The sequence below is a fragment of the Arthrobacter sp. ISL-65 genome (assembly GCF_018613795.1).
Taxonomy (GTDB): domain Bacteria; phylum Actinomycetota; class Actinomycetes; order Actinomycetales; family Micrococcaceae; genus Arthrobacter.
Window position 1 is genome coordinate 1 of sequence record NZ_JAGGPN010000012.1, and the last position, 83,768, is coordinate 83,768.

Annotated in this window: 75 protein-coding genes and 2 pseudogenes; 30 read left to right on the forward strand and 47 right to left on the reverse strand. The window is 65.9% G+C overall.

The window, feature by feature from the left end; all coding sequences use genetic code 11:
- From J7I85_RS05265 to J7I85_RS05275, 3 genes and pseudogenes are all read right to left on the reverse strand, one after another.
- Positions 1-755: pseudogene (locus J7I85_RS05265) on the reverse strand (HNH endonuclease); the annotation flags it as partial.
- A 135-nt stretch (positions 756-890) separates the two neighbouring features.
- Positions 891-1,751 (reverse strand): NAD-dependent epimerase/dehydratase family protein, encoded by an 861-nt coding sequence (locus J7I85_RS05270; RefSeq protein ID WP_214847600.1) that lies wholly within the window; start codon positions 1,749-1,751, stop codon positions 891-893.
- Between the two features lie 9 nt (positions 1,752-1,760).
- Positions 1,761-2,741 (reverse strand): MSMEG_6728 family protein, encoded by a 981-nt coding sequence (locus J7I85_RS05275; protein WP_214847602.1) that lies wholly within the window; start codon positions 2,739-2,741, stop codon positions 1,761-1,763.
- A gap of 265 nt (positions 2,742-3,006) precedes the next feature.
- On the opposite strand from J7I85_RS05275, the gene J7I85_RS05280 reads away from it, so the two are divergent.
- A complete protein-coding gene (locus J7I85_RS05280) occupies positions 3,007-3,534 on the forward strand; it encodes a hypothetical protein (RefSeq protein ID WP_374102443.1) in 528 nt (175 codons plus the stop codon).
- A 189-nt stretch (positions 3,535-3,723) separates the two neighbouring features.
- On the opposite strand, the gene J7I85_RS05285 is transcribed toward J7I85_RS05280, so the two are convergent.
- On the reverse strand, positions 3,724-4,443 hold the full coding sequence (locus tag J7I85_RS05285) for a transglycosylase family protein (RefSeq protein ID WP_214847606.1): 720 nt from the start codon (positions 4,441-4,443) through the stop codon (positions 3,724-3,726).
- A 302-nt stretch (positions 4,444-4,745) separates the two neighbouring features.
- Positions 4,746-7,415, reverse strand: a complete 2,670-nt coding sequence (locus J7I85_RS05290; RefSeq protein ID WP_251023964.1) for an excinuclease ABC subunit UvrA — start codon at positions 7,413-7,415, stop codon at positions 4,746-4,748.
- Between the two features lie 185 nt (positions 7,416-7,600).
- Between J7I85_RS05290 and J7I85_RS05295 the strand changes: the two genes are divergently transcribed.
- Positions 7,601-8,569 (forward strand): adenosine deaminase, encoded by a 969-nt coding sequence (locus J7I85_RS05295; RefSeq protein ID WP_214847608.1) that lies wholly within the window; start codon positions 7,601-7,603, stop codon positions 8,567-8,569.
- On the opposite strand, the gene J7I85_RS05300 is transcribed toward J7I85_RS05295, so the two are convergent.
- A complete protein-coding gene (locus J7I85_RS05300; RefSeq protein ID WP_214847610.1) occupies positions 8,566-9,225 on the reverse strand; it encodes a hypothetical protein in 660 nt (219 codons plus the stop codon). The genes J7I85_RS05295 and J7I85_RS05300 overlap by 4 nt on opposite strands.
- Before the next feature lie 85 nt (positions 9,226-9,310).
- A complete protein-coding gene (locus J7I85_RS05305) occupies positions 9,311-10,132 on the reverse strand; it encodes a CPBP family intramembrane glutamic endopeptidase (protein ID WP_214847612.1) in 822 nt (273 codons plus the stop codon).
- 208 nt (positions 10,133-10,340) lie between these two features.
- Between J7I85_RS05305 and J7I85_RS05310 the strand changes: the two genes are divergently transcribed.
- Complete coding sequence (locus J7I85_RS05310; RefSeq protein ID WP_214847615.1) at positions 10,341-12,644, forward strand: FdhF/YdeP family oxidoreductase; 2,304 nt, start codon at positions 10,341-10,343, stop codon at positions 12,642-12,644.
- Between the two features lie 43 nt (positions 12,645-12,687).
- Here J7I85_RS05310 and J7I85_RS05315 read toward each other — a convergent pair whose 3' ends face one another.
- The 3 genes from J7I85_RS05315 to J7I85_RS05325 form a co-directional block, all read right to left on the reverse strand.
- Positions 12,688-13,026, reverse strand: coding sequence for a DUF6457 domain-containing protein (locus J7I85_RS05315; RefSeq protein WP_214847617.1), 339 nt, complete (start codon positions 13,024-13,026; stop codon positions 12,688-12,690).
- A gap of 60 nt (positions 13,027-13,086) precedes the next feature.
- On the reverse strand, positions 13,087-14,061 hold the full coding sequence (locus J7I85_RS05320; protein WP_214847619.1) for an aldo/keto reductase: 975 nt from the start codon (positions 14,059-14,061) through the stop codon (positions 13,087-13,089).
- Between the two features lie 227 nt (positions 14,062-14,288).
- On the reverse strand, positions 14,289-15,182 hold the full coding sequence (locus J7I85_RS05325; RefSeq protein WP_214847625.1) for a glucose 1-dehydrogenase: 894 nt from the start codon (positions 15,180-15,182) through the stop codon (positions 14,289-14,291).
- A gap of 326 nt (positions 15,183-15,508) precedes the next feature.
- Here J7I85_RS05325 and J7I85_RS05330 point away from each other — a divergent pair, with 326 nt between their 5' ends.
- Positions 15,509-15,808 (forward strand): DUF2630 family protein, encoded by a 300-nt coding sequence (locus tag J7I85_RS05330; RefSeq protein ID WP_214847633.1) that lies wholly within the window; start codon positions 15,509-15,511, stop codon positions 15,806-15,808.
- Between the two features lie 165 nt (positions 15,809-15,973).
- Here J7I85_RS05330 and J7I85_RS05335 read toward each other — a convergent pair whose 3' ends face one another.
- Positions 15,974-16,273, reverse strand: coding sequence for a hypothetical protein (locus J7I85_RS05335; RefSeq protein ID WP_214847635.1), 300 nt, complete (start codon positions 16,271-16,273; stop codon positions 15,974-15,976).
- Positions 16,274-16,519: 246 nt separating this feature from the next.
- On the opposite strand from J7I85_RS05335, the gene J7I85_RS05340 reads away from it, so the two are divergent.
- Positions 16,520-17,377: a glycosidase gene (locus tag J7I85_RS05340; RefSeq protein WP_214847637.1), complete on the forward strand. Its 858-nt coding sequence runs from the start codon at positions 16,520-16,522 to the stop codon at positions 17,375-17,377.
- 258 nt (positions 17,378-17,635) lie between these two features.
- Here J7I85_RS05340 and J7I85_RS24895 read toward each other — a convergent pair whose 3' ends face one another.
- Positions 17,636-17,932 (reverse strand): hypothetical protein, encoded by a 297-nt coding sequence (locus J7I85_RS24895; RefSeq protein ID WP_251023965.1) that lies wholly within the window; start codon positions 17,930-17,932, stop codon positions 17,636-17,638.
- On the opposite strand from J7I85_RS24895, the gene J7I85_RS05345 reads away from it, so the two are divergent.
- On the forward strand, positions 17,922-18,407 hold the full coding sequence (locus J7I85_RS05345) for a hypothetical protein (protein WP_251023966.1): 486 nt from the start codon (positions 17,922-17,924) through the stop codon (positions 18,405-18,407). The two genes, J7I85_RS24895 and J7I85_RS05345, sit on opposite strands and share 11 nt — an antisense overlap.
- A 67-nt stretch (positions 18,408-18,474) precedes the next feature.
- Positions 18,475-18,777, forward strand: coding sequence for an acylphosphatase (locus J7I85_RS05350; RefSeq protein WP_214847642.1), 303 nt, complete (start codon positions 18,475-18,477; stop codon positions 18,775-18,777).
- Here J7I85_RS05350 and J7I85_RS05355 read toward each other — a convergent pair.
- Positions 18,752-22,552: a TM0106 family RecB-like putative nuclease gene (locus J7I85_RS05355; protein ID WP_214847644.1), complete on the reverse strand. Its 3,801-nt coding sequence runs from the start codon at positions 22,550-22,552 to the stop codon at positions 18,752-18,754. The two genes, J7I85_RS05350 and J7I85_RS05355, sit on opposite strands and share 26 nt — an antisense overlap.
- A 146-nt stretch (positions 22,553-22,698) precedes the next feature.
- A complete protein-coding gene (locus tag J7I85_RS05360; protein WP_214847646.1) occupies positions 22,699-23,001 on the reverse strand; it encodes a DUF1540 domain-containing protein in 303 nt (100 codons plus the stop codon).
- A 297-nt stretch (positions 23,002-23,298) separates the two neighbouring features.
- Here J7I85_RS05360 and fdhA point away from each other — a divergent pair, with 297 nt between their 5' ends.
- Both fdhA and J7I85_RS05370 read left to right on the forward strand, forming a co-directional pair.
- Positions 23,299-24,510: a formaldehyde dehydrogenase, glutathione-independent gene (gene fdhA / locus J7I85_RS05365; protein ID WP_214847648.1), complete on the forward strand. Its 1,212-nt coding sequence runs from the start codon at positions 23,299-23,301 to the stop codon at positions 24,508-24,510.
- A 126-nt stretch (positions 24,511-24,636) separates the two neighbouring features.
- Positions 24,637-24,933, forward strand: a complete 297-nt coding sequence (locus J7I85_RS05370) for a hypothetical protein (protein ID WP_214847650.1) — start codon at positions 24,637-24,639, stop codon at positions 24,931-24,933.
- Positions 24,934-24,973: 40 nt separating this feature from the next.
- Here the strand turns inward: J7I85_RS05370 and J7I85_RS05375 are convergent, their stop codons facing one another.
- Positions 24,974-25,747, reverse strand: coding sequence for a DUF1524 domain-containing protein (locus J7I85_RS05375; RefSeq protein WP_251023967.1), 774 nt, complete (start codon positions 25,745-25,747; stop codon positions 24,974-24,976).
- Positions 25,748-26,073: 326 nt separating this feature from the next.
- Here J7I85_RS05375 and J7I85_RS05380 point away from each other — a divergent pair, with 326 nt between their 5' ends.
- Positions 26,074-26,619: a YceI family protein gene (locus J7I85_RS05380; RefSeq protein WP_214847652.1), complete on the forward strand. Its 546-nt coding sequence runs from the start codon at positions 26,074-26,076 to the stop codon at positions 26,617-26,619.
- 73 nt (positions 26,620-26,692) lie between these two features.
- Here the strand turns inward: J7I85_RS05380 and J7I85_RS05385 are convergent, their stop codons facing one another.
- A complete protein-coding gene (locus J7I85_RS05385) occupies positions 26,693-27,424 on the reverse strand; it encodes a GntR family transcriptional regulator (RefSeq protein WP_214847655.1) in 732 nt (243 codons plus the stop codon).
- Positions 27,425-27,581: 157 nt separating this feature from the next.
- Here J7I85_RS05385 and J7I85_RS05390 point away from each other — a divergent pair, with 157 nt between their 5' ends.
- From J7I85_RS05390 to J7I85_RS05420, 7 genes are all read left to right on the forward strand, one after another.
- The gene (locus J7I85_RS05390) at positions 27,582-29,000 is read left to right on the forward strand and encodes an MFS transporter (RefSeq protein WP_214847657.1); all 1,419 of its coding nucleotides are present in this window, start codon (positions 27,582-27,584) and stop codon (positions 28,998-29,000) included.
- Positions 28,997-30,022, forward strand: coding sequence for an L-idonate 5-dehydrogenase (locus J7I85_RS05395; protein WP_214847659.1), 1,026 nt, complete (start codon positions 28,997-28,999; stop codon positions 30,020-30,022). The genes J7I85_RS05390 and J7I85_RS05395 overlap by 4 nt, the downstream gene beginning before the upstream one ends.
- A 94-nt stretch (positions 30,023-30,116) precedes the next feature.
- Positions 30,117-31,328, forward strand: a complete 1,212-nt coding sequence (manD, locus tag J7I85_RS05400) for a D-mannonate dehydratase ManD (RefSeq protein WP_214847661.1) — start codon at positions 30,117-30,119, stop codon at positions 31,326-31,328.
- 38 nt (positions 31,329-31,366) lie between these two features.
- Entirely contained in the window at positions 31,367-32,323 is a 957-nt protein-coding gene (locus tag J7I85_RS05405; RefSeq protein ID WP_214847791.1) for a PfkB family carbohydrate kinase, read from the forward strand.
- Between the two features lie 116 nt (positions 32,324-32,439).
- Positions 32,440-33,825 carry a mannitol dehydrogenase family protein gene (locus J7I85_RS05410; RefSeq protein ID WP_214847663.1) on the forward strand — a complete coding sequence of 462 codons (1,386 nt, stop codon included), beginning with the start codon at positions 32,440-32,442 and terminating at the stop codon, positions 33,823-33,825.
- Positions 33,818-34,441: a bifunctional 4-hydroxy-2-oxoglutarate aldolase/2-dehydro-3-deoxy-phosphogluconate aldolase gene (gene eda, locus J7I85_RS05415; RefSeq protein WP_214847665.1), complete on the forward strand. Its 624-nt coding sequence runs from the start codon at positions 33,818-33,820 to the stop codon at positions 34,439-34,441. Before J7I85_RS05410 ends, eda begins: the two co-directional genes overlap by 8 nt.
- Positions 34,442-34,582: 141 nt before the next feature.
- The gene (locus J7I85_RS05420) at positions 34,583-34,768 is read left to right on the forward strand and encodes a hypothetical protein (RefSeq protein ID WP_214847667.1); all 186 of its coding nucleotides are present in this window, start codon (positions 34,583-34,585) and stop codon (positions 34,766-34,768) included.
- A 357-nt stretch (positions 34,769-35,125) separates the two neighbouring features.
- Here J7I85_RS05420 and J7I85_RS05425 read toward each other — a convergent pair whose 3' ends face one another.
- The 4 genes from J7I85_RS05425 to J7I85_RS24900 form a co-directional block, all read right to left on the reverse strand.
- Positions 35,126-36,325, reverse strand: a complete 1,200-nt coding sequence (locus tag J7I85_RS05425) for a TerC family protein (RefSeq protein WP_214847669.1) — start codon at positions 36,323-36,325, stop codon at positions 35,126-35,128.
- A gap of 164 nt (positions 36,326-36,489) precedes the next feature.
- Positions 36,490-37,245: a metalloregulator ArsR/SmtB family transcription factor gene (locus J7I85_RS05430; protein WP_214847678.1), complete on the reverse strand. Its 756-nt coding sequence runs from the start codon at positions 37,243-37,245 to the stop codon at positions 36,490-36,492.
- A gap of 130 nt (positions 37,246-37,375) precedes the next feature.
- Positions 37,376-39,121, reverse strand: a complete 1,746-nt coding sequence (locus tag J7I85_RS05435; protein ID WP_214847803.1) for a RecQ family ATP-dependent DNA helicase — start codon at positions 39,119-39,121, stop codon at positions 37,376-37,378.
- Between the two features lie 228 nt (positions 39,122-39,349).
- Positions 39,350-39,655 carry a DUF1508 domain-containing protein gene (locus J7I85_RS24900; protein ID WP_251023969.1) on the reverse strand — a complete coding sequence of 102 codons (306 nt, stop codon included), beginning with the start codon at positions 39,653-39,655 and terminating at the stop codon, positions 39,350-39,352.
- Positions 39,656-39,838: 183 nt separating this feature from the next.
- On the opposite strand from J7I85_RS24900, the gene J7I85_RS05445 reads away from it, so the two are divergent.
- Together J7I85_RS05445 and J7I85_RS05450 are read left to right on the forward strand one after the other, a co-directional pair.
- The gene (locus tag J7I85_RS05445) at positions 39,839-40,255 is read left to right on the forward strand and encodes an ester cyclase (protein WP_214847680.1); all 417 of its coding nucleotides are present in this window, start codon (positions 39,839-39,841) and stop codon (positions 40,253-40,255) included.
- Between the two features lie 409 nt (positions 40,256-40,664).
- Complete coding sequence (locus J7I85_RS05450) at positions 40,665-41,747, forward strand: TM2 domain-containing protein (RefSeq protein WP_214847682.1); 1,083 nt, start codon at positions 40,665-40,667, stop codon at positions 41,745-41,747.
- 175 nt (positions 41,748-41,922) lie between these two features.
- Here the strand turns inward: J7I85_RS05450 and J7I85_RS05455 are convergent, their stop codons facing one another.
- The 5 genes from J7I85_RS05455 to J7I85_RS05475 form a co-directional block, all read right to left on the reverse strand.
- A complete protein-coding gene (locus J7I85_RS05455; protein ID WP_214847684.1) occupies positions 41,923-42,795 on the reverse strand; it encodes a helix-turn-helix transcriptional regulator in 873 nt (290 codons plus the stop codon).
- Positions 42,796-42,893: 98 nt separating this feature from the next.
- A complete protein-coding gene (locus J7I85_RS05460; protein WP_214847686.1) occupies positions 42,894-43,802 on the reverse strand; it encodes an alpha/beta hydrolase in 909 nt (302 codons plus the stop codon).
- Between the two features lie 466 nt (positions 43,803-44,268).
- On the reverse strand, positions 44,269-44,952 hold the full coding sequence (locus tag J7I85_RS05465) for a haloacid dehalogenase type II (RefSeq protein ID WP_308159399.1): 684 nt from the start codon (positions 44,950-44,952) through the stop codon (positions 44,269-44,271).
- 226 nt (positions 44,953-45,178) lie between these two features.
- Positions 45,179-46,255, reverse strand: coding sequence for a glycerophosphodiester phosphodiesterase family protein (locus tag J7I85_RS05470; protein ID WP_214847689.1), 1,077 nt, complete (start codon positions 46,253-46,255; stop codon positions 45,179-45,181).
- A 152-nt stretch (positions 46,256-46,407) separates the two neighbouring features.
- Positions 46,408-46,674, reverse strand: a complete 267-nt coding sequence (locus J7I85_RS05475; protein WP_214847691.1) for a hypothetical protein — start codon at positions 46,672-46,674, stop codon at positions 46,408-46,410.
- Positions 46,675-47,008: 334 nt separating this feature from the next.
- Here J7I85_RS05475 and ehuB point away from each other — a divergent pair, with 334 nt between their 5' ends.
- The 4 genes from ehuB to ehuA are packed head-to-tail and all read left to right on the forward strand — an operon-like array spanning position 47,009 to position 50,081.
- A complete protein-coding gene (ehuB, locus tag J7I85_RS05480) occupies positions 47,009-47,902 on the forward strand; it encodes an ectoine/hydroxyectoine ABC transporter substrate-binding protein EhuB (protein WP_214847693.1) in 894 nt (297 codons plus the stop codon).
- Positions 47,903-47,930: 28 nt separating this feature from the next.
- The gene (gene ehuC / locus J7I85_RS05485; protein ID WP_214847695.1) at positions 47,931-48,629 is read left to right on the forward strand and encodes an ectoine/hydroxyectoine ABC transporter permease subunit EhuC; all 699 of its coding nucleotides are present in this window, start codon (positions 47,931-47,933) and stop codon (positions 48,627-48,629) included.
- Complete coding sequence (ehuD, locus tag J7I85_RS05490) at positions 48,626-49,282, forward strand: ectoine/hydroxyectoine ABC transporter permease subunit EhuD (protein WP_214847697.1); 657 nt, start codon at positions 48,626-48,628, stop codon at positions 49,280-49,282. Before ehuC ends, ehuD begins: the two co-directional genes overlap by 4 nt.
- The gene (gene ehuA / locus J7I85_RS05495; RefSeq protein WP_251023970.1) at positions 49,266-50,081 is read left to right on the forward strand and encodes an ectoine/hydroxyectoine ABC transporter ATP-binding protein EhuA; all 816 of its coding nucleotides are present in this window, start codon (positions 49,266-49,268) and stop codon (positions 50,079-50,081) included. The genes ehuD and ehuA overlap by 17 nt, the downstream gene beginning before the upstream one ends.
- On the opposite strand, the gene J7I85_RS05500 is transcribed toward ehuA, so the two are convergent.
- A complete protein-coding gene (locus J7I85_RS05500) occupies positions 50,023-50,613 on the reverse strand; it encodes a RidA family protein (protein WP_214847699.1) in 591 nt (196 codons plus the stop codon). The two genes, ehuA and J7I85_RS05500, sit on opposite strands and share 59 nt — an antisense overlap.
- Positions 50,614-50,657: 44 nt before the next feature.
- On the opposite strand from J7I85_RS05500, the gene J7I85_RS05505 reads away from it, so the two are divergent.
- A complete protein-coding gene (locus J7I85_RS05505) occupies positions 50,658-51,425 on the forward strand; it encodes an Asp/Glu/hydantoin racemase (RefSeq protein ID WP_214847701.1) in 768 nt (255 codons plus the stop codon).
- Between the two features lie 104 nt (positions 51,426-51,529).
- Here J7I85_RS05505 and J7I85_RS05510 read toward each other — a convergent pair whose 3' ends face one another.
- Positions 51,530-52,276 carry a maleate cis-trans isomerase gene (locus J7I85_RS05510; RefSeq protein ID WP_214847703.1) on the reverse strand — a complete coding sequence of 249 codons (747 nt, stop codon included), beginning with the start codon at positions 52,274-52,276 and terminating at the stop codon, positions 51,530-51,532.
- Positions 52,277-52,571: 295 nt separating this feature from the next.
- On the opposite strand from J7I85_RS05510, the gene J7I85_RS05515 reads away from it, so the two are divergent.
- Positions 52,572-53,225 carry a GntR family transcriptional regulator gene (locus tag J7I85_RS05515; protein WP_190607915.1) on the forward strand — a complete coding sequence of 218 codons (654 nt, stop codon included), beginning with the start codon at positions 52,572-52,574 and terminating at the stop codon, positions 53,223-53,225.
- A 183-nt stretch (positions 53,226-53,408) separates the two neighbouring features.
- Positions 53,409-54,803, forward strand: coding sequence for an MFS transporter (locus J7I85_RS05520; protein ID WP_214847711.1), 1,395 nt, complete (start codon positions 53,409-53,411; stop codon positions 54,801-54,803).
- Between the two features lie 365 nt (positions 54,804-55,168).
- Here the strand turns inward: J7I85_RS05520 and J7I85_RS05525 are convergent, their stop codons facing one another.
- The 4 genes from J7I85_RS05525 to J7I85_RS05540 all read right to left on the reverse strand — a co-directional run bounded on the left by J7I85_RS05525 (position 55,169) and on the right by J7I85_RS05540 (position 62,629).
- A complete protein-coding gene (locus J7I85_RS05525; protein WP_214847713.1) occupies positions 55,169-56,584 on the reverse strand; it encodes an amidase in 1,416 nt (471 codons plus the stop codon).
- A 195-nt stretch (positions 56,585-56,779) separates the two neighbouring features.
- A complete protein-coding gene (locus J7I85_RS05530; protein WP_214847715.1) occupies positions 56,780-58,273 on the reverse strand; it encodes an NAD-dependent succinate-semialdehyde dehydrogenase in 1,494 nt (497 codons plus the stop codon).
- Complete coding sequence (locus J7I85_RS05535) at positions 58,270-61,344, reverse strand: FAD-binding and (Fe-S)-binding domain-containing protein (RefSeq protein WP_214847717.1); 3,075 nt, start codon at positions 61,342-61,344, stop codon at positions 58,270-58,272. The genes J7I85_RS05530 and J7I85_RS05535 overlap by 4 nt, the downstream gene beginning before the upstream one ends.
- Before the next feature lie 7 nt (positions 61,345-61,351).
- Positions 61,352-62,629, reverse strand: a complete 1,278-nt coding sequence (locus J7I85_RS05540) for an aspartate aminotransferase family protein (protein ID WP_214847719.1) — start codon at positions 62,627-62,629, stop codon at positions 61,352-61,354.
- A 230-nt stretch (positions 62,630-62,859) separates the two neighbouring features.
- Here J7I85_RS05540 and J7I85_RS05545 point away from each other — a divergent pair, with 230 nt between their 5' ends.
- The gene (locus tag J7I85_RS05545; RefSeq protein WP_214847727.1) at positions 62,860-63,372 is read left to right on the forward strand and encodes a DUF3830 family protein; all 513 of its coding nucleotides are present in this window, start codon (positions 62,860-62,862) and stop codon (positions 63,370-63,372) included.
- Between the two features lie 191 nt (positions 63,373-63,563).
- Here the strand turns inward: J7I85_RS05545 and J7I85_RS05550 are convergent, their stop codons facing one another.
- The 4 genes from J7I85_RS05550 to J7I85_RS05565 all read right to left on the reverse strand — a co-directional run bounded on the left by J7I85_RS05550 (position 63,564) and on the right by J7I85_RS05565 (position 68,314).
- The gene (locus tag J7I85_RS05550) at positions 63,564-64,802 is read right to left on the reverse strand and encodes a M20 family metallopeptidase (protein ID WP_214847729.1); all 1,239 of its coding nucleotides are present in this window, start codon (positions 64,800-64,802) and stop codon (positions 63,564-63,566) included.
- On the reverse strand, positions 64,799-66,052 hold the full coding sequence (locus J7I85_RS05555; RefSeq protein WP_214847731.1) for a PLP-dependent aminotransferase family protein: 1,254 nt from the start codon (positions 66,050-66,052) through the stop codon (positions 64,799-64,801). The genes J7I85_RS05550 and J7I85_RS05555 overlap by 4 nt, the downstream gene beginning before the upstream one ends.
- Before the next feature lie 3 nt (positions 66,053-66,055).
- Positions 66,056-67,237 carry a M24 family metallopeptidase gene (locus tag J7I85_RS05560; protein WP_214847740.1) on the reverse strand — a complete coding sequence of 394 codons (1,182 nt, stop codon included), beginning with the start codon at positions 67,235-67,237 and terminating at the stop codon, positions 66,056-66,058.
- A gap of 90 nt (positions 67,238-67,327) precedes the next feature.
- Positions 67,328-68,314, reverse strand: a complete 987-nt coding sequence (locus J7I85_RS05565; RefSeq protein ID WP_308159400.1) for a D-2-hydroxyacid dehydrogenase — start codon at positions 68,312-68,314, stop codon at positions 67,328-67,330.
- A gap of 66 nt (positions 68,315-68,380) precedes the next feature.
- Between J7I85_RS05565 and J7I85_RS05570 the strand changes: the two genes are divergently transcribed.
- The gene (locus J7I85_RS05570; protein WP_214847744.1) at positions 68,381-69,694 is read left to right on the forward strand and encodes an aspartate aminotransferase family protein; all 1,314 of its coding nucleotides are present in this window, start codon (positions 68,381-68,383) and stop codon (positions 69,692-69,694) included.
- A 55-nt stretch (positions 69,695-69,749) separates the two neighbouring features.
- On the opposite strand, the gene J7I85_RS05575 is transcribed toward J7I85_RS05570, so the two are convergent.
- The 10 genes from J7I85_RS05575 to J7I85_RS05620 form a co-directional block, all read right to left on the reverse strand.
- Positions 69,750-70,712, reverse strand: coding sequence for an SAM-dependent methyltransferase (locus J7I85_RS05575; protein ID WP_214847746.1), 963 nt, complete (start codon positions 70,710-70,712; stop codon positions 69,750-69,752).
- Between the two features lie 133 nt (positions 70,713-70,845).
- Positions 70,846-70,998: a hypothetical protein gene (locus J7I85_RS05580; protein WP_214847748.1), complete on the reverse strand. Its 153-nt coding sequence runs from the start codon at positions 70,996-70,998 to the stop codon at positions 70,846-70,848.
- A 287-nt stretch (positions 70,999-71,285) separates the two neighbouring features.
- On the reverse strand, positions 71,286-72,680 hold the full coding sequence (locus J7I85_RS05585; RefSeq protein WP_214847750.1) for a glycoside hydrolase family 32 protein: 1,395 nt from the start codon (positions 72,678-72,680) through the stop codon (positions 71,286-71,288).
- A 24-nt stretch (positions 72,681-72,704) separates the two neighbouring features.
- Complete coding sequence (locus J7I85_RS05590; RefSeq protein ID WP_214847760.1) at positions 72,705-74,069, reverse strand: glycoside hydrolase family 172 protein; 1,365 nt, start codon at positions 74,067-74,069, stop codon at positions 72,705-72,707.
- A 28-nt stretch (positions 74,070-74,097) separates the two neighbouring features.
- Positions 74,098-74,895 (reverse strand): carbohydrate ABC transporter permease, encoded by a 798-nt coding sequence (locus tag J7I85_RS05595; RefSeq protein ID WP_214847761.1) that lies wholly within the window; start codon positions 74,893-74,895, stop codon positions 74,098-74,100.
- 76 nt (positions 74,896-74,971) lie between these two features.
- Complete coding sequence (locus J7I85_RS05600; RefSeq protein WP_214847763.1) at positions 74,972-75,931, reverse strand: carbohydrate ABC transporter permease; 960 nt, start codon at positions 75,929-75,931, stop codon at positions 74,972-74,974.
- Positions 75,928-77,232 (reverse strand): sugar ABC transporter substrate-binding protein, encoded by a 1,305-nt coding sequence (locus tag J7I85_RS05605; protein WP_214847769.1) that lies wholly within the window; start codon positions 77,230-77,232, stop codon positions 75,928-75,930. The genes J7I85_RS05600 and J7I85_RS05605 overlap by 4 nt, the downstream gene beginning before the upstream one ends.
- A gap of 92 nt (positions 77,233-77,324) precedes the next feature.
- Positions 77,325-78,320, reverse strand: a complete 996-nt coding sequence (locus J7I85_RS05610) for a LacI family DNA-binding transcriptional regulator (RefSeq protein WP_214847771.1) — start codon at positions 78,318-78,320, stop codon at positions 77,325-77,327.
- 97 nt (positions 78,321-78,417) lie between these two features.
- Positions 78,418-79,422 (reverse strand): LacI family DNA-binding transcriptional regulator, encoded by a 1,005-nt coding sequence (locus J7I85_RS05615; RefSeq protein ID WP_214847778.1) that lies wholly within the window; start codon positions 79,420-79,422, stop codon positions 78,418-78,420.
- 188 nt (positions 79,423-79,610) lie between these two features.
- Positions 79,611-80,645 (reverse strand): helix-turn-helix transcriptional regulator, encoded by a 1,035-nt coding sequence (locus J7I85_RS05620; protein WP_214847780.1) that lies wholly within the window; start codon positions 80,643-80,645, stop codon positions 79,611-79,613.
- A gap of 313 nt (positions 80,646-80,958) precedes the next feature.
- Here J7I85_RS05620 and J7I85_RS24905 point away from each other — a divergent pair.
- Together J7I85_RS24905 and J7I85_RS24910 are read left to right on the forward strand one after the other, a co-directional pair.
- A pseudogene (locus J7I85_RS24905) lies at positions 80,959-81,039 on the forward strand (DUF1304 domain-containing protein); the annotation flags it as partial.
- A gap of 64 nt (positions 81,040-81,103) precedes the next feature.
- Complete coding sequence (locus tag J7I85_RS24910) at positions 81,104-81,295, forward strand: DUF1304 domain-containing protein (RefSeq protein WP_251023979.1); 192 nt, start codon at positions 81,104-81,106, stop codon at positions 81,293-81,295.
- Here the strand turns inward: J7I85_RS24910 and J7I85_RS05630 are convergent.
- Both J7I85_RS05630 and J7I85_RS05635 read right to left on the reverse strand, forming a co-directional pair.
- On the reverse strand, positions 81,284-82,339 hold the full coding sequence (locus tag J7I85_RS05630; RefSeq protein WP_214847782.1) for a hypothetical protein: 1,056 nt from the start codon (positions 82,337-82,339) through the stop codon (positions 81,284-81,286). The two genes, J7I85_RS24910 and J7I85_RS05630, sit on opposite strands and share 12 nt — an antisense overlap.
- Positions 82,340-82,438: 99 nt before the next feature.
- Positions 82,439-83,689, reverse strand: coding sequence for a S8 family serine peptidase (locus tag J7I85_RS05635; protein ID WP_214847784.1), 1,251 nt, complete (start codon positions 83,687-83,689; stop codon positions 82,439-82,441).
- Between the last annotated feature and the right edge of the window lie 79 nt (positions 83,690-83,768).

Consider the following 83,768-nt stretch of genomic DNA (forward strand, 5'->3'; position numbering starts at 1 on the left):
CCGGCGCGGGAGGCGATGATCCCGGCGGTGAGGGCGGCGGCGGCTTCTTCGTGTGCCGGTGGCATGGGCCGCCCAACGAGTCCGGTGCGGGGGAGGGTGGCGCCGGCGAGGGCGAGGCGGCGGCGGGCTTCGGTGGAGCTGATCCGGAGCCGGGTGCGGAGGAACTCGGCGGTGCTCCGGGCCCCGTCATCGGCCGCGGACCACGTCACCGCGCCCGCCGGGACCGCTGGTGTGGCGGCACCAGCGCCGCCTGCCGTGTTGCCGGCAGCCGCGGCCCCCTCGGATCCGGAGACGGTAGCCGCAGCGGGTTCGGGTTCCGTGCCCCAGCCGGTGGTCCAGCCTGCCGTGCGGCTGGCGGTCTCGGCGGCGTTGATGGCCTCGGTCCGCGTCCGGTCCACCGCGTCGGCGGCCTGGAGCTGGAGGTAATCGACTCTGCGGGATAGTTCCTCGGTGAGCTCTGCGAAATCGGCCGCCTGGAGGAAGTTGGCTCCGGCCAGCTCGTCCGGTGCCGCAGTGGTCGCCGTGTCCAGCAGCGCCAGGGCCGCCTTCAAGTCACGAGTGGCCGGCACTGGCGACGCCAGCTCAGTAGCTGCCACATCAGCTGATACCGGGCCGGGAGTTGCCGAGCCTAGCGTTGCGGAACCGGCGGCTGGGACGCTGCGAAGCCCGCGGCCGCGCAGCAGAGCAGCCGCGGTCAAGCCGGAGACGTCAGTCCCGGTTGAGCTGTTCGCTCCGTGCTCTCCATAGGCTTCCATAGGAAAACTATCTCAACGGGCTCTGACATTTTTAGGGGTGATCAGGGTCACTGTGGACGAATAGCTAAAAGTTTTTGAAAAAACTTTTGGCCCCCGCCTATACCGGCCGCATCTCTCCATGGGCGGTGCATTGAATCAGGGGTGGCGCACGCCCACCCCGGCCAGAATGTCACGGTAGCCCTCACGGAAGGTTGGGTACTTGAACGAATACCCTGTTTCCCGAAGCAGCGCATTGCTGCACCGCTTGTTGCCACCACGGGCATCGCCCAGGGAACCTGTCAATGGGACGTCCATCCCCAACTCGGCCGCCAGGAAACGAAGGACGTCGCCCAACTCCGCCGGATCGTTGTCCACGCCCAGATAGACCGGCGACGGCACAGCACTCATGGTGCACAGGCGCACGATGGCACCTGCGGCGTCGTCTCGGTGGATGCGGTTGGTGAAGCGTGGCTGGTCCGGGATGATGGCCGAGCCTGTTCGGACCTGGTCGATGAGCCTGGTGCGGCCGGGACCGTAGATGCCGCCAAGCCTGAGCACGATAGGTGAGGTCCTCGTTCCATCGAGCCGCTTCAGCAGGAGCTCCTCGGCCTCACGCATGATGCGACCAGAGAATCCCGCGGGTTCCGGCGTCGTGTTTTCATCGATCCATCCGCCTCCAGCGTCGCCATGCACGGCCGTGGACGAGACGAAAAGGACGCGTTCGGGCGTCACATGGTCGCGCTCAAGAGCGTCGAGCACATGCGCCACGCCGTCCAGGTACGCGCTTCGGTAGGCCTCTTCCGTAGGCGCATCCGCTGCCACAGCGATGACGACGGCGGTGGTGTCCGCCGGGACAGGCGGCAGTTTGGCGGTGCTTAGGTTGGCAGCGGCGCCCTCGATCTCAGCCGGCAGCTTGTCCGGTGAGCGCCGCCAGCCCACCACCCGCTGGCCCGCTGCGGCGAACCGCAGGCCCGCCTCAGTGCCGAGGTCGCCGCAGCCGGCGAGAAGGATAGTCATAGCCGCGGGCTAGAGGGCCGGAACGGGGAAGAAGACGCGCGGGTCCTGCAGCAGCGCCGGGTAGTCGAACTCTGACCGGTCGATGATGTCGGTGACCTGGAAATTGCGGCCGAAGCGCCCGTCGTCGAGCGTGATCGGACGGCCCACGACCATTCCGACGGCGAACTTGCTGCCGCCGTCGAACGGCACGGCCACCGGCGACTTGCCGGGAAGTGTCGAGAAAGCCGATTCCTGCCGCTGCCGCTTCCGCGACGGCTTCTTCACCAGCGGCTTGGCCGCGGCCTTGCGGGCCACCTTGGATGGGCGGCGCGACGCTTCCTCCGCGTAGACGAACTGGTAGTCGTCGTCGGATTCCCCGCCGGCACCGGATTCACCGGCAGCGCCGGAACCGTCGACGGAACCGTCGCCGAAGGCAGAAGCGGGCGCAGCAGCGGAAGCCGCCCGCCCCACAGCAGGAAGCCCAACCTTGTCCAGTTGCTCGGGGTCGCCGTGGCCGACGTGCTCGCGAAGGATCCACAGAACGTCACCCTCTGGATCCTCCGGCAGGAACTCGTGCCTTGGTTCCGGCCAGACGTACTCCAGGCCATGCTCGGTGCCCGGGAAGACCTCTTCGTAGAAGCGTGGGTCCTTGCGGATCAGGTTGGAACGGTGGCTCAGGTGGAACTCGGGGTCGCCGAGCCACGGCGGAAGCAGAATCTTGGCTGCGTAGTCAGGGTGCGCAGCCTGCGGGGCGAACTCGCGGATGTTGTCCCGGGTGTTGTCGGCGAAGCCGCGCTTGGTCCACTCGTCAACCATGGCCAGGCCGTACATGGTGAGCGCGGGAACGTGCCCCATCCACATCCGAATGGCGGGGTGTGACTGCCATCCGTATTCCGGGATGACCAGCGCGCGGAGTGTCTGCAGCGCTTCTACGCGCTGTTTGCCCAGCCGGGGTGTGTCCAGCGCGGCCGCGCTTTGCCGGAAATCGGGATAGGGAAGGAAGGTTTGCATCCCTTCAGTCTGCCGTCCTTGGCGCCATGTGCCAATTGAAGTGCCGGAGGGCACAGTCAGTCGCCAAAATGGACAGTCGGATGTTCACATTGTGGACCTATGCATACGGAAGGTTGATTAATCCACTAAGATATCCGAAACCTCACCAGCGTCTGGAAGCCAACTCATGACTCTTACCTCGCCCGCGCCCCTGTCCTCCGCCCCCGCGGAAGCGAATTCACACGCGTCACAGGAGCCTCAGCTGTTCGTTCCGAAATACGGCCAAATGCTGGGCGCCGATGCGAACGGGATCCTCGTTCTGGACGAGTTTACGCTTGATCCGTCCGCTGCGCGCAAGGACCAGCACCGTTTCCGCACTGCGCTTGCTTCCGTTGCGCTGACCCTGCGCCGGCTCGTGGCCCTGCGCGTTTTCATCGCCGTGGTGGCCGTCGCCAACCTGCCGCTCTTCCTGATGTCCACCGGCTGGTGGATCTACGCCCTCTCGCTGGCCCTGGTGATCGGCGTCCACGCTGCCGTGAACTGGCTGAACAAGCACGAGCCGCGCGTCAAGCTGCGCCACGAGCTCGAGCTGCACCTGCACCGCGAACGCAGCGACAACTACCGCAAGGTGCGCGACGCCGTGAAGTTCGTAGTCGACAGCCCCGCTCGCGTCAACGAGCACCTCTACCTCGAGCTGCTGCACGCCAAGCGGGTTGCCCTGCACCTCGCGTCGGGTACTGTCGCCCTCCTCGACACCAGCGACGACGCCGCCTGGAAGGTGCGCATCGTCCGGGAACTCCCCGCCGTGGCCTAAGGCCGAATACTGACGCTTCCAGCCGTCACGCTGTAGGCAATTAATTACGACGCCGGGCGTCCCCCATTTAGGGGGCGCCCGGCGTCGTTATTGGTGGAGCCATGCAAAACGAAACCGGACGGCCCCTCGAAAGGGACCGCCCGGCGTCGAGCTCTAATGCAGTGCCGCTAAGCGGCCTGACCAGCCAGATTAGGCAGGCAGCTGCAGGACCTGGCCCACAAACACCAGGTTCGGGTTGCTGATGGTGTCGGTATTGGCGTCAGCGAGCTGCTGCCAGCCGCCCTGGATGCCGAGCTGCTGAGCGATCTTGCTCAGGGTGTCGCCTTCCTGGACCGTGTAGGTCTGGCCGCTCACGGCGACGGCGGCAGCGTGGCGGGCCTCGGCGGGGGCCTGGACCGGAACTTCGGCGGCCACCGGGGCCTGCGCCACGGGAGCCGTCTGAACCGGAGCCTGAACCGGAGCCTGGACGGGTGCGGCCTGGACCGGCGCCTGGGCAGGTGCGGCCTGGACCGGCGCGCTCTGGGGCAGGATCTGCGGTGCAGGAGCGCCACCGCCGCCGTTCAGGCCCAGCTTGGCGGAGCATGCGGGCCATGCGCCCCAGCCCTGACTGGCCTGGACCTTTTCGGCCACGGCGATCTGCTGCGCGCGGGAGGCGCCCTGGGGGGAGCCGGTTCCGCCGAAGGCAGCCCAGGTCTGCGGGGTGAACTGCAGGCCGCCGGAGAAGCCGTTGCCGGTGTTGGTGGACCAGTTGCCGCCACTCTCGCACTGGGCGAGGGCGTCCCACGTGGAGGCGCTGGCGGTAGGCGTGGCTGCGTTGGCGGCCGTGGCGGAGAGCGCCAGAGTTGCTGCGGAAACGGCGGCCAGGGTGACTCCACGGCGCGCGGCAGTGCTAAATGTCGACTTTTTCATTATTGGGATGCTCCTGAGGCCACCCGCGCTCGGTCCGTCCCCGGACGTTGTCGCGCTACTGCCCGCCCCCTGACGAACTAGAGGTCATTTCGGTATCCGCCGGCCGGGCAGTAACTGGTGGTGGCGGCACCGGGCATTCATGGGCCCGCGTCGCGCGGGCATGTGTCTCACCCTAAAGGTGTTGCACGCCGTTATCAAATCGAGATCTTTATTGACAGTCAAGCGATTTAAGGGCAGTCCGGCACGGCGCTGTGAGACCCCGCAAGCTGCCAGACGGGGATTCGCAGGGCTGTCATTCGGCGCTAGGAATTCAGGGCGGAAGCCAGGTAAGGCGCCGTCCGGCTGTCCGGTGAACCGGCGACGGCGGCGGGCGTTCCGGCCGCGACGATCTCTCCGCCGGCGTCCCCGCCGGCCGGTCCGAGGTCGATCACCCAGTCTGCTTCCGCCACCACGTCCATTTCGTGTTCCACCACGACCACCGTGTTTCCCGCGTCCACAAGGCGCTGCAGCTGGGCCATGAGGAGCCGGACGTCCGCCGGATGCAGCCCGGTGGTGGGCTCATCCAGCAAGTACAGCGTGTGGCCGCGGCGCGCGCGCTGCAGCTCGGTGGCGAGTTTGATGCGCTGGGCCTCTCCGCCGGACAGTTCCGTGGCGGGCTGCCCGAGCCGCAGGTAGCCCAGTCCGACTTCCCGGAGCGTCTGCAGGCTGCGGGCAGCGGCTGGAACGTCCTGCAGGAATTCCGCGGCCGCGTCCACGGTCATGCCCAGGACGTCGGCCACAGTCTTGCCGCGGTAGGTGATTTCAAGGGTTTCGGGGTTGTAGCGTGAGCCGCCGCATTCCGGGCAGGGGCCGTAGCTGCCGGGCAGGAAGAGCAGTTCGACGGCGACGAATCCCTCGCCCTGGCAGGTCTCGCAGCGCCCGCCCGCCACGTTGAAGGAGAATCGCCCGGCCCCGTATCTGCGCGCCCGGGCTTCGTCAGTAGCGGCGAACTCCTTTCGCACGGCGTCGAAGAGCCCGGTGTAGGTGGCCAGGTTGGACCGGGGCGTTCGGCCGATCGGTTTCTGGTCCACAGTCACCAGCCGGTCCACGTGGTGCAGGCCGGTCACGGTACCTACGCTCAGCGGGGCGCCCGGGCCGCCGTCCGCCATGGGCTGGTCTTCGTTGGCGCCCGTTAGCTCGGTCCCCGTTAGCTCGGTGGCAGCGGCGTCTGCACCCTCGCCGTTGCCGTGCAGTTCGGATCCGACCACTCCGGCCAGGACATGGCTGACCAGCGTCGACTTACCCGAGCCGGACACTCCGGTGACCGCCGTCAGGACCTGCAACGGGAAGGCCGCATCGAGGCCGCGAAGGTTGTGGCGGGAGATGTCCTTCAGTTCCAGCCAAGCACCAGGCTCCCGACGGCGGCCGGTACGGACGCTGCTGTCAGGCTCGCCGCCGCCGGTGCGGTCACCGCCGGCGGTGGTACCGCCGTCGTCAGCACCGCCCCTGGAACCGTCCGGAACGAGGAACGGGCGGGTAACGGAAGCCTCGACGGCCGCGAGGCCGGCCACTGGCCCGCTGTACAGAACTTCGCCGCCGCCCTCTCCTGCCCTCGGACCCACGTCCACGAGCCAGTCGGCGCGGCGCACAATGTCCATGTTGTGCTCCACCACGAACACGGAATTGCCCGAAGACTTCAGTTGCTCCAGCACCGCCAGGAGGGGCTCGGCGTCCGCGGGGTGCAGCCCGGCAGAGGGCTCGTCCAGCACATACACCACCCCGAACAGCCCCGAGCGGAGCTGCGTGGCGATCCGAAGTCGCTGCATTTCGCCCGGGGACAGGGTGGGCGTCGAGCGGCCCAGAGCGAGGTAGCCAAGTCCCAGATCCAGCAGGACCATAATCCGCTGGAGGAGGTCACGCGTGATGGCCACGGCAACCTCGTGGCTTTCGCCGGAGGACAGCTTGCGGGACGCGGTTCCGGCCTCCTTCAGCTCGGCCGTCGGGCGGATGATGTCCGCCAGTTCGGCCATCGGCACTGCGTTGAGTTCGGCGATGGTCCTGCCGGCGAACGTCACGGCCAGGGCCTCCGGCGTGAGTCCGCTGCCGCTGCACCGCTGGCAGGGTCCGGTTTCCATGAAGCGGAGCACCCGTTCGCGCATTGTGTTGCTCTTCGAGTCGGCCAGCGTGTGCAGCACGTGGCTCTTGGCGCTCCAAAACTTGCCCTTGTACGGCTTGGCCACGCGGTCGCGCTGCGGCGTGATTTCCACGACCGGCTGCTCGTCGGTGAAAAGGATCCAGTCGCGGTCCTTCCTGGGCAGCTCCCGCCAGGGGGTGTCGACGTCGTATCCCAGGTGGGTGAGGATGTCGCGCAAGTTTTTGCCCTGCCATGCCGTCGGCCAGGCGGCGATCGCACCCTCCCGGATGCTCAGCGACGGGTCCGGGACCAGGGAGGCTTCGGTGACGGTGTGCGCCACACCGAGGCCGTGGCACTCGGGGCATGCCCCGGCGGCCGTGTTGGGCGAGAAGGCATCCGAGTCCAGCGGGCTGGCACCGGCCGGATAGCTGCCGGCACGCGAGAACAGCATGCGGAGCGAGTTGGACAGCGTGGTCACCGTCCCCACCGTGGAACGGCTGCTGGGAGTGCCGCGGCGCTGTTGAAGCGCGACGGCGGGAGGCAGCCCGGTGATCATTTCCACCTTGGGATTGTGGCCCTGCTGGATGAGGCGGCGGGCGTACGGCGCCACGGACTCGAAGTACCGGCGCTGGGCTTCGGCGTAGATCGTGCCGAATGCCAAAGAGGACTTGCCCGATCCCGAGACGCCGGTGAAGGCGACGATCGCGTCGCGCGGGACGGCCACGTCCACGTTGCGAAGGTTGTTCTCGCGTGCGCCGCGCACCCGGACAAAGCCGTCAGCAGAATGGTGGGCACCGGTGCCGGTATCCAGGCTCCAGTCCAGATCGGCCAGGGGGTCAGCATACTCTTCAGTCCGCATCTGTTCGACTCTACGGGCATAGCCCGTCCGGGGACTATTCTGTCGGGGTGAACACTTACGACGCCGCCGCCGAACCGATCGATCCCGCAGCTCTTTCAGGCCAAACTGGGCCTTCAGAGCAAGCTGGGCCGTCAGAGCAAACTGCGCTTTTAGATGAAGAGGAGCTGGTAGCGGCCCCGTCCCCGATGCCTTTGGCGGAGCTCCACCTGCACATCGAGGGGACGCTGGAGCCGGAACTGATCTTTGCGCTCGCTGAGCGGAACGGGATCGAGCTGCCGTACGCGGGCCTGGATGAGCTGCGAAGCCGGTATGAGTTCACGGACCTGCAGTCGTTCCTCGACCTGTACTACGCCAACATGGCCGTGCTGCGGACCGAGCAGGACTTCGCGGACATGACCCGGGCCTACCTGGAGCGGGCTGCGGCGGCCGGGGTGCGGCACGCGGAAATCATGATGGATCCGCAGGCGCACCTCTCGCGCGGTGTCGCACTGGAGACGTGCGTGAACGGCGTAGCTTCCGTCCTCGCCACCTCGGAGGAGGAGTTCGGCATCTCGACGCTTCTGATCGCCGCCTTCCTGCGCGACCTGTCCGAGGACTCGGCGCTCGAGGTCCTGGAGCGGCTTCTTGCGATAAACGCGCCGATCGCCGGCATCGGCCTGGATTCCGCAGAGGTGGGCAACCCGCCGTCGAAATTCACGCGGCTTTTTGCCCGGGCCGGCGAAGCAGGCCTGCGGAAGATTGCGCACGCCGGGGAGGAGGGCCCGCCGTCGTACATCGTGGAAGCGCTGGACGTACTGGGCGTGGAGCGGATCGACCACGGGATCCGGTGCATGGAGGACCCGGACCTCGTGGAGCGGCTGGTCGATGACCATGTGCCGCTGACGGTCTGCCCGCTGTCGAACGTCCGGCTCCGCGCGGTGGACATGCTGGCCGCCCATCCGCTGCCTGCCATGCTGGCCGCCGGGCTCAACGTCAGCGTGAATTCGGATGATCCGGCGTACTTCGGCGGTTATGTGGACAGCAACTTCGCCCAGCTGGAGTCAGTCCTGGGCCTGTCCGAATTCGACCGGGTCAGGCTCGCCGCGAACTCGATCAGGTCGTCATTCGCCAGTGAGGAGCGGAAACACGAGCTGCTGGCCGAGCTGTCGGGCTAGGGACCGGGCGGGGCACTTGGCTGTGCGGAGTCGGCCGGGGCGCCGGTTGTTGGGCCACTGGTAGTCGCTGCCGGCGCGCCCGTCCGGATGATCCACCAGCCCAGCGCCGCCATGACCAGCCCGATGGGGATCCCGTAGGGCGGCAGCCCGGCGTTGTAGCCAAGGAAGCCGGCCACCACGAATGCCACGCCGATCCACGAGGGGAACATGCCTGAGCGCCAGCCGGCGATGCCAAAAAACATCCAGCCCAAGGCGAAGAGTATGTAGCTGGACAGTGCGCCGACGGCCAGCATTCCGGACCCTCCGGCGAGGATCGCGCCGGGGGCCACGTCGGTAATCCAAGGGCCAGCGAAGCCGTCAAACCACATGTTTCCGGCCATGTCCAGGGTGCCCACCAGAGCGAAACAGAAGCCGACGGCGCCCAGTCCGCCCGCCCGGCCCGCGAGCCTGAAGTAGACGCACACCAGGGCGAGCGTGAGCGGGACGAACACCACCCAGTACAGGGCGTTCGTGACCTGGAAAGGCGCCTGCCTCATCATCTCGATCCGGTCGAGGCCCCTGTCGGCAGCGAGCAGGCGGGCCACGTCCACGGCGGCGAAGACGAGGCCGGACACCAGGGCGATGGGACCCGCGGCTCTGGCTAGCGGTGAGGACATTTTTGCCTCCTGACGTGGATGGGAATGGCGGGTCCTGATTTGGAGCACCGGCGCCGTTCGCCCGGTGCCGGCCACCCGCCGTCGTTCACATGGGACGCATTCCGAGCGGGAAACGCCCGACGGCGGTGGCCGAGCGCGGTGCCTTGCGCCAGGTCCGGCGGTCCAACACCACTGTGGCAAGCACCGCGAGCACGACGACGAGGAAGTAGATCAGCTCCGCGCGGCCCGCGCCGGCGGCGGCGAAGCCGAAGGATCCTACGGTGAAGGTGCCCTGGCTGTTGTGGAACAGAAAGGTCAGGAGGACACTGCCGCCCGTTCGGTTGAAAAGCCACACGTAGAGGAAGGTGATGGCGAACGTCGTCGGCAGACCGATGGGGTTCAAACCGCCGAAGAGGACCAGCGGCAGGTGCCACAGCGTCACGAGCACGCCGAGGGTCGCCGCGGACAATAGCGGCGGGCGCGATGCCTGGAGAAGAGGGAGGGCGTAGCCGCGGAAACCGGGCTCCTCGCCGAGTGGGCCGTCGAGCGGATTCACCAGCCGGACGGCGAACACGGCAAGCAGGCCAGTCCACGTGAGCTGTGCGAGACCCGGAGCTGCGGCGCCGAGTGCCATGGTGATGAAGCCCGTAACCAGTACGAGGACCACAGGGAGCAGAAGAGCAACGGCGTACCAGATCCACCCGACACGCCACCGGATCAGCCGTCGTCCCCAGGCGCGGAACCCAGGGCGCCCCTCCGTCAAGGCTATGACGATGATCGCCGCGGCCAGCGGACCCACCGGCAGGAACTCCATTCGCGTCACTAGCCCGGCTGCGTAGAGAGGCCACAAGGCCCAGGAAATTGCGTAGGCCAGGACAAAGAATGCCAGAAGCCTGTGGTGCTTTAGCCAGCCCATCCGTCGGCGCATGTCGGCTCCAAACAGTTCTGCAGGTGCTCCAATTGTCCGCCCCTTCCGCGCTGGCGCGCCAGCGGGCAGGACCGCCTACCCCGGCGTCAGGAGGCCAAATGCTTGCAGGGACCTTCCATAACTGCTAGTCCTGTGATGGAGGCAACACCGCGGCGATGGTGCCGCGGTCAGCAGTACCGGGACGATGGCGAGTCAAGGAGTGTGCAGCATGCCGCGCAAGAACCCAGACGTGGAAGAGACGGACGAAAAGGACCTCGAAGTAGGCAAGCCCAAGGAGTGGGCCGCCGGCATCCCTGGCGTCCTCCACTCCATGCAGCCGGCCATCAAACACATGGGCCTGAGCAGGACAGAGAAGACACTGCTGGCCCTGAACCAGAAGCACGGCTTCGACTGCATGAGCTGCGCCTGGCCGGACCCGGACCACCGCAAGACGTTTGAGTTCTGCGAAAACGGGGCCAAGGCCGTCACCTGGGAAGCCACGCCCGTGGTCATCGAATCGGAGTTCTGGGCGGAGCATCCCGTCAGCGAGCTGCGCCAGAGAACTGAGTACTGGCTCGGGATGCAGGGCCGCCTCACGGAGCCGGTCTACAAGCCAGCGGGGGAGGACCACTACCGGCCGGTGAGCTGGGACGAGGCTTTCGGGATTCTGGCGCGGAAGCTGAACGGCCTGGCAACTCCGGATGAGGCTGCTTTCTACACGAGCGGCCGGACGTCGAACGAGGCAGCCTTCATCTACCAGCTGTTCGTGCGGGCCTTCGGCACCAACAACCTGCCGGACTGTTCCAACATGTGCCACGAATCGTCCGGCTGGGCGATGGGCCAGACCATCGGCATCGGCAAGGCCACCATCACCTACGACGACTTCGCCAAATCACAGCTCATCATCATCATGGGTCAGAACCCGGGTACCAATCACCCACGCATGCTCACGGCGCTGGAGGAGGCCAAGGAGGCGGGTGCCGAGATTGTGGCCGTCAACCCGCTGCCGGAAGCCGGGCTGCTGCGGTACAAGAACCCGCAAAAGGTCAAGGGCATCATTGGCCACGGCACAGACCTCGCGGACCAGTTCCTGCAGATCCGGGTGGGCGGCGATATGGCGTTACTGCAGGCCATCTCGAAGCGGGTCCTTGACGCCGAGGCGAGAAATCCGGGGACCGTGCTGGACCATGAGTTCCTTGAGCAGCACTGCGAGGGCCTGGACGAACTCAAAGCGCATCTCGACGAGCTGGACGACGACGCGGTCCTCGCGGCCACTGGGCTCCGCAGCGACGAGATTGACGAGCTCGCTGCCCGGTATCTGAAGGCGGACCGGGTCATCATCACGTGGGCCATGGGGATCACCCAGCACAAGAAGGGTGTGGCCACCATCAAGGAGATCATCAACCTGCTCCTGCTGCGCGGAAACATCGGCAAGCCCGGCGCCGGCGCCTCGCCGATCCGCGGGCACAGTAACGTACAGGGGGACCGGACCATGGGCATCTGGGAGCAGATGCCGCCCGCCTTCCTGGACGCCCTCGGTGAGGAGTTCAGCTTTGACCCGCCGCGCGAGCACGGCGCGGACGCCGTGGAAACCATCCGAAGAATGCGCGACGGCGGGATCAAAGTTTTCGTGGCACTGGGAGGAAACCTGGTGGCCGCCATCTCGGACACGCATGCTGCCGAAGCGGCCATGGAGAACACCGACCTCACCGTTCAAATCTCCACGAAGCTGAACCGCTCGCACACGGTGACGGGCCAGGAAGCCCTCATCCTGCCGACCATGGGGCGTACGGAGATCGACCTACAGGAGTCCGGCCCGCAGTTTATCTCTGTGGAGGACACTGTTTGCGCCGTTCATCCTTCGGCGGGAAGGGTCGAGCCTGTTGCGCCGAACCTGCTGTCCGAGGTGGCGATCGTCTGCCGGATCGCGCGGGAGACGGTCGAGGGGAAATCCAGCGCGGACTGGGCGGGATTCGAGAAAAACTACGACCTCATCCGGGAGCACATTTCCCATGTGGTGGCGGGCTGCGAGGACTACAACAGCAAGATCCGGCAAGACGGCGGCTTCGTTATGCCCAACGGCCCGCGGGATTCGCGCACCTTCACCACGCCCACCGGCAAGGCCATGCTGACCGTCAACCACCTGGAGAGCATCGAGCGGCCCGCGGGCATGTTGATCCTGCAGTCCGTCCGCTCGCACGACCAGTTCAACACCACGATCTACGGGCACAATGACCGTTACCGCGGGATCAAGAAGGGCCGGGACGTGGTGTTTGTCAGCCCGGAGGACATCGCCGAGCTTGGCCTCAGCGACGGCCAGTTCGTGGATATCCACGGCGTCTACGAGGACAATGTGGAGCGGGTGATGAGGAAGCTGCGCGTCGTTTCGTATCCCACGGCCAGCGGCTGCGCTGCCACCTACTACCCGGAAGCCAACGTTTTGGTGCCCTTGGAGAGCGTCGCGGAGGGGAGCAACACGCCGGCGTCCAAGGCTGTGCTTGTGCGCCTGGAGCCCAGCGCGGAGACCGCGTAGCGCCCAGCGCTTCCTGAGGCGGCGTTCTTCCGGGGTCCGGGGGTCACTGGGCGGTGCTTGACCAGCCCTCACTGTCCGGGCCGCCTTCGGTTCCGTGCTCGCACAGCCGCAGGGCGACGTCGGCCGCCGACTGCACCGCGTCCTGTGGCGTCGCGCTGCCGCCCTTCGCCGCCAGCCCGGCGGCGTAGCCGACCAACAGGGCGGTGACGGGCCCTGCCTCTCCGTTGACCGCGCGGGAAGACTCAGCGGCGAGGCGTGCCACCAGCTGCTGGTCCACCTTGAGATCCAGGATCTGCAGCGCCTGGATGAGCCGTTGGCTCCACTGGGCGAGGTCCTGGTCTGTGGCTCCGGCGCCGCCGGCGCCCTCTGTAATGCCCGTCATTTGGACTTCCTCTCTTGCTCGTTTTTGCCTCCGCTCCCGGCGGGCGCGGAGGGGCGGGATCTAGGTATCTATCGAGGTCATGTGCGGATAGCGCGCCCCTGCGGCAGCGCCCGCGGGGGCAAGTTCGTCAAGGCGGGCAAGGTCCTCCGCTGAAAGCTCGACGGTGGCCGCGCCCAGGTTCTCGGCCAGGCGTTCGCGCTTCTTGGTGCCGGGAATGGGCACGATGTGCTCGCCCTGGGCGAGCAGCCAGGCCAGGGCGAGCTGCGCCGGACTGCACTGCTTCTCATCTGCGAGTTCCTTGACCCGGTCCACGAGCTCCAGGTTGCGGGTGAAGTTTTCGCCCTGGAAGCGGGGAGAGTGCCGCCGGAAGTCGTCCGCAGCAAAGTCGTCGGGGCTACGCAACTGGCCGGTGAGGAAGCCCCGGCCCAGGGGACTGTAGGGCACGAAACCGATTCCCAGCTCAGCCAGCACGGGGAAAACCTTCGTCTCCGGCTCCCGCTCCCAGAGTGAATACTCGGTCTGCAGCGCAGTTATCGGATGGACGGCGTGTGCCCTGCGGATGGTCTCAGCGCTCGCTTCGGACAGCCCCAGATGGCGGACTTTGCCGGCCTCGACGAGCTCCGCCATCGCTCCGACGGTGTCCTCGATCGGGACGGTCTTGTCCACCCGGTGCTGGTAGTAGAGGTCGATGTGGTCCACGCCGAGCCGCTGCAGGCTGGCGTCGCACGCGGAGCGGACGTACCCGGGGCGGCCGTTGATGCCCACCCAGGAACCGTCCTCCCGCCGCTCGTTGCCGAACTTCGTTGCCAGGACCACATCGGAGCGCCGGCCCGCGATCGCCCTGCCCACCAACAACTCGTTCGTGAACGGGCCGTACATGTCCGCGGTGTCCAGCAGGGTTCCGCCGGCGTCCAGGAAAGCGTGGATGGTGGCGATGGACTCGCTGTCGTCGCCGGTTCCGTAGAACTCGCTCATGCCCATGCAGCCGAGGCCGAGACTGGAGACGGAAAGTGAACCAAGTGTGCGGAATTCCATGGGGCTCTCCTCAGGTAGGTTGCGGGAGTGGCTCAGGGAGGTGCGGTGTAGTCGCCACTATAAGTCGACTTGCTGCATTTTTGCTCCACTTTCGTGGCGTCGAAACGCCGCCGGCCCCGGGTCTCCCGCATGCTGACGCGGCTTTCCCGGGGGCTGGCGGCGGTGTTGTTTTCTAAAGTGGTGCAGAAATGCGCGGTCCAGGCTAGCTACGGCGCCCGAAACAACAGCTACGGCGTCGGGCTGCCGCCGTTGACGTTCAGGGTCTCGCCGACCACGAAGCTCGACTCCGCCGAGGCCAGGAACACGTAGGCGGGGGCGAGTTCGGCGGGCTGTCCGGCCCGGCCCAGGGGTGTGTCCTTGCCGAACTCGGGCAGGGCTTCCTTGGGCTGGCCGCTGCTGACCTGCAGGGGTGTCCAGATCGGCCCGGGAGCCACGGCGTTCACCCGGATTCCCTTCGGCGCCAGCTGCTGCGCCAGTCCCTTGGTGAAGTTGTTGATGCTTGCCTTCGTGGTGGCGTAGTCAAGGAGGGTCGGCGACGGGTTGTAGGCCTGGATCGACGTCGTGTTGATGATTGTGGAGCCGGCGGGAAGGTGGGGTACCGCGGCCCTGGTGAGCCAGAACATGGCGTACACGTTGGTCTTCTGCGTGTGATCGAACTGTTCGTCGCTGATGTCGCCGATGTCCTCTTGCGCCACCTGCTTGCCGGCGTTGTTCACGAGGAGGTCCAGTCCGCCCAGTTCCTGCAGCGCGGTGTCCACCAGCTTCTGGCAGGTAGCGGGGTCCTTGAGGTCGCCGGGGACTTTCACGGCCTTGCGGCCGGCCTTCTCGATCAGATTCGCGATTTTCGCGGCGTCTTCCTCCTCCTCAGGAAGGTAAGACAGTACGACGTCGGCCCCTTCACGGGCGAAGGCGATCGCCGTCGCTGCGCCGATGCCGGAGTCCGCGCCCGTGACGATTGCCTTCCGGCCGTCGAGGCGACCCGTGCCGCGGTAGGTGTCCTCGCCCAGGTCGGCCTTGGGTTCAAGCTTGGCGTCCAGGCCGGGCTCGGGCTGGTGCTGCTTGGGCGGCTCGATGTGCTCGTAAGCGGTGACGGGGTTCTTGAAGGTGTACTGGTCGGTCATGGTTCTCCTCCGTGGTGGTGTTGAACGCGGACAGGAACATCAAGGTCCGGGCGGTGCTGGCATCGGGAAAATGCTAAGCATGCTTACCGTCCACCCTAGCGAGACTGCGGCGATGCTGCCAGTGGTCAGTTGGCGTGGACTGCTCAACGTGGACTGCTCAACCCGGGCTGCTCAGGGCCAGCTGCGGTGAAGGGGCGGCGTCCACCCCTTCCGCGTACTGCATCGCCTGAATAGGCTGGCAGTCTCAGCTCAGTCCGGCGCGCCGCGATTGCTAGCGGCGCTTCCGCAACGGCAATCCATGACGCGGTATCGAGGGAGTGTAGGCGATGGACAACCAGGATATTCTGCAGCGCATCCAGGCGCTGGTTGACGAAGAGCATCAGCTCCGCGCTCCTGCGGCGTCGGGCCACGCCAGCGGCTCCGGCGGGGGTGGCTCCGGAGAAGGTGCTTCCGACGAGGATGCGGACGGTCGGGATGAGCGACGTGCCCGCCTGCGGCAGGTGGAAGAAGCGTTGGACCAGTGCTGGGATTTGCTGCGCCAGCGCCGGGCAAAGTGGAAGGCGGGCGGGGACCCCAATGAGGCGGATGCCCGTCCTGTCAATGAGGTGGAAGGCTATGTGCAGTAAGAGGGGGCCTGTGCAGTAAGAGGCGTCCAGTGCAGTAAAAGGCGGCCAGTGCAGTAAGAGGCGGCGAGAAGTAAGTCCCCACCCGCACGGAAGGGCGGCCGCCGTTAGCAGCCGCCCTTCCGCATTGCTTGCGGGTTGTTACCGCCGTCCGGCTAGTGCCGGCAGCTACTGTTCCTGGCCGCTGTGCAGTCCGTCGTCGCTGCTGTCTGCGGAAGCCGAGTCGCCGGTGTCGTCGGAGAGGTCCATGTTGCCGCGGGCTTCCTCCATGGTCGGTCCGCCGGACGGGACGCTGTAGCGCTCCGGACGGATGCCGTGCGACTGCTCCTCGATGAGCGCCTGCTCCTCGCTAAAGCGGATGGCGTTGGCGTCATCACCGGCGTCGCCGGGAACGTCATCGCGGAGCTTTGAAGGGTCCGGAACGATAAAGCCGTCTGCCTTGCTGCTGTGTTCACTCACTGAACTCATCCCTTCCGTTTGGTGCCTCGGTCTACATGGTAAGCCTACTTTCTATTGCCGATGCCGGGAAATGACCCAGAAAGTGGGTCGGGTAAGTAGCCCTCGCGACCCAGCAAAAACCGAGACTTCACACTCATTTCAGGTGTTATCCCCGTCATAGTCGGTCACGACACACAATGTTTACCGGGCAAAGTCGCCAGATTCGCCCAGCTCTTGGCAAACTACATGGGGAACAATCGCTCTGTAAGGGGAACCATGCGCAAGACTGCCGCCGAAAACACCAACATCCGCCTTAAGGCCGTGCTGGACGTTCTGGCAGAGGGGGTGTTGTCCGGTGACTCGCAGAACGCCGGCGCCGTGCTGGCTGAAGCGCTCGTTCGGGTGCCGCTGAATGCCTACGAAGCTGAACTCCTCAGCGGCGGCATTCCCCGAGGCCACAAGTCACTGACCACTGCCACCGCCAAGCTGGTCAAGGCTGGCTGGCTCGTCAAGGGACGCTCCGGCTGGACCATCACTGAAGACGGGCAGCGCGCAACGGTCGCCTTCCCGGACGCGGCCAGCTTCTCGGCCGCGCTCGACGCCGGTACTCCGGTCCCTGCCGACACGCCCCTTCCGGTGGCCGCACCTGCCAAGCCGGCAGCCACGAAGGCTGCCGCGGCAGAGGATGAGAAGGCTCCGTCCAAGGCGGCGAAGATTGTCGACAAGGCGGCCAAGCTGATCGAGGACGCAGTAGCTCCCGTAGCCAAGGCCGTACGTAAGAAGGCCGACGCCGAAGCGCAGGCTCCCGCCGTCGAAAACTCCGCGGCGACCATCGACCAGCCCGCCGCCGTGGCCGTGGCCGGCGACTTCAACACCCTGCTGGGAGCCCCGGAGAACTGGGCGCCGCAGTACGACGAATCGCAAATGAAGCTGGACGAGCTGGAGCAGCTGTGGAAGATTTCGGCTGAAATCCCTGCCGGCTACTACAACTTCAAGATCGCCCTCAACCGCTCCTGGGATGAGAACTACGGCGCGTTCGGCGCATTCGATGGTCCCAACCACGAACTGCACCACTCCGGCGGCCAGCTCACCATCCGCTACGACCACCGGACGCGGGACATCACCGTCAACTGATCCCGTCCGGCCGAAGCCCCGCTGTAGCACATGCTGCAGCGGGGCTTCGCTGTTCCCGACCCGCTGGTCGAGCCCGTCGAGACCCCTGCCGCTGGTCGAGCTTGTCGAGACCAAGGTGAGCCTCTCGGTCTTCGGTGCCGGAGCCGGTTCGTTATTGATGGCAACACTTTGGACGCGGTGCCCTCCAGCGTCTTCCCCAGCCAATGGACAAAAGCCCAGAATGGGGAGCACATTCGCAACTCAAGGAGGAGTTTTGCGCTATTCAGGGACTTTGCGCTGTTCAGGGACTTTGTCCGGGGCCGCCCTCTTGGCCGCCGTCGTTGCACTCGCCGGCTGCGGGGCGCCTGCCTCGCCCGGTGGAGGAGGGTCTGCGGCACCAACAACTTCAGTCTCTTCGTCGGATGCGGCCACCGCAACGGGTAGCGGAACTGCAGCGGCAACCGACAGTCCCGCGTCTGCCACTGCCACGCCGTCCGCAACGCTGCCTGAGGACTGGAAGACGTTTACGACGTCGGACGGCAAGTTGGCCTTCGACGTTCCGTCCGTGTGGACCATCAAAGACCCTGCCGGACAGACGCCGCAGGGCGGCGGCGTGTTTGTGGAGGTCCGAAACCCTGCAGGCAAGGCGATGGCCACGCTGCGCACCAACATGGTGGTGGGCGCTGAATGCCTCAAGAAGCAGCCGTACGGCATGTACGACTCCGAACCGCTACCGGCACTGAAGCAGTCCGGCAGCACGCCGAGGTTCACGTTCGAGTCGCGGCAGGACGATACCGCCACCGACCCCGCCAAGATGACGATCCTGGCCTACGGCATCACCTCGGCGCCGGAACCGACCGAGCCCACGGCCTGCCCGATAGCCCATTTCTTCACCTGGCCGCCAAACGGGGCGATGTTCGGCGGGGTCTACAACCCGTTCGACACCACCCCGGGAAATCCGCCGAACGTGGACACGCCTGAGGCGTACATGGAAACCCCCGAATACAAGAACATCCGCGCCATGATCACCTCGCTCCGTCCGGCGGGGTAGCGCCGCTGGTCGAGCCCCTTCAGGTCGAGCCTGTCGAGACCAAGGCCGCCGGCGCTACATTGGTTCCATGACTGACTCGAACGCAGCCGACCCGGACAGCGTCCGCCTCACCGCACGGGTCACGGGCATGGTCCAGGGTGTCGGCTTCCGGTACTGGACCGCGCGCAAGGCCGATGAGCTGGGGCTGACCGGTTCGGTCAGGAACGACGACGACGGTTCGGTCGCCGTCGTCGCCGAGGGCCCGCAGCCGGACATCGTCGAATTCAGGCGCTGGCTCGGATCATCCCACGCGCCGGGGAGGGTGGCGCACGTCGACGAAGAGGTCTCCCCGGCTGAAGGCGGATTCAGGAGCTTTCAGGTTGTCGGCTGAGTCTCCCGGGGCTGAGACCGAGGAAGGCCCCGAGCTCCTCGAGCGCGAACGGTCGTGATGGCATGTAGTTCGTGAGCTCAGGGGAGCGGACGACCACCGCCCGCCATTGACCACGGGACACAGCCACGTTGATCCGGTTGCGGTTGAGCAGGAATTCGGCTCCGCGCGGTGCCTCGGCAATGGCCGAACACGCCATGGACACGAGCACCACGGGAGCCTCCTGACCCTGGAACTTGTCCACCGTGCCCACCCGCACATCGGACAGGCCCTCATGGTCCAGGGCATGGCGGATGGCCTGCACCTGGGCGTTGTACGCAGCCACCACCAGGATGTCCCTGGCTTCCAGCTGCCGGATCGGCTCATCCTTGCCGGGCGTCCACTTGAGCCCGATATGTTCGCGCGCCAGTCCGACGATCGCTGCCGCCTCTTCAGCCGAGCTTGTGGTGTTGCCGGAATGCTGCACCAGAACGGTTTCCACGCCCGGAGGTACCCCGTCGAGGTGGCGCAGGGCTGCCGCCGGCGCGGATTCCAGCCTGCCGTCGTAACTGAGCACCGACACCTTGCGGCAGAGTTCAGGATGCATCCGCCAGGAATCGGCGAGGAAATAGCCGAGCTCGGCGGGCATCGTGGCATGCCCGGCTGACAGCCACCCCAGCGCCGACTCATCGACCGGCTCGGGATGCGATCCCTGGGTGACCTGGGGAAGTTGCTGCGGGTCGCCGAGCAGCAGGAGCCGCTTCGCAGAGCGAGCCACAGCCAAGGTGTTGGCCAGCGAGTACTGGCCGGCCTCGTCGATGACCAGCAGGTCCAGCGAACCAGCGGGCACGCATTTACCCGTCATGGTCCAGGCGGTTCCGCCAACCAGGCAGCCGCCATCCGCGTCCAGGAGCCGCGCGATGTCCTCGTCGGCGACGCAGGTCCACGGAACGTCATGCGGTTGTGACAGCTTCTTGGCCACCACGGCGGGATCCACCCCGGCCTTCGCAATGGCCGTGCAGAGCATGTTCTCGACGACGGCGTGGGACTGGGCGACGACGCCCACCTTCCAGCCGGCCTGCACAAGTCGGGAGATGACGTGGGAGCCGACGAATGTCTTGCCCGTTCCCGGAGGACCCTGCACCGCGAGGTAGGAACGGTCCAGGTGTTCCAGCGCCTGGGTAATGGCAGACACGTAGTCGGCGTTGCCCTCCGCATCGTTGCCGGCTGCAGGCAGATTCGGGATGCTGGCGAGCCTGGGTGCTGTTCGGCGCAGTATGTCCACGCCGGGATGATTGGGAAGTTCTGGCAGCGAGGAGCCGACGAGCTGCGCGAGTTCTGCCAACGCGGCTTCGATGCTGACGGTGGGAATGGGGCGGTCGTCTGTCAGCGCCATGGGCAGCTGGAAGTACGGCGGCACCTTTCCCGTGGACTTCTCCGTGATGGTTATGACGGTCCGGCCGGGCTGATCGGGATGGTCCTCGACGGCTTCCACGAGCGTGCCGAAAATGCCGTCCCGCGAGGGCGGCATGGTGGCTTCATGGCGTGCTTCAGCAGCGCCTGCCGACGACTCCGTTGCGCCCGTGCCCGCGCCTGCCGACCCCGTTGCCGCACCTGCAGGCCGGCCTGCTGCCGCGCGCCGCGGGGTCCGCCCGCCGTCGACCTCCCCGAGGCCCTCAGGCAGGGGGTCCTCGAACATCCTGAACCATTTGGAACCGGGCTTGAACTCCGAGCCCTCGCTCGTGACCCCGGTGAGCCGCAGGGTGCGTGACTCCGTCCGGGCGCGGGCAGTGGGCGGCGCCCAGTCCGACACGACCTCAGCCGCTTCGACCATGAACACGTTGCGCTGGTCCCGCCACCTGTCGACCTCGGATTCGAGGCGGTCGAAGTGTTCCCACCAGAACTGCTTGCGCTCCCGTCGGTGATATCCGGTGGCCGCCGCGACCATGGCCACGGCCTGCTCGTCCGGCGTCAGCTCGCGGTGCTCCGGAATGGCGTCCAGAAAGGCGCGCAGGCTTGCTTCCTCCGGCGAAGGTTCAGCGTCCGGGAGTGCATCCGACGGCGCTTGGGAACCGGAAGCTTCCGGGGCACCGGCTTCCGCAGGAGCACCGATCTCCGCCAAAGCAGCGGGCGCGCCACCAGCACGCAGTTGCAGCAGCCAGTCCCGGAGGCGCAGCGTGGAAAGGCAGTCGTACTGGTTGTAGTCGGAAATGGACGCCAGAATCGCCGTCGCTTCCGCCTGTGTCTCGGCTCCGGCGTCGCGCGCTTCGCAGTAGGCGGCGTAGGCCACCACCGAAGCGCCGGCGTCCTTGACGTCCCCGGACCGCAGGTTGTCTCCCATGTACAGGGGCTCGAGCTTCTTGATGGAGTAAGAGGCCTCGGAGATGCGGAGTGAGTGCCGGACGGTCGCATAGAGGTCCACGAGGAGCCCGTCGCGCAGCCACGAATCCACCACGTCCTCGCCGGCTACATGGTTCAGCGAGAGGTTGCGCAGGGCCGTTTTTTCGTAGGGCGCGTAGTGGTAGACGTGCATGTCCGGATACCGGGCGCGTCGTTCCTCCACGTAGGCGAGGAAGTCCAGGAACGCCTGCCGTTCATCCGCGCGCGAGTGGGCCCAGAACGGCCGGAACACCGGTTCCTGGCCCGGCGGATCAGTGGGCCGCGGAGCCTCGATCACGCCGAAGAGGTACTCCAGGCCCCATTGGCCCGCGGGATCCTGCCAGAGGGGGTCGCCCTCGAAGTCGAAGAAGATGTCGCCCTCACTCGGGGCAGGAATCCCGCCCAGCGCGTTGTCTGCCAGCACCTTGTACGTAACGGTGTGCGGCCGGCCCTCCTTCACGAAGGTGCGCGAACCGTCCTCAACCTCACGGCCGGTTTGCATCCTGGCCTGGTCGCGCAGCCGCACCCGCGAACCTGTGGCCAAATGCAGAGACAGTTCGGCGAGGGCGTCGATGGTGGTAATACCATCCGCAACCAGCTTCTTCCGCTGGGCGGAGGTCATGCCTGCCACCATCAGCAGGTCCCGGTGCCCGGTCACCTGCTCGGCGCAGTAGTCGCACCTGCCGCAGTAGCTGACACCCGGCTGCTGCCACGCCACGGGGGCCTCCAGGCGGTGCGCAGCGGTGAGCTCACGGAACCGCGCCCGGCGCTCGCGGTACACGGGCAGCAGATCCGCCAGCGAGTGAAAGCTGCGCTCCATGTTGCCCAGCACCAGGATGACGCGCGGGGCGGGTTCGAGTCCGAGACTGATCAGTTGGTCGCCATACGCAGCAAGCTGCAGCAGGGCCCCCACCTTGGCGTGCCGCGCCAGCTTGGTGTCCCAGACCGCGTACCGCGGGGCACCACCGTCGCCGCCAGTCAGATCGGGACCAGGCGAGTCAGCTTCCTCCCGCACCAGGAAATCCGCATAGCCGAGGAACTCGCCGTCGAAGAACGTCGCCTGGAAGACAACGTCGGCGCCAGTGCGGAGGGCGGCGGCGGTTTCCCGGGCTTTGTCCGCCAAGTCGGCCCGGTCAGTGGTTCCGCGGTCTACGCAGTAGACCCCTGTGCCGCGCGCCGGATCCCAGGTGCCGTGCTCGTCGATGAGGGCAGCCAGCACCTTGTGCTCGTGGAGATCGCCGAGTTTGCCTGCCCGCGCTTGCATCTCGTCGGCGGGGAAAACGGCTTTGGGGGAGCGGCCCAGCTTCTCGTCGAGGATCCGCAGCGTGCGGTACTCGCACTCGCTCGCGGCCACGAGGTCGCTGGCTGAAAACACCAGATCAGCGGGCGCTCCCGGCGTGGTTGGGTGGAGCAGGAACATGGGGCCTCCCCATTGGCAGCCTCGCTCCGGGACGGTTCCCGGTGCGCTGATTTGAATCTAGCAAGAGGCTATGACAACCAAACCGCGCCGGGAGCTTTGCCTACCGAGGAGCTGCGCCAATGGGGGACCCTCCATGATTGGGCAGATTAGTGGGCGGCCTGCCGTCCATTGTGCGAGTAAGTGAGGCAGTCGGCGTTATCCGGGCCGGGGCCAACGTGGACTTCCGAGGCCTTGCACATCAGGTGGTCGTTATGGACGCATTCTGCCCGCTGGCATGCCCCGACGCCGGCGAGGACCTTGGGAAGGCCGCCGTGCGTGCCTGTGTCGATGAAGGTGGCGCACGAGGCGTGGTCTGTGCTGCCGCCAACCGTGATGGCCTCGGCGTTACATTCGGAGTGGTCGTTGAAGGAGCAATTGGTGACGCTGCAATCGGCTACATGCGTGCTCATGGGATTCCTCCAGGTTCCGGACGCCCGGGCTGGGCGACGCGCTGTTCCCAACGTAGGCCGGATGGGCCGGATCAAAAAGACCCAATTGTGTTGCGTAATTGCAGGAACGGCGCCGCGGGCTCCCGAGCCCCATGGACCCTTTGCGGGCACCGTTCTAGACTGGCAGGACCCTCCACCTTTCAGGCGTGACGACGCCGTCCCGCCATCCAAGGGAATGCCCCGGAGGGAGCATCAAATCGCTCATGAATCACCGCCGACCCTTCACGGGGAAGGGTCCGTGACGCCAGGAGGAAAGAGATGGAAGGGAACAAAGCCGTTGCCTACAAGGCACCCGGCAAGGTGGAAGTCATCGATATCGATTACCCCACTTTTGAACTCAAGGACGGGCCGGGGGTCAATCCGGCCAACGTGGGGCGCCAAGTTCCCCACGGTGCAATTCTCAAGACGGTGGCCACCAACATCTGCGGCTCGGACCAGCACATGGTCCGCGGGCGGACCACGGCGCCGCCGGACCTGGTGCTGGGCCACGAAATCACCGGCGAGGTGGTGGAGGTGGGGCCCGGCGTCGAATTCATCAAGGTGGGAGACGTCTGCTCCGTACCGTTCAATATCTCGTGCGGAAGGTGCCGGAACTGCAAGGAGCGCAAGACCGGGATCTGCCTCAACGTGAACCCGGACCGCCCTGGTAGCGCCTATGGCTACGTGGACATGGGCGGCTGGGTGGGCGGCCAGGCCAACTATGTTCTGGTGCCCTATGCGGACTGGAACCTGCTCAAATTCCCGGACAAGGACCAGGCCATGGAGAAGATCCTGGACCTCGCTATGCTCTCGGACATCTTTCCTACCGGCTACCACGGTGCCGTCTCGGCAGGAGTCGGCGTCGGCTCCACCGTTTACGTCGCAGGGGCCGGTCCTGTGGGCCTCGCAGCGGCGACCAGCGCGCAACTGCTGGGTGCCGCCGTCGTAATCGTGGGCGACATGAACAGTGACCGTCTGACCCAGGCGCGCAGTTTCGGCTGCGAAACGGTGGACCTCACCAAGGGCGGGCCGGCGGAGCAGATCGAACAGATCCTGGGCGTGCCGGAGGTGGACTGCGGCGTGGATGCCGTGGGCTTCGAGGCGAAAGGCCACGGCCAGGGTGCGCAGGAGGCGCCGGCAACCGTGCTGAATTCGCTAATGGACATCGCTGCTGCCGGTGGCGCGCTGGGCATTCCGGGCCTGTATGTGACGGGCGATCCGGGCGGCATCGACGAGTCTGCCAAGAAGGGTTCGCTGAGCCTGAGCCTGGGCACCGGCTGGGCGAAGTCGCTGAGCTTCACCACGGGCCAGTGCCCGGTGATGAAGTACAACCGGCAGCTGATGATGGCGATCCTCAAGGACCGCGTGAGCATCGCCAAGAACGTTAACGCGAAGCCGATCCTGCTGGAGGACGCACCGAAGGGGTACGCCGAGTTCGACGCCGGCGCCGCCACCAAGTACGTGCTGAACCCGAACGGATACCTCAGCTGACGTAGATGCAGCACGGGGACCGTGTGCGGTCCGGCCCAATGGGTTGGGCCGCACGCGGTCCCCATTGCCGTCGTCGGGGAGTAGGACCAGACTCGTGGAAAGACCAACCCAGGTGCAGGAGGAGATATGAACAGCCAACCTGACGAAACTCCGCTCGAAGTGCCGGAAGCGGATGCGTTTGAGCAGCGCCAGCCGGCAGGCGGGGAGTCCGGGGACGAGGAACAGCGGCCGTTACCCGAGGATGTTCCCGAGGCGGATGCCTTGGAGCAGCGGACTCCGCTGAGGTCCAACGGGCCGCCCGCCGCCCCCGATCTCTCAGCCGAGGAAGCGGCCGAGGCCGACGCCATTGAGCAGGCCGCGGGCACGCCCGGCAGCGATGAGGACGACTACCCGTTAGCGGGCGAGGTGCCGGAGCAGGGCTGAGCGGCCGCAGGCCCGCGGCTCCCGGCGGCGGTGCGTCCGGTCACTTGCCGCCGGCCACCGTGCCGCCGCACTGGGCCAGGACGGAGGCCATCGCGGTGCGCTCGGCCTGGGTCACCCACAGCTTGTACTTCGCCTTGACTGAAATCTGCCGCGCGACGTACGGGCAGCGGTAGGCCTTGCTGCTCGGCAGCCAGGTGGCGGCGTCGCCGTCGGACTTTTGCTGGTTGGCGGGGCCGGATGCGGCCAACAGGTTGAGGGGATCATTGGCGAAGGCGGTCCGCTGTGCCTTGCTGAGGCGCTGGGCACCCTTCTGCCACGCGTCGCTCAGGGCAACGACGTGGTCGATCTGCACCGCGCTGCTGGTTTTGCTGCCGCGGGTGAAGGCGATGGTGGTGGCCGTGTACGGATCAGCCAGGGAGCCCGTCAGGACGATGCAGTTGTTTGTGCCCGGCTTGACGGTCGTCTTGGTGAGGTCCCGGGCGAGGATGTCGTTGCGGGTATCGCAGCCGTTGTGGTCCGTGTCTTGCCATGCCGGCCCAAACTCTTCCCGGTCGTAGCCCGTTTTGGGTGCGCGTCCTTTGACCGGCAGGGTGGCGAGGAGGTCGGCTGCTTTGACAGCGTAGCCGGGCGGGTTGCCGGCTGACCCGCCGGGGACAGCGTCCGACGACGGCTGCCGGGTTGCGCTGACGGCTCCGCCGCAGGCGGTGGTGGCCAGGATGACGGCGGCAAGGGCGCCGGCTGCAAACCAGTTCCTCTTGCGGGGCGGTGCGTGGTGCAAGGCGGTGTACTCCCGTGGCGCTGGTTGTCGATTCAACGATCGATCGTACTGGCCGGCCGGGCGGAGCTGGCGGTGCCACGCGGATGACGTACTGAAACGCAGAGAGCCCCGCAGTGCCTGACGGCTTTGCGGGGCTTCTCCTAGCGGCAGGACCACCCCGGATGGGGGATACGCGGTGGGCCTGTTCCTAGGCTAGAGAAGTTTCCTGAAAATTGGCTAGGAATGTGCTGGTTTTCTTGCACAGCTGTTTTGGCTGCCCGCGTGACCACCGGTGAAGCTACTCGTCCTTGACTTCACCGCCGGGCTAAACCAGTGTTGAAATCGCACTGACCAGCAGGTTTTTCCTTCAAAGGAGATGCGTCATGACTCTTCCCGCAGGCCTGACCCCCGGCATCTGGACTCTCGACATGTCCCACAGTGAGATCGGCTTCAGCGTGCGGCACGCCGGGATCAGCAAGGTCCGCGGGCGGTTCCGGGAAGCAACCGGCGAGGCCCATGTGCGGGATACCCTGGCCGATTCGTCGCTGCATGCCAGCGTGAGCACCGCCAGCTTCGATTCCGGTGACGCCAACCGAGACGCCCACGTGCAGGGGGCGGACTTCTTCGACGTTGCAGAGTATCCGGAGATGGCGTTCAAGGGCACGCACATTGAGGGCGACGGCGAGGATTACACCCTGACCGGCGACCTCACCATCAAGGGCATCACCAAGCCGGTCGAGCTCGAGGTTGAGTTCACCGGCGTCGCCGTCGACCCCTTCGGCGCCACGCGTGCAGGCTTCTCCGCCGAGACCGACATCAGCCGCAAGGAGTTCGGCCTGACTTGGAACGCGGCCCTCGAAGCCGGCGGGCTCCTGGTCAGCGACAAGGTGAAGATCAACCTCGAGGCCGCGCTGGTGAAGCAGGGGTAAGCCGCCGAACCAAGGACCGCTGATCGAGCTTGTCGAGATCAGGTCTGGGTTTCGACAGCCTCAACCAGCGGACTCAGGAAAGCCGGGCGATGCTTCGCCTTACGGGGCGGGATACTGTGCCGTCCGAGAAGAGCTCGGGTGATGACGCCTGGATGCGCTTGACGTCCTCGAAGACGCCGCGCAGGTGGACGCGCAGGGAGCTGTCTGCTTCGGTGCGGTTGTTGGCCTCGAGTGCGTCCACCACGGCAGTGTGCTGTTCGATCAGCGTGGACACGGGCCGGGTGTCGATCAGGCTGAGCCGGCGGGCACGGTCCAGGTGGGCCTTGGCCGAGTTGACCGCGGTCCAGGCCGACTCGTGCCCTGCCAGGCGAAGGAGCCCGCGGTGGAAGTCCTCGTCAAGCCGGAAGAACTCCTCGACGTCGCCGGCCGCCTCTGCGTTCCGCTGTGCGCCCAGGATCTCCCGCAGGCCGGCGAGTCCGGAGGCGTCAACCACCGCATCCTTCAGGGAGGCGCATTCAATGGCCTCGCGGACAAACTGGGCCTCCGCTACACGGCCCAGGTCCACAAGCGAGACGAACGAACCGATCTGCGGGAAGACGTGCACCAGGCCCTCTTCGCGCAGCAGGATGAGGCTCTCTCGCACGGGCGTCCGGCTGACACCTAGTTCCTGGGCGAGCTCGTTTTCGGACAGCGGCTCGCCGGGCGGAAGCTGCAGGGAGATGATGCGACGCCGGAGCGTATCCAGTGTCTGGTCCCGCACGGAAAGCCGCGGAGACTGCCCTTTTTCGGGTTTGCCGGTTGCCATGCATCCAGTGTAGCCATCGTTGACAAACTAGAATGGTAGTGCTTGTATGGTAGTCAGCAAGCGGCCGCAGGACAGCTCTCCTGTCCGACAAACCGGCCACATTTCACAGGCATATCTCTCCACCTCCCCTTCTTCATCGCCTGCAAAGGAGCAACAGATGACCGAGAGCATCGCACCGCCCACCGCCAAGACCGAAACAAGGACCACTCGCGACCTTGCGAAGGTTGCGGTTTCCGGCTGGCTGGGAACGGCCATGGAATTCATGGACTTCCAGCTCTACTCGCTGGCTGCGGCTATCGTCTTCAACAAGATCTTCTTCCCCGACGTGAGCCCGGTCGTCGGCCTCATCGCCGCGATGGCAACCTACGGTGTGGGCTACGTGGCCCGCCTGGTCGGTGCCGTGTACTTCGGCCGCATGGGTGACAGGATCGGCCGCAAGAAGGTCCTCTTCATCACCATCGCGCTGATGGGTGCGTCAACCACGCTCATCGGCGTCCTGCCCACTTACGCCATGGTCGGCATCTGGGCGCCCATCCTCCTCGTGGCCCTGCGCCTGATCCAGGGCTTCGGTGCTGGCGCGGAAATCGCCGGCGCCACAGTGATGCTGGCGGAATACGCCCCGGCCCGCCGCCGCGGTCTCATTTCCTCCCTCGTCTGCCTCGGCACCAACTCCGGCACCCTCGCCGCCTCCGCGCTTTGGGCCATTCTGGTGGCGGTTCTCTCCGAGGACCAACTGCTGACCTGGGGCTGGCGCCTGCCGTTCCTGGCCAGCTTCCTGCTGATGATTTTCGCCGTCTGGATCCGCCGCTCCCTCAAGGAGAGCCCCGTTTTCGAACAGCGTGAGGACGTCGTCGACGGCGTCGCACTCGCCAAGCGTGACCTCGCCGCCGAGGCGGGCACCGCATCAAACGAAGCAGGCCAGGCCAAGCACACCACCCAGTCCACCAGCACGATCGAAGCCGCGCTGCACCAGCGCAAGGGCAAGTCCTTCCTGATCGCCCTCGGCCTCCGCTTCGGGCAGGCCGGCAACTCCGGGCTCATCCAGACCTTCCTCATCGGCTACCTCGCCACGGTCCTGCTCATGAACAAGTCCGTCGGCACCACGGCCATAATGATCGGCTCGATCATCGGCTTCGCCACCATCCCGCTGATCGGCCTCCTGGGCGACCGCTTCGGCCGCCGGCCCCTCTACATCATCCTGAGCGCCCTCACCGCCCTGTTCGCGATCCCCATGATGATGATGGTCACCAGCGGTAACCCGACGCTTGTCACCATCGCCGTGGTCGCCGGCCTGAACCTGGGCGTGCTGAGCCTCTTCTCGATGGAAAGCGTCACCATGGCCGAGTTCTTCGGAGCCCGCACCCGCTTCACGCAGCTGGCCCTGGCCAAGGAGATCGGCGGCATCCTCGCCACGGCGATCGGCCCGATCCTCGCCGCCACGCTCACCGCCGTCACCGGGCACTGGTGGCCGCTGGCAGCCATGCTCATCGGCTACTCGCTGATCACCCTGGTGGCCGCCACAGTAGGACCCGAGGTCCGCGGCCGCGACATGGTCCGCCTGGAAGACGCCGCATGAAAGCCGTCGTTGTCCACGGTGCCAACGACCTCCGCATCGACGAACGCCCCGAGCCCGTGGCCGGGCCGGGTGAGGTTGTCCTCGACGTCGAATGGGGCGGGATTTGCGGATCCGACCTTTCGTACTGGCGCCACGGCGCTTCCGGAACCGCGCAGCTGAAGTCCCCGCTCGTCCTGGGCCACGAGGTGGCCGGCCGGATCGCCCAGCTGGGCGACGGCGTCGAACACCTCGACGTCGGCCAGCCGGTCACGGTCCATCCCGCGGAACTCGTGGGGGACGGGATCATGCCGGAGCGGCTCAGCGGCCGGACCAACCTGTACCCGCAGATCCGCTACTTCGGATCGGCAGCCTTCGATCCGCACACCGACGGCGGCTTCAGCGAACGCAAGCTGGTCCGCGCGTCGCAGATCCGTCCGCTTCCCGACGGCGTGGACACCCTCCGCGGGGCACTTGCTGAACCGCTCGCCGTCGCCCTCCACGCGGTGGGGCGTGCGGGTTCGCTCGCCGGCCGCGACGTGCTGGTCAACGGCGCCGGGCCGATCGGATCCCTGGTGATCGCGGCCGCCAAGTACGCCGGTGCGCGGACCGTCATCGCCGCGGACATCAACGACGCCTCGCTGAGGATCGCAAAGGCCATGGGCGCGGACGAGGTCCGCAACCTGGCCGACGGCGGAACCCTGCCGGAGGACGTGGAGCTCGTGTTCGAGGCCACCGGGATCCCCGCCGTACTGGGCGGCATCCTCCGGGCCACCGCCCGCGGCGGAACCATCGTCCAGGTGGGCAACCTGCCCGGCGCCCCGGCCCCGGCCGCACTCGGGGATCTCGTGACCCGGGAAATCACCTGGATCGGTTCCTACCGGTTCGCGGACGAGATCACCGATGCGCTCAAGGCGATGTCCGACGGCCTGGACGTCTCACCCGTCATCACCCACAAGTTCGGCATCGACCAGGCCGCGGAAGCCATGCGGGTCTCCGCGGACCCGGCCGCCGGCAGCAGCAAGGTCATGCTCCGCCTCTCCTGACCCAACTGGGTAGCAGCAGATGGCGTTCTGAGGGCTCATAACGCCATCTGCTGCGACCTACTTGCAATTCTCGACACACAAAAGGACCCAACCAGTGAAGATCACCGACGCACGAGTAGTGGTTTCGTCGCCAGGACGGAATTACGTCACGCTCGTTATCGAAACCGAGGACGGGATTACCGGCATCGGCGACGCCACCCTCAACGGACGTGAACTGGCCGTGGCGTCCTACCTGTCCGAGCACCTCTGCCCGCTGCTGATCGGCCGCGACGCCCGCCGCATCGAGGATGCCTGGCAGTACTTCTACAAGGGTGCCTACTGGCGCCGCGGACCGGTGACCATGACCGCGATCGCCGCGATCGACGTCGCCCTTTGGGACATCAAGGGCAAGGCCGCTGGCATGCCGGTGTACGAACTGCTCGGCGGCGCAGCCCGTGAGGGCGTCATGGTCTACGGCCACGCCAGCGGCTCCTCGCTGGAGGACCTCAACGCCGACTTCCAGCACCACCTGGACCTCGGCTACAAGGCGATCCGGGCCCAGGCCGCCGTGCCGGGACTGGAGAAGACCTACGGAATCGCACCGGTGGACGGCAGGACCTACGAACCCGCCAGCGGCAACATCCCGCAGGAAGATCTGTGGGAGACCACCGCATACCTGGACTTCGCGCCGAAGATGATGGCGCACGTTCGTGAACAGTTCGGCTACGGCGTGCACGTCCTGCACGACGTCCATCACCGGCTGACGCCGATCGAGGCCGGTCGGCTGGGCGCCTCGCTGGAGCCGTTCCGCCCGTTCTGGATTGAAGATCCGACGCCGGCCGAGGACCAGTCGGCGTTCCGCCTGATCCGCCAGCACACGACGACGCCGATCGCCGTCGGCGAGGTGTTCAACTCGATCTGGGACTGCCAGCAGCTGATCACAGAACGCCTGATCGACTACATCCGCACCTCGGTCTCGCACGCCGGCGGCATCACGCACCTGCGCCGCATCTTCTCGCTGGCTGACCTGTACGGCGTCCGCTCGGGCTCACACGGCGCGGGCGACCTGTCGCCGGTGTCCTTCGCCGCGGCGCTGCACGTGGACATGAGCATCCCCAACTTCGGCGTGCAGGAGTACATGGGCCACCGCGACCCCGCCAACGAGGTGTTCAAGACCTCCTATACCTTCACCGACGGCTACATGCACCCAGGTGACGCCCCCGGCCTGGGGGTCGAGTTCGACGAGGAGGCGGCCGCCAAGTTTCCGTTCGACGCCAAGTACCTGCCCATCAACCGCCGCCTCGACGGGTCGGTGCATGACTGGTGAGTAACCCGACACAAGCACGGCCGTTCGACGTCGTCGCCATGGGGGAGATCCTCCTTGAGGTGGCCACCGACGTCCCCTTCGGGCATGGCGTTCCGGCGCAGCTGGGCATTTCCGGCGACGCGCTGAACGTTGCCGCGGCTGCCGCTGCGGCCGGTGCCCGCACCGCGCTGCTGGCAGTACTGCCCGACGACGACCTCGGCCAGGCGGTCGCCGCCAGGATCGCTGAGCTCGGCATTTCCACCGAACTCCTGAAGTTCCGCCCCGGCCAACAGGGCGTGTACCTGGTGCACTGCGACCCCGACGGGCAGCGCGAGTTCTCCTACGCGCGCAGCGGCAGTGTCGGCTCAACGCTGGGGCCGGACGACGTCGACGCGGGCGTATTTGCCGCGGCCGGCGCAGTGATCGCCGGCGGCATCGCCTGCGCCATTTCGGCCACGTCTCGCGCCGCCGTTTTCAGGGCCGCCGAGGTGGCCCGCCGGTTCGTCTTTGACCCGAACTACCGGCCGCGGCTCACCTCCGTGAAGGATGCGACGGCGGCCGTCACCGGGCTTTCGCCGAAGGCCTTTCTGGTGACGCCGTCGTTCCCGGGGGAGACATCGGCCCTGCTGGGCACGTCCTCGCCCGCCGAAGCGGCCGCCACACTGCGCGCGCTGGGCACTGCCAATGTGGCAGTAACGTGCGGGGCCGAGGGAATCCAGCTGGAAAGCGACACTGATTCGGCCTGGATCGAAGCCATCCCCGCGCCGGCAGTGGTGGACCAGACCGGGGCAGGCGACGCCTTTGTGGGCACGCTGACCGCGCGGCTGGTGCTCGGCGATAGCCTTCCCGAGGCTGCCCGGTACGGCGCAGCCGCGGCCTCGCTCGTGGTGGGCGGCAAGGGCGGCACGGGCTTCATTCCGAGCTTCGAGCAGACCCGCGCCCATGCCCTGGGGGCGGACACCTTGGGGGCGCGGACCGTGGACGCACCCGAAGGAGAGCTGTCATCGCACGCCTGAGCAGTACCACTGTCAGCAGTGCCAACCTGAGCAGTAACCCGGGAACGGCGGCCGCGTTCCCGGGCGCCGAGTTCCCCGGCGCCGCGCTCCGGGCCAACGGCCTGAAGCCCGGCATCGTGCACTTGGGCCTGGGCGCCTTCGCCCGCGCACACACCGCCGTCTTCACCGAGAACGCCATGCTGGCCGCGGGGGAATCCGGCTGGGGGATCACAGGCGTCACCCAGCGCTCGGACACCGTGGCCCGGCAGCTTGCACCGCAGGACGGGCTCTTCACCGTGGCCGAACGGGGTGAAGGTGCCGCGCCGCTCCGCGTGGTCTCGAGCATCGTGGACGCCATCTCGGGGCGGGACAACCCGGCCGCCGTGGTGGACCGGATCGCCGCGCCGGAGATCCTCGTGGTCACGCTGACCATCACCGAGAAGGGCTACCGGATCAACCCGCAGACCGGATCCCTCAACACGGCGGACGAGGAGGTCAGCGCGGACCTCGGCGGGCGTGCGCCGCTCACGGCCATCGGGCAGATCGCCCGCGGCCTGCAGCAGCGTTCCCGTACCGGAGCCGGGCCGCTCACCGTGGTCTCGTGTGACAACCTTCCCGGCAACGGAGAACTGACTGAGAAGCTGGTCCACGCCTTCGCCGCCGCCCTTCCGGCTGCTGAGGCCGAACCGCTCACCGCCTGGCTGGACGCGAACGTCACGTTCCCCAGCACCATGGTGGACCGGATGGTGCCGGCCACGACGGCGGGTGACCTGGACGCCGTCGAACGTGAACTTGGGCTGCGGGATGAGGCCGCCGTGGTGGCCGAGCCGTTCATGCAGTGGGTTATCGAGGACAACTTCGCCGCCGGCCGCCCGCGGTGGGAGGAGGCCGGAGCCCTGTTCAGCAGCGACGTCGCGGCCTGGGAAGCGGCGAAGCTGCGGCTGCTGAATGCGAGCCACTCGCTGCTGGCCTATCTCGGCCTCGCCGCGGGCAAGGAGACCATCAGCGACGCCGTGGCCGAGGAAGCGTTTTTCACCGCTGCGCGGCGCATGATGGCAGAGGACGTCCTGCCCACCATCACACTTCCGGAGGGACTCGACGCGGACGAGTACTGCGCCCAGGTGCTGACCCGTTTCGCCAACCCCGCCCTCGGCCACACCACGGCCAAGGTGGGCAGCGACGGTTCGCAGAAGATCGGCCTGCGCCTGCTCAGCACCGTGCGCGGAAACCTCGACGCCGGCCGTGAACCCCGGTGGGCGGCGCTCGCCGTCGCTGCGTGGATGCGGCACGTGGCCGCCACCCCCATGGCGGAGCTGGACGACCCGCTGGCCGCCGAACTCCATGTCGCGCTGCCGGTTTCGCGCTCCGCGGCCGACGTCGTCCCCGCGCTGCTGGGCTGCCGCAGCGTCTTCGACCCCGAACTCGCGGAGCATGCCGGCTTCGCCGACCTCCTCATCCACTGGTACAGCATCATCGACACGCACGGGCTGGACGGCCTGAGAAAAGAGATCAACCATGGCTGACGCCACCAGCGTTCTGAACGTTTCCCCGGTCATCCCCGTGGTGACCATCGAGGACCCGCAGCATGCGGTTCCGGTCGCCCGGGCACTTGCCGACGGCGGCGTCCGGATTATCGAGCTCACCCTCCGGACGGACACTGCGCTGACCTCGCTGAAGGCCATCGCCAACGAGGTGCCGGACATCCTGGTGGGAGCCGGGACCATCCTCACGCCCGCGCAGGCGGACGCTGCTGTGGCGGCGGGCGCGCAGTTCCTGGTCAGCCCCGGCGTGACGCCGTCGCTGCTGGACCACATGCTCTCCCTCGAGGTTCCGGTGCTTCCGGGCGTGGCAACTGTGGGCGAGGTGTTGGCCGTGCTGGAGCGCGGGCTGGACACCATGAAGTTCTTCCCGGCCGGTCCAGCCGGCGGCCCGGCCTACCTGGCAGCCATCGGGGCACCCATCCCGCAGGTGACGTTCTGCCCGACCGGCGGCATCAGCCTTGCGACGGCGCCGGACTACCTGAGGCTGCCCAACGTCAGCTGCGTCGGAGGCAGCTGGCTGACGCCGCGCGCCGCCGTCGAAAGCGGGGACTGGCAGCAGATCACCGAACTGGCACGGGAAGCGGCAGCGCTGGGCTGAAAGCGCGACGGCCGGCGCTGACGAAAGTTGCCTCAGATCTACTTGACCGTAGATCTGCCTTCGGGACGGGCGTAGAGTCGGGAAAGACCGGACCTAAAACCGGTCGCAGCCTGAACAGACGCACAACCTAAGGAGTTCATCATGAACTTGGGAAACATGATCAGGAATGCCGCAGGACGTATTTCCGGACGGACCACCCAAGGAACCACCGGGGGCTACACGCGGGGCACCAGGCCCAACACCACGGGACGGACCTCGTCCATGGGCCGCGGCCGCACCGCCGGGGGTATCGGAGACAAGATCCGCCACATGCTCCACCGGCACTGACGCTGAGGCACGCAAGTCCAGTCCCTGAGGTCCATGGCGACCCGGGACTGGCACAACAATTACAAGAAGCGTTTGGCCGCAGCCACCCGGTGTTGCCGCGGCCACCGTATGCGCAGGGGAGGTTGCCGTGGCGAGCCGCGGCGCCTCCCTTGCTGCTGACTTCGAAATTGGCTCGGTCTCCAAGGGGATCACGAGGCTGCTGTATGTCGACGCCATGAGCCGTGGCGAAGCTGGGTCCCGACACCACGCTGGCTGGCCCGAGGCCCTCCGAGTTGGGCGGTAAGCAACCCTCCCCACCTAGCCCCGCAAGCTCGGTTAGGGAATCCTGCGGGCGTTGGCCCCGTTGCTGTTGCCGCACTACTTCTCGCCTGCGCGCTCCAATGCCTGGTCGTGCTCGGCGTGGGCTTGGCGGATCAGGTTCATGAACTCGGTCTCGTTCCGGATGAGCCGCTTGTACTTCTCCGGGAGCTTCTTGAGCTCCTGCTCTTCGCGGACCAGCTTGTCGAAGATCCGCTCGCGCTCGACGATGTCCGTCTCGTAGTTGAGGTCCACGTACGTGGTGGCGTGCCGCCTGGCGCCGGAGACCATGGTCTTGGCCTTGCCCTTGGGGCTGAGGAGGGAGCCGATGATGGTGACGGCGAGTACGCCGAGGATCACGCTGAGCGACAGGCCGGTGCTGATTTCTACGACGTTCACGTGTTCGCCGTCGTTGATGAACGGCAGGGTGTTCTCGTGCAGGGCGTGCAGGATCAGCTTGACGCCGATGAAGCCGAGGATGGCGGCGAGGCCGTAGGAGAGGTAGATGAGCCGGTCGAGGAGCTCGTCGATGAGGAAGAACAGCTGCCGCAGGCCCATGAGCGAGAACGCGGTGGCTGTGAAGACGATGAACACGTTCTGCGTCAGGCCGAAGATGGCAGGGATGGAGTCCAGCGCGAAGAGAATGTCCGTGGCGCCGATGGCCACCATCACCAGGAGCATCGGGGTGAGGACCCTCTTGCCGTCAACCTCGGTGAAGAGCTTATCGCCGTCGAAATGCTCGGAGGCCGGCAGGAACTTCTTGGCGAGCCGGACCACGAGAGTTTCGCTGTCGTCGTCGTCGTGGTTGTCCGGCTTGAGCAGGTTCCCGGCGGTGATGAGCAGGATGAGCCCGAAGATGTAGAACACCCAGGCGAAGCTGTTGATCAGCGCGGCGCCGAGGAAGATGAAGCCTGTCCGGGCCAGCAGCGAGAAGACGATGCCGAACAGGAGCACCTTCTGCTGGTCGGCACGCGGCACCTTGAAGCTGGACATGATGATCAGGAACACGAAAAGGTTGTCCACGGACAACGCCTTCTCGGTCACGTAGCCGGCGAAGTACTCAGTGCCCATCTTGGAGCCGCCGAAGAACCAGACACCGAGGCCGAACACGAGGGCCATGCCCACATAAATGGCGGACCAGGTGCCGGATTCCTTGAGGGTGGGGGTGTGGGCTTTGCGGACGTGGAAGAAGAAGTCGAAGGCCAGGAGCGCGACGATTCCGGCAATCGTGAGGATCCAGACCATAGGGGGAACTTCCATGCTGCCTCTTTCCTGAGCGCTGAGGGCGGGGCGTGCAAGACAACCCTACCCAGTGCGCTCTGCCCGCCCGCAACAGCAGGTGTGCCCCCAACTGACTCGCAGTTGTTGTCGTTATGAGGGCTCATAACGACAACAACTGCGAGTCAGTTGGGCTAGGAGGCTGCTCAGCCGTACATCAGCGAGCCCGGCGTGGTGAGCTTTTCCCCGGTCTCGAGCCAGGTCTTCAGGCCGGAGAGGATCATGGGCCAGCCGCCGTAGAGCTGCTCGTTGGCGCCTTCGCGGAGCTGGTCGTGCGTGACGGTGAGGTGGCACGAGTCGTCGCCGACCGGCTCGATTTCCCACGTGACGCGGGAGGTGCCCTCAGCCTTGACGTCCTCGCCCCAGAGCGCGCGCATGGTCTGTACCAGCCGGCGCGGGGGATCGACCTCGAGGTTCTCGCCCTCGCCCAGGAGCGCCCCGGCTTTGGGGTTGCCCATCTCGAAACGGGAGCCCGTGGTCCAGTCCGATTTCAGCGTGTTCCCGAACTGGTACTTGCTTCGGATATCGCTGTCCGTGATGGCTTCCCAGAGCCGTTCCGGAGTGGTCTTGATGTAGATTTCGAAGATCTTTTCCATGGGACTTTCCAATCGGGATTTGAGGTCGCTGAGCGCAGCGGCCCATGGTTCTGCGTATTTGCTCACCCAGCGGTCGTGGACGAGCCTGATGGGCACCGGATTGAGGAAGTGCAGTTTCTCGCGGCCGCGGCGCCTGGTCACCACGAGGCCCGCCTCTTCCAGGATTTTAAGGTGCTTCATAACGCCGAATCGGGTGATCTCGAAGTGTGCTTCGAGGGCACTAAGCGTCTGCCCGTCTTCGCTGAAAAGCTGGTCCAGAAGCTCCCTGCGGATCGGGTCAGCAAGGGCCTTAAACACGGCGTCCATAGGATTTAGAATAGGTGACCATTTGGTCACATGTCAATGGTCCGTCGGGTCCCTGATTGGGAGGGAGGGAGCTCGGGGGTAGGGGAGGCGGACGGGCGGCAAGGGCAAAACGGGCCGGAGCGCGACGGCGTCACTCCGCCAGCGTCAGGAGCTTCCCCTCCGTCACGGCCTGGCGGGAGAGCGTTTTGTAGCCCTCCTGCTCGAAGAGCACGGTGATCACGTCCTCCTCGTGCCGCATGATGATGCCCGCGCCCCACTCCTTGTGCACCACGGATGCCTGGAGCGGGAATGATTCCCCGCCCGCGGCGGCTGCGGCGCCGTCGTCGTAGTCCTCCTCGTACGCAGAACCGTCGGCGCAGTTGTCGCAGTTGCCGCAGGGTTCGGGGAGGTCCTCGCCGAAGTAGCCCAGCAGGAACTGGCGCCGGCAGGCGTCCGTTTCCGCGTAACCGCGCGCCATCTCGATGCGCGAGCGGTCCACGCGCTGGCGTGCTTCGGCGAGTTCGACGGCGTGTTCCACCACCTTGGGCAGCTTGGCGTCAGTGTCCAGCCGGATGCCCCGCTTGAGGGCCTTCACGGAGCGGGTCTCCTGCAGTTCGTTGAGCAGTCCGGTGAGCCGGCGGGTGGGGATGCCGGTCTGCTCGGCGAGCGACTTCTGGGTGACCGGGCCGTCGGCGGCCTGCAGGGCGGTGAGGACGGCGAGCAGCGACTCCTCGTCCGGCTTGTGGGTGCCGAAGAACTTGCGCAGGCCCAGGTCCTCGGGCCGGTAGTGCAGGACGGCGGAGGCAGGCTGCCCGTCGCGGCCCGAGCGGCCGATCTCCTGGTAGTAGGCGTCGAGGGACTCGGGGATGTCGGCGTGGATCACGAAGCGGACGTTGGGCTTGTCGATGCCCATGCCGAACGCGGTGGTCGCCACCACCACGTCGAGTTCGTCGTCGAGGAACTGTTCGTGGACCTCGTCCCGCTCGCTCTGCTTCCGGCCGGCGTGGTACGCCGCGGCGCGCAGCCCGTGCTCGGCGAGTTCGGCCGCGTAGGTCTCGGTGTCCTTGCGGGTGGCGGCGTAGAGCAGCCCCGGACCCTTCAGCTCGGCCACCTGCGCCACGACCGCGCGCCGCTTGTCCCGGTCCTCGAGGTGCCGGACGACGTCGAGCCGGATGTTGGGCCGGTCGAAGCCGTGGACCAGCACCAGCGGGTCTTTCATGCGCAGGCGCTGCTGGATCTCATCACGCACCGGGGGAGAGGCGGTGGCGGTGAGGGCGGCGACGGGCGGACTGCCCAGCTGCGCGCGGACCTCGCCGAGGCGCAGGTAGTCGGGGCGGAAGTCGTGCCCCCAGGAGGAGACACAGTGGGCCTCATCCACCACGAACAGCGAGACGTCCATGGCGGCCAGTCGCTCCACGGTCTCGGTCTTGGCCAGCTGCTCGGGAGCCAGAAAGAGGAACGCGGCCTCGCCGCGCTCGGCGGCTTCCCATGCGGCCTCCACCTCCGAATCCTTCCGGCCGGAGTTGATGGCCACCGCGGACGCCCCGCCCAGGTCCTCCAGCAGGCCGTCCAGTTGGTCCTCCTGCAGCGCAATCAACGGGGAAACGACGACGGCGGGACCGCGCCTTGCGCTGTCGGCCGCGGTGGCATCGGGGTGCTTGGCGGGCTGGTCGCCGTCGAGCGCCGCGCCGTCTTCGTGCCCACCGTGGATGAACAGGGCGGACACCTGGTAAATGGCGGACTTGCCATATCCGGTGGGCATGACGGCGAGGACGTCACGGCCCTGGACCAGCGCGCGCATGCCGGCAAGCTGGCCGTCCCTAAGGTGGGGGAGTCCGAAAGTGCCGGCGGCGAGCTGGCGGAGGCCGGCGTCGGGATCTGTGCTGATGTCAGCCATGGACGCGGCATCTGCGTCGGCTGCGGGGCTGGTGGCTGTGGGGGCGAGGGCTTCGGTCATGGTGGCGGCTCCGTACGGGCGTTTCCAAGGCCGGGTGTCTTCAGCCGTGGAACCTACCCTAGTGCGAGGCAGGCCAGACGTCATGTCCCACATAGCGCAGGGGCATCTGCGGACCGGACCCGTCACGCGACGGACCCGGCCACGCCGCGGGGTCAGCCGGTCAGCTGGTCAGAGCGAGCGGACCCTTCGGACCCCAGCCCCTCGGTCCGCGGCCGGGAATCGCGTGTGGGAGTGGATTCTCACGGTTGCGTGGGCTGCCCTGGACTTGGGGATGATGAGCTCCCCGTGGCCGCCGCGGCTCATGTCGCGGATGAGGCCGGTCCCGGCGATCTCCCTGGTCCAGGAAATCCCTGCGACGGCAGCCTCTTTGGTGGGGTACTTCACTGAGACGGCCACCAGACCGCCCGCCCCGTCCAGAAGCCTGACGCGGAAGCCGCCGTCTGGAGCATCGATGATTTCAAAGTAGCCGGCCATGACAAACCCCTTCGTTCGTGCACCCTCTTGGCATGTCCCCTAAGCCTATTTTGGACCTTTCCGGCCCTGAAGGACCGCCCGGTTGAGCGCCGGAATCCGGAAAGCAATTGCCCGTTGTTGCGCCGAGCGGTGAGTGGGAAGATCTAGCTGCCAAATACGGCCACAACCTCAAAGGAGACGGAGATGGCTGGCGGACAAGGATTGATCAGGCGGTTTTACAACGAGGTGCTGACCGGCGGAAATCTGGCGCTCATAGACGAGATGGTGGCGGACGACGTCGTCGATCACGAGGAGGGCTTTCCGGGGCAGCCGCCGGGGAAGGAAGGCGTGAGGTTCTACGTGAACGCGGTCCGGACCGCATTTCCGGACCTCGCGGTCAAGACCAGCGAGCCGGCGCTCGCCGACGGGGACCTCGAGGCCGCACACGTGACCCTGACGGGAACGCACCAAGGCGACTTTGCGGGAGTGGCGGCCACCGGCAATTCGGTGGAATTCTCGGGCATCGACATCATCCGTGTGCAGGACGGCAAGGTGGCAGAACACTGGGGATCGACGGACACAATGAGCCTGATGCAGCAGATTGGAGCCGTGCCAAAGTAGGGCCGAATTAGGGACCCGTAAAAACCAAGAAGTACGACGACGGCCGGCGACGCGCGCCGTCGTCGTGCGTCTTCACGGCGCGTCTTCCGGGACGCGCCGTGGCGTCCCCGTACCCCCTCCCAAAGCCCTGTATCATCCCTTCAGGGGGCGGTGACGCCAAAGCGTCAAACCGGGGGACAGCAGCAGATGTGCAAGCCATAAAGCCTTAAGCAAACGGGCTTCCTGAAGCCATGTGTCCGCTGTCCGGCGACGTGTCATTCACCACAGGATTCCGCTCACGCAGCGGTCGTTTTGTAGTGGATCAACCGCTCGACCCAGTCTTCCGCACCTCCCCTCCGCACTGCCCACCCCTCTTCCTCACTCCGCCACCTCGGCGACCCCTGCCGTCGCCTGCCCTGAAAGGACCGCAATGAGCCACCCTGGCCCAACCCCGCCACCGCCGCCCTCCGACTACACCACCTACGGCGCGCCGCAGTATGCGAACGGGCAGTTGTTGGACGGGCAGTACGCGGGGCAGGCGTATCCGGGGCAGTACGGGGCTTTCGCGGGGCAGTACGGGGCGGAACCACAGAAGTCCTTCCTGGTCACCTGGCTGTTCTCGCTGCTCCTTGGCGTACTGGGCGTGGACCGCTTCTACCTCGGCAAGATCGGCACGGGCATCGCCAAGCTGCTGACGCTCGGTGGCCTGGGCTGGTGGGCGCTCGTGGACCTGATCATCACGCTGGCCGGGAAACAGACGGACAAGCAGGGGCGACCGCTGGCAGGGTACGCGCAGCACAAGAAGGTGGCCGTTGTGGTCACTGTTGTCTTTTTGGTGGTCAACCTGGTGATTGGCGTGTTCAGCGGGATTGCTGCCGCTGCCGTTGTCCGGCAGGCCTCCACCCCGCCGATCGTCACCGCCGCTCCTGTGACGTCGGAGAGCGCCGCCTCGGACCCCTCGGCGGATCCGGCGAGCACCGGGGAAGCAGCTGCAGGGGGAGACCGGCCGCACCTGGCGGCGCAGACGCTGACGGGTACCGGCGACGACGTCAAGACGGTGGACCTCAAGGGCGTCCCCGCCGTGGTGACGTTCACGTGCAAGGCCTGCAGCGGCAACACGGTCCTGGAAACCAACGGACATGAGATGCTCCTGGTCAACGCCGTTGGCGCGTACGCAGGATCGCACCTCGTGGACACCAGCACCGCTGCCACCACCGAGTTCGCCATCAGCGCCGACTCCGCGTGGACGCTAAAGATCGAGGACATCGACAGCGTTCCCGCCTCAACCGACAAGGCGAGCGGCCACGGCGACATGGTTCTCTACTGGGATGCGCTTAGCGACAAGGCTGCGGTCACCAACAAGGGTGAAGGCAACTTCGTGGTGCAGGGCTTCGGCAGCGAGGTTCCCGAGCTCGCAGTCAACAAGATCGGCGACTACAGCGGCACCGTGAAGCTCACACCCGGCTTCGTCCAGGTCAACTCCGACGGCGACTGGACCATCGCCGCGAAGTAGCGTTCCGCCTCGCAACCAAAAGGCCCCGCGGGACCTGGCACTTGTGCCTGGTCCGGCGGGGCCTTTTTGCATCCGCTGGCTAAGCCTGTTTCGAAGCGCCTGCCGCTGGTTGAGCCTGTCGAAACCTGTGGCGGCGTCGTAGCGCTAAATGGCACACCTCGGCGCCAGTTAGCTGTTAGCCGATAGCTCGCGTGTTGGGCGCGGTGGGACTCTTGATCCAGGAGGAGAGGATGCGGAATTTCTCGTGGGTCGCGGATCCGGGTTCCGCAGACCAGATAATCAGTGTCTGATCGGGAAAACCGACCCGCTGAAATGCGTCCCAGTCGATGGTGAAGTCGCCGTGTTCAGGGTGGCGGATCGTTTTGGTCCCGAAATCCTGCCTAGCGACATTTCGGGCTGCCCACCACCTGCGAAATTGCGGGCTGGAAAGTGAAAGTTCTCCAACGATGGCCGCGAGCCTGGGATCGGTGGGGTTATCAACGGCCTGCATCCGCAGGAGGGCCACGTTCGTGCGGGCCATTGATTCCCAATCCTCGTAGTAGTCCTTCATTCGCGGATCAGTGAAGGTCATGCGGATGAAGTTGCGTTCGTGCGGCGGCAGTTTGTCGATGTCCAGGAGCACGGCGGCGGCCAGCGGGTTCCAGGCGAGGATGTCGAAGTATTTGCCGACGACGAACGCTGGACTGTCCGTCAGCTGATCCAGGAGCCGCTGGACCTGGGGCCGGACCGGGTTGGTGCGGCGTTGGACCGGCGCCGCACGATCGGCTTGCTGCGCCAGGCCTTGAACGTAGGCCCGCTGATCTGGGGTGAGGCGCAGCGTATCGGCAATGGCTTCGAGAACAGGCTCTGAGGGCGCGAGACGGCCCTGTTCGATACGGGTGTAGTAGTCGTGGCTGATCGCGGTCTGGGCCGCGACTTCTTCGCGCCGCAGGCCGGACACGCGTCGGGTACCAGGATCGCCGGGGTCGAGCCCGATGTCGGCAGGGTTCAGTTCGCTGCGGCGAGCTTTCAGGAACTGCCCCAGCTCTTCCAGGTGCGGGTTTTTCACGCTCACGTCTCTCGCTGCGGGTGGAGGGTGTTGCGCCCGGGACGTGTAAGCGTCCTGGGCGCAACACCTGGTTGCGGATCAGGCCGACACCAAAGGTGTCAGGCAGCCACTTCCTGCACAAGATGCGTGCGGAAGAAGCGGGCCACGTTCGCGACGGCATTATCCATCTGTGCCGGGGTGTCGTAGTAGTCGTAGTGGTTCCCGTCGGACCATACGAGTTCCTTCTCACCCTGCACGGCCTCGTGGAGTGCCTTGGCGTTCTCGGGCAACGCGGACTCGTCGGAGTGGACAACGATCGTCGGGGTGGTGACCTTTGAGGCCTCGCTCAGCGCGTCGAAGGAGAGCCAGTTTTCCCATGAGGCGACGTCGAGCTGGTTCGTGTACTCGGGAACGGCGCCGCGGGCCGGGTTGTCGTAGTAGTCGAAGACGCCCTCGAATGGGATGTAGTTTGCCGCTTCCGGGTCGGTCTCGCTGTAGACAGTGATGAGGGTCTGTTCGCCTGTCTCCGCGTAGTTCTTCCTCGCCGCAGCTGCCTGCTCCTTGCGGGTGGCCATGCCCTCTTCACCGTAGGTGGCAGTGAAGACTGCCTCGTTGACGAGGAAGCCGGCGATGGTCGCCAGGCCCTTAACCCGCTCGTCCTTGGCCGCGAGGTAGACCGCGTTGCTGGCCGAAGTGCAGACACCAACCATGCCCACAGCATCCACGTAGGGCAGCCCGGTGAGGTACGTGACGGCGGCCTGAAGGTCATCCAGTTTCTCGGCGGGTGATTCGAGCTGCCGCGGTTCGCCCGTGCTCTGGCCATAGTGCGCGTAGTCGAACGTGAGGGCCACAAAGCCCTGCTCAGCGAATTTCTGTGCGTAGGTCCCCGCCATCATCTCCTTGACCGAGCTAAACGAACCCTGAACGATCACGGCCTGATAGTGGCCGTTCTCGTCGAAGTTCTCGGGGGTAAAGAGGTCTCCCGCGAGGGTCGAGCCGTCACGGTGGAAATTGATGGTGTGCTTCAACGTATGTTCCTTCATTGGTGGTGTTTCCCCGCGATACCCAGAGCATTGCCGGTGAAACCTACAAGTCGCCAGGCCGGCGCCTCTGTCTCTGCGGGTGCGGCTCGTGGCCACATATCCAGACTGCCTCGACACTTACGGGCCCACAATGGGAAAGAATTTTCCTAGGCAAGACAACCCTGGCCGGCCGACCGAACGGCCGTTCCACGAACCGGCAGGCCAACTCATGCAACTGGTAACGGGCCCGCCCGGATCGTGAGGCAGCCATGTTTGGATCTTTCGTCTCTGCGGGTAGTCGCCTGGTTGGCTTACCTTAGCCGTGGCAGGCTCCGCGTCCGGCCGAGCCGGTGTTTTGGCGGGCAAGGTGGCCGCGGCCGAATCCAAGGGCGAGGACTAACATGGCCGTTGCCAGGTGCAGCCAGTAACTCGTGCCGACCTGGATGAAGGAGAATCGCCCGCGGCGGTGCGTTCAACCCGCGGTGTTGGCCAGCGCGCCAGCCAGGTCCCGCAGCGACGCCACCGTGTAGTCCGGTTCAGTGAAGTACGCCGGGTAGGGCGCGCCCGAGCGGTTGATCCAGGCAGTCCCGAGCCCGGCCCGCGCGGCGCCGTGGATGTCCCATGGGTGGACGGCAACCAGGAGCAGTCGCTCCGGATCGAAGCCGCAGGCTGCCGCGGCATAGTCGTAAGCCGCGCGGTCGGGCTTCCACGCGGGGGCGTCCTCGACGGACAGCAGACGGTCGAAGCTGTCCCCGATTCCGGCGGTGGTGAAGAGCTTTTCCGCGACGCTGGTGGAACCGTTGGTCAGCGTCACCAGCCGGTACCCGGCAGCCTTCAGCGCGGACACGCCTTCCGGCACGTCCGGATGGAGTCCCAGGCCGGCCATGCCTTGCATGATGTGGTCGACGGCGGCATCCGTCCCCATGTTCAGGTCCAAGCCGACGAGCAACCCGCGCAGCGCTTCGGCCCCGATTTCGGCGAACGCCCTATTGTCGCCGGCCGCTGTGAGCGCGAAGCCGTCACGGAGTAGGGCGGCGAACCACAGCTTGGCGAGCGACCCCGGTGCGCCGGTTTCGGCGAATTTATCGGCCAGCGGAGACATGTCGGACAGGGTTTCGTTGACGTCGAAGACGACGACGGAGGGTTGGGTCGGCACGGAGCGGCTCCTTCTGCGGCGGCTGGTCATGCCCAGTCTTTCGCTCCGGAAGTTTCGGTGCTAGTGGCCCATGGACTTTGGTTTGGAAAGTGAACAGCGGGCCGCCCCGAAAGGGACGGCCCGGCGTCGTGCTTCTGGCGGTTGAGCCTGTCGAAACCCTTGATCTCGACAGGCTCGATGAGCGGCTTCCCGGCAGACTCGATCAGCGGTTTCTGGACAGGCCCGATCAGCGGCTTCCGTACGCCTTCGGCAGCTTCAGTCCGCGCTGGTCCATGAGGGTGCGCAGGCGGGTGGGGTAGTCGGTGATGATGCCGTCCACGCCGAGGTCCATCAGGCGGGCCATTTCGGCGGTGGTGTTCACGGTCCAGGGGATGACGGGCAGGCCGAAGGCGTGGGCCTCGGCGATCATCTGCGGGGTGACGGAACGGAACGTGGGGGAGATGACGTCGTAGCCCAGGGCCTTGGCGGCCTTGGCCAGGGAGCCGTCGTAGTCGTCGATGTCGATGCCGCCCAGCTCGGGTGCGGCGCCGGGCTTGCCCACCTGCAGCCAGGCGTCACCGCTGGAGAGAGCCACGACGGGCAGCTGCGGGGCGATCTTCCTGGTGTAGTTCAGCGTGGACCAGTCGAACGACTGCACCGTGGTGAGGCCGGACATGCCCGCCATGTAGATCTCGGTGACCACGGCCTTTGTGAGCGCCACCGAGTCCTCGCCGCCGGCCTGGCCGTCCTCCACCTTGGTCTCCACGTTGAAGCGGGCCTTCTTGGCGCCGTAGTCGCGGACCAGCTGGAACACATCCCTGAGCTCGGCGATGCGGTTGCCTTCGATCACCTGCTGCTCCAGGTAGCCGGCCAGCTGGGTGTAGCCGCAGTTGAGGGTCTTGATCTGGGCCAGCGACAGCTCCGCCACCCGGTCGCCCGCGTACGGGAACTCGGGGTCGTTCGGCGTGGCAGGCGCGGTGTCCGCGCACTTGTTGGCCTGCATCGTGTCGTCGTGCCAGACGATGACCTTCCCGTCCTCGGTCAGGTGCGTGTCCAATTCGAGTGTGCTCACGCCCAGCTTCAGCGAGTTCGCGAACGCGGCCAGCGATTCCTCGGTCCACTCGCCGCGGCCGCCGCGGTGCGACTGCAGGTCGAAGGAGCCGCTGCGCTCGTTCGTCGTGATGGCAGAGCCGGCAGTGCCGGCAGCGTTCGACGACGGCAACCCGGCGTCCGCTGCCGGGGCGGCGACGGCGGGTCCCGCCGTCGAGCCGATGGCTGCGGTGAAAAGCGCGACGGCGGCCGCTGCGGTCAGGAATTTGCGCATGGTTTTGGTTCCTCCCGGATGACGGTGGCCGGCGCTGAGCCGCCGACCCGTTCAACCTAGGGAGGCCAGATGGCGCGCGGCCTGCGGGGAGTTGGCGGGCAGGTTAACAACTTGGCTGACTGATGCCCGGGAAGCCCGAACAGCCGTCCTTGTCAGATGCTGTCCAGGGCAAAGCCTCTCGGCGGGAAGTCGTGGCTCGGTCTTTGCACCTGCCGCGGCTGGCCTATCACCAGCTTCCAGCTCATGGGGGTTCCGTTCGCTGGGGGCATGATGCTCCCCTCGGTGATGAAGTGCGGGGTTGCCTCGTCATCGAGGGGTGCCCACCAGCCGTTCGCCGGGCAGTGATCGCCGGTCCGCGGCCTGGGTGTCCGGCCCTTGCCGCTCGACCCTGTGTGCTGTAACTGGATGCGCTTCTTCATGATTCGTTCCTTGGGAGGCTTTCTGTTTGGCGGATGAGGTGAATGCCGTGGTGGCTTAGGCCGCGACAGGTTGTGCCGGTCGATTGCAGGGGGGCAGGTCGTGGGCTTCGGAGACGGAGGGGTGCGCCGCGTGGCCTGCCTGTCCTCGAGGCTTGTGCATCTAACCGATGACTAATGAGCGGGGCGAATCACCTTTTAAACGCCATCGCAACACCATTCTTACATTAGGATTGTTGACAATGCTACACCGGTCTTCTAGATTTATGTAACCCACATCACAGGATGATCAGTTCCTGCTTAGGTGCCCGGCTGGTCCCGGGCGGATGGAGTTCATATGACAGTCAACATTTCACGGCGGAACCTTCTGCGGGGCGCGGGGGTGGCGGCATTCGGTGCCACTGTTGCGGGCTGGGCCACGGGCTGCTCCAGTGTGCCCGTGGGCGGCCCGGCGACAGGCGCTTCGAGCAACCTGTTGGAGACGGCGAAGTCCCAGGGATTCCTCCGGGTGGGCATCGCGAATGAGCCGCCGTACACCCAGGTCAGCACGGATGGAAAGGTCACCGGCTGCGAGCCGGACGTGCTGCGCGCCGTGTGCAAACGCCTCGGCATCAATGATGTCCAAGGGGTCATTACGCCCTACGAATCCATGATTCCCGGCCTAAATGCCAACCGCTGGGACGTCATTGCGGCCGGCCTCTTCATGAAGGAGTCCCGGTGCGGACAGGTTCTCTACTCGGAGCCCGTCATCGTGTCCACCGAGTCCTTCGCTACGCCGAAGGGCAACCCGAAAGGGATCTTGACCGTGGCCGACATCTTGGCCGATAAATCGCTTAAAGTAGCTGTCCTGCCGGGCGGCTTTGAGGAAGGTGTCCTTAAGACGGCCAACGTCCCTGCCTCCCAGCAGGTCAAAATCAATGATGGGCGCAGCGGGCTCGAAGCGCTCAAAGCAAGCCGCGCCGATGCCTTCATGCTTCCCACGCTGTCTCTGACGGCCCTGGCCAAGGACGACGCGAGCTTCGACGTCACCAAACCGGTGGACGACGCGCCGCGGACGGGCTCGGGGGCTGCCTTCCGCAAGTCCGACGCCGCCTTCCATGAGGCTTACAACAAGGAACTCGCCGCCTTCAAGAAGACGCCTGAGTTTGCAGCGATCCTGACCAAATGGGGATTTGACGCGACGGTCGTGGAGGGCGTCACGGCCCAGGAGCTATGCCAGACCGCCGGCTGATGCTCCTCGCGCTGAAGAGGAGTAGCGTATGTCCGCTGTGATCGACTATGCACCGCTGCTGTGGCAGGGCCTCCTGACCACCATCCTGGTCACGGTGCTCAGCGGTGCCCTTTGCGTGGTGGTCGCCTTCGCGGCAGGGCTGGCACGCCTGTCCCGGCACCGGTTCCTGAGCTGGCCCGCCGGCATCTTCATCGAGGTGTTCCGGGGTACATCCCTGTTGGTGCAGATGTTCTGGCTCTTCTTTGCATTGCCGTTCTTCGGGATCCAGCTTCATCCGGTGACTGCCGCGGTCCTTGCTCTTGGGCTAAATGAGGGCGCGTATGCTGCCGAAGTGGTGCGGGGCGCCATTGCGAGCCGAGCCAAGGGCCAGACCGAGGCGTGCATCGCCCTCGGGATGGAGCCGGCGCTCAGGCTACGCAGGATCATCATCCCGCAGTCAATTCCCGCCATGCTGCCTCCTTTTGGCAATGTCATGGTTGACCTGCTCAAGAACACCTCCCTGGTTTCGCTGGTCACCGTGGCAGATCTGACCTTCAGCGCCCAGATGATCCGCAGCACCACAGGGCAGACGACGGCGATATTCCTCACCATTTTGGTGGTGTACTTCGTACTGTCCTACCTGCTGACACTCCTGACGGGATGGTTGGAACGGCGCTTCGCACTGGACCGGAAGGCCCTGGCCGCCCAGCGTAAGGAAAGCCGTCTCATGAAAGTAGGTGCAGCATGATCTGGGATAACAACTTCGCTATTTCAGTCTTTCCCCTGCTCCTGGAAGGACTTGGCGTCACCGTTCAAATCACCCTGCTGGGCACGGTGCTCGCCGCCGTCCTTGGGTTGGTCTTCGCCGTCCTTCGAAGGCTTGCCATTCCGGTCCTCTCGCCGGTGGTTTCCTTCCTTGTGGTTTTTGTGCGCGGGACGCCGCTGCTGGTTCAGGCCTATTGCGCCTTTTTCGTACTGCCGGCCTACGGCGTCAGCTTCGACGCTTTGACCACCGGCGTGGTGGTCATCGGCATCAACTACAGCGCATACATGGCTGAGGTCTACCGCAGCGGAATCCAGGGTGTTCCCAAGGGCCAATGGGAGGCGGCAACGGCGCTCAGCCTCCCCGGTGCGCGTACTTGGGGACGGATAATCCTTCCGCAGGCGATCCGCACCGTGGTGCCCATGCTCGGCAATTATCTCATTCAGATGCTCAAGGACTCGGCCGTCCTGTCCGCCATCACCGTCGTGGAGCTCATGGCTACGGCACAGGCCATCGGCAGCTCAAACTTCCGCTACCTGGAACCGCTCACCATGGCCGCCCTGCTGTTCCTGGCAGTCAGCTACCCGGCTTCCCGGCTCGTAAACAGATTGGAGAGGCGCTATGCGCCCCAGCACTGAACCCCAACCCTTGAGCGTGGGCACTGCCCTGGCTCCGGAGCCGATTATCCGCTTCGAGAATGTCAGCAAGAACTGGGGATCAAACCACGTCCTCAAGTCGCTGAACTTCGAGGTTGCTCCTGGTGAGAAAGTCTCTATTATTGGCCCTTCCGGATCTGGCAAGACCACCATTTTGCGCATTCTCATGACGCTTGAGACCCCCAGTGAAGGGCTGGTAAAGGTCGACGGCGATGTGCTGTGGAATGTCACGCCAGGGCAGAAGGTCCGCGAAACCCGGCAGCTGCGCGAGACGCGGAGGAAGATCGGCATGGTTTTCCAGCAGTTCAATCTCTTCCCGCACATGACCGCGATGGAGAACATCATCGAGGCACCGATCCACGTTCTGGGAATGAAGAAGGCCGAAGCGCGGGAGCGGGCCGCAGACCTGCTCAATCTCGTAGGGCTTGGGAAGCACATGAACCACACCCCGCCCCAGATGTCCGGCGGCCAGCAGCAGCGCGTGGCCATTGCCAGGGCACTGGCCATGCGGCCGAAGGTGCTGTTGTTCGACGAGCCCACCTCGGCCCTGGACCCCGAACTGATCGGTGAGGTGCTGAACGTGATCCGGAACCTGGCCCACACCACCGACATGACCATGCTGATGGTGACGCACGAAATGCGGTTCGCCGAGGAGATTTCAGACCGCGTGGTGATGTTCGATAACGGTGCCGCCGTGGAGAGCGGACCGCCTGCTCAGATCTTCAAGGACCCGCAGCAGGAGCGGACCCGGACCTTCCTCCGGGCTGTGCTGCAGCACTGATAGGGTCCTGACACTTCGCGGGCGCTGGCCCGGGCTGCTCGGTGACGCCGATGCTGCCCGGGCCAGCGCTTGATTTTTGTGCGCTGCGGATGGTGGCCAGTAGGGATATTTCAACCGGTGCGCCGTCGGGCAGGCTGGAAACCCCGACGGCGGCACGCACCGGCCGCCCCCGGTCACCAAAGTATGAAACCAGCACTTCGGACGCGCCGTCCATCACCCGCGGATGGTCCGTGAAGTCGCTGCCGGCGCAGACATAGCCGGTCATCGAGACAATCTCCTCGATGCGGTCCAAGCCGCCGGCATGCGCAGCCAAGGACGCCAGGCAGTTCAGCACGGCCGTGGCCGCGGCCGACCGTCCTTCCTCCACTGTCAGGTCCTGGCCCACGCGGCCGCGGTGTTCCAGCATTCCCTGCACGGCAGACGTGTGCCCGGCTGTGTAGAGGACGCCGTGTGCTTCCCGGACGGGTACGTAGTTCCCGGCGGGCTGGGGGGTGGGGGGAAGCGTGCGGACCGAAGTTTTATTTTCATTCATAACGAGTCATTGTAGACAATCGAACAAATATGAGAAAGTGACGTATGACACTCATACCTAACCCCGCTCTGGCACCCGCCGCGGATCCGCCGGGTCCGCAACCCTGGCAGGATATCGGCGTCGTCTGCCCCTTCGATATGGCCCTTGACCACGAGCTGTGGCGCTGGATGCCCGACGGGGTGAACCTCGTTTTTACCCGGACTCCCTATTACGACCAGCCCGTAGGCCTGGACATGGCCGAGGAGATCAGCGACCATGGCGAAATCCAGGACGCCGTCCGCAGTCTCGTGGCCATTCGGCCTGCCGTGGTGACATATGCCTGCACGTCCGGCAGCTTCGTGCACGGCGTCGAGGGGGCCAGGAAACTTTCGGCGGCGATGGTCCAAGCGGGAGCGCCGGCAGCGGTGACCACCTCGGAGGGCCTGTTGATGGCTTTGGACGCCCTGGGTGTCAGCAGGGTTGCGGTCGCCACACCCTATCTCGCAGAGCTTACAAACCGGTTGACGTCATTTTTGGAGCAGGGCGGGAAGTCGGTGGTCTCGCATGAGGGGCTGGGGCTGGACCGCGACATCTGGACGGTCCCGTACGCCACCACCTGCGAGCTGATCCGCCAGGCGGACCGCCCGGAGGCCGAGGCCGTCTTCGTAAGCTGCACCAATCTGCCCACCTATGACCTCATCGCTTATATGGAACGGGAGTTGGGGAAGCCGGTGATCACGGCCAACCAGGTTACTGCATGGAGTGGGCTGCGGCTGATGGGCCGCGAGGCCGTAGGTCCGGACCAACTCTTGCTCCAGGCTGGGGTCAAGTAGCAAGATCTCCGCTTCTTCCTGAGCGCACCAGACAAGTAAAGACCTCCTGGCCGGCGGATATCCGCTGGCCAGGAGGTCTTTTTGGTTCGCTGTGGTGGCCTGTATTAGGAGGCGCTCTTCTGCAGAGGGCGGAACAGCGTGCCCAGCTGGTCGGAGTGCACGGTCCGGCCGGCGAGCTGCAGTCCATACCAGGCGGTCACCTGATTCGCAGTGAGCACTGTCTTTCCGAGTACTGATTCCAGTTCGTTGATCCAGCGGACCGTGTGCAGGGCGGTGTCCGGAATCAGGACGGCCTCAGCCTCGGGAGCGTTGGCGCTGAGTGCCAGCTCAATCACGCTGTCGTGGTCAAGTTCGCCGGCGTCCTCTCCGGAGGCGATGTCATGGGAAGCCATATCAAGGACTTCGATGCCCTGGTGGCCAAGCAGTTCCACGAAGTGGCGGGAGACATCGTCGGGGTAGGTTGCGGAGATGGAAACCTTTGTGATGCCCAGGTGGCGCAGTGCTGCGGCGAAGGCCAGCGAGGCGGAAGACGTAGGAACGTTGATTGCGTCCTGGATCTCCCGCGCCTGCTGGTGTGCGCCGTCCCAGCCGAATACAAAGCTGCCTGAGGTGCACGCCCACATGACGGCGTCCGCTTCATGCTCGCGGGCAATCTCGCTGGCGCCCGAGAGCAGCCTCTCGGGCTTGCCCAGATCCAGAAGTGCCTCCACCTCGTGGGTAGTAATCTCATCAGGACCGCCGACTGAGGTATGCACCACCGGGAGACGGATGTCATCTCCCAGGACCGACTCTAGGTAGGGGTATTCGTCCTCGGCGCTGTGGCCGGGATAAAGCATTCCGACAGTTGTCATTTCGCTCCTTTGCGACGGGCCGCATGGTACGGCATGGGGCTGTTCAGTGTCATGGAAATAGCATACAGTTGGATTGTCGACAATCGAAGAGCCCTGAGGGGCGGAATTAGCTGGCGGTTCTTCTGAGGCATGTTCGGCGTGCGGCCTAACGGAATCCGTGGTTCGGACGAAGAGCGTCTTTGTTGAAGAGTAAAATGCCTATTGTCAACCATGAGACATAGGCTGTCCGCAGGGCGGCCTTAAACTTGAACCAGTCGCCAGGAGTCGATTTCCTGGAAGCAAGAACGGAAACAGCATGAAAAGGGGAGCCTTAGACCCGGTTGTGCAGGAGTCCACTCCGGCCATCATCGCCAGGAAAATCCGCGATGCCATTGCCCGCGGTGACTTCGCCCCCGGCGTCCAGCTGGGTGAAGCGGAACTCGCAAAAGAGCTGGGCGTTAGCCGCGGGCCCCTGCGGGAAGCCATGCAGAGGCTCACGCAGGAGGGTTTGCTCGTGAGTTACCGGAACCGGGGCCTCTTTGTGGTGTCGATGGATCAGGACGACTTCCGTGACATCTACTTGGCCCGATCGGCCGTCGAGGTTGCAGCCATCAATCGGGTGGCCGGCACGGACCCGGAGGGCGGTGCCGCCAAGCTGATGGAGGCCGTCCGCGCGATGGAGGCTGCTGCCGCAACGCCCGACGGCCAGGCAATCACCGAGGCTGACATGCGTTTTCATGCACTCCTGGTTGAGCTGGCCGGCAGTCCGCGGCTTAAGAAGATGCATGACACGCTTCTGACGGAGACGCAAATGTGCCTGAATGCGCTCAAAAGCACCTACGACACGGCGGACAAGCGCATCTCCGAGCACAAGGGAATTGCAGAGGCGATCTCACGGGGGGACTCAGATCTCGCGGAGAAGCTACTGGCTGAACACATGGATGACGCGCTGATGAGGCTTATTCCGTAGGGTGCCCGTTTATCCATAGCTGGGTCCGTTAAGGGCCGTCAGACTCAATGGTCTGGCGGCCCTTTCGCATTCCCTGCCCTTTCCTGGCGCAAGCGGCAAGTGCAATGCTTTCCTCCTATTGTCAACAATGGGACAGTCCGGTAGTGTGATGAGCGATACATTTCCCACCAATCGAGGATTGACATGTCAGAAACACAACCGCTTGGAGCTGGCTCCGGCGCAGGGTTCGTGACTCCGGAGGAAAACTCACCAGCAGGCAAGAAGGTTCTGCGCCGCGCCATCGCTGCCTCAGCAATGGGTAACGCCACTGAGTGGTTCGATTACGGCGTTTACGCCGTGGCCGCCACCTACATCGCAGCGAACTTCTTCCCGGGCCAAGGAGCAATGGGAACCGTCTGGACGCTGGCCACTTTTGCGCTGTCCTTCCTCGTGCGGCCTCTCGGCGGGCTGTTTTGGGGCCCTCTCGGTGACAGGGTTGGGCGCAAGAGGGTACTCGCGCTGACCATCATCCTGATGGCGGCCTCCACCTTCGCCATCGGCCTGCTGCCGACCCAGTCTGTGACCGGCTGGATAGCCCCGGCCCTGCTGATCCTGCTGCGCATGGTCCAGGGGTTCTCAACTGGAGGCGAGTACGGCGGCGCAGCGACCTTCATGGCCGAATACGCGCCGGATAAGAGGCGCGGCTTTTGTGGAAGTTTCCTGGAGTTCGGCACCCTGGGCGGGTTTGCGCTCGGTTCGCTCGTCGTTCTGCTCTGCAGCCTGCTGCTCGGCGACGGGGCCATGACCGAGTGGGGCTGGCGGTTGCCGTTCCTTATCGCCGGGCCTCTCGGTATCGTCGGCATGTACCTGCGTAACCGGCTGGAAGACACTCCGGTCTTCCGTGAGCTTGAGGCCAGCGGAGAGCTGGAACCGGCCACCAGTACTGCCCTCCGCGACCTTCTCCGCCATTACTGGCGGCCCATGTTGGTGGTGGCCGGCCTGGTCATTCCGCTGAACGTCGTCAATTACACGCTGCTCAGTTACATGCCCACCTACCTGGAAGGGACCGTGGGCATGGGCGCCAACACGGTGCTGACGCTGATGTTTGTGGGCCAGCTTGTCATGATGCTGATGATTCCGTTGGCCGGAGCCCGCTCGGACAAGCTTGGACGAAAGCCCATGTGGTTCATCTCGCTTATTGGCCTTTTTGTCATGGCCGTCCCCATGTATATGGTCATGGCCAATGGCTTCTGGTTCGCGATGCTCGGATTCGCTGTCCTGGGCCTGCTGTACCTCCCGCAGCTGGCCACAATCTCCGCTACTTTCCCGGCCATGTTTCCCACGCAGGTGCGGTTCGCCGGCTTCGCAATCACCTACAACGTGAGCACCGCAATCTTCGGCGGGACCGCTCCCATGATGAACGAGCTTCTCGTCAGTTCCACGGGTAACGTTCTGATGCCGGCTTTCTACATGATGGGCGCCTGCCTCGTGGGTCTGGTCGCCGTGTGGAAAATGCCGGAGACCGCCGGAGCCTCGCTGCGGAACATGAAGATTCCGGGCATCAAGAAGCTCCCCATCCCGCGCGGGTTGGAACGATAAATCCAGCAAGACCGGTTTTAGCCCGCGGCGGGCGCCTGAGCGATTGTTCAGGCGCCCGCCGCGGGCTTTTGGCGTACCCAACATCAGCTCACGGGTGCTGGTGACCACTGTCGATCCGGGCATGCCCGGGATGGGAGGGCCCGGCGGCCGGCTACCCAGGCGGGTCAGCCCCGATGGCGGGTCAGCCCCGGATGGTGATCGACGGCGACGGCGATGGGCCGGAGACCGGCAGAAGCGTGCCAGGTAGGACTTAAGAACCGTCAGACTAGGCCTTAAACGGAAAAAGCAGGGGCGCCATATGCAAAATGGCGCCTCTGCTTTCCTGTTTCCCCCTTCGTGAACTTCGCGGAGGGGACGTTGTGCGGCTACCTGTGGTGGGCGGCGAGGCGTGCAGGCCGTTCCGTACCCCAGGCTGCGGCCTTTTCGTACGTCTGGGCCGCACGAAGCACCTTGCGGTCGGCGTGCCGGGGGCCGATGATCTGCAGGCCTGCCGGGAGGCCGGCCTCGGTGATGCCGCAGGGAATACTGATCGCCGGCTGCTGTGTCATGTTGAACGGGTAAGTGTACGGAGTCCAGCTCGTCCAGTTCGGGGAATGCCAGCCTTCCGGGGCGTCCCGGTCCCGCGGGAAGGCGGGGATGGGGAGGGTGGGCGTCAGGAGCAGGTCGTAGGTTTCATGGAACAGCCCCATTTTCACCCCAAGGTCCATACGCACAGCGGTGGCACCAAGGAAGTCAGAGGCGCTGATCTCGCCCTGCTCCTGGATGGAACGGCGCAGCCCGGGATCCACCTTGTTGATGGCGTCCGGGCCATAGGCCTCAAGCACCTTGGCAGCACCCGCGAACCACAGAATGTGGAAAGCCTCCACAGGATCCTCGATGCCGGGATCCACTTCCTCGATGACGGCGCCGGCGTCCGCCAGCACATCCACTGCGGCCCGCACCAGCCGCTCGATCTCCGGGTCGTTGATGCCGAAACCCAGCGTGGGGGAGAAAGCGACACGCATCCCCTTGACGCCGTCGTCCAGTCCGTCGAGGAAGGACCCTGCCGGCGTCGGGAGAGCGGACCAATCGCGCGAATCGAAGCCCGTGATCACATCCAGCAGCAGGGCGGTGTCTTCCACGGTCCGGGTCATGGGCCCGGCATGGGCAAGGGTTCCGAACGGGCTGGCAGGGAACATGGGAACCAGTCCGTAAGTGGGCTTGATGGCCACCGTTCCGGTGAATGCGGCCGGGATGCGCACCGAGCCGCCGCCGTCCGTACCCACAGACCAGGGGCCCATTCCGAGCCCCACAGCTGTGGCGCTGCCGCCGCTTGACCCGCCCGACGTCAGACCCTGGGCCCGGGGATTGCCGGTAGAGCCGTGGCGAAGGGAGTCGGTCACTCCCTTCCAGGCGAATTCCGGCGTGGCGGTCTTTCCAATGAGTACGGCGCCTGTTTCCCGCAGCCTCGCCACGCAGGGCGCGTCCTGATCCCAAGGCGCATCGGCATTGATCAGGTTGGTGCCGCGCAGCGTGGGCCGGCCCCGCGTGTAAAAGATGTCCTTGATGGAGGTGGGGACGCCATCACCAGGGCCCAGGGGTTCGCCCTGTCGCCACCGGGCTTCGGATTCGCTGGCCTCCTGCAAAGCACTCTCTGCCTCGACGGAGACGAACGCGTTCACGTCGCAGTTTCCCGCCTCAATGGCGTCCAGGGCAGCCTGGGTGGCCTCCACGGGGGAGACTGTGCCGTTCCGGTATCCCGCCAACAGCTCCCCTGCTGTCAGATCGGTAAGATCACTCATTCTTGTTCCTCCTACTGGTTCCGCTGGGGTTCCAGGGTTGCTCGTGGTTAAGTGCGCCGGGGGCTTGCAGCATCAAGAAGGGCACACCTGCTCGTAGGATTGTTGACATTAACTATAGGGAGAAAACGACTCCGGGAACAGGCGCCGGCCTGTTCCCGGAGGAAGACGTCTTTACTGTGCAGCGGTGCCGCCGCCCTAGAGGCGGGGGAGGGCCATGTACTTGATCTCCAGGAACTCATCCAGGCCAACGCGGCCGCCTTCACGGCCGAGACCGGACGCCTTGATGCCGCCGAAGGGAGCGGCGGGGTTGGAGACAATGCCGGTGTTCAGGCCCACCATGCCCACCTCCAGTTCCTCGCCCACGCGGAAGGCGCGGTCCAGGTCCTGGGTGAACAGGTAGCTGGCCAGGCCCCAGGGGGTGTCGTTGGCCAGCCGGACCACTTCCTCTTCAGTGTCGAAGGGAATGATCGGGGCCACCGGGCCGAAGATCTCCTCGCTCATCAGTGCCGCGTCCGGGCTGACGTCCGAAAGAACCGTGGGGGAGTAGAAGTAGCCGCTGCCCTCGGGGCGGGAACCGCCGCAGACCACGGTGGCACCCTTGGCAACGGCGTCGTCCACCAGTTCCTGGACCTTGTTCAGCGCCTTCGCTTCCACCAAGGGCCCGACGTCGGTGCCCTCCTCCGCGCCGTCGCCCACCTTGAGTGCGCCAAGGCGCTTGGCGAGCCGGGCCGAGAACTCGGCGGCGACCGAACGCTGGACGAAAATGCGGTTGGCGGCGGTGCAGGCCTCGCCCATGTTCCGCATCTTAGCTGCGAACGCGCCCTCGACGGCGCGGTCCAGGTCGGCATCCTCGAACACGATCAGGGGTGCGTTTCCGCCGAGTTCCATCGAGGAGCGCATGACGTTCTTCGCCGCCTGTTCCAGGAGCCGCACGCCCACTCCGGTGGATCCGGTGAAGCTGACCTTGCGGGCGATGCCGCTCTCCATCCAGGGGGTGACCACCTCGGAAGCCTTGGTGGTGGTGACGACGTTCAGCACGCCCTTGGGCAGTCCGGCCTCCATCAGGATGTCCACCAGTGCCAGGGAGGACAGCGGGGTGAGGTTGGCAGGCTTGAAGACCATGGTGCAGCCTACGGCGATGGCGGGGCCGATCTTGCGGGTGCCCATGGCCAGCGGGAAGTTCCACGGCGTCACCAGCACGCAGGGGCCCACCGGCTCCTTCGAGACGAGAATGCGGTTCTTGCCGTCACCGGTGGTGGTCAGGTCGCCGCCGATGCGCACGGCCTCCTCGGAGAACCAGCGGAAGAATTCTGCCGCATAGGCCACCTCGCCCTTGGCTTCGGCGAACGGCTTGCCCATTTCGGTAGTCATGATGAGCGCCAGCTCGTCCTGCCGGGCCATGATCAGGTCGAAGGCGCGCCGCAGAATTTCGCTGCGCTCGCGGGGCGGGGTCTTGGCCCACTGCTTCTGCACGCGGCCGGCGGTTTCGATAGCCCGGCGGGCGTCCTCCGGGCCGCCGTCGGCCACGGTGGCGATGACTTCCTCGGTGGCCGGGTTGACGACGTCAAACCGGGCGCCGGAAGCGGCCTCGGACCATTCGCCGTCGATGAACAGGTTGGTGCTCACCTTGGCGACGGCATCCAGCGCCTTCTGCGAGGTCCGGGAGTTGGTGGTTGCCTGGATGGTCATGAGTAATCCTTTTCTGCTGTGGAAGGGAGTGGCTGGCGGCTGGCAAAGTCTGCCTGTTCGCCAGGGTCGAGGAGTTGGGCCAGATGGCGGCCCGGTCTGGAACTGTCGAGTTGCTGGACCTGCATGGCACAGGAGAACCCGTCGGTGAGGACCACGGAGTCCGTATCCGTCTGCCGCAGGGCGGGGGCGAGGGACTGTTCGGCCACCTGCATGCTGACGTCGAAATGCTCTTTTTCGAAGCCGAAGTTTCCGGCGACGCCGCAGCAGCCGGTGGCATCCACGACGGCGCTGACGCCCATCGCACCGAGCGCCGAGCGCTGGGTGCCGGCGCCGAAGACGGAGTATTCGTGGCAGTGGGTCTGCAGCACCACCCGGTCCGGCAGCGGCTGTGCGGGAGCCGGTTTCCATCCTGACGTGGTGAGCTCTTCGATGTGGGATGCGAAGCTGCGGACCCTGGCTGCGACCCTGCGGGCCTGGTCTGTATGGACCAGCTCGGGAAGGTCCTTGCGCAGCGCGGCGGCGCAGCTGGGTTCGACCACCACGATGGGGCGGTCCGTGCCGTCGTCGAGCGCGACGGCGGCCTTGCCCAGCAATTTCTTGGCCGTATCCAGCTGTCCGGTGGAAATCCAGGTCAGGCCGCAGCAGGCGTCCGCGGAGCATTCGGTGGCGGAACCCGTGCTGGCCAGAACCCGTGCCGCTGCTCCTGCGACCTCCGGCCGGAAGCCGCGGGTGAAGGTGTCCACGAACAGGACCACGCCCTCCCCGCTTGGTGGGTTGCCGCCGTCACTGGGCTTGCGGACAGGCCCGACGCCGGCCGCGGCCACCTCGCTCCGCCACTCGCTGGCTCCCGCGAAGCGGGGCAGTGCCCGCTTGGTGGTGAGACCGCCCAATGCGGACGCTGCTTTAGCCATGGGCGTGGACATTACGGCATTGACCAGGGGCGCGATCCGCCCGGTGATCTTGAGCCAGCGCGGCAGCCAGCCCAGGGAGTAGTGCGAGAGCGGGCGCCGCTTGCCGTCGTAGTAGTGGGAGAAGAACTCGGATTTGTAGGTGGCCATGTCGACGCCGGTGGGGCAGTCACTGGAACAGGCCTTGCAGGAGAGGCAGAGGTCAAGTGCCTCGCGGACCTCCTCGGACTTCCAGCCTTCCTCCACCGTGCGGGCCCCGCGGACCATGTCCTGCAGCACGCGCGAGCGGCCGCGGGTGGAGTCCTTTTCGTCCTTGGTGGCGCGGTAGCTCGGGCACATTACGCCGCCGGCATCCGTGCGGCAGCGGCCGACGCCGATGCAGCTCTGGACGGCATGGACCCAGGGGTCCGCGCCGCTCCCAGCAGAAGTATCGGGGGAGTCGGTCTCGGCCAGCGAGCCGCCGCCGGCGCCGAGCGGGCGGAGATCGAAGCTGGTCCGCCACTGCCGCTGCGGAACACCGTCGAGGGCAAGGTTGGCGTCCATCGCGTCCGCCTCGGTCAGTGATCCCGGATTCAGGATTCCTGCCGGGTCCCAGATGCGGCGGTAGTCGCCGAAAGCCGCCAGCATGCCCGGCGAGTACATCATCGGCAGGAGTTCCGAGCGGGCCCGGCCGTCGCCGTGCTCGCCGGAGAGTGAGCCGCCGTGCCGGACCACCAGTTCGGCGGCTTCGCGCGTGAACTTCCGGAAAACGTCCCGGCCTGTCTCGGTGCGCAGGTCGTAGGTGATGCGGATGTGCATGCAGCCGGCACCGAAGTGGCCGTACATGACACCCTTGAGGTCGTGGCGTGCGAGGAGTTCGCGGAAGTCCGAGAGGTAGTCGGCCAGGCTTTCGGGTGCCACGGCGGAGTCCTCCCAGCCGGGCCAGGATTCACCTCCGGTGGAGAGCCGTGCAGAAAGCCCGGCGCCGTCCTCCCGGACACGCCACAGGGATGCGCGCTCGATGCTGTCCGGAACCGTGCGGCCGTCCACCAGCCGACCGTTTTCCTTCAGGCGGGCAAGCAGGCGGTCCGCTTCGGCCTGAACCTCGCCGGGGTTGTCGCCGTCGAGGTCGACATAGAGCCAGGCCTTGCCCTCGGGCAGGCCAAGCACAGAGCGGTCCCCGCGGCGGAAGCGCATGGTGTCCACGATCGCCTCGTCGATGCCTTCCACGGCAGCGGGGGAGAACTCCAGGATGGTCCCGATGTCCTTGGCTGCGTCCACCACATCCGCATAGCCCAGGCAGACCAGCAGGGCGCTGGCAGGTTTGGGGACCAGCTTCATCCGTGCACCCACGATGACGGCGCAGGTCCCTTCAGACCCGGCCAGGGCGCGGGCCACGTTGAAGCCCTTTTCTGGCAGCAGGTTGGCCAGATGGTAGCCGGAGACCTGGCGCTGGATGCGTTCGAGCTCGGTGCGGAACCCGGCCAGGTTGTTGTGGGCCAGTTCCTTGAGCTGCGCCGTGAGGACGGCAGCGCGCTGTTCGGAGACCGCGTCCGCGGGATCGGTTGCGCGCAGTCCGGTGGCCGTCGCGGTGAGCCGGGCCCCGTCGGAGGTGACGACGTCGATCTCTGCCACGTGATCAGAGGTCCGGCCGTAGCGGACGGAGTGATTGCCGCAGGCGTCATTCCCGAGTGACCCGCCGACGGTAGCACGGTTCTTGGAGGACGGGTCCGGGGCAAATGTGTAGCGGTGGCCCGTTGCCTTCTCGACTTCACGGGAGAGGACGGCGAGGACGACTCCCGGGTCCACGGCCACCGTGCCGGCGGCCTCATCGATGCTGTGGATGCGGTTCATGTGCCGGGAAAAGTCCAGGACGACGCCGGGACCCATGGCATTCCCGGCCATGGAGGTTCCGCCGCCGCGGCCGATGAGCGGCGTTGCCATTTCGCGGCAGGCGGCAACAGTGGCGATGACGTCTTCGACGGTGCGCGGGAAGACCACGGCCAGCGGTGCCACCCGGTAGTTGGAGGCGTCGTAGGAGTACTCGGCGAGGCGGCGTGGCGAACTGTCCGCTGCCACGCCGGCCGACGCCAGGCGGGCCAGGACCGCAGGCTGCATGGTGTCCTCACCTTGCTTGCCGGCGTCCGTTGCCGGGGTCGCTGGGGGATGTGCGGCGTCAATCATGGAGTGCTCAGGCTCCTGTGGTGGCGGGGATGGCTCCGGTGACGGCGCCGACGGCGGTTTCGAAGCGTTCCAGGCCGAGGGTGATTTCCTCGGCGGTGACGACCAGGGCGGGGATGAGGCGTACGACGTTGCCGGCCGGGCCGCAGGTCAGGGTCAGCAGGCCCTGGGTGGTGGTGGCCTGCTGGACCGCGGCGGCGGTTGTGGCGTCGGGGGTGCCGTCCTCGGTGGTGAATTCGATGCCCTGCATCAGGCCGCGCCCGCGCACGTCGCCGATGACGGGGAAGCGGGCCTGGATTTCCTTGAGGCCGGCCTGCAGCTGCTCGCCGCGGATCCGGGAGTTTTCCACCAGCCCTTCTTCCTTGACGACGTCCAGGGTCGCGACGCCGGCGGCGGCGGAGACGGCGTTCCCGCCGTAGGTGCCGCCCTGGGATCCGGGCCAGGCCTTGGCCATGGTCTCGGTGGACGCCGCGATCGCCGAGATCGGGAAGCCCGATGCGATGCCCTTGGCGGTGATGATGATGTCCGGGGTGGCGGTGGAGTACTGGTGGCCCCAGAACTTGCCGGTACGGCCCACGCCGGCCTGGACCTCGTCGAAGATCAGCTCGATGCCGTACTTATCTGCACGTTCGCGCAGTCCTTCCATGAACGCCGGCGGGGTGGGCAGGTAGCCGCCGTCGCCCAGGGCCGGTTCGATCAGGAACGCCGCGGTGTCATTGGGGGCGGTGCGGGTCTGGAGCAGGTAGTCCAGTTCCTGCAGCGCGAACGCCACCGCGGCCGCCTCGTCCCACCCGTAGCGGTAGGCGTAGGGGAACGCGGACATGTGCACCCCGGCCATCAGCGGCGCGAACCCGGCGGAAAACTTCGTGCCCGCCGTGGTCAGGGACGCCGCGGCGACCGTGCGGCCGTGGAAGCCGCCCTGGAACACCACAATGTTCGGCCGGCCCGTGGCCATCCGGGCCAGGCGGATAGCAGCCTCCACCGCCTCAGACCCGGAGGTGGCGTAGAACACCGAATCCAGCCCGGCCGGCAGGACCTCGCCCAGCTTCTGGGTCAGCGCCAGCAGCGGCTGGTGCATCACCGTGGTGTACTGCGCGTGGATGATCTTGCCCACCTGCTCCCGCGCCGCCTCCACCACCCGCGGATGGCAGTGACCGGTGCTGGTCACACCAATACCGGTCGTGAAATCCAGATACGCCTGACCATCGGTGCCGTAAATCCAGGAACCAAGGGCATGATCCACGACAACAGGCGTTGCTTGCTTCAATGCGGGGCTAAGGGAAGTCATGCAGTCAATTCTGCCTTGAATTGCCCGATTGTCAACAATAGTCATGAAATCCAACGCACCAAAGGTGCTTCCCGTCACACGCTGGGAGTGACCTGCGGCCCGCGGCGCTGGCTTGTTCAGGCCGGTAGGATTGTTGACAATCGTGATGGAGCCCACATAGCCTGAGAGCACAACAGCAACCCAATGCCATCAAATCCAGTTATCAAACCCAACCAGGAAGTAAGGCAAACATGGCGCGGTACATCAACATCACCCTCGAGAAGCGCGGGGTCACCTGCAAGGCGCTCCTGCACGACGACGTCGCCCCCCGCACCAGCAAGGCGGTCTGGGACGCCCTGCCGCTCAGCAGCCAGGTGTTCCATGGAAAGTACGCCCGCAACGAGATTTACAACCTCGTGCCGGCCTTCGCCCCGCAGGAACCGGGTGCGGAGAACACCACTGTCACTCCCATCCCCGGAGACGTCTGCTACTTCACGTTCACTTCCAACGACCTGAAGACGCCCTCGCACGGTTACGAGCAGGATTCCGATACTGACGCCGTCCAGACCATCGTGGACCTGGCTGTGTTCTACGGCCGCAACAACCTGCTGCTGAACGGTGACACCGGATGGGTTCCCGGGAACGTTTTCGCCACCATCGTTGAGGGCCTCGATGAGATGGCAGCAGCCTGCCAGGACATCTGGATGGGCGGTGCCCGCGACGAGACGCTGACGTACTCCCGCGCCGTAGACTCCACCCCGTAGGCACGCACCCACGATTGTGAGCAGCCGGGCCGCTTCCAGCGGCCCGGCTGCTCTGTTTTTCGGCGGAAGCGCCAACAAGCCAGCGGAAGCACAAGTACGGCCGGCTGCACGAAAGGTGCAGCCGGCCGTTCTGGATTTGCCTGTTCTCGGTTACCAAACTTCGAAGCCAGGCGCTGAATTTATGGACGCTGTCAGCTCCGGCCGTGCCGCAGGCACATCAGGGCGTAGGCGCGGGCTGCCGCAACCAGTTCTGCGATGCTCACGGATTCGTTCACCTGGTGCGCCTGGTCGTTCAGTCCGCCGGGTCCCATGACGACCGCCGGGACGCCGAGGTCGCGGGCAATGAAGCCGCCGTCACACGCCGCTGTCCAGCCGGTGACCGCGCTGTCCACGCCGGCGTCAGCCAGCGCCGAGACGGAGTTCGCCACCAGCGGATGGTCCGCCGGCGTCCGGAACCCAGGCATCTCCATGGTGACCTCCGCCGTCATGGTGATGCCGTCGGTATCGATGCCGGCTTCGCTGATCCGCGCCCGGAGCCTGTCCAGGATCAGGTGCGCGTCCTCGTCGGGCATAAGCCGTCGGTCCAGGGACACGGTGCATTCGGCAGCCACCATGGACGTGCCGGTGCCGCCGCTGATACGCCCAATGTTCCAGCTCCCGGCGCCCAGCAGCGCGTCCTGCTCGGCCTGAAGCCGGGCGTGGTCGTCGCGGACCAGGCCCAGGATCTTCGCGGCTGCATCAATCGCGTTCCGGCCGTCCGCCGGCCGGCCCGAGTGGGCCGACTTGCCGGTGACTTTCAGTTCGATGTAGCTGTCGCCGCGGCAGCCGATCACCGTCTCCAAGTCTGTGGGCTCGGCCACTACGCAGGCAGAGTAAGAGAAGCCCCCATCTTCCCGCGCCGCGGCGGTATACGCCCGAATGCCGATGCCCAGGTCCTCCTCGTCCACCGTGCAGGCCAGCGCAGCGTTGAAGGGCAGGTCTGCGCCTGCCTCCTTGAGTGCCTTCAGCGCGATGACGACGGTGGCCAGGCCCCCTTTCATGTCGGTTGACCCTCGGCCGAAGAGCCGGCCGTCCCGGACATAGGGTTCGAACGGCGGCCGCTCCCAGCCGCCCCCGGCGGGCACGACGTCGGAGTGTCCCAGGAACAGCAGGCCGGGCGCCCGGCCGCCGGGCAGGACGGCCGTGAAGTTCGGCCGCCCCGGGGCGACGGTTTCCGTGGATACGTCCAGTCCGGCGGCGCGGCAGAAGTCTTCCAGGACCGCTACTGTTGCCGCTTCCGTCCCGCCGGGGTTTTCGCCCCCGGCGGCCACGAGATCCTTGGTAAGGGCAACAAGATCAGGCTCGCTGATCAGGTTCAGGACCGTGTGTTCCAGCAGTTCCCGGTCCCGCAGGTTGTTCCCGAGCACTTGGGTGTCAGGGACGGAACTCATACCGGAGCCCCGGCCTTCAGTGCCGCCAGCTCCCGGTCCATGGCGTTGCGGAGGCGGATGATGCCCTCCTCGGCCCGTTCGGGAGTGGTGGATGCGAAACAGAGCCGCAGGGCGTCGTCGAACTTTCCGCTGGCGGAAAGGGCCGGTCCGGGGATGAAGGCGACGCCTTCTGCCAGGGCCGTCTCGAAGAGCTTCCGCGTGGAGATCCGGGCATCCTCACCCTGGAGGGTGAGCCACAGGAAGAAGCCGCCTTCAGGATCGGTGGTGGTGACCCTGTCGCCGAGGTTTCGGCGCAGGCTCTCCTGCATCGAGTCTTTGCGGCGCTTGTACTCTGTGCGCAGCCCTGCGAGGTGGTTGTCCAGTCCACCGCGGCGAATGAACTCGGCAACGATGTGCTGCGCAGGAACGTTGGTGCACGTGTCCATCGCCTGCTTGGCGTTGATCACCAGCTGCCGCAGCGCCGGGTCCGTGTCCACCCAGCCTACGCGCAGGCCTGGGGCCAGGATTTTGGAGAACGTGCGGACGGAGAACAGCAGGGGATCGCCCGGGCTGAGGGCCTGCAGGGACGGCAGGTCCTCGCCCTGGAAGCGCAGCAGTCCGTAAGGATCGTCGTCGATGATGACGGAGTTCCACTCGTGGGCGAGTTCCAGCAGCTGGTGGCGGCGCGGCAGGGAGAGGGTGACGCCGGCCGGGTTCTGGAAGTTGGGAATGGTGTAGATGGCCTTCGGTGTGCGGCCAGCAGCGGCAATCAGGTCCGGGAGGGCCTCGACGATGAGGCCGTTCTCGTCAGTGGGTGCTTCGAGCAGTTCGGCCCCGTAACTGAGGGCGGTGGCGCTGCCGTTGGTGTACGTGGGGCTTTCCACGATCACCAGGTCGCCGGGGTTGATGAAGAGCTTGCAGGCAATGTCCAGCCCCTGCATGCCGCCGGCGGTGATGGTGACGCGTTCCTCGGAAGTGGGGTCCGAGGTTTCCGCCAGGTAGTCCACCAGGGCCTTGAGGAGCACGGGTTCACCCTCGGTGGCGCCGTAGGTCATGGAGCTGTGGTCCAGGACCTGGTGGGCGATGTCGCGGAATTCCTCTAGCGGCACCGCCTCATCGGCCGGGGAGCCCATGGCGAAGCGGACAATGTCGTGGGTCTGTGAGGCCAGCAGGGAAGTGCTGGAATCGATGACGGAACCGACGAGGTCGGCGGCACGGTCGGCCAGGGGCAACACTGCGCGGGAGCGGGTGGCGAAGTGGTCAACGGTCACGGACTAGCCGCCTTTCTGGATGAGTTCACGGGGGAAGCTGGTGAAGGTTTCCACGCCGTCGGCCGTGACGCGGATTGATTCGGAGAGTTCGTAGCCGTAGTTGTCCATCCACATGCCGCCGATGACGTGGAAGGTCATGTTCTCCGCGAGGACGGACTCATCCTCCGAGCGGATGGAAATGGTGCGCTCGCCCCAGTCCGGGGGATAGCCGACGCCGATCGAGTAACCGATGCGGGACGGCTTTTCCAGGCCGTACTTGGCCAGCGTCCAGTTCCAGGCCCTTGCCAGTTCGCGGACAGGAACGCCGGGCTGCACTTCGGTCAGCACTGCGTTGAGGCCGTCCGCGACGGCGTCTGCCAACTTGGCCAGGCGCTCCGGCTTTTTGCCGAGGGTCAGCGTCCGGGCCAGGGGTGTGTGGTAGCGCTGGTGCGCGCCGGCGAGTTCGATGACCACCGCCTGTCCCGCCTCGAAGCGGCTCTCGCTCCACGTCAGGTGCGGGGTGTCCGCAGCTTCACCGGTGGGCAGCATCGGCACAATGGCCGGATAGTCACCGCCGATGCCGCCGGCACCCTTGATCTGCGCCTGGCTGATGGCTGCCGCGGCGTCGCACTGGCGCACGCCGACGTCGATGGTCTCCACGGCCGCTTCCATGGCCGCCATGCAGACCTGCGCCGCGCCGCGCATCAGCTGGATCTCGGCCGGGGACTTGATGGAGCGGACCCAGTTGACCAGCTCGAAGCTGTCCACGAGCGTCCATTCGGGAATGGCGTTGACAAGGGACCGGTAGGCCTTGGGGGAGAAGAAGTGCGAGTCCATTTCCAGGCCCACGCATCCTTTGGCGGCCGGGGCAATGAGGTAGCGCTCACGAAGGGCGAAGGCCACCCAGTCGAAGGGATGCACGTGCGGGCGGTGGACGTACTGTTCGGGGTAGCCCACGATGCATTCCTCGGGCAGCCAGGTGGTGCGGGAGGCGCCGCCGGCGTCCATGGCCCGGGTAAAGAGGAGCATGGGTCCGTCAGCGGGCACGAAAACCAGCTGCGGAGTGTAGAAGGACCAGGCGTTGTAGCCGGTCAGGTAGTAAATGTTGGCCGGGTCGGTGACCAGCAGGGCGGAGAGACCCTGCTTGGCCATGCGCACACGAACACCGGCGAGCCTGGCGTCGTACTCCTCTTGGCTGAACAGCAAAAAGACACCTCCAATAGAAATAGTAGATTGTTCACAAAGTAGCCTTTGTGGCGTGAACCACAAAACTGCGGACGTTTGTGGGGAGCGCTGTCAGACCGTTCTGACGTAGCCGCGCTCCTTATCCACCACGTTGGCCAGCTCCTGGCCCGAGGAGCGGCGCTGAAGGTTGGCCAGGAACTGGTCGGCCAGGGCATCGCGCCAGCCGAGAACGTCGCCGCACATGTGCGCGGACATGTGCACGTTGTCCATCTTCCAGAAGGGGTGGTCTGCGGGGACCGGCTCTTCGGTGAATACGTCCAGCGAGGCCGCGGCGATCTGCTGCTCTTGGAGGGCCTTGATCAGAGCTTCTTCATGCACAAGTGCCCCGCGGCCCACATTGACCAAATGTGCTGTCGGTTTCATGGCGGCCAGGACATCGGTGTTCACCATGTTCCGCGTCTGCTCCGTAAGCGGCGCGATGAGCACCACGTGGTCTGCCCAGGCTGCATGCTCGGCCAGCTCGGAGCTGGCATGGATGGCGCCGAAGTCGGGATCGTCCTCGCGGGGCGTGCGGCCGATGCCCTGAACCTCCAGTCCCACTGCGCGGAGCAGTCTGGCGGTGGCGCGGCCGATTCCTCCGGTGCCCACCACCAGCGCGTGCGAGCCCTCGGTGCGCGTGAGTTCCCGGTGCCGCCAGACGGCCTGCTGCTGCAGGGCCTTGCTGAGGTGGAGCTGTTTGTCGTGGGCGAGGATGGAAGCCAGTACGAACTCGGCGATGGGCCGGTCAAAAGTTCCATGCGCATTGGTGACCACCACATCGGAGCGGCGCAGCTCGTCAAACATCATGGCGTCCACGCCGGCGGCGGCCACATGAACCCACTGTAGGGAATCTGCGTTCGGCCAGGCCTCCTTGAGCGCTGACGAGAAAAAGTCCCAAAGGAACAGGATGTCCGCACCCCGGGAGGCTTCGGGGAGGCCGGCGGCATCGGTCAGGACGACGTCGGCGCTGGATTTGATGGCGGCGAGGTTATAGGGGCGGGGCTGGCCTTCCGCGACGAGTATGACAACGCGGGGGATTGGCTTATCAGTGTTACTCACGCCACAACCATACCGGGATCGCATGATTGTTGACAATAAGCGGATCCGCAGCGCACCATTGAGCGCATGACTTCCCTTAGCCCCGCATTGAAGCAAGCAACGCCCGTCGTCGTGGATCATGCCCTTGGCAGTTGGATCTATGGGACGGATGGTAAGGCGTACCTGGATTTCACGACCGGTATTGGTGTGACGAGCACGGGTCATTGCCATCCGCGGGTGGTGGCGGCGGCGCGTGAGCAGGTCGGCAAGATTATTCATGCCCAGTACACCACGGTGATGCATCAGCCGCTGCTGGCGCTGACGCAGAAGCTGGGCGAGGTCCTTCCGGCGGGCCTGGATTCGGTGTTCTACGCCACCTCGGGGTCCGAGGCGGTGGAGGCTGCTATCCGTCTGGCCCGGATGGCTACGGGCCGGCCGAACATTGTGGTGTTCCAGGGCGGTTTCCATGGCCGCACGGTGGCGGCGGCGTCGCTGACGACGGCGGGGACGAAGTTTTCCGCCGGGTTCGCGCCGCTGATGGCCGGGGTGCACATGTCCGCGTTCCCGTACGCCTACCGGTACGGGTGGGACGAGGCCGCGGCGGTGGCGTTCGCGCTGCAGGAACTGGACTACCTGCTCCAGACCCGCACCGCCCCCAATGACACGGCCGCGTTCCTGATCGAACCGGCCCTGGGCGACGGCGGCTACCTGCCCACCCCGCCGGCGTTCATGGAAGGACTGCGCGAACGTGCAGATAAGTACGGCATCGAGCTGATCTTCGACGAGGTCCAGGCCGGCGTGGGCCGTACCGGCAAGTTCTGGGGCCACCAGTACTCCACCGCCACCCCGGACATCATCATCACCGCCAAGGGCATCGCCTCCGGTTTCCCGATTTCCGCCATCGCCGCTTCCACCGAGACCATGTCCAAGGCCTGGCCCGGGTCCCAGGGCGGCACCTACGGCGGGAACGCCGTCTCCGCCGCCGCCGGCGTCGCGACCCTGGACGTCGTCAAGGAAGAAGGGCTGGTGGAAAACTCCCGGATCCGCGGCGAGCAGCTGCAGGCCGGCCTCAAGGAAATCCAGGCCCGCTTCCCCGTCATCGGCGACGTGCGCGGGCGCGGCCTGATGCAGGGCATCGAATTCACCACCGAGGACGGCACCCCCGACGCCACAACCGCCGCCGCGGTCCAGCAGGCCACCACCGCCCAGGGCCTGCTGACCCTGACCTGCGGCCCGGCCGGCAACGTCGTACGCCTCATCCCCGCCCTGGTCGTCACCGCCGAGGAAATCACCCTCGGCCTGGAACGCTTCGAAACCGCCGTCGGCGCCGTCACCGGAGCCATCCCCGCCACCACAGGAGCCCAGGAACGCAACGGCTGTGCCCTGCGCGGGCCTCCATGACTGGAGGTGCGTGCAGGGCACAGCCGCGTCCTCAAGCCAGCATCATGAAGCTGTTTCACGGCAGCCAAGCTGTCACGAAGCCGCCCCGGGACTGGGCTGGCGCCGGCTGTTGCTCCGGTTCTGTGCGCTCCGGTCCATACTCGCCCGGACCGGTCCCGCCTGGTCCTGCCCCGGCGTCCGCCTCCAGTGACAGGACCCGGCCGTACGTCGCACACAGCTCCTCCACCGCGTGACTGCTGCAGCGCCAGCCTGCTGGTTCGAGCAGCTCCACCGGGTCCGGCGGGTCGGCCCGCGCCAGCAGTTCGCTCATGGGCAGGCCTGTCTGCTCACTGAACTCGCGCAGCTTGGCTTCGATGTCGTCCGTCTTCGGCAGGGGTACGGCCCGCTCAATCACCGCCCGCGATCCCGGCGCCGACAACGCAGCTACTTCCTCCAGCAGGGCACGTTGGGAGGCGGCATCCAGGTAGGGCAGCAGGCCTTCGAGGACCCAAGTGGTGGGCTGCCCAGGGTCAAAGCCCGTGGCGAGGAGTTGCTCCCGCCACGGCAGGGACAGGTCCGCGGGCAGGGAAATCAGTTCACACCGAGGCTCCGCAGCAAGCCGGCTCAGCACGTGGGCCTTGAACCTCAGGACGTTGGCACTGTCGATCTCGATGACCCTGGCGCCGGCGGGCCAGTCAAGGCGGAACGCCCGGGTGTCGAGGCCCGCCCCGAGAACCACGGTCTGTGCGGTGGGCGTATCGGACTGCAGGAATTCGTCGATGAACCGGGTCCGCATGCCGATGTAGATGGACGCCAGCAGAAGAGGCTGCTGCAGGGGAGGGGCCTCCGCCGGTTCCGCCGGCCACACCGTCGGCAGGTCCAGATGGGAGCGCGCGGCCACCACCAATGCAGCAGCGAATCGATCCGTCACAAGCGGGTCTGCCCGCGATGTCTCGACGGCGCGGCCCGCGGCCACCGCAAGGGCCGTCAACGGCAGCCCCTGGTCCTCGAGTTCGGTACTGCCTGTAGGTTCAGTCATGCCTGGCCTCCCCGCCGTCGTGGATCACTGTTGGCGAGCCTACCCCGTGGTGGCCATGACGGGTTCCCAAACGGCTTTCCGGCGCAGACCGGGCGGGGACTCCCGGTTCAACGGCCGGCGATCCCCATGCCGGTCATGCCTGTGCGGGGTTGTCCCACCAGCCTTCCCAGGCCGAGGACGTGAGCTGGCCCTGGGGGAAATCGGTGTTCGATCCGGCCTCGCCGAATGCGGAGTTCCCATCATTGGGCGAGGAATTGAAAAACAGGTTCAAGGTATTCCAAAGCATGGCTATTTCCTTTCAAATGACCTGCGGATGACACTCTCTCAGGTAGGAATTAGCGTAGCCATGGCATGTTTCATTGCGTCGATCCAACGTTTCGTTCTTGTATCCGTCTGCTCACACCGCGTCGCAGGACCAAAACCCGGAGTTCGGCCACTTTGTCGCAGAAGATCTCGGGGCAGTACCAGCCGTCGTAGCCGGTTACCGTGCAGGCGTCGATTCACTCCTGAAGCGGAGTTTCCGCTGCGACCGCAATTTCCGCACAGGAACTGCAGCCGCAGCGGACACCGGAGCTACCCGAGGATGTAGGGCAAAGAGGTGGCCGCCAGATACAAATCCGCCACTTCAGGTGCGGGCGTGGTCACCATGCTGAGGAGAGGCCTGCCGGCAGCACCGCTCACACTCAGAGTCACGGGTGACTCCGCGATTGGCAGCGGCACGGCCATGATCCCTTGCCGGCCGGAGAGTTCGAGCACGCCGGCGTCGATGATCACTCGGAGTTCGGATCCCTCATCCGCCGGGAGGAGCGCGTCGGCGAAGTCGGCGTTCCCGTCGACGGTCACCCGGATGCCCTCCCCGTCGTGCCGAAGGGTGGCCAGGGCCTGGGCCGGGGTTCCGGCCTGCGTCCCGTCCAAGCTCCCTTCCAGGCCGGACAGGCGGATGAGCGTTCCGGCGGTGACGGTGCAGCGCAGGTCCGCGCCGCCGTCGAGCACGGTCTCGAAAACCGCCGGGCCTACCTGCTCCAGTTGGCCCGGCTCAGAGTACTTGGCCAAGTCCGCGTGTGGCGTGGCCACTAGGACGTCACCGTCGAGGGTCAGCGTGTGCGGGATGCTGAGCGCGCTGGCCCATTTCCCGTCCGGGTCCAGCACGCCGCGGACCCAGAAGACCAGCGACGGTGCACCGTCCTTGTCCCGGAAGAAGGACGGGGCGTAGTAGCTCTTGCCAAAGCTGAGCTGCCCCCAGGACCGGGCGGTGAACTCTCCGCCGGAGTAGCTGCCCACGCCGTAGGCCACGTAGTGCAGCACGTCGTCCTCCCAGATGGAGGTGACCAGGACGTGGGAGCCGCCGATCTCGAACAGCTGCGGGCATTCCCACATGGTGCCGGTCCAGACGGGGTCCGTTTCGGTGCCGTTCCGTTGCGCGGCGATGCCGTCCAGGGTCCATTCGGCGAGGTCGGGGGAGCTGTAGGAAACCGCGGCGGCGGTGCCGCCCTTCAGCCCGGCCCCCACGAGCATGCGCCACTGTTCGCCGTCGCGGAAAACGAACGGGTCCCGGTAAGCCACCACGCCAGGATCCGGAGCGGTCATCAGCTTCCCGCCCTTGGTCCACGTGTCCCAGGACCCGTCCTCGGGAGTGGCGATGCGGACGGTGCCGATGCCGATATCGGGTTCGGTGACCGATGTGTAGAACATGGTGGCGGCACCATCGGTGCTGGTGACGATGGAACCCGACCAGACGCCGTCGTCCCCTTCCCCGGGTGCCACGGCGACACCCTGCTCGGTCCAGGCGATCATGTCCGGGGAGGTGGCGTGTCCCCAGTGGCAGTTGGAAGCCCACGTGGTGCGGCCGGGAACGTACTGGTAGAAGAGGTGGTACTGGCCGTCCTTCCAGGTCACGCCCAGCGGATCGTTGATCCACCCTTCGGCGGCTGTGAAGTGGAGGGCGGGCCGGAGGTCCTGCGTGTTCATGTGATCCTTCCGTGCTGTGGGTGGTCAGAGGGCCGGGACGCTGTTTGCGGCGAGGAACCGTTGCCGGACTTCCCGTGCCTGCTCCGCGTTGGCCTTCTCCCAGGCATCGATTTCGGCCCGGCGTTCGTTCCGGACGGCGTCACGCGCCTCGGTGAACCGCTGCATCCGTTCGGCGGCTGCATCCCGCGCGGCCTGCTGGGTGGGCGTCAGCTCCGGTAGGGGACGTTCTACCACCTGGTCACGCGGCCGCAGCGGCAGGCGTTCCTCGACCGGGTCTATCTCCAGCGCGGGGGAGGGGAGGGTCTGGTACCAATACGCGGTGGAGGACCAGTCATCGGAAAGGTGGTTGGCGTGGCCGTGCTCGAAGGTGACCTTGATGCGCTTCTGGAACCTGATGGGGTCCGTCATGTGGAAGCGGTAGCTGTGGTGGAAGCCGGGGACGTTTTCCTCGTGGACCATGGTGCCGTTCATGAGGTAGGCGTTGTGCTGCATGCCCCAGGCGTGGCCGAAGTAGTCTTCCATGCCGGTGCCGTGGAGGCTGGGCGGCCAGGTGTCGTCGTCGATGAAGATCATGTCGTCGCCCTCGCCCCACCAGGAGCCCTGGAAGTGCCTGACGGCGAGGTTGCAGCCCACGTAGTGTCCGTGGCCCTCGGTTTCCAGGACCACGTAGTTGTCTTCGCCGGTGAGGTTGGGGATGGCCACCTCGATGCTGTTGGTCTGCAAGTCCGGGGCCCAGCCGGCGTTCGGCTTCTGCCGGCGCCAGTGGGCGTGGAAGTAGGCGGTGTCCTCCGGCAGCGGCTCGGTGTAGAGCTCGTAGTCGATGTAGAAGTACTGCAGGTAGGGGATGTCGTTCTGGTTTTCGACGACAATGCGGGCGCGGGAGTTGAAGGGCATTTCGAAGTAGCTGTTGAACGCTGCGCTGCCGCCGAAGGTGTTCAGTTCCCCTTCCTTGGCCGAGACCGAGAGCGGGAGCGAGTCGTAGGAGCCGGAGAGGGAGTTCAGCAGGCCGAAGAAGTCGCCCAGGGGTGCGATGACGCTGGGGGTGTCCTGGTCGTCCCAGTACATTTTGAGGACAATTTTGCGGTAGTAGTCCGGGTCCACCACTTCCCAGCTGACGCCGAGTGCGTTGTGGATTTCGAGCATCGGCACGCCCACGAGTTCCGGGGAGATCTGGCCGGGGCCAGGCTGGATCCGGCACGACTGGGTCATCCACATGTGGGTGATGGCGCCGGGCCCTTCAATGTCGGCAAGGACGCGTTCCTCGCCGGGCATGACGATCCAGTTGTCGCGGTTGCGGCCGGTCTGGTCCCAGCTGGAGGCGCGGGCGGTGCGGGCAGAGGAGAGCCTGGTCAGGCTTGAGAGCAGGCCGGAGCGCGGTGATGAAGCCAAGGTGGTGTCCCTTTCGAAGAGTTGTTGTTTAGCCCTTGACGGCTGACTGGGTGAGGCTTGCGATGATCCACCGCTGGGCCACGAGGAAAACGATGAGGGCCGGGGCGATGGCGATGGTGGTTGCCCCCATCACCTGGGCCACGTTCCCGGCACCGTACGGGCCGAGCATCAGGACCAGGCCCAGCGGGAGGGTTGCGGTGTCGGTGCTGTTGAGGAAGATTGACGGGGCGAAGTAGGCGTTCCAGCTGCCCAGGAACGTGATCACGCCGAGGGTGCTGACGGCGTTCTTGGCCAGCGGCAGGGCGATCAGCCGGTAGGTCTGCCAGGCAGTGGCGCCGTCCATGCGGGCGGCGTCGATGATTTCCTGCGGCAGTCCCAGGAAGAACTGCCGGAGCAGGAACACCCCCAGAGCCCCGGTGATGCCGGGCAGGATCAGGCTGAGCGGGTTGTCCAGCAGACCGAAGGTCCGCATCAGGAGGAACAGCGGAATGATGGTCACCTGCGCCGGCACCATCAGGGAGGACAGTAGGCCCACGAAGATGGAGTTTCGGCCGGGGAATTCCAGCTTGGCGAAGGCATAGCCCGCCATGGGTGCCGTGATGATCATGCCGATGCTCACCGCGATGGCGATCACGGCGCTGTTGAACATGTTCCGCAGGATGGGCACCGGTCCTGTGACGGCCCCGGCATAGTTGGACCAGTCCCATTCCGTGGGCAGCCACTGCGGCGGTAGGTCGTACGCGTGGCCGGCGTCCCGCAGCGACGTGGTGAACATCCACAGGAAGGGGGCGATCATGCCGATGGCGCCGAGGACCAGAAGTGCCACCGAAACGGATTTCCCGACGCCGGGCCGCCGTCGTACGGCTCTTCCGGACCGTGAGCGGGACGGAAGGAGAGTGGTGTTATTCATTGTTCACCCACGACTTTCGAAGGCGGAACTGGACCATGGTCACCAGCATGATGATCAGGAACAGCGTCACCGCGATGGCTGAGGCGTAGCCCATGTCGAACTTGTTGAAGGCCACTTCGGCGATGTACATCACCACGCTGCGGCTGGCGTCGCCCGGGCCGCCCCTGGTGAGCACGATGATGGACTCGTAGATCTGGAAGGCGCCGATGATGGTGATGGTGATGTTGAAGAAGGTCGCCTGGCTGATCATCGGCAGCACGATCCTGCGGAAAACCTGCCACTCGCTGGCGCCGTCCATGCGTGCGGCCTCCACCATGTCCTTGGGGACTTCCTGCAGGGCCGCCACGAAGATCAGCATGGCGAACCCCACGTTCCGCCAGGTGTCCACGATGATCACGGAGACTTTTGAGAACTCCGAACTGTTGAGCCAGTCGATCCGTTCTCCGCCCAGGGCGGTGATGTAGTAGTTCAGGATGCCCGTGTCCTTCTGGAACAGTGCCTGCCAGATGATGGAGACGTACACCAGAGCCACCAGGTAGGGGAAGAAGTACGCGGAGCGGAACACATACGTCAGGGCCCGGGGGAGCCGCTGGTTGATCAGGACGGCGAACAGAAGCGCAAAGCCGTTGATGAGGACGACGGCGGCCCCGACGTAGAGGACCGTGTTGCCGTACGTGATGGCCAAGCGCTCGTCCCGGAACATCCGGGCGTAGTTGTCGAAGCCGACGAACTTGGGTGCCGTGAGGATGTTGTACTTCGTCAGGCTGAGGTACAGGGCCGCCACCAGCGGGCCGAGTATGAAAACGAGGAATCCGATGACGGTGGGGGCTGTGAACAGATAGCCGGTGAGGGCTTCCCGACGGCGGGCGGTGCCGATCCGCCCGGGGCGGCGCCCCCCGCGCCCGGAAGGGGGCGCGGGCGGCAGCGCGGTCTTGTGTGCGGTCAGGGTCACGGCTGCAACGCCTCCTCAACATCTTTTTGGGCCTTACCCAGTGACGATCCGATGTCCTGGCCGGACATGATTTCGTCCATGGCCCGCATGAAGGCCGGGTCCAGCACGTTGTAGGCGCCGGGGGCGGCTACGGGCTTGGCGTAGGACAGGGAGTTGTAGAACTCTTCGGCGTGTTCCGGGGAGGCCAGGAACTCCGGCGCTGACGCGGCGGTCTTGGTGGACGGAACGGCGGCGCCGGCGTCGGCCCATTGCTTCTGCGTCTGCTGGTCGGTGAGCATCTTGATGAACTCCCAGGACAGCTCCTGGTTCTTGGATGTCTTGGAGATGGCGAACGCTCCGGCGCCGAACACCGTGGACTTGGTGGTTCCCTTCGGCCACGGGAGGATGTCGTAGTCGGCGAAGCCGGCCTTTTCGAAGCCGCCGGTGACGAAGTGCCCGGCGCCGGTCATGGCTGCCTTGCCCGCGGGGAACAGCTGGTAGGGGTCCGATCCCTTGGGCTGCGGCGACACTCCGTGCTCGGTGACGAGGTCGCGGACCCAGCCCAGGGTTTCCTTGACCTTGGGATCCGTGAGCTGCGCCGTCTGCAGGTCCTCGCTCATCATGGACGTGCCGTTTGAGTACAGCCACGGGGTGATGCCAAAGGAGTAGTACGGCATGGCGAAGCCGTACACCTTGTCAGAGCCGGAACCGGTGGTCAGCTTCTTTGCGATCGCCAGGAAATCGTCCCAGGTCCAGTCATCACTGGGCCGCTCAATGCCGGCCGCCTCGAACATCTTGGTGTTGTAGTAGATCACCATGGTGTTGAACGTGTTCGGCATCAGGTAGGTGGAGCCGTCCTTGCTGAACCCCTCGAGCAGCTTCGGGTCGATGTCCTTCCGCAGGGACGCCGCCTCGGGGTCGTTCTTGAGGAAGCCGTCCAGGGGAGTGAACAGCTCGTTGGACAGTCCGAGCTCCACACCCTCGGTGGCGATGTTGATGACGTCCGGGGCCTGCCCGGCAGCAGCCTGGGTGACGAGCTTGTTGACGTACTCGGTCCAGGTGGTGATGGGGGTGAAGTTGTTGTTCACCGTCACGTTCGGGTACTTCTCTTTGAAACGCTTGGCGACGCCGTCGTACACGGCTTTGTCTCCCGGGTCGCCCCAGTTCGAGACGGAGATGGTGGCCGTAATGTCCTTTGCGGGGGCCGCGTACGGACCCTCGGCGGCCGGGACAGCGGAATTCGTTGAAGTTCCGCAGGCGGTGAGGGCCAGCAGGGCCGCGGCTGCTGCCGTGGCGATAGACGTGCGGACGGTTTTTCTCATGTGATGCTCCTTTGCATGCTGCGCGGAGGCGCGCTGATGGGATGCGATGGCGTGGTGCGGCTATTTTTGGGGGCAGATACTGCGCGGTGCTGCTATTCGGTGGAGCGGCGGAATTCGATCTCGGATTCGAGCCGTAGGGTCTTGGCGGGAGCAGAGGGGTTCTCGAGGCGCCGCATGAGCAGGCCCACGGCGCTCTCACCGAGTTGGAACGCCGGTTGGCGCACGGTGGTGATCTGGGGCTGGAACAGGTCCGAGTAGGTGAAACCGTCGAACGTGGCGAAGGCCATGTTGCCGGGCACCCGCAGTCCTTCGTGCTGGACTGCACGGAGGGCTCCTGCAGCCAGCAGGGTGCTGCAGGCCAGGATCGCGGTTGGGCGCTGCGAAGGGCCGACCAGCAGCGGCCGGACCCGGTCAAAAGTTGCCGCCGCGGTGACCGTGCCTTCGCACAGCAGGCCGGCCTGCACTTCCAGGCCCCGCTGCTGCATGGCGGCCCGAAAGCCGTCATGGCGCTCGCGGAGGGAGGAGACCCGGAGGTCGCCGGAAACGAGCATGATCCGTTTGTGGCCGCGGTCGGCAAGGTGTTCAACCAGGGCTGCCACGGCGGACCGGTTGTTCACACCAACCTGGTCCACGTCCAGGTCCGAGAGCCGGTCAAGCAGGACCAGCGGCTTCTTCTCGCCGCGGATCCGCTCAAGCAGCCCGGCACTCGACCCGGCTGCCCGTGCGATGATCAGGCCGTCGACGCGGCGGTCGAGAAGGGCCTCCACCGCAGCGCGTTCCCGGGCGGGATCTTCCGCCGAGTTCGCCAGCAGCAGGGACAGGCCGTGCTGTGCCGCGGCTTCTTCCACGCCATGCACCATGTCCGCGAAGGCCGGCTCCCCGGCATCCGATACGACGAGGCCGATGGAATCTGTCCTGGCGCGGCGCATGGAGCGTGCCAGTGCGTCCCGCCGGTACCCGGTGGCCTGCACCGCGTCCATCACTCGGGTCCTGGTATCCGGTTCGACGTGACGTGTGTCGTTGAGGACGTGCGAGACAGTGGACGTCGACACCCCTGCCAGTGATGCGACATCGACGATGGTTGCCACTGAGCCTCCTCAAGCGAAACGATTGCGCGAACGTTTCGATAGTAGAGACAAACGTTTCGATGTGCAATGGATCACAGGAAAATCCGCTGGAAGTTTATTAGGAGGCGGGCCGCGGGCCCGTGGAGGACCGGTATTCGATCGTGGGCGCCAGCCGGACAACGGAGGGCTCGGCTGCCTTGTCGGCGATCCTCCTCGTCAGCAGCTCTGCGGCGGTGGCCCCCACCTGGAACGCCGGCTGGCGCACGGTGGTGAGCTGGGGTTCGAACAGGTCGGCGTAGGCGAAGCCGTCGAACGCGGCGAAGGCGATGTCCTCCGGCATGTCCAGCCCGCGCTGCTGGATGTGCCGGAGTGCAGCCGCGGCCAGGACGGTGCTGCACGCGATCACCGCTGTGGGCGGGCTGGCTGCCGACAGCGCTTCGCGGATGCCGGCGCCGGTCTGATCCGGCTCTGCGGTGGTGATGGCCAGCTGCTTCTTGGCCTGGATCCCGGCGGCCGTCATGGCTTCGGTAAAGGCTTCGTGCCGTTCCCTGAGGGTGGAGACGCGGGTGTCACCGGCAACCAGCAGGATCCGCTCATGGCCCTGCGACAGGAGGTGCGTCACGAGCTCCTTGATCGGCTCCTGGTTTTCCACTCCCACCTGGTCAAAGGGGTCCTCGGAAAGCCGGTCCATCAGCACCAGCGGCGTGTCCTGGTTGGCGAATTCCGCCAGGGCGTCAGGTCCGGAGCCGGCTGCCCGCGCGAGGATGATGCCGTCAACCCTACGCTCCAGCAGGGTCCGCACAGCACGGGCTTCACGTTGCGGATCTTCGGCGGAATTGGCCAGCAGCAGGGTGATTCCCTGGCTGGTGGCCGTTTCCTCCACGCCACGAATCATTTCAGCGAAAGCCGGCTCGCCGCCGTCGGAAACTATGAGACCGATGCTGTCCGTCCGGGAGCGCCGCATGGCGCGGGCCAGTGCGTCCTGCCGGTAGGACGTTTCCTCGATGGCCTTCAGAACCCGCTGCCGCGTCTCCTCGCCCACGTGCCTGGTGCCGTTCAGGACGTGCGAAACGGTGGAGATGGAGACGCCGGCAAGCTTGGCCACTTTTACCATCGTCGTCATCGTCGCCGCCCTCGGGGAATCGTTTACGCGAACATTTCGCGTAGCATCCGCCAGTTTACAGAGGCTGTCCGACGGGGCCGTTCTACCTTCCGCAGGAAGGGTTGGACAGGGTCGCAGTCCGCTGGCCGGACGAAGCCAGAAGCGTATTGACAGGCGGTTGGGGCCACATCGCCAGCTGCCGGCGGACGCTACGCGAGGAGCTTGGCCACCAACTCCCCGCGGCTGCCCACGCCCACCTTCTCGAACAGCGCCTTCAGGTGGTCGTGCACGGTGTAAGGGGAGATGAACAGGTGGTTGGCCATCTCCGCCGTCGTCGAGCCGGAGATGACCTCCAGGCACACCTCGCGCTCGCGGGAGGTGGCACCGTACGCGGCCAGCAACAGGCTCACCAGGTCGCGGGTGGTGACCGGCTCCACCGTGACCACCATCTGCCCGGGGTCGTCCCCGGTGATGAGGCGGCTCCCCTGGAGCACCACCCAGTTGCCGCCGGCGTCGCGCATCCTCGCGCGGGCAGTGCCTGACATAGCGGCCCGGGCCCCTGCCACCACGCCATACAGGACCATGTTGAAGCGGCCGGGCGCCACGTCCTCCAGTTCGGCCAGCCAGGACGCCGCGGCCGCCGTGCCCGCGCGCAGCTCTCCGTGCGGGCCCACCAGGACGATCACCGGTCCGTCGGTACTTCGCTGTGCGCGGTGCCCGGCCCGCACCGCGACGCGGGTGGCCGCGGCCAGGGTGGCGGTGATTGCGCCTAGGAATTCCACTTCTCGGTCGGTGAAGTCTTGGCTCTCCCGGAAAAGGCTGCCTACTCCCCAGCAGACATCCTCCAGCCGGAAGGCCGCCCGGAGTTCATGCTCCAGTCCCTGCGGATGCAGGAGGTCGTTGAGGCGGACGCTGCGGACGACGTCGCGGTGCGGGGCATCGGAGATCCGGGCGACCGGGCGAGGCCGAAGCACCAGCTGGGTGAACGTGTTCGGCTCGGAACCCGCGTACTCGGATTCTGCGAAGCGCAGGCCGAACTCCTCGGGTACGGGCCACTCATGCCAATTGGTGACCGACGTCATCGCCAACGTGCCGGGGTCGACGCCGGCCCAGCAGGCCTGCTCGAAGGGCACGGCCTGGCGCACCGCGGCCTGCGCCGAGGCATGCAGCTCCGCCATGCCCAGACCGGTGGCGGCCAGCGCCGCGATTTCGCGCCGAACACGCTCCGCGCGTTCCTCCCACATACGTCCAGTATCCGGCCGGTCCTCCCGGGCGCAATCCCCTTTGGAGGGGATATCGGGGAGTGGCCCCAAACCCCGACGCCGGGGATGGGAGCCGCCGGAACGCCGTCGTACTGTTCGATCAGGGGCACGAATTCATCTAAGGCGCTGTTCCACCAAAGGCGCCCGTCCGCACAAACCGGGAGACGGTCATCATGCTCTACCTGCACAGCAACCACGGCGAGGGTAGGGGCCCGCAATGAACGCCACGGCCCAGGTCTTTTCGCTGCTCGCGGCGCTGATCTACGTCCTGGTGTTCCCGCTGGAGAGCTTCCTCATGCACTATCCGGCCGTGCAGAAGTTCCTGAGCACGCCGGAGAGGAACGTTCCGGCCGTCATGATGTGGGCCATCCCCACCGGGTTCCGCAACCTGCTGATAGGTCTGGGCGTCATTGCCGGTGTGGTGGCGGTGAACACCGGACATGGTGAACACCGGACATGTGGTGGTCGGCTACACGCTGGTGATCTACTGCTGCGCGAATATGGTGCTCAGCGGTGCCACCATGGGCCTGGCCGACTGGCTGGGGCACTACCCGAAGAAGGGGGACAGCGTGCCGGGAACCCTCGCCTCGACGGTGCCGGCCCTGGTTGCCCTGATCGCACTAGCGTTCTGACCAGTGCCCCGGTGACCCCGGTCGCCAGGAGCTGAGGAGGGCGAGGCCTGCGGCTACCGCGGCGCTGAGCACCACTGCCCCCAGCCAGAGCGAGACCGGCCAGCGGATGGCGTCCACCACCGCGAACGCCACGAGCTGGCCCGTCCACAGTAGCGCCGCGATTCCTGCCGTGACCGCCGGCAGCCGTCGGCCCAGCCACACGTCCGGCACGCGGGTCAGCAGCAGGTCAGCGACGAGGGCGGCCACCGTGGCTCCTGCCGCTCCGGCGATTGAGTAGGGTCGCAGGCCGATCATCACCACGGGCAGCCAGGCCGCCGCCACCACCAGCAGGGTGACGATTCCGCGGACGGGGCGCCTGGCGGTGGAGAGCGTGAAGAGGAAGGGCGCGATGATCAGCGCGGTGGTCAGCAGGTAGCTCATCAGGCTGATGATCACCGGCATCTCCGCCTGGATGCGGCCGGGCGTGCCCACCGGCAGCGGGGTGAACACGGCCGTAGGCCCCGGCCGGACGAAGATGGAGGCGTAGACGAGGAAGAACGCTCCCAGCCCGGTCATGAGCACTACGGCGAACATCGCCGCCGGGGTCCAGGTCAGGTCCCCGGGGTGGCCTGCTGCCCGGGCGCTCCGCACGGCGGTGCCCAGGATGAGGAAGAGGCTGAAGCCGAGCAGCAGGTGGGTGGGGCTGACCAGGGCATCCAGCGAGACCTCGATGCCCAGCAGCTCGTGCCACAGCAGGTCCAGGCCGCCGGCCAGGCCGAAGAGGACCACGCCCACCGCGGTCCCGCGGTATCCGGGCGGAGCAGCCTGCAGCAGAGGCTGCCCAGGCGTCCGGTTCCGCCAGATCACGACGGCGGTCCACCCCGCCGTCGCCAGCATGCCGGAGTAGAGGGCCGCGTGCCATGGCGTGAAGAACGTCTCGAGGCTGGGCAGGTTAATGTGCGCCCAGCCATCCAGGAAGATAGCCAGCAGCAGCCACAGGCCGAGCAGTTCGGTGATCAGGTCGCGGCGGCTGTCGGTGCTAGTGTTGCGCGCAGTTTCGAGCATCGTTGCCCACCTCCACGGAACCTTCAGGTGAGGGGATGGTACTGCCGTGACCGGGCGGTCACAAGGGACCGGCGCGCGAGGACGACGGCAGCGCAGTCCTTACGGGGCGGTGACGGCGTCGTATGCGTTCACCCGGCCATGGGCCCAGTAGGTGCCCGTGCCAAAAACATCGTCGTCGGCGCTCGATTCCACGATTGCCCGGACAGATGCATTCGTGGCACCGGGGTGGGAGCTCCAGGCAAGCGCAGCGGTTGCAGCGACGATGGGTGAGGACATCGAGGTCCCGTTGCCGACGTCGTAACCGAAGGAGCGCTTGTTCTGCGTCCCGATGACAAATTTGTGGTTCGGGAACGTTGAGTAGACGTTGACTCCGGGTGCCGCGATGTCCACCCAGCTGGCTCCATAGGTTGAGAAGTCTGCTTTGGCGTCCTTGTTGTCAGTTGCGGCGACGGCGATGACGTTGGGATATGCGCCCGGGTAGATCTTGGTCTGGTTACCGCCGTTGCCTGCTGCGGCCACCAGCACTACACCCTTGCTCCAGGCGTTGTTGACGGCGGTTTCGAGAGTGCGTGACGCCCGCACCCCGATGCTCATGTTGATCACCTTCGCGCCGTTGCTGACGGCCCAGTTGATGCCGTTCGCAAGCCCGGAGCTGGATCCAACCCCGCTGTCGTTGAGGACCTTGCCGGCCAGGATGGTGCATCCCGGGCAGACGCCGGCCACACCAGCGGTGTTGTGGGTGGCGGCGACAATGCCGGCCACGTGGGTCCCGTGGCCATAAATGTCTTCATTGCTTGTTGCACCGCTGAAGTTGGCCCTCAGGACCACCTTCGGGTTGATGTCGGTGTTGTCGGTTGCGACCCCCGAATCGAGGACAGCCACTTTAATGCCGTTTCCGGTGGTGACGCTCCATGCTTCGACGGCGTCCACATCGGCGTCCGGTTCGCCGGCGGGCACAGAGATGGTGCCATCGGTGTTGGTAAACGATTGACCCGTGTTCTGCAGGGCGTACTGGCGCGGGAAATACTGGTCAGCTGTAGTGGCAGTGACCGGCTCGTCCGCCTCGGCGTACTCGACTGCCGGGTTCCGGTTCAAGGCGTCGATCAGCTGGGATTCCTTGCCGGCCGGCACCTTGATCAGGTGAGCGCCCGTACTCCCGACGTCAGATCCCTCGCTGAGGCCCTGCTGGCGCAGCAGGCCGGCCGCCGCGCCGTTGTCGCGGAACTTAACGATGATTTGCCCCGTGATGTTCGCCGGCTCGGGGGGTGCGGCGTTGCCCGTGGCTGCCACGTTAATGGCGCCAAAGCCCATAACTGCCGCTGTAATGCCGGCGATCATCATTTTTTTCATGAGGTTCATTTTGCGCCAGCCTGCACCGACTGGATAGACCTGTCCGCAATTAGGACGAGGGGCCTCAAGTGTCTGTGAG

Bases quoted from the DNA above. Each gene is read 5' to 3' on its own strand.
- J7I85_RS24910 (WP_251023979.1), top strand. From the start codon at position 81,104: ATGGTGAACACCGGACATGTGGTGGTCGGCTACACGCTGGTGATCTAC.
- J7I85_RS05635 (WP_214847784.1), bottom strand. From the start codon at position 83,689: ATGAAAAAAATGATGATCGCCGGCATTACAGCGGCAGTTATGGGCTTT.
- J7I85_RS05510 (WP_214847703.1), bottom strand. From the start codon at position 52,276: ATGACAACTGTCGGAATGCTTTATCCCGGCCACAGCGCCGAGGACGAA.
- J7I85_RS05425 (WP_214847669.1), bottom strand. From the start codon at position 36,325: ATGGAAGTTCCCCCTATGGTCTGGATCCTCACGATTGCCGGAATCGTC.
- J7I85_RS05515 (WP_190607915.1), top strand. From the start codon at position 52,572: ATGAAAAGGGGAGCCTTAGACCCGGTTGTGCAGGAGTCCACTCCGGCC.
- J7I85_RS05350 (WP_214847642.1), top strand. From the start codon at position 18,475: ATGACTGACTCGAACGCAGCCGACCCGGACAGCGTCCGCCTCACCGCA.
- J7I85_RS05580 (WP_214847748.1), bottom strand. From the start codon at position 70,998: ATGCTTTGGAATACCTTGAACCTGTTTTTCAATTCCTCGCCCAATGAT.
- J7I85_RS05525 (WP_214847713.1), bottom strand. From the start codon at position 56,584: ATGAGTGATCTTACCGATCTGACAGCAGGGGAGCTGTTGGCGGGATAC.
- J7I85_RS05280 (WP_374102443.1), top strand. From the start codon at position 3,007: ATGCTGGGCGCCGATGCGAACGGGATCCTCGTTCTGGACGAGTTTACG.
- J7I85_RS05385 (WP_214847655.1), bottom strand. From the start codon at position 27,424: ATGGCAACCGGCAAACCCGAAAAAGGGCAGTCTCCGCGGCTTTCCGTG.
- J7I85_RS05300 (WP_214847610.1), bottom strand. From the start codon at position 9,225: ATGTCCTCACCGCTAGCCAGAGCCGCGGGTCCCATCGCCCTGGTGTCC.
- J7I85_RS05320 (WP_214847619.1), bottom strand. From the start codon at position 14,061: ATGGAATTCCGCACACTTGGTTCACTTTCCGTCTCCAGTCTCGGCCTC.
- J7I85_RS05540 (WP_214847719.1), bottom strand. From the start codon at position 62,629: ATGACTTCCCTTAGCCCCGCATTGAAGCAAGCAACGCCTGTTGTCGTG.
- eda (WP_214847665.1), top strand. From the start codon at position 33,818: ATGGCTGACGCCACCAGCGTTCTGAACGTTTCCCCGGTCATCCCCGTG.
- J7I85_RS24900 (WP_251023969.1), bottom strand. From the start codon at position 39,655: ATGGCCGGCTACTTTGAAATCATCGATGCTCCAGACGGCGGCTTCCGC.
- J7I85_RS05305 (WP_214847612.1), bottom strand. From the start codon at position 10,132: ATGCGCCGACGGATGGGCTGGCTAAAGCACCACAGGCTTCTGGCATTC.
- J7I85_RS05535 (WP_214847717.1), bottom strand. From the start codon at position 61,344: ATGATTGACGCCGCACATCCCCCAGCGACCCCGGCAACGGACGCCGGC.
- J7I85_RS05530 (WP_214847715.1), bottom strand. From the start codon at position 58,273: ATGACCATCCAGGCAACCACCAACTCCCGGACCTCGCAGAAGGCGCTG.
- J7I85_RS05620 (WP_214847780.1), bottom strand. From the start codon at position 80,645: ATGTGGGAGGAACGCGCGGAGCGTGTTCGGCGCGAAATCGCGGCGCTG.
- J7I85_RS05290 (WP_251023964.1), bottom strand. From the start codon at position 7,415: ATGCGGACTGAAGAGTATGCTGACCCCCTGGCCGATCTGGACTGGAGC.
- J7I85_RS05435 (WP_214847803.1), bottom strand. From the start codon at position 39,121: ATGGCTGACATCAGCACAGATCCCGACGCCGGCCTCCGCCAGCTCGCC.
- J7I85_RS05315 (WP_214847617.1), bottom strand. From the start codon at position 13,026: ATGACGGGCATTACAGAGGGCGCCGGCGGCGCCGGAGCCACAGACCAG.
- J7I85_RS05475 (WP_214847691.1), bottom strand. From the start codon at position 46,674: ATGAAGAAGCGCATCCAGTTACAGCACACAGGGTCGAGCGGCAAGGGC.
- J7I85_RS05390 (WP_214847657.1), top strand. From the start codon at position 27,582: ATGACCGAGAGCATCGCACCGCCCACCGCCAAGACCGAAACAAGGACC.
- J7I85_RS05295 (WP_214847608.1), top strand. From the start codon at position 7,601: ATGCCTTTGGCGGAGCTCCACCTGCACATCGAGGGGACGCTGGAGCCG.
- J7I85_RS05500 (WP_214847699.1), bottom strand. From the start codon at position 50,613: ATGAATGAAAATAAAACTTCGGTCCGCACGCTTCCCCCCACCCCCCAG.
- J7I85_RS05370 (WP_214847650.1), top strand. From the start codon at position 24,637: ATGAACAGCCAACCTGACGAAACTCCGCTCGAAGTGCCGGAAGCGGAT.
- J7I85_RS05270 (WP_214847600.1), bottom strand. From the start codon at position 1,751: ATGACTATCCTTCTCGCCGGCTGCGGCGACCTCGGCACTGAGGCGGGC.
- J7I85_RS05405 (WP_214847791.1), top strand. From the start codon at position 31,367: ATGGGGGAGATCCTCCTTGAGGTGGCCACCGACGTCCCCTTCGGGCAT.
- J7I85_RS05380 (WP_214847652.1), top strand. From the start codon at position 26,074: ATGACTCTTCCCGCAGGCCTGACCCCCGGCATCTGGACTCTCGACATG.
- ehuC (WP_214847695.1), top strand. From the start codon at position 47,931: ATGTCCGCTGTGATCGACTATGCACCGCTGCTGTGGCAGGGCCTCCTG.
- J7I85_RS05275 (WP_214847602.1), bottom strand. From the start codon at position 2,741: ATGCAAACCTTCCTTCCCTATCCCGATTTCCGGCAAAGCGCGGCCGCG.
- ehuD (WP_214847697.1), top strand. From the start codon at position 48,626: ATGATCTGGGATAACAACTTCGCTATTTCAGTCTTTCCCCTGCTCCTG.
- J7I85_RS05545 (WP_214847727.1), top strand. From the start codon at position 62,860: ATGGCGCGGTACATCAACATCACCCTCGAGAAGCGCGGGGTCACCTGC.
- J7I85_RS05420 (WP_214847667.1), top strand. From the start codon at position 34,583: ATGAACTTGGGAAACATGATCAGGAATGCCGCAGGACGTATTTCCGGA.
- J7I85_RS05355 (WP_214847644.1), bottom strand. From the start codon at position 22,552: ATGTTCCTGCTCCACCCAACCACGCCGGGAGCGCCCGCTGATCTGGTG.
- fdhA (WP_214847648.1), top strand. From the start codon at position 23,299: ATGGAAGGGAACAAAGCCGTTGCCTACAAGGCACCCGGCAAGGTGGAA.
- ehuB (WP_214847693.1), top strand. From the start codon at position 47,009: ATGACAGTCAACATTTCACGGCGGAACCTTCTGCGGGGCGCGGGGGTG.
- ehuA (WP_251023970.1), top strand. From the start codon at position 49,266: ATGCGCCCCAGCACTGAACCCCAACCCTTGAGCGTGGGCACTGCCCTG.
- J7I85_RS05605 (WP_214847769.1), bottom strand. From the start codon at position 77,232: ATGAGAAAAACCGTCCGCACGTCTATCGCCACGGCAGCAGCCGCGGCC.
- J7I85_RS05630 (WP_214847782.1), bottom strand. From the start codon at position 82,339: ATGCTCGAAACTGCGCGCAACACTAGCACCGACAGCCGCCGCGACCTG.
- J7I85_RS05445 (WP_214847680.1), top strand. From the start codon at position 39,839: ATGGCTGGCGGACAAGGATTGATCAGGCGGTTTTACAACGAGGTGCTG.
- J7I85_RS05585 (WP_214847750.1), bottom strand. From the start codon at position 72,680: ATGAACACGCAGGACCTCCGGCCCGCCCTCCACTTCACAGCCGCCGAA.
- J7I85_RS05395 (WP_214847659.1), top strand. From the start codon at position 28,997: ATGAAAGCCGTCGTTGTCCACGGTGCCAACGACCTCCGCATCGACGAA.
- J7I85_RS05340 (WP_214847637.1), top strand. From the start codon at position 16,520: ATGCGCAAGACTGCCGCCGAAAACACCAACATCCGCCTTAAGGCCGTG.
- J7I85_RS05325 (WP_214847625.1), bottom strand. From the start codon at position 15,182: ATGACCGACCAGTACACCTTCAAGAACCCCGTCACCGCTTACGAGCAC.
- J7I85_RS05335 (WP_214847635.1), bottom strand. From the start codon at position 16,273: ATGAGTTCAGTGAGTGAACACAGCAGCAAGGCAGACGGCTTTATCGTT.
- J7I85_RS05505 (WP_214847701.1), top strand. From the start codon at position 50,658: ATGACACTCATACCTAACCCCGCTCTGGCACCCGCCGCGGATCCGCCG.
- J7I85_RS05470 (WP_214847689.1), bottom strand. From the start codon at position 46,255: ATGCGCAAATTCCTGACCGCAGCGGCCGCCGTCGCGCTTTTCACCGCA.
- J7I85_RS05575 (WP_214847746.1), bottom strand. From the start codon at position 70,712: ATGACTGAACCTACAGGCAGTACCGAACTCGAGGACCAGGGGCTGCCG.
- J7I85_RS05450 (WP_214847682.1), top strand. From the start codon at position 40,665: ATGAGCCACCCTGGCCCAACCCCGCCACCGCCGCCCTCCGACTACACC.
- J7I85_RS05330 (WP_214847633.1), top strand. From the start codon at position 15,509: ATGGACAACCAGGATATTCTGCAGCGCATCCAGGCGCTGGTTGACGAA.
- J7I85_RS05285 (WP_214847606.1), bottom strand. From the start codon at position 4,443: ATGAAAAAGTCGACATTTAGCACTGCCGCGCGCCGTGGAGTCACCCTG.
- J7I85_RS05570 (WP_214847744.1), top strand. From the start codon at position 68,381: ATGACTTCCCTTAGCCCCGCATTGAAGCAAGCAACGCCCGTCGTCGTG.
- J7I85_RS05520 (WP_214847711.1), top strand. From the start codon at position 53,409: ATGTCAGAAACACAACCGCTTGGAGCTGGCTCCGGCGCAGGGTTCGTG.
- J7I85_RS05310 (WP_214847615.1), top strand. From the start codon at position 10,341: ATGCCGCGCAAGAACCCAGACGTGGAAGAGACGGACGAAAAGGACCTC.
- J7I85_RS05615 (WP_214847778.1), bottom strand. From the start codon at position 79,422: ATGACGACGATGGTAAAAGTGGCCAAGCTTGCCGGCGTCTCCATCTCC.
- J7I85_RS05550 (WP_214847729.1), bottom strand. From the start codon at position 64,802: ATGAGTTCCGTCCCTGACACCCAAGTGCTCGGGAACAACCTGCGGGAC.
- J7I85_RS05360 (WP_214847646.1), bottom strand. From the start codon at position 23,001: ATGAGCACGCATGTAGCCGATTGCAGCGTCACCAATTGCTCCTTCAAC.
- J7I85_RS24895 (WP_251023965.1), bottom strand. From the start codon at position 17,932: ATGGTCCACACGGACGGAACGTCGAAGGCCAACTTGCCGTCCGACGTC.
- J7I85_RS05430 (WP_214847678.1), bottom strand. From the start codon at position 37,245: ATGGACGCCGTGTTTAAGGCCCTTGCTGACCCGATCCGCAGGGAGCTT.